Below are 113382 nucleotides of genomic sequence, written 5' to 3' on the forward strand. Positions count from 1 at the left end.
TCGCGTTCAAAAACTTTTCCCCCGGTTTCTCCGGGGGAATTCTTGTTTTCGGGGGGAGGCCCCGTTCAGGCCGAGGAAGCCGGTGACGGCGCCGGGCCGGACCGTGAAGTCGAGCTCCTGGACGACGTGGTGTCCCTGTGCCTCTTCGTGAGTTCGTGAGCCCTGATCGTGAGCGCGACGCTACGGAGCGGGGCGGGCGGCGGCCACGGGCGTGGTCCGGGAAAGTTGTTTGTGCTGGTCGGGTGGGTGACGGCAGGATCGGTGGATGGACCATGTGATCAGAGTCGTACGTGCCGAGGAATGGCCCCTGGTCAAGGAGCTGCGGCTGGCCGCCCTGCGGGACCCGGTGGCGCCCGTGGCGTTCCTGGAGACGTACGAGCAGGGTGTGACCCGTTCCGACGAGTTCTGGCGGGACCGGGCGCTCGGAGCCTCCGAGGACGGGAACGGCGAGGTGCGGCAGTTCGTCGCCGTGGCGCCCGACGGGCGGTGGGACGGCAGCGTGACGGTGCTGATCGAACGGCCGGACGCGGAGGTCCGGTTCGGCGAGGCGGCCGAGACCCACCAGGCTCATGTGGTCGGCGTGTTCCTGCGGCCCGAGGCGCGGGGGCGGGGCCTGGCCGAGGAGTTGTTCCGGGCTGCGACGGAATGGGCCTGGTCGCTGGACGGGCCGCGGATCGAGCGGGTGCGGCTGTACGTGCACGAGGACAACCCACGGGCCGCGGCGTTCTACCGGCGGATCGGGTTCGTGCCCACCGGGCGGACGGAGCCCGTGCCGGGTGATCCGTCCGCCCGGGAGATCGAGTGCGCGGTGGCGCGTCCGGAGTAGCCACGAGGCGGCGTGCGTGCGGCCGGTCGTGGCCGCTCGCGAGGGGCCGGGGCCCGTCCGGTCGGCGAAGGGCGTGAGGCCGGACGAGGCGGCGCGGAGCTCAGCGCGGGGGCGAGAGTTCCTGGGGCCAGCGGGCACGGGCCTGTTCACGGGAACGGAGGAGGGCCAGGGTCGGCAGCCCCGCGGCCCCGCCCGTCGACAGCAGCTCCGGGAGCCGGGGAAGCGGCGCCACCGCGGCGACGTCGTCGAGCACGAGCGTCATTGGTGGGTCGAGCCGACCGTCGGCTGACCGTGCGGCCAGGCGGCGGCCGTGCTCGACCACGTGTGAGGCGAGCGCCGTGAGCAGGGGCATCGCTCCGGGGCCCGAACGGGGATCCTCGATCGGCTCACCCACCACATAGAGAATGCCCCCCTCGTCCACGAAAGATGCCAGCGCGAGCGAATCCGCCCGGTTCGGTGTGCAGGCCTCGCGGATGTGGACCGCGGAGAGCGCGCCGAAGGCCCGTACGGTCAACTCCTGTGCCATCTCGCGGCGTTCGGGGTGCGCCGTGAGGGCGGACTCCAGCAGTCCGGCGAGTCCGGACGCGGCCTTGGGGTGGGTGCGCAGCAGCCGCACCGCTTCGTGGGCGCCGCCCCCGAGGGCCCAGCGGTGGACCTGACGGAAGGGGCGGCCGTCGACGGCCGCGGCGTGCAGCCAGCACTTCAGGAGCGTTTCCGCGGTGTCGGCCGTCGCCGCGTCCATGCGGGCCTGCGGCCGGACCGGCGCGAGCAGCGCGGCGGAGCGGGACGCGGCGGTGTCGGCGTCCTCGCAGCCCGTCGTGGGCGACCAGTGCAGACGGGCCGGGGTGTCGCAGAGGTGGCCGGGGTCGTAGACGAGGACCGGGCCGAGCTTGGCCCGGGGACCCTTCGTCTCCGCCCAGACCGTGGGGTCCGAGGTGACGACGAGCGCGGGCCCGTCGGCCTCCAGGATCGCCCGGACGACGGTGGGACGGCGGATGGCGGGCGGACCGTGGACGACGAGCGGGGCGCCGGGAGTGGTCTCCGCGAGGGGACCGGCGCCGGGGCCGGGCTCCGGAGCGGCGGGTGTCCTCGCAGCCGGGGCGGTGGCGGCCTCCGGAGCGGGGCCGGGCACGGGAACGGGGTCCGTCGCGGGCGCGGCGGCGGAGAGCAGTGCGGGCGTGGGCTCCGGTGCGGATCCGGGGTGCGGGGTGGGCTCGGGATCGAGGGGCCGCGGGGCGGGCACGGGGCGGGCCGCCACGGCGGCTTCCGTGGGCCCGCTCGTGTCCCTGCCCGTCTCGCTGCCCGTCTCCCTGCCTGTGTCTTTGCCTGTCTCGCCGTCCTCGTACAGGGCCGCGTGCCGTTCGGCGCGTTGCCGGGCCCGTACCGCGCGCCAGCGGGTCACCACCCCCAGCACGAAGATCGCGAGCACCACCAGCACCATCAGTTCGCCTATGAACAGGCCCCAGAACAGCCCGTATCCCGAGAGGGCGTCCGCGGGGGTCCCGGGCCAGGCGGCCGGGAGGTCGTGCGGCGCGGTGACGAGCCCGCGCATCGCGAGGGGGGTCTCGGCGAGGGTGACCCCTTCCGGCCAGGCGCCGTGCGCGAACAGACCGGCCAGACCGGTGGCCGTCCACGTCAGGAGTGCCAGCCCGAGCAGGAATGCCAGCAGGCCGATCAGCATCCCGTCCGGGATGCCTCCGCCGTTTCCGTCCCGGCCGGCTCCGCCGGGCCCGTTCCTCCCCCGGTTCCCGCCCCCGCCTCCCGTGCCGTGTACTCCGCCGTGCCCCGCCATGTCAGGCCACCGTTGACTCGGACGACTCGTTCAGCCGCCGCTGCTGGTACTCGATCCGTGCCGCGCGCTCCTCCGCCTCCAGGTCGGCGGCGCGCTCGTCGTCCGGGATGGTCTCGTCGGAGGAGGACTCGGTCATTGCGCGGTCGGTGAAGACGAGCGGCCGTTCCGCCTCGGTGATCAGGTGTTTGACGACCTGGACGTTGCCGTTGACGTCCCAGACCGCGATGCCGGGGGTGAGCGTGGGGATGATCTCGACGGCCCAGCGCGGCAGGCCGAGCACCCGGCCCGTCGCTCTGGCCTCGTCGGCCTTCTGGGCGTAGATCGTGCGGGTCGAGGCCATCTTGAGGATCGCCGCGGCCTCGCGGGCCGCCGCTCCGTCGACGACGTCGCTGAGGTGGTGGACGACCGCCACGAACGACAGGCCCAGCCGTCGCCCGAACTTCAGCAGGCGCTGGAAGAGCTGGGCCACGAAGGGCGAGTTGATGATGTGCCACGCCTCCTCGACCAGGAAGATGCGTTTCTTCCGGTCGGGCCGGATCCAGGTGTGCTCCAGCCAGACGCCGACGATCGCCATCAGGATCGGCATCGCGATCGAGTTGCGGTCGATGTGCGAGAGGTCGAAGACGATCAGCGGGGCGTCGAGGTCGATGCCGGCGCTGGTCGGTCCGTCGAACATGCCGCGCAGGTCGCCGTCGACCAGTCGGTCCAGGACGAGCGCGACGTCCAGGCCCCAGGCCCGTACGTCGTCTATGTCGACGTTCATCGCCTCGGCGGACTCGGGTTCCGGGTGCCGGAGCTGCTCGACGATGTCGGTCAGCACGGGCTGCCGGTCGGTGATCGTCTCGTTGACGTACGCGTGGGCGACCTTCAGCGCGAAGCCGGACCGTTCGTCCAGCCCGTGTCCGGTCGCCACCTCGATGATGGTGCGGAGCAGGGCGAGCTGACCGGTCGTGGTGATCGCGGGGTCGAGCGGGTTGAGCCGGATGCCGCCGTTGAGCGCGGCGGTCGGGTCGAGGCGGATCGGGGTGAGCCCGAGCTGCTGCGCGATCAGGTTCCACTCGCCGACGCCGTCCTCGCCCTGCGCGTCCAGGACGACGACCTGCCGGTCGCGGAAGCGGAGCTGGCGGAGCACGTACGTCTTCTCCAGCGCGGACTTGCCGTTCCCCGACTCGCCGAGCACCAGCCAGTGCGGGGCGGGCAGCTGCTGCCCGTAGAGCTGGAACGGGTCGTAGATGTAGCCCTTGCCGGAGTACACCTCACGACCGATGATCACGCCGGAGTCGCCGAGGCCGGGGGCCGCGGTGGGCAGGTAGACGGCCTGGGCCTGTCCCGTCGACGTACGGACGGGCAGCCTCGTCGTCTCCACCTTCCCGAAGAGGAAGGCGGTGAAGGCGTCCGACAGCGCGGACAGAGGATCTCGCATGGCGGGACCGGCCTCCCTCTCGTGTCTCTCGTGTCTCTCGGTTGTCTCGGTGGGGTCGGTCGCGCGGTCAGCGGCGGATGCCGGTGGCGAACGGCAGGGTGTTCACGAAGGCGCGGTGGTGCTCACGGTCGCACCACTCCAGCTTGAGGTACGACTTGCCGGCGGAGGCGCGGATCGTCCGCTTGTCGCGGGCGAGGGCCTCGGGGGAGCGCGAGGACACGGTGATGTACCCCACGAGGTTCACCCCGGCCGCGCCGCTCGCGAGGTCTTCGCCCCGTTGGTCGAGGCGGCCGTGCGCGGCGATGTCGCGCGGGTCGACGGTGCGGTTCATCTTGGCCTGACGGCTCGCCTCCGCCTCGTCGTTGGTCTTCTCGGTGAGCATCCGCTCGATGGCGATCTCGGTGGGTTCGAGGTCCATGCAGACCGCGACCGTACGGATCACATCGGGCGTGTGGACGAGGAGCGGGGCCAGGAAGTTGACCCCGACGGGCGTCATCGGCCATTCCTTCACCCAGGCCGTGGAGTGGCACCAGGGGGCGCGGGTGACCGACTCACGGGTCTTGGCCTGGAGGAACGTCGGCTCGACCGCGTCCAGTTCGGCGGGCCAGGCGTTGCGCTTGGTCATTGCCTGGATGTGGTCGATGGGGTGGTCGGGGTCGTACATGGAGTGCACGAGGGAGGCGAGCCGGCTCTGGCCGAGCGGCTGGCGCACCCTGATGTCGGCCTCGGCGAGACGGGCGCAGATGTCGGTGAGCTCGCGCGCCATGACGACGGCGAGGCCCGCGTCCCGGTCCAGCTTGCGGCCGGCCGCGGGGCGGGCCGCACGGGCCATGGCGTTGGCCTCGGCGGCGAGCTCACGGGTGTAGTGCATGCAGGCCACGAGGTAGGCGCGGTGCTGCTCGCTGGAGGTGGACACCATGGACTGGAGCTGGTCGTACGAGTCCCGCAGCCAGGCCGGGGAGGAGTCGTCGCCGCGCTGGCCGACGTCCTTGGCGTGCGCGTCGGGGTCGGCGGGGAGGGTACGGGCCAGCATCTGGATGCGGGTCACGAAGCCGTCCCCGTTGGCGACGTGCTTCAGCAGGGTGCCGAAGCGGTCGACGAGAGCCTCCTGGTCCTCGCTGTCGCGCAGGCCGACGCCGGGGCCCTCGATCTCGATCGCGGCGGTGACGGTACGGCGGTCGGCGTGCAGCAGCACGGCGATCTCGTCCGGGCCGAAGGGGGCGGCGAGCCAGTTGATCCGGCCGATGCCTGGGGGCGGGCCGATCTCGACCTCCCGCCCGTCGGCGCGCACCCCGGCCTCCATGGCGCCGGAGCGGTAGGACGTGCCGCGGCGCAGCATGCGCTTGTAACTCCGGTTGATCTCGTACCACTTGTAGAAGGTGCGGTGCCGGTACGGGACGTACACGATGGCCAGGGCGAGCAGCGGGAAGCCCGCCAGCAGCACGATGCGCGGGGCCAGGTAGGGGATGGCCAGTCCGCTCACCATGCCGAGGAACGCGCCGACGATGATCAGCGCGATCTCCCCGGTCTCGCGGTTCTTGCCGACGATCGCGTTCGGCCGGGCGCGGCCGATGAGATACGTGCGGCGGGGCGCGATCGTGTGGGCCGGAGTCGTCAACGCCCTCCACCTCCCGTGCTGTTGTTACCTGTACTGCCTGATCCGCCGCGCGGGGTGCGGCTGCCGTGCGGGGTGCCGGAGGCCGGACCCGATCCGCTGCGGGGCGGGGGCGCGGTGGGGGAACCGGTGCCGCGGGAGCCGTGCGCGGCGACGCCGCCGCTGACCGGGTTGGCGGGCCGGGGGCCGCCGCCGGCGTCGCCGCCGTTCTGGCCGCCGCGGCCGCTGTGCGTCTTGATGCCCTGGGAGACGAGGGCGGCGGGGGAACTGATCAGCGCGGCGGCCTGGGAGCCGTCGGTGGCCTGCTTGCGGTTGGTGCGCGCGCCCTGGATCTCGTCGCCGAAACCGGGCACGAAGCGGTAGATCATCGCGGAGGCGAAGATCGCGAGCAGGATGATGGCGAGCCCGGAAACCACGGAGGAGAACGCGTTCGGTCCGTCGTCGCCGGAGAGCGCGCCGGCCAGTCCGAGGACGATGACGATGACCGGTTTCACCATGATCACCGCGATCATGATGCCCGCCCAGCGGCGTACGTGGCCCCACATGTTCTTGTCGACGAGCCCCGCGTAGACGACGGTGCCGAGCAGGGCGCCGACGTAGAGCAGGGCGGCGCGGATGACGAGTTCCAGGTAGAGGACGCCCGCGGCGAGGATCGAGACGAGCGAGACGACGATCAGCATGATCGGCCCGCCGCCGATGTCGGAGCCCTTCTTGAGCGCTTCGGCGAAGGACCCGAAGAAGACGTCGGCCTTGTTCCCGGTGGCCGAGGCGATCGCGTCGCTGATGCCGTCGGTGGCGGACACGACCACGTACAGGACGAGCGGGGTGAACGCCGACGCGATGACGGTCAGCCAGAGGAAGCCGACCGCCTCGGAGATCGCGGTGCTGAGCGGGACGCCGCGGATGGCGCGCTTGGCGACGGCGAACAGCCACAGGACGAGCGTGAGGAAGGCGGAGGCGGCGAAGACGATCGCGTACTGGTTGCGGAAGGTCTCGTTGGTGAAGTCGACGTTCGCGGTCTGCTTCACAGCCTCGCTGAGCTTGTCGATGATCCACGCGGCGGCGTCGGCGCAGCCCCGGGCGAGGGAGGAGAGGGGGTCGAGCGATTCGTCGACGGTGGAGCGGTTGGTCTGGGTGGTGGCCGCCTCGCCCTTCTCGCAGTAGTCCTTGGCGAGTCCGACGATGAGGTCGCAGGCGCCGTCGCTCGCGCCGGGCGAGGGCGACGACGACGGCTGGGACGTGGACGACGGCGTGGGGTCCGCGACGGCCGGTGAGGCCAGCAGGAGCGACACGACCGGCAGGAGCGCCGCCACCACCGGCAGACCGGCGAGGACCGTCAGGAGGGCGCGGGCGCGCGGGTGTCGGCCGAGGGACGCCGCGAGGGTGCGCGGGCGCGGGCGTCGGCCGAGGAGTGTCGGGAAGGAGCGGGTGCGACGGCGCCGGCCGAGGGCCGTTGCGGGGACGCGCGCCGATGGGCGGTGACGACGAGACCTGGTGCCCCTCCCGGCAACGTCCGTCCCGCAAGCCTTTCCGGTCACGGTACTAGCGGGCATAGGTGAAGCCTCCGTATCCCTGAACGGCACTGGCGATCTCGTCCGAGGTCGAGGCCCGGTTGTCGCCGTTGACGGGCGTGGGGCCCTCCGTCTGGCTCGACGACTCGATCCGCCAGTCGCCACCGACCCACTTGAGCTTCTGCGTGAGGGTGAACCACCGTGAGGTGACGGGCTTGGTGGAGTCCTGGCCGGCCATGCCGACCAGACCCGTGCACCAGACCTCGACGGTGGCGGTGTCACCGCCGTGCTCGACCACCTTCGTGCCCACGGGCATGGTCCGGGAGACGAAGGTCAGGCCGGACGGGGTGGTGCCGTCCGCGTGGAGACCGAGGTTCTCCAGCAGGCCCGGCGAGTACGCCTTCGTCAGGTCGGTCAGCAGGCCCTCCACGACGGCGGGGTCATGGGTGGCCTCGACGATGGACCGGCGGGTGTCGGCGCTGAACATCCCGGCCGAGCCCAGTGCCACCGCGAAGTTGGACGCCGCGCTCTGCGCGCCCTGCTCGTCGTGGGCGAACCCGGTGGGGATCGAACCGTTCTTCCCCGTCACCGGTCTGGTGCCGGTGGCGGCGGTGGACGAGGAGTCGGGCCTGCCGCCCGCGCTCGCCGGGCCGCCGTCCTTGCCGTCCTTGCCGCCTCCGCCCAGGTTCGCGAACGCGATGGCGGCGATCAGGAGGACGACCACGCCGACGACCATGACGAGGGAGCGGGAGGAACGGGCCGGGCGGCGGGCGGCGCCGTAGTCGTCACCCTCGCCGTCGGGCAGGCGGGTACGGGTCTGGCGCGTTCCGCCGATGGTGCTGTACGGGTCGGCGGTACGCCCCGGGCCGCCGTAGCCGCGCTCGTCGCCGGTGCTCATCTCTCGTACGCCCCTTCAACCGTTTGCTCGGCCGCTTCCTGAACCGGGTGATACGACGGTAGCCGCACGGTTTCCCGCGCGGGCGCGGTGTGGTGACTCGACATCAGGGGGACGCAACCTCTGCCGGTGGGCACGACGGGCGGGTGGTGGAGGTGGGACGGACGGGGAACGGAGGAATGGGCGCGGAGCGCCCCTTGCGTGGGTGACCGCCAGTCAGACGGCCATCCCGTAGACGATGGTGAACACCGTCCCCAGGGATCCGATGATGAACACACCGGTGAGCCCCGCGACGATCAGCCCCTTGCCCTGCTCCGCGCTGAACGTGTCGCGCAGTGCGGTGGCGCCGATGCGCTGCTTGGCCGCACCCCAGACCGCGATGCCGAGGCAGAGCAGGATGGCGATGGCCATCACCACTTCGATCATCACGCGGGCCTCGTTGCCCAGGGTCCCGAACGGCCCCCAGTTCGGGGCGATTCCGCCGATGATGGTGGTGATGTCGCCCTTTTCAGCTGCCAGGATCATGTAAGTCACCGCCCCTGTTGGGTAGTTCGATGCCCCTGCCACACGACACGGGTCGCCTTCTATCTTCGCTGATGAAACTGCTTTCGTACGACGGCTTGACGGCTCTCTTTACCCGAATCTCGCACGTGTGACCGGTTCGACCATCTGACTGGCGGATCGAATCGGTGTATGAGCGAATACGTATGGTTACTCTGTGTATCACGGAGAGTGACCTCGGGCAATGATCGGCATCGCGCCACCCCGGCCGGAGCCCGGTGCGGACCTGGTGCGTTCAAGGTGTGGAGCAGGTCCGTTCCTGGTCGGGACGGGATCCGGTCAGAGCAGAGGGTGACGGGGGACGGGGCGGCGGGGAGGCGTCGTCCAGGTCGGTGGTGGCTGGAAATCGCACCAGGTGCCGTCGAAGGGAAACGTTCCGGTCTCGGCGAGTCGAGCGACCGCGCGGCCCTCGTCCCGGATGGCCGACGCCTCGTCGGGGGTCCAGTAGGCCGGGTGCCCGGTCTTCTCGGCGAAGGACCGCTCGTCCTTCCACCGCCAGCTGCGGTCCGGGGCCACGTCGATGTCGAGTTCGTGGTCGGCGACGTCGATGTCGTCACCGCGGTGGACCCGGTGCTCCAGGTTCACGTACCAGCCGCGGAACCTCCGGTGGCGGCCGAAGAGCCAGAGCACCGAGTACCCGGCACCGGCCGGCTGGTGGAAGAGGGCGCTGCCCATCGGCCACCGGTCGGCGACCAACGGGTATCCCTCGGGCGGGCGTTCGTGCGGCGCGATGTCCCGCAGATGCCTTCCGCGCGGGAGCCTCGTGCGCCACATGGGTGTGCCGGTCTCCATCCAGACCAGCTGACCGCTGTCGGTGCGCTCGACGAGGCGCACGGGTACCGAGGTGCTCAGGTGGCCGCCGAAGAAGAAGTTCCAGTGGAGTATCCGGCCCGGGGCGTCGTCCATGCCGCTGATCGTGCCCACGGCGCGTAGCGCGGACACGTGCCGCGGGTTCGTGGGTTCGTGGGTGAGCCGCTCGACCGGGCGCGCCCATCGGGCCCGGTTCGCCCTGCACCTCACGGTCGAGAACGGTCTCGTCGTCCGGCACCACGTCCACGAGGACAGTCTGGCCGTCGCCCGCGCCTTCGGAGAGGCCGATGCCGCCGATGTCCCGGACACCGTCGATGTCGCGGACGCCGTCGATGACCCGGGCGCCGAGGGCTCTTGGCGGACCGGACGCGGGCGGCTCAGGGCCGGGCGGAGGCGCCGTCGTCGGGGGCGGTCCCGTCGATGTCCTTGCCGATGCCCGTATCGGTGTCGGCGTCCGTGCCGGAGGCCGTGTCCGTGCCGGAGTCCGTTTCGGAGTCCACGTCGTCGATGAAGTGGTCGAACTCGCCGGCCCGGACGCCCTTGGCGAAGGCATCCCATTTGGCGCGGGTGGTGGTCACGATGTTGGCGGGGTCGCCGGTCTCACGGAGATGGACGAGTTCGTCCGGGCCGAAGGCGATCTCGATCCAGGGGCCGGTTCCCTCGTCGTCCTCGGGGGCGGCGCGGATCCAGGTCAGGTCGGCGGGGATGTCGGTCATGGACGGGATTCTCCTTGACGATGCGTGTTGACGGCGCGTGTTGACGGTGCCGCGGGGAAGCCGGCCGGGCGCCGGGGTCGTGCACGGGGCCGTGCCGGAGCGCGCGGATCTCCGCAGGACGGGCCGCGCCGGGAGCGGGAGCGGGGCGGCGGGGCGGCGAGGACGGGCGCGCGGGATCCGCCCCCGCCCCAGGGCTCCGGCCACGGGCGGACCGACGACGGCCGCGGGCAGTCAGGCCACCGCCGCAGGTGGTCCGGCGACGACCGCGGGCGAACCGTCCACCGCCGCGGGCGGTTCGGCGACCCCGGGCACGGTTCGGCGGCGGGTTCTCTTCAGAGGCTCCGGGCGATGGCGTTCACCAGGTCGCGCGACTCGGCGGCGTCCAGCGCGAGGGACTCCATGCGGTCCAGCACCTGCCGGTACTTGTGCAAGTGGGCCTCCGCGTCCAGAAGGGCCATGCCGTGCGCCTGGTCCAGCTGCACGGTGTCCAGTTGCGGCACGGATCCGTGTACGTAGTGGACCGGCTGGCCGGTCCCCGGATATCCGCCGGCCCGGAACGGGATCACCCGGATCGTGACGTGATCGCGCTCGCTCATGGCCAGCAGGTGGGTCAGCTGCTGTCCGGCCACGGCCGCACCGCCGAATCGCATGTGCAGGGCCGCCTCGTGGACGACCGCCCGGTAGGGCGCGGGGTCCTCGCGGAAGATGACGGCCTGACGCTTGATCCGGAACGACAGGTGATGCTCGATCTCCGGGGGCGTGAGAGCGGGGACGACCTGGCGGAAGACCTCGCGGGCATGGTCCGTGGTCTGGAGCAGGCCGGGCAGACCGGAGACATGGGCGGTGCGCAGCGCGGTTCCGTGGTGTTCGAGTTCCGCCAGGTCCAGCAGTTCCGCGGAGAGGATTTCCCGGTACTCCTCCCACCAGCCCCGCTTCCGGTCGCCCGTCATGGCGGCCAGCGCGTTGACCAGCGCTTCGTCGGGGCAGTGGTAGTGGCAGGACAGCGTGCGCACCCGTTCGGCGCTCACGCCGTAGCGGCCGGCTTCGATGTTGCTGATGCGTGCCTGGTTGCCGCCGAGCAGGCGCGCGGCCTCGGTCGCGGTGATCCCGGCGCGTTCGCGCAGCTTGCGGAGCTCGGCCCCCAGCCGTCTGCGGCGGGCCGTCGGCGTGGTGCTGGGCGGCATCACTCACTCCCCGTCTTGGTCACCCACACGAGTGTATCTGTTACGTAATCCATGGATTCAATGGAATGTATTCCGCATTGGGCCCTAGTGTGTGACGCAGGCCACCGGTCCGGAAGTACCCCGCTCGACGGAGCGGCCTCGTCACCGGACAACCCGAAGCGCATCTTCCGACTTCCCTCCGTGAACGGAGACTTCCATGGTCAGTGCCACGGTATCCCCGCCCTGGACGTACACCCTTCAACTCCCGCGAGATCCCCGTGCTCCCGGTGTGGCCCGCGCGATGCTCCGCACCGCGCTGCGCCTGCACGGCATGCCCGAACTCGTCGAGAATGCCGCACTGCTGGCGAGCGAGCTGGTCACGAACGCGCACCTGCACTCGTCGGGGCCGTACTCATTGCGTCTGCGCAAAGCCGGGCGAGGCCGGATCCGGCTCGGCGTCCGCGACACCAGCCCGCGTATTCCCGCACCGTTCCGATGGAGCGCCGGGACCCCGGCGGAGCTGGCCGAACGGGGACGCGGGCTGTATCTGGTGACGCTCTACGCGGAGAGCTGGGGAGCGGTTCCCCTGAGCGGCGGAGGGGTCGGAAGCGGTGGGCGGCCCGAACACGCGCCGCGGGCCGCGGAGTTGCCGGACGGAAGCATCCTGTCGGGGCAGGGCGGAAAGCTGCTCTGGGTGGAGTGCGTGGCCAAGGGGGAGGGTGAGGAAACCGCGGAGGGGGCGGGCGCGGAGGCGCAGCGCGAGACCCGATCGGGGCCGGGGTGAGCGGGCGGGAGGAAACTGCCTGGCGGTGCTGTGGTCCGGCGGGTAGGAAGGGCGCCATGAGCTCTGACGCGTCCGCCGCTGCCCCCGCTCCCGCCCCCGTAACGCCGACTCCTGAACCGTCGAACCCCGTATCACCGGCCCCCGCAGCGCCGGCCCCCGTACCTCCGGTCACTGGGCAGAGCCCTGTCGAGGAGCGGACCTTCGTCCGCACCACGCTCGACCTGGGAGACGTACTGCTGCGCCCATGGGACAGGCAGGACATCGAGCGGGACGTCGTGTTGGACGGCTTGGTGGCGGCTGCGGCCGACCCGTTGATCGCCTTGTGGAGCCCCCTCAAGGCCGGCGACCGCGCAGAGGCCGCGAGTTGGCTGAAGCACCGCTTGGACGCCTGGGAGCGAGGGAGTGTGGCCTCCTTCGCCGTGGTGGACGCCGCCGACGGCACCCTGCTGGGCAATGTGGCCGTGCGCTGGGTGGACCGTGCGGACGGCCTGGCGATGACCGGGTACTGGATGCTGCCGGAGGCGCGCGGTCGCAATGTGGCCACCAGGGCGGCCAGGGCAGTCACCAGGTGGGCCTTCAGAACGGCCGACGCCCGTCGGATCGAGATCGCCCACGCCACCGGGAACGAGGGGTCCTGCCGCGTCGCCCATCGCAGCGGATATCTGCCGGAAGGCATTCTGCGGGAGTCCTTCCGCTTCGGTGACGGCAGATACCACGACGAACACCTGCATGCCCGCCTGGCCACCGACCCGGAGCCGCCGGAACTCGCGGACGGGCCGAGGGACTGAGGCGACTCCGCAGCCCCTGATGTTCCCGACCTTCCCAACCGCTTTCCCAGCGGTCTTCCCCATGGGCCTGATTCCCCTGACGGCCCCGATTCGCTCCGGACGCCCACTTCGGCCACTTCGACCCGAACAGGGATGCCTTGTCGGCCGACAGTGCCGCGTCGATCGCTTCCGGGCATGCGGAAAGGACCGAGGCGGAGCGATACCGATGGGGGCGGAATGCGGCGATCGTTTCCTCGCCCCGACGGGTGGGCCGTCCTCAATGCCCCGTATCCAGGCGGTCGGTGATGGTACGGGAGAGGCCGATCACCTGGGTTTTTGAGCCTGGTATTGGGCCCTGGGGCCCATGCCGCGCCCTGTAGTGCTGTGGTCGCATAACGGTACCGGGGGGAACTGTCGCTGCACCCACTCACAAAGCTGGGGAGACTCGCCGTGTCTGGCATACGAGAATTAGCGGTACCGGGCGGCGTCGGTGCCGCCGACGTTCCTCCGGGTAGACAGCCGTTGTCGCGCCCCTTGCAGGCGGTGCTGATTCTCGTACGGCTTCTCTTCGTCGTCACGGTCATCGGTGTGATCGACGCGCTCGTCGTGGCGTCGGCCGTCGACGCGGTGGACGGGCGGCTGTTGGGCATGCTCGTGTACGCGGCCCTGCCCGGCGTGATCGGGTTCGTGCTGTCGCTGTACGTGCGGACCGGGGGCGTCTGGATCCGGCGCGGGCTCCTCGCCGTACACATCTGGCTCGCCCTGGGCGCGTTCGCGACCCTGAAGGACGGCACCGCCGGGCAGGGCCTGGCGCAGGTGGTCCTGCCGGCCGTCGTCATCGTCCTGCTCTGTCGGGCCGGTTCGCGCGAGTGGTTCCGGCTGCGGCCCGAACAGCGCGTCCAGTACCGCCCGTTCAGCATCGCGCGGATGCTGAAGTGGCGTCGTGTCGACGTCGGGCAGACGGCGATGGAGTACCTGGGCATGATCCTCGTGGTCGTGGCCCTCATCGGGGCGCTCGTGGCCACGGGAATCGGCGCGCAGCTGACCGGGCAGATCCAGAACGCCATCTGCCAGCTGACCGGGGGCGCGTGCGCGCCGCCGGACGGCAATGTGGAGGCGGGCAAGGGCTCGGGGGCGACCGGCGGAGGCTCCGGCTCGTCGGGCGGTGCGGGCTCCGGGGGTGCGACCGTGACCGGCGGTACCGGCAGCGGCGGGTCGACCACCTCCGGTGGTGCGGACTCGGGCGGTTCGGCCGCGTCCGGCGGATCCGACGCGTCCGGTGGCACGGGCTCGTCGGGCGGCTCCGGCGGCGCGGGCGGGACCCAGGGAGCCGGCGGGACCCAGGGCTCAGGCGGCACCGAGGGCTCCGGTGGCTCCGGCGAATCGACCGGCGGCAATTCTTCTTCGCCGGTTGACGCGGGTAGACAAGACGGTTCGTCGGGTTCCTCCGGCTCCTCGGAGGGCGGCTTCCTCGACGGTGTCGTCGGCGACGGCGGCCTGTGGGGCGACGTCACCGGCGTCGTCGACGCGGTCTTCCACCCCGGTGACGCGGTCAAGGGCATCGCCGACCAGTACGGCCAGGCGGCACGGGGCGCGGGCAACAAGTGGGACAAGGGCCAGTACATCGCCGCCGCCTGGGACATGACCAAGGCGTCCGGCGGGGGCGGCGGCGCGGTCGCCGGACTGCCCGGCTCCGGGCCCCGGGTCGAAGCGGCGGTGCAGGGCGCGACGCGCGACTACCTCAACGACCGCATCCCGTACAACGCCTCCGCGGCCGATCGCAAGGCGTGGTGGGACGGCCTGTCGCAGCAGCAGCGCGACCAGTACCTCGACCTCTCCTCGGACAAGATCGGCTACCTGGACGGCATTCCGGCGGCGGACCGGGACAAGGCCAACCGCAAGAACCTGCCCGAGCTGATCTCGAAGCTGGAGGGCAAGACCGACTCCAAGTCGAAGGAGCAGCTGGCCGGTCTGCGGGAGATCCAGCGCCAGCTGAACGAGGGCAGTCAGCCGCCGATGTACCTGCTCGGCATCAGCGACGAGGGCAACGGGAGGGCCATCGTCTCGTACGGGAATCCCGACACGTCGAAGCACGTGTCGGCCTACGTGCCGGGCCTGAACACCTCGCTGGACGAGGACTTCGCCAAGACGGGCCTCAAGCGCGCCCGTGACACGGCGATCGGCGCCCAGGGCTATGACTCGTCGACCGCGGCGATCGTCTGGCTCGGCTACGACGCGCCGCAGTCGCCGGACGGGCTGCACAGCCTGGCCGTCGCGGGCACCAGCCGGGCGGAGAAGGGCGGAGCCGCGTACAACGACTTCATGGCGGGCATCTCGGCCACCAACCAGAACGCGGACCCGCACATCACCGCCATCGGTCACTCCTACGGTTCCCGCACCGTGGGAGCCGCGACACAGCACCCGGGTGGCATCCCGGGGGTCGACGACATCATCCTGGTCGGCAGTCCCGGGGTCGGCGTGGACCGCGCCGTGGACCTCGGCGTCGGTGCCGGGCACGTCTTCGTCGGTGCCGCCCAGAACGACCCGGTCACCCACCTTCCGTCCAAGACACAGGTGGTCGTGGGTACGGTGGGGATGATCCTGGGAGGCCCGGCCGGCGCGTACATCGCGGGCGACCTGGCCGACAAGGGCAACGACGACCTCTGGTTCGGCAAGGACCCGGCGAGCAAGGCGTTCGGGGCCAAGCGGTTCCCGGTGGCCCCGGGGACGCCGTTCATCAGTACCGGTGGTGTGAGCTTCGACGCGCACTCCAACTACTTCGACCCGGTACGGGACGCCATGTCGGCGGACAGCATCGCCCTGATCGTGTCCGGCAACTCCGACAGGCTCAAGATGGAGGAACAGCGATGAAGCGAAGGTTCCGGTTCGTCGCGGTGGCACTGGCCGTCGGCTTCGCGCTGACGGGCTGCGGCAACGAACACGCGCGCTCGGGCGGCGAGAGCCCGGGCAATTCCACCGAGAGCAACATGAGCACCAAGGGCACCGGCGGCGACGGGAACACCCAGGAGACCGACGGCGTCCGCCGAGCCAAGAGGACCGACATGGACATGCAAGAGGCCGCGGAACGGTCCGACGGCATGCTCGACTCCGTGCTGGAGGCGATCGACCCCGAGGTGCAGTGGGCGCACGGCCCGACGACCACCGGCACCTGCGACGTGACCCGCAGGCGGACCGTGATGACCATCGTGTCGGCGGAACGCCGCCAGGGCTTCCTGGACCAGGTCGAGAACCACTGGCGCGAGAACGGCTACCGCATCAAGGGCAAGAACGACGACAAGGTCTTCCCGGCGGTCTACGCGCAGACCAAGGACGGCTTCGGGATCAGTGTGAGCGTCCGCGGCAAGGGCCAGGTCTTCTTCGAGGCGGACAGCCCCTGTGTGAAGGAGTCGAAGGTCGCCGAGTCCACGTCCGAGCCGAACGGACCGGCGTACAAGGGGGTCTACCCGCTGCCGCGACCCAACGTGCGGTCCGAGTACTGGTCGAGCGGCACGGCCTGACGGGAGAACTGGATGGCCTGAGGGCGCGTCGGCACGGCATGGCTCGTTCCGACGCGCGAGGATTCCGGATCGGCACGCCCTGACTCGCGTTCAGGGCGTGCCGATCGCCGTTCGGCGCACGCCCGGTCGGAGTTCGGCGCACGGTGATCCCGGAGCGGCGCGGCGTGCGCCCCGCCGGGGGTCGGTGCGCCCCACCGGGCGGCGGGTGCGCCCCCTGTGTCACCCGAGGTGCGGGAGGGGCCCGCGAACGACCCCAATGACCCGGTTGATTCGTACACACCCGCGAAAGCGGCTATGAAAACCGCCCCGATGGGGGATGGTTGAGGCGTGCGAAAATTCTGGGTGATCGGTGGGCTCGGCGTCGGCATGGCCATGTGCTTCGTGACGCTGCTCGTCGTCGGCACGTATTCCGCCGCCGCCGGACTCGCGAGTTCCGGCAGGAGCGGGGCGGTCGGGCTGGCGAAGGGCGCGGTGCCGGCGAAGTACCAGGGTCTGGTGCAGAAGTGGGGCAACCTCTGCCCGGCCATCAATCCGGCCCTCCTGGCCGCCCAGCTGTACCAGGAGAGCGGATGGAACCCCCGGGCCGAGAGCCCGGCGGCCGCCCAGGGGATCGCCCAGTTCATCCCGGGCACCTGGGCCGGGCACGGGATCGACGGCAACGGCGACGGCAGACGCGACGTGTGGGATCCGCAGGACGCGATTCCGTCCGCCGCCTCGTACGACTGCGAGCTGGCCGGGTACGTGAAGAAGGTGCCCGGCGACCAGACGGACAACATGCTCGCCGCGTACAACGCCGGGGCGTACCGGGTGATCCGCTCCGGCGGGGTCCCGAACATCGCGGAGACGAAGAACTACGTCACCATCATCCGGTCGCTGGAGAAGAGTTTCGCCCGGCCCGTGGGGCGGGTGCGGCCCTCGGAGCAGGCGGCCGGGGCCATCCACTTCGCCCAGAACAAGCTCGGCACGCCGTATCTGTGGGGTGGCAACGGCACACCGGAGCAGGGCGGACGGTTCGACTGTTCGGGGCTGACCCAGGCCGCGTACCGCACCGTGGACATCGACCTGCCCCGGGTGGCGAACGACCAGTACAACGCCGGGCCGCATCCCTCGCGCGACGAACTGCTCCCCGGTGACCTGGTGTTCTTCTCGGACGACCTGACCAACTCGCGGGCCATCCGGCACGTGGGGCTGTATGTGGGAGGGGGCTACATGATCAACGCGCCGTACACCGGGTCGGTGATCCGGTTCGACAAGATCGACACCCCCGATTACTTCGGCGCGACCCGCGTGACGAAGGAGGGGGCCGCGGCCCTCCCGACCGACCTTCCCGGCGACCGTCCGGAGGTCTGACGCGGCGACGGCGGTGGCCGGAACCCTCCGTAAGGCCCAGGCCCTGAGCTGCGACGATGAGTCACTCTTCGATAACGTCATAGTGATCATTCGGTGGAGAGTGGAACGCGCGCACGGACCGCGTCGTTCCCTGGATGGACTGGAATGAGCCGGGTGGACCGGGCGGCTCGCGGGCGGCTGTGAGCCGACCGCGCGCACGCACCCAGGACCGGCCCTCTCGGGCAGGTCCGTACGGACGGGTCCGCACGGGCAGCGCAGCCACGCGGTGATCGAACCGACACGGGGGTTCGTCAGGGCGGTGCACGGGTGTGCCCCGCGTCAGCAGACAAGACAAGGGGCCGCAGCGGATGGCTGGACTCGCACTGGATGGGTCGAACCCCGACGTCGGCCTGCTCTACGAGATCAACGGGCTCGCGAAGTCCGCCCCCGCGTGGTTCGACCGGATCATGGAGTTCGTGGGCGAGTACGGGATCATGCTCGGCATGGTCCTGGTGGTCCTGTGGTGCTGGTGGAGTGTGCGTCGGCGCGGCACGGCCGAGGACTCGGTGACGGCGGTCGCCGGGATCGTCTGGGCGCCGCTCGCCGCCGGGATCGCGCTGCTCGTCAACATCCCCATCCGCGGATTCGTGGAACGGCAGCGTCCGTTCCGGGAACACGCGGGGCTGGAGGTCCTCGTGGAGGGGAAGAACGACTTCTCCTTCGTGAGTGATCACGCCACGATGGCCATGGCCCTGGCCGTCGGACTCTTCGTGGTCAACCGGAAGTTCGGCGTCGTCGCGATCGGCCTGGCCCTCCTGGAGGGCTTCTGCCGGGTCTACATGGGTGTCCACTACCCGACCGACGTCGTCGGCGGACTGGCGCTCGGCACGGCGGTCGCCCTGCTGCTCTCCCCCCTCGCGATGATGCTGCTGACGCCGTTGACGGCGGCCGTCTCCCGTTCGGACCGCCTCGGACGGCTCGTCAGGTCGCGCGCTTCGTCGTCGGCGGCGAGGCCCGGTGGCCGGACGGGGACGATCGGGATTCCCGAGCCGCGCCCGGGGACGGTCTGCCGGGACGGCGAGAAGGACCTGGCCGCGTAGGCCGTGTCGGCGCGCCGCCCCGCCGGTTCTGGGCCGCGACGTGGTGGTGCGTCAGCGGCCGGGAAATCAGAGGGCCTGCGGGAACGAGAACAGGCGCTGGGGGTCGTAGCGCTTCTTCAGGTCCGCCAGACGCTCGGCGGCCGTGCCGTAGTAGGCCCGGCGCCAGTCGCCCAACGAGGGATCCGTGTAGTTCTGGTACGCCGCCCCGGACGCGTACCGGCGCATCGCCGTGTGGGTGTTTTTCAGCCAGTCCTGCTGTGCGCTGCCCGCCGTGCCGTGCTTCCAGGCGCCGATGTACTGGGCCAGGACGCGTGAACGGCGGTGGACGAACGCCGTGGCCCGAGGGGCGACCCGGTTGATCGCGCCGCCGAGCGCGGTCAGCGTGATGGTGCCCGCGCCGCCCCCGGAGACCGGGATGCGGGTGAACGCCTCGGCCCGGTCGAGGAGGGCGCCGACGCCCGCCGGGGAGAGCGAGCGGTCGTAGAAGTCGGAAGCGGCGGCGTACGTCTCCCGCTGGAGCGTGCCCTGCTCGGTGCGGCCGGGCGTCGAACCCGGCAGATGGCACTGGGCGTCGGTGATGCCCGCGCAGCCCGCGTACCCGAGCATCGCCTCCTGGTAGCCGCGGCGGCGCAGCGACACGGAGGACGCAGGGGCGCCGATCCGGTCGGCGAGACGGTCGACGGCGTTCTGCAGCGCGTCGTACGTGCCGAGACCGAACGCGGCCACCGTGACGGTCGGCCTGCCGCCGCCCGGACCGGCGGCGAGGTGCAGCGAGGACCAGATCTCGTCGGGCTGCGACGGCCCCCACTCCTGCCACGCCGTGACGGCGGAACGGGCCCGCGACCAGGGCCAGGACAGGTAGGCGGTAACGGCCTGCGGGGTCGGGCGGGTGCGGAACGTCAGTTCGGTGACCACGCCGAAGTTGCCGTTGCCCGCGCCGCGCAGCGCCCAGAAGAGGTCCGGGTGGTGGTCCGCGTCCGCGGTGACGGTCCTGCCGTCGGCCGTGACGAGGGTGGCGGAGGTGAGGCTGTCGCAGGTCAGGCCGTACGCGCGGGAGGCGACGCCGTGGCCGCCGCCGAGGGTGAGGCCCGCGATGCCGACCGTGGGGCAGGAGCCGCCGGGGATCGTGAGGCCGTGGCGGGCGAGGCCCTGGTAGACCTCGATGAGTCTGGCGCCCGCGCCGATGGTGCCGTTCCGTTCGACGCGCGACAGCGACGAGACGTCGATGACGAGGCGTCCGTCGCCGCTCGACCAGCCCGCGTAGGAGTGGCCGCCGCCCCGGATCGACACGGGGGTGCCCGTGCGGCGGGCGAAGGCCAGGCATTCTCGGACGTCCGCCGCGTGCCCCACGTAGGCCACGGCGGCGGGCTTCAGACCGTCGAACCGGGTGTTGTAGAGCTGACGGGCGGTCGGGTAGTCCGCGTCCTGGGGCCGTACGAGCCTGCCGTCGAGGCCCTTCGCGAGGGCGGACCAGTCGGGCGGACCGGCGGGGGAAGGCTTCGACGGGACGGACGGGTCCGGTGAGGTGGGTGAGGCGGGGGAGGTCCCGCCCGAGGCGTCCGAAGTGCCCGACGCTCCCCCCGTGCCCGCCGGATCGTCGCCGGGCACGGGGGCGTTGTCGCACGCGGTCGTGGCGGTGGCGAGCACCGCCACGGCGCCCGCGGCGAGCACCGCGCGCCGGCCCGGACCCGTGCGCGGTTGGGGTACGGGGGGCTGGTGGGGCGTGTTCATCGGACCTCCGGGACATGGGCCGGTACGGGCCGGTCGGGTGGGGGGAGACGCCGGGCGCGAGGTGTGTGGGGCGCGGCGTGGGGTCAGGGCGAGGCGCGGTGCTCCGAGGCGTCGGCCCGGGCCCGGTCGCGGGAGCGGCGGGCCGGTCCCGACCATCCACAGGCGCAACGGGCGGTGCAGAACGAGCCGCGTTCCACGGTCGTGGGTTCGTGTCCGAAGGACGTGGGAACGGGGGCGGCCGGCGGGACCTCTGGGGTGTGTTGGACGTACACCCGTCCACGGTACTGGGCGCCGCCACTCGGCGGTGTGGCGTTCGGGAACGGCGTGACGGGGGACACGGGTTGTCGTTATCCGGAACGGATGGGGGGCTCGGGCAAGCGGTACGGCGTTGGGGGTTGGCAGGCGATGGTGGTGCAGCGGCAGAGGTCCGGAGGCGGGGCGCGCGCTGTCTGCGCCCTCGCCGTGGTGGGCGTGATGGCGGCGACCGCCGGATGCGGGAGTGATCGGGTCGGCGGCGACAGCGCCGTGGCCGACGAGCGGGGCGGGGCCGACTCGCTCGACGCGGTCCGCCGCGCGGCCGAGGTGCTCGGCGGGACGGTGTCCGGCACGGGAACGGGGACGGTGGCCGGGGCCGGGGACGTCGGGGGAAGCGCCCGGGTGCGTACGTCGATGCAGACCGCTGCGGGCGGGACGCGGGTGACGATCAGGGGCCGCGGGGCGTACGACTTCCGCAGGCGCGCCGGCCGGTTGGAGGTCGTGCTGCCCGAGGACGCCGCCGGGGCGGACGGGCACCGCCCCATCACCGAGCTGCTGGTCCCCGACGCGCTGTACATGATGAATCGCGGCGCCGGGGTGCCCGCGGACAAGTGGGTCAGGGTCGACACGACGGCACTGGCGGACGGCAATCTGGTCACCGGCGGGGTGACCGACCCCATGATCGCGGCCGAACTGCTGCGTGGGGCGCGGCAGGTGGAGTACGTGGGGCAGGCGGTGCTCGCCGGGGTGAGCGTGCGGCACTACCGAGGGGTTTCGGACATCGGGCGGGCGGCCCGCGAGGCGTCGCCGCAATCGCGCGGGGCGCTGGTCGCGGCGACGAAAGGATTTCGCACCCGAACCGTGCCGTTCGACGCGTATCTGGACGAACAGGGGCGGCTGCGTGAGGTGCGCCACCGGTTCACCTTCGCCGACGAGGGGCCCGCGGTGGAGGTGACATCGACGACGTCGCTGTCCGATTTCGGGGTGCCCGTCTCCGTCCGGCTGCCGGACGACCACGACATCTACACCGGGAAGATCGAGGAGCGGTAGGCGGGGAGCGGAACGGCTTCGGCGTGCCGGTACGTCTGCGGGGCGCGTGTCGGCACGGCGGCCGGCGCGCGTGGTGGAACGGAGGCCGGGGCGCCTGGTGGAACGGAGGCCGGGGCGCGTGTCGGCACGGCGGCGGGCGCTTCCCGGCCGGGGCGGCGGTGGCGGGTGGCGGGCGGCCGGACGGGTCGGACGGGCCGGGCGGGGTCGGACGTAGGCAGGCCGGCGGAGCAGAAATGGTCCGTCCGTGCCATGCGCGGGGCGTGCTCCGCTCCCTACGCTGGGAAGCCGGCGAGGGCAATGAGAGGTGACGTGGTGACGCTCGGCACACGGACCGAATCCGACCATGTGGCTCTCGCCGAGATCGAGCTCTGCGGCGAGCTGATGATCGCAGCGTCGGCCGCGATCGGGGATCGGCTCAGCTCCGCCCGCATCGACGAGGTGCTGAACGTGGGGGTGGTCGCCGAGCGGGCCACCGCTCCCCGGCCCGGCGACCGCCTGGCCTGACCCGGCGCCCCTCCCGGCAACGTTCGCCCGGTCGGCGCCCGCCGGGCGTGACCGGTCGTCGCCCGGCCCGCCCGGCTGCGGGCCGGGCCCGTCGTCAGGTGCGGAGCAGGCGGGCGATGGCCTTGGTGGCCTCCTCGACCTTGGCGTCCACCTCGTCGCCCCCCTTGAGCGCGGCGTCCGCCACGCAGTGCCGCAGATGCTCCTCCAGCAGCTGGAGCGCGAAGGACTGGAGGGCCTTCGTCGATGCCGAGACCTGGGTGAGTATGTCGATGCAGTAGACGTCCTCGTCGACCATGCGCTGCAGGCCGCGGATCTGGCCCTCGATCCGGCGCAGCCGTTTGAGGTGCTCGGCCTTCTGGTGGTGGTAGCCGTGGATGCCCCGGTCGTGGTCGGTGACGACCGGCTCGGCCGCCCCGGTGCCGGCGGAACCGGCCGTGGAACCGGCCGCGGGGTCGGGGGCGGTCGAGGCGCCCGAGGTCGTGGCATCCGCCGTGGCGTCGGTGCTCGCGGTGCCGGCGTCCGAGGTGGTCGCGGTGGTCCCGGTGGTGGTCATGGCTGCCTCCCGTATTCCCTTTACTACTGCCGTCCATATACCCCTGGTGGGTATAGCTTAACGAATTCTGCCGAAACGTGACCGGGGGCCCGTGCTGATCTCCGCGCCCCATGCGCGACACTGAAGAACGCCGGTTAGCCGTGGCCGGATGATGCGCCTAGCATCAGCCTGACCGAATCCAAAGCACCCCGAGGACCCCACGTGCGCTTTCGTCTGACCCCCAGGGAGACGAGCTTCTACGACATGTTCTCCGCCTCCGCGGACAACATCGTCACGGGCTCGAAACTCCTGATGGAAATGCTCGGGGCGGACCCTGCCTCCCGAGCCGAGATCGCGGAGCGCATGCGGGCAGCGGAGCACGCGGGGGACGATGCCACCCACGCGATCTTCCACCAGCTGAACTCCTCTTTCATCACGCCGTTCGACCGCGAGGACATCTACAGCCTCGCTTCGTCGCTCGACGACATCATGGACTTCATGGAGGAGGCCGTCGACCTGGTCGTGCTGTACCAGATCGACGAACTCCCCAAGGGCATCGCGCAGCAGGTCGAGGTGCTGGCCCGCGCGGCCGAGCTGACCGCCGAGGCGATGCCCGGGCTGCGGACCATGGACAATCTCACCGAGTACTGGATCGAGGTCAATCGTCTGGAGAACCAGGCCGACCAGATCCACCGCAAACTGCTCGCCCATCTCTTCAACGGCAAGTACGACGCCATTGAGGTGCTGAAGCTCAAGCAGATCGTGGACGTACTGGAAGAGGCGGCCGACGCGTTCGAGCACGTCGCCAATACGGTGGAGACCATCGCGGTCAAGGAGTCCTGAACCACGTGGACACCTTTGCGCTGATCGTGACCATCGGGGTCGCGCTCGGCTTTACGTATACGAACGGCTTCCACGACTCGGCGAACGCCATCGCCACCTCCGTCTCCACCCGTGCGCTCACTCCGCGTGCCGCGCTGGCGATGGCGGCGGTGATGAATCTCGCGGGCGCGTTTCTCGGCAGTGGTGTCGCCAAGACCGTCAGTGAGGGTCTGATCGCGACGCCCGAAGGCGACAAGGGGATGGGAATCCTCTTCGCCGCCCTCGTCGGTGCCATCATATGGAACCTCGTCACCTGGTATTTCGGGCTTCCGTCCTCCTCCTCGCACGCATTGTTCGGCGGCATGGTCGGCGCCGCGCTCGCCGGCGGGACGATGGTCCACTGGGACGGGGTGATCGACAAGATCGTCATCCCGATGTTCCTCTCGCCCGTCATAGGGCTGGTCGTCGGCTATCTGGTGATGGTCGTGATCATGTGGATCTTCCGGAAGACCAACCCGCACAAGGCCAAGCGCGGTTTCCGGATAGCGCAGACGGTCTCGGCGGCGGGCATGGCGCTCGGCCATGGGCTCCAGGACGCGCAGAAGACCATGGGTGTCGTGGTGATGGCCCTGGTCATCGCGGACATCGAGAGCCCGGAGGACCCGATTCCGGTCTGGGTGAAGCTGGTCTGCGCGCTGATGCTGTCGCTGGGCACGTACGCGGGCGGCTGGCGCATCATGCGCACGCTGGGCCGGAAGATCATCGAGCTGGATCCGCCGCAGGGGTTCGCGGCGGAGACCACCGGCGCGTCGATCATGTTCGGCTCGGCATTCCTCTTCCACGCGCCGATCTCCACCACGCACGTGATCACCTCCGCGATCATGGGCGTGGGCGCCACGAAGCGCGTGAACGCGGTGCGCTGGGGCGTCGCCAAGAACATCATCCTCGGCTGGTTCATCACCATGCCGGCCGCGGCCCTGGTCGCCGCCGCCAGCTACGGGGTCGTGCTGCTGCTCTTCGGCTGACGAACGGCCGTGAGGGCCGCCGGAACGCGCCGGTACGAAAGTCGGGTCCGCCCCGCTCCCCTCATGAGGGGAGCGGGGCGGACCCTTTGCCTTACGGGTGGCACCGCCATGCAGCACCCAAAGGCCATCCTTGGGGGGCGGGGATCCGGCCCTTTGCCGGTCCGGAGGAGGGCCCGGCCTCCGCTATCCGAACCGGCCCGAGATGTAGTCCTCGGTGGCCTGGACGGACGGGTTGGAGAAGATGCGCTCCGTGTCGTCGATCTCGATCAGCTTGCCGGGCTTGCCGACCGCCGCGAGGTTGAAGAACGCCGTGCGGTCCGAGACGCGGGCCGCCTGCTGCATGTTGTGCGTCACGATGACGATCGTGAAGCGCTCCTTCAGCTCGCCGATCAGGTCCTCGACGGCGAGGGTGGAGATCGGGTCCAGGGCGGAGCACGGCTCGTCCATCAGCAGCACCTCCGGCTCGACCGCGATCGCGCGGGCTATGCACAGACGCTGCTGCTGACCGCCGGAGAGGCCGGAGCCGGGCTTGTTCAGCCGGTCCTTGACCTCGTTCCAGAGGTTGGCGCCGCGCAGCGACTTCTCGACGATGTCGGGAAGCTCGCTCTTCTTGTACGAGCCGTTCAGCTTGAGGCCCGCCGCGACGTTGTCGAAGATCGACATGGTCGGGAACGGGTTGGGGCGCTGGAAGACCATGCCGACCGTGCGGCGCACGGTGACCGGGTCGACGTTCGGCCCGTACAGGTTCTCGTCGTCCAGCAGCACCTTGCCCTCGACACGGCCGCCGGGGGTGACCTCGTGCATGCGGTTGAGGGTGCGCAGGAAGGTGGACTTGCCGCAGCCGGAGGGGCCGATGAAGGCGGTCACGGAACGGGGCTCCACGGTCATCGAGATGTCCTCGATGGCGAGGTGGGAGCCGTAGTAGGCGGACAGGCCGCTGACGTCGATGCGCTTGGCCATCTGAATCACTGCTTCTTTCTGTGGCCGCGTCGGCGGCCGGTCACGGGGCGGGAGCCGCACGTATCAGTGCTTCGGGGCCTTCCAGCGGGCGATGCCGCGGGCCACGAGGTTGAGGATCATGACGAAGGCGATCAGCACGAGGGCGGCGGCCCAGGCCCGGTCGTACGACTGCTCGGTGCCGACCTTGTACTGCTCCCAGATGTAGAAGGGGAGCGAGGACTGGGCGCCCGAGAACGGGTTCGTGTTGATCAGCTGGCTGCCGAAGACCAGCAGCATGATCGGTGCGGTCTCACCGGCGATGCGGGCGATCGCGAGCATCACACCGGTGGTGATGCCGCCGAGCGCGGTCGGGAGGACCACCTTCAGGATGGTGCGCCACTTCGGGACGCCGAGGGCGAGCGATGCCTCGCGCAGCTCGTTCGGGACGAGCTTGAGCATCTCCTCGGTGGAGCGGACCACGACCGGGATCATCAGGATCGTGAGCGCCAGCGCGCCCATCAGACCGGACGGATCGGTCTGCGTCATCAGCATGATCGAGAGGATGAAGAGACCGGCGACGATCGACGGGATGCCCGTCATGACGTCGACGAAGAAGGTGACGGCCCGTGCCAGCGCGCCCCGGCCGTACTCGACCAGGTAGATGGCGGTCAGCATGCCGATGGGGGCGGCGATGAGGGTGGCGAGGCCGACCTGCTCCAGGGTCCCGATCAGCGCGTGGTAGACACCGCCGCTGGCCTCGGAGCCGAGCACCCCGGCCATCGAGTGGGTCAGGAAGTACAGGTCGAGGCGTTCGGCGCCCCGGCTGATCGTCGTCCACAGCAGGGAGGCCAGCGGGGCGACGGCCAGCAGGAAGCACACCCAGACGATGCTGGTGGCGAGCCGGTCCTTGGCCTGGCGCCGGTTCTCCACGACCGAGGTCGTGACGTACGAGATGACGACGAAGAGGAGGGCGGAGAACAGCCCCCACTGGGTGCGGCTCTCCCAGCCAGCGGCGATGCCGGTGCCGACGCCCAGCACGAGCGCCACGGCCGCGAAGCCGAAGGGAGCCCAGCGGGGGAGCGACCGTGTGCCGAGGCCGGTCCGGGGGGCGACGGTCGCCGCGGGGGCGGGGACCTCCTGGACGCCGGTGTTGGCTGCGTGGCTCATGCGTTGGCCCCCGAGTACTCCTTGCGGCGGGCGATGATGAGCCGGGCCGCGCCGTTGACCAGCAGGGTGAGGACGAAGAGGACGAGGCCGGAGGCGATCAGGGCGTCACGCCCGAACTGGTCGGCCTCGTCGAACTTCGCGGCGATGTTCTGGGCGAACGTTCCGCCGCCCGGGTTGAGCAGATGCCCGGAGATGACGAAGCTCGGCGACAGGACCGTGGCGACGGCCATCGTCTCGCCGAGCGCCCGGCCCAGGCCCAGCATCGACGCGGAGATCACGCCGGAGCGGCCGAAGGGGAGCACCGAGAGGCGGATGACCTCCCAGCGGGTGGCGCCGAGGGCGAGGGCGGCCTCCTCGTTCATCCTCGGGACCTGGAGGAAGACCTCGCGGCTGACGCTGGTCACGATCGGCAGGATCATGATCGCGAGCAGGATGCCGACGGTGAACAGCGAGCGGGCGACGCCGACCTCGGTCTTGTCGAAGATGTACGTCCAGCCGAAGAAGTCGTCGAGCCAGAGGTTGAGGCCCTCCAGGTACGGGACCAGGAAGAGGGCGCCCCAGATGCCGTACACGATGCTCGGCACGGCGGCGAGCAGGTCGACGACGTATCCGAGGGGCGCGGCCAGCTTGCGCGGCGCGTAGTGCGAGATGAACAGGGCGATGCCGACGGCGACCGGGACGGCGATGGCCATCGCGACGATCGAGCTGACGACCGTGCCGAAGAGGAGGACCGCGATGCCGAAGACCGGCGGGTCGCCGGCCGGGTTCCAGTCGAAGGCGGTGAAGAAGTTGCCCTCGTTCTTGGAGACGGCCAGTGCGGCGCGGTAGGTGAGGAACACGGCGATCGACGCCATGATCACGAGCAGCAGGATGCCCGAGCCCCGGGAGAGCCCCAGGAAGATCTTGTCGCCCGCGCGCCCGGTACTGGGGGCGCGGCCGGTCGCCGCCGGTGGTACCGGCGGCGTGTCTATCGGTGTGGTGGAAGCCATGGTCTTTCCGGTCTGTGTGGGGGAGCGGTGTGGCTCCCCTGGCGGCGGTGCACCGGATGGGCGGTGGCGGGCCGGTCCGGAGGGGTGCACCGGACCGGCCCGCCGGGTGTCGCTGGTGTTGCTCTGGCGTTGTCGTGCCGCGCGGCGCGCGGTACCGCGCGCCGCGCTTCCGGGCTACGAGAGGGAGGCGATGGTCTCGCGGACCTTGGCGTTGATCTCGGCCGGGATCGGCGCGTAGCCGGCGTCGGTGAGGAGCTTCTGGCCCTCGTCACCGGCGGTGTAGTTCAGGAAGGACTTGACCGTCGGCAGGGTCTCGGACTTGTTGCCCTTGTCGCAGACGACCTCGTAGGTCACCAGGACGATCGGGTAGGCGCCGTCGGCCTTGGTCGCGTAGTCGAGGTCGAGGGCCAGGTCCTTGCCGGTGCCCTTGATCTTGGCGGCGGCGATGGCCTTGGAGGCGTTCTCCGGGGTGGCCTTGACCGGGGTGGCGGCACCGGTGGCGATGTCGACGGTGGGGATCGACTGCGCGGTGGCGTAGCTGAGCTCGAAGTAGCCGATCGAGCCGTCGACGGCCTTCACCTGGGAGGCGACACCGGAGGAGCCGGACGCGGCCTGGCCATTGGGGGCCGGCCACTTCTTCTCGGCCTCGTACTTCCAGTCGCTCGGCGCGGCGGCGTTCAGGTACTTGCCGAGGTTCTGCGTGGTGCCGGAGTCCTCGGAGCGGTGGAAGGGCTGGATCGCCTTGTCCGGGAGCTTGACGCCGCTGTTGAGCTTGGCGATCGCCGGGTCGTTCCACTTCTTGATCTTCGTGTCGAAGATCTTGGCGAGGGTGGGGGCGTCCAGCGTCAGGTTGTCGACGCCCTCCAGGTGGTAACCGATGGCGATCGGACCGCCGACCATCGGGAGGTTGATGCCCTGGCCGCCCTTGCAGATCTTCTTCGAGTCGGCGACCTCTTCGGGCTTCAGCGCGGAGTCGGAACCGGCGAAGCCGACCGTGCCCTGGTTGAAGGCGATGATGCCTTCACCGGAGGAGGACGACTTGTAGTTGATCTCGACGCCCGAGCACCCGGCCATGTAGTTCTTGGCCCAGAGGTCCATGGCGTTCTTCTGCGCGCTGGAGCCGGAGGCGAGCAGCTGGCCCTTGGCGTCGTCGCACTTGATGTCCGACGCGGCGCTCGTCTTGCCGCCGCCGTTGCCGCCGGCGGACCCGTTGCTGTTGTCGTCCGAACCGCACGCCGTGAGGACCAGGGCGCCGGAGACGGCGAGGGCACCGAGCGCGGTGGCACGAAGCCGGTTCTTGCGCTGAAGCTTCACTTTTCGGGTGTTCCTTCCAGGAGCCGCCGATGCCTTTTTTTGTTCTACGACGGCGCGCGATGTGGTGGGTGCTGCGGCGTTTCGCCGTGCACCGTGCACTGCCGAAGTTAGGCAGAACAGGTGAAGCGGTTTACGGGGGTGGGTGAACGGGAGGTGAACCGTGCTGGACGGTGCGGTTCTCGCCAGCCGCCCCCGGTCCGGTCCGGGGGCGGCTCCGGTCCCGGACCGGGGCGCGGTCCAGGACCGACGGTGGTCCCGGCCCGGGCACGGGCCACGAGGCCGGTACGGGCGCGTCGGACGGCCGACGGGCCGGGCGGTGGTGCCGGACACCGGCCGACGGGCCGGGCGGGGCGGTCAGACGGCCGGCAGGCCGGCGAGCCAGACGTCGAGCAGGTCCCGGTCGTGGTCCTGCGTGAGGCGGGCCCGGGCGTCCGCCGGGGCGAGCCAGACCAGCCGGTCGACCTCGGATCCCGGCACGAACGTGCCGCCGGTGGCCTCGGCCGCCCAGTAGGCGACCTCCTTGGGCCGCCCGTTCACGGCGTACCGCACCGTGGGGAGCACGGTCCCCAGCGCGCAGTGGTGACCGGTCTCCTCCAGGACCTCGCGGCGGGCGGCGTCCCGGGCCGACTCGCCGCGCTTCAACTTGCCCTTGGGGTGCGACCAGTCGTCGTAACGGGGCCGGTGCACCAGGCAGATCTCCATGCCGCCGGTGCGTTCCGAACGCCGCCACAGCACGCATCCGGCCGCCAGGACCGGTCCGTTCGCGGAGCGTTTGCCCGTCGGCCTCCCGGGCCGGGCGGCGGCGTCGGGTTCCCCGGGCCGGGCGGCGGCGTCGGTGCCTGCGGTGCGGGCGGCGGCGGACCTTCCGGCGGACGCGGCGTGGGGACCGGGCGCGGGCGGCCTGCTCATGGCGTGGTCACCGCCGCCGAGGCGTACGGCCAGCTCGCCCGGAACATCCCGCGCGCCGCCCCCGCCTCGTGCCGCTGGTCCGCGTGCAGCACCCCGAGGGCGTACGCGGTCGCGGGCGCGATCCGGGGGGTGCGGGCCGCCGATGCCGCCGCCGCGGCGGCCTCCGCCGCGTCCCGGTGCAGGTCGAGGGCGCGCCCCGCCGCGGTCAGGACCGGGTCCGGGGCGCCGCGGACCACCTCGTGGGCGTACCGGTGCAGCCGCAGCAGCAGCCGGGTCCGGTGCCAGGGCGCGTCCAGCGCCTCGTTGTACGGCTCGGTCGCCCCGTCCGGCGGCAGCGCGGCCACCGCGGCCAGCAGCTGCTGCTCGGCCCGTTCGGCGGGGTCGTGCAGCATCTCGTGGGCCGGGGCGGCGGCCGACGCGGCGAGCGGGACCTCGGAGGCGAGCAGCGCCACGGCGTCGGCCACCGCGTGGAAGCGAGAGGAGCCGAGTGCCTGGAGCGCGGCGGAGTGGGCGCGGGTCCGGGCGAGGGTCAGCTGGCGCTCCAGCAGGGCCCCGGCGCGGGCCGCGCCGACGCCGAGGGCGGCACGGTCCTTGTCGTCGGGTCCGTGCGGTCCGGCTCCCGTTGCCTTGCGGGCGGCGGGCAGCGGCCCGCCGGACACGTGGTGCAGCGCTTCGAGGAGCCGGTTCAGCCGGGTCGCGTAGGCGTGTTCCCGGGCCAGGGTGCCCGACAGCCAGGCCAGTTCGGCGCGCAGATGTTCGGCCCAGGCCGGGTCCAGTACCGTCCGGAAGGTGTGCAGGGTGCCGCCGATCCGGCGCGAGGAGCGGCGCAGCGCGGCGGCGGCCTCCTCGGCGGTGCGGGTCCCGGCATCCGAGGACGCGCTGTGCTCGCGGTGCAGGCGCAGGCTGCGGAGGAATTCGGCGGCCCGTTCCTGAAGGTAGGGCGCGAGCACCGCGCCCGCCGTAAGGTCCGCCTGCGTCGTCGTCTGGTGGTCATGGCGTCGCACGCCGGCGCCTCCGGGCGTCAATGAGCATTTCCTGTACGTGCCGCAGCGGCTGGCCGTCCGCGTCCGTGGAGCGGCGGGTCCAGTTCCCGTCGGGACCGAGGTGCCAGGAGGACGTGGTGTCGGCCATGCCGGTCTCCATGAGCCGGTTGAGTGCGGCGCGGTGGGCGGGGTCGGTGACCCGGACCAGTGCTTCGATCCGGCGGTCGAGGTTGCGGTGCATCATGTCGGCGCTGCCGAACCACACCTCGGGTTCGCCGCCGTTGCCGAACGCGAAGATCCGGGAGTGCTCCAGGAAGCGTCCCAGGATCGAGCGGACCCGGATGTTCTCGGAGAGGCCGGGGACGCCGGGGCGTATCGCGCAGATGCCGCGTACCCAGATGTCCACCGGGACCCCGGTCATCGCCGCCCGGTAGCAGGCGTCGATGACCGCCTCGTCGACCATGGAGTTGACCTTGATGCGCACGTAGGCGGTCCGCCCGGCCCGCTGGTGCGTGATCTCCTTGTCGATCCGGGCGATCAGCCCGTCGCGCAGCGAGCGCGGGGCCACCAGGAGGCGGCGGTAGGTCTCGCGGCGGGAGTAGCCGGAGAGCCGGTTGAACAGGTCGGAGAGGTCCGCCCCGACCTGCGGGTCCGAGGTCAGCAGGCCGAGGTCCTCGTACAGCCGGGCGGTCTTGGGGTGGTAGTTGCCGGTGCCGACGTGCGCGTAGCGGCGCAGTGTGTCGCCCTCCTGGCGGACGACGAGCGAGAGCTTGCAGTGGGTCTTGAGGCCGACGAGTCCGTAGACGACGTGGCAGCCGGCCTCCTCCAGCTTGCGCGCCCACTTGATGTTGGCCTGCTCGTCGAAGCGGGCCTTGATCTCGACGAGGACGAGGACCTGCTTGCCGGACTCGGCGGCGTCGATCAGGGCTTCCACTATCGGTGACTCGCCCGAGGTCCGGTACAGGGTCTGCTTGATGGCGAGGACGTCGGGGTCGGCGGCGGCCTGCTCCAGGAACGCCTGGACGGAGGTGGAGAACGAGTCGTACGGGTGGTGCAGCAGTACGTCGCGTTCGCGCAGCGCGGCGAAGATGTCGGGCGCGGAGGCGGACTCGACCTCCGCGAGGTCGCGGTGGGTGCCCGCGATGAACTTGGGGTACTTCAGCTCGGGCCGGTCCAGGGACGCGATGCCGAACAGCCCGGTCAGGTCGAGTGGTCCGGGCAGCGGGTAGACCTCGGCGTCGGACACCTTCAGCTCGCGCACCAGCAGGTCCAGCACGTACGGGTCGATGGACTCCTCGACCTCCAGGCGGACGGGCGGGCCGAAGCGGCGCCGCATGAGCTCCTTCTCCAGGGCCTTGAGGAGGTTCTCGGCGTCGTCCTCCTCGACCTCCAGATCCTCGTTCCGGGTGACCCGGAACATGTGGTGGGCGAGGACCTCCATGCCCGGGAAGAGCTCTTCGAGGTGGGCGGCGATGATGTCCTCTATGGGTACGTACCGCTGCGGCGACGCCTCCAGGAAGCGGGTCAGCAGCGGCGGCACCTTGACCCGGGCGAAGTGGCGGTGCCCACTGACCGGGTTGCGCACGACGACGGCCAGGTTGAGCGAGAGCCCGGAGATGTACGGGAAGGGGTGCGCCGGGTCGACGGCCAGCGGCGTCAGCACCGGGAACACGCGCTGCCGGAAGAAGGTGAACAGGCGGGCCTGCTCCTTCTCGGTCAGATCGGGCCAGCGGATCAGCTGGATGCCCTCGTCGGACAGGGCGGGGGCCACGTCCTGCTGGTAACAGGCCGCGTGCCGGGCCATGAGTTCGCGCGAGCGGGTCCAGATCAGGTCCAGGACCTCGCGGGGCTGGAGCCCGGAGGCGGAACGGGTGGCGACACCGGTGGCTATGCGGCGCTTGAGCCCGGCCACCCGGACCATGAAGAACTCGTCCAGGTTCGAGGCGAAGATGGCGAGGAAATTAGCCCGTTCGAGGAGCGGGGTCGCCGGGTCCTCGGCCAGTTCGAGCACCCGCTCGTTGAACGCGAGCCAGCTGCGTTCCCGGTCCAGGAACCGGTCGTGCGGCAGCTCGTCGCCGTCGATGTCGGGCTCGTACGCGTCGACGTCGCCGTCGATGTCGGGATCGAGGTCGGCGGCGGTGGACAGGGCGGCCCCGTCGCGTGAGGAAGCGGCGACGGCGTGCGGCCGGTGTGCGGCGAGCGAGCCGACCGACGGCTGCGCGGTGGACCTGACCGGGACCTCGGAGCTGGGCTGCTGGCTCATGAACCCATTCTTCCGCGCCCGGGGCTTCGAGGGCGCGCCGGAGGACGTGGAGACCATGGGGAACGCGCGGTCCGTACGGTCCGGAGCGCCGTCCGTGCGGCTCGTGCGGTTCGTACGGCTCGTGGGGGCGGCGGCGTTCGCGCGCCCGGGGCGCTCGGCGCGCGCTTCGGGGACCGTACGGTCCCCAAGGCCCGTGAGGCCCGTGAGGCCCGTGAGGCCCGTGAGGCCCGTGAGGCCCGTGAGGCCCGTGAGGTGTGTGAGGTGTGTGAGGTGTGTGCGGTTCACATGGCCGGCGTGGCTCTCGTGGCTCGCCTGGTCTCCACCGGGATTTCTCCCGTCGTGAGGGGTCGGCACAGCTGGCTGCATTCCGAGAGGGTGGCAAGTCCTTCTGAATGGCTGGTAACGGCAACATGACGTGCAGGATGCGGTGTGCCGTGCGCGGTCCGTCCCGGCCCCCTCCGGGGAGGGGGCCGGGACGGCGCGGTCAGCCGTGCCGACGCCGCAGCACCCGGAACGCGAGGAGGACGGCGAGCGCGGCCAGGGCGAGCAGGATGCCGGTCTCGACGATTTGGAGCGGCCAGAAGTGCGAGGCGGGGTGGTAGTCGCCGAATTCGGTGACACCGCCGAGCTCGCGCATGCAGGCGCCGGGATCGGCCGTCGTGTAGGCGTCGGGGCAGTCCCCCCGGTACACCTCCTTGCCCGCGGCCGTGAGCATGCCCGAGTCGACCCACCAGACATCGCCCTTCGGCCGGTGGTCGCCGAGGGCCCGGGCCGTCGGCCAGAGGTCCTCGCGTACCCGCTGCTGGATCTTCATCACGAGGCCCAGGACGAGGACGGACACGGCGATGGAGACGAGGGTGCGACGCACGAGCAGGGCGATGAGCGCGCCCACGGCGACCGCCAGCAGTACGTACCCGACGGACACCGGCCCCATGACCGGGTACACGCCCGGCTGGTACCAGCCGAGTCCGTAGACGTACGGGCTGTTCACCAGCTGGGAACGTCCCCAGTGGTAGACCGGGACCAGAACGACGGCGCCGGAGGCCGCCAGGGCGGCGGGCACCGCGAGCCGCGCCGCCAGCCACTGCGCGGGGGAGCTGGACTGGGCCCAGGCCATCCGGAACGTCCCGCTCTCCAGCTCCCGGGCGATCAGCGGGCCTGCCACGAAGGCTCCGACGAGCACGGCGAGCACCATCATGGCGGTGCCGCCGTCCGCCAGGAACGTCTCGGCGCTCGTGCGCGCGTAGGTGGACTGGTAGACGTCGTCGCCGCAAGGGGTGATGTCGCCGTCGGCGCACAGTTCCTCGCGGCCCGCGACCGTGACCCAGATCCGCAACGCGACCACGACGCCGACGCCGAGCAGCAGCAGTGCGCCCCAGCCCCACAGGACGCGCCGGTGCTGGCGCAGGAGAACGCGGATCTGTCCGCGCAGACCGCTATGCGCGGCGGTGCCGGAGGTCGTGCGGGTGGTGTCCCGCGAGGGGGAGATGCCGATCGCGCTCATGCCGCCACCTCCTTGCCGGCCTCGGCGCTCGGCGTCAGCAGGGCGGGCGCCTCCGGCGACCGCAGATGGGCCAGCAGCAGCTCCTCCAGCGAGGGCTCCGCCGCATCCCAGACGCTCGTGTCCACGAGGCCCTGCCTGCGCACCAGCGTGGTCTGCGTCCGCCCCGTCGTGCGCGACTCGACGACGGTGTGCGGCGCGGTGTCCCGTACCGGGCCGGTGAGCAGGGCGTGCACGGCGAGGAGGTCGTCCGTCTCGCCGCCCAGCCGGACCCGGCCGCCGTCGACCAGCAGGAGGTAGTCGCAGGCGTTCTCCAGCTCGCCGAGGATGTGCGAGGACATCACGATGGTGGTGGAGTGCTCGGCGGCCTCCGCCATGAGCGCGCCCATCAACCGGTGGCGGGCGAGCGGGTCGAGATCCGCCATCGGCTCGTCCAGCAGGAGCAGTTCGGGGCGTTTGCCGAGGGCGAGGGCCAGCGCGAGCCGGGTGCGCTGACCGCCCGAGAGGGTACGGACCGTCGCGTCGCGCGGGAGGTCCCCGGCGATGCGTTCGGCGGTGTCCTGGTCCCAGGTGTCCGGGTTCAGCTCGGCACCCGCCCAGAGCGTCCCGGCGACCGTCAACTGCGGGTACAACGGCTTGTCCTGGGCCACGAACGCCACCCGCGCCCGCGCCTCGCCGGGCGCCGCGCCCAGCACCCGTATCGTCCCCTCGGCAGCCCGCAGAAAGCCCGCGGCCAGGGCGAGCAGGGTGGACTTGCCCGCGCCGTTGGGCCCGACGAGAGCGCACACGCGCCCGGCGGGCAACCGGAACGAACAGTCGCGCAGCGCCCAGCCCCCGCCCCTCCTGCTCCGGTACTTCATGCCGAGGCCGACGGCCTCGATCGCGGCGCCTGCCGCCGCGGCGCTCCCCGCGCCCGCTGTGCTCGTGGCTCCTGTCATCCGGGTCATCCGGGCTGATCCCCCTCGAAAGTCCTGTCCAGTACGGCGGTGAAGAGCGCGCTCACGTCGTCCTTCTCCAGGCCGGCCGCGCGGGCCCGCCGGGTCCAGTCGGCGAGTTCGGCGCGCAGCGGGGTGTCGTCGACGGCCGCCGCGCCGCCGAGCGTCCGCGTGACGAAGGTGCCGAGCCCGCGCCTGCCCTCGACCAGGCCCTCGCGCTCCAGTTCCCGGTACGCCTTGAGCACGGTGTTCGGGTTGATGGCGGTGGCCTCCACGACCTCTCGCGCGGCGGGCAGCCGGTCGCCGGGCTCCAGCAGGCCGAGCCGGAGGGCCTGTTTGGTCTGCTGGACGATCTGGAGGTACGTGGCGACGCCACTGCGCCGGTCGATGCGGTACTCGATCGCTGCGGGTCCTGCCATGTTTTCCCCCTTTCGCTAATCAAGTAGTGAAAGGGTGTTGCAAGAGAGGGGCGGTGTCAAGCGGACATCCGATTCCGGTGTCCGCTCGACACCGCCCCTCGTCCCGCCGGGCGGTTCCCGCTCCGGCTCAGGTCTCCGTGCGGTACATCAGGTCCACCTCGTGGGTCGCGAAGCCCATGCGCTCGTAGACGGTCAGGGCGGCCTTGTTGTCCGCGTCGACGTAGAGCATCGCGGTCGGCAGCCCCTGCGCGGCGAGGTGGCGCAGCCCGATCGCGGTGAGCGCCTTGCCGAGGCCGCCGCCCTGGGCCTCCGGCCGGATGCCGAGGACGTACACCTCGCCGAGCTGCTCCTCGGCGTGCACCTTCGTCCAGTGGAAGCCGATCAGTTCGCCGTCGCGCTCGGCGAGGAAGAAGCCCTTCGGGTCGAACCAGGGCTCCGCCTTGCGGTCGTCCAGGTCGCGCTGGGTCAGCGAGCCCTGCTCGGGGTGGTGGGCGAAGGCCGCGCGGTTCACCGCGAGCCAGGCGGCGTCGTCCTCGCCGGGAACGAAGGCGCGGATCGTGACACCGGGCGGCAGAACCGGCTCCGGGATGTCCGGCGGGGTCAACGGGCGGCGCAGCTGGCGCAGTTCACGGAAGAGGGAGAGGCCGAGGACCTGGGACAGATGCCGGGCGGCGGACTTCCCGCCGTGCGCCCACACGCGCAGTCGCTTGCCCGTCACGGCGAGCAGCGCAGCACCGAGCGCACGCCCGTGTCCCTGCCCGCGGTACGCCGGGTGGACCACCAGCTCGGCGGCCGGTGCCTCGACGGGGTCGGTGTCCTCCAGCTGCGCGTACCCCACCAGGGTCGGTCCGCTGCTGAGCAGCAGATGCCGCACTCCCTCGCGCCGCCCGCCCCGCAGCTGCAGCCGCCCCTGCTCGGACACGGCCTGCCTGCCGTCGGAGCGGGCCGCGTCGGCGAGCAGATCGGACACCGCCTGGGCCTGTTCGGGGGAGAGGGCGTCGAGCGTCTGGATCTCCCGCCCGGGGGCGGGCAGAGGTACGTCAGTCGTCATGTGTACGAGCGTACGGGGGCGAGGCGGCGGTTGGCGGGTGTCACGGGACCAGGGAGAGCCACAACGGCACGGAGCGGGGGCGGCCACGGTGCCACGGGCCGAGGCCGGGGGGTGCGGCCACATACGGCTCGGTCTCCTCAGGGGCTCAGTCGCCCTCGCGGCTCGGTCTCCTCAGGGGCTCAGTCGCCCTCGGGGCTCAGCCTCCTCCGCCTCCGCGACGGAGCGCCTCGCGGGTGACCCGGGACAGGTCCTCCGAGCCGGGCATGAGTTCCCGTACCCCCGGGGGCAGGGTCGCGTACGTGCTGACCGCGAGCGGCTGGTTCTGCAACCGGAGGGCGAACTCCACGGTCGTCTCGTCCCGGCTCTCCGCGATGAGGATGCCGCGGGTCCGGTCGCGTCGCGCTCCGGGGCGCGCGGGAAGCGGTCCACCGCGGCGACGTAGAAACCGGGCGGCAGTTCCGGGGCGGTCCGCCGCTGGGCCGGTATGGTCGCCCGCGTCATGGGTTCCTTTTCCATGCCGCACAGCCATCCGGAGGCCGCACGTGCGGTGACGTTTCTGCCCGTATATGTAAGCCGTACGGGTGATATGGGCAATCAGTCGTGATTCCGACCGCATGGCAACCAGTTCGTAACCACGCACATCTGTCGCGCTACGCGCGTTGACCCTAGGCTGCGCACGACGTCTCCAGACTCGTCAACACTCTTTGATCTCCGCTGAACTCACAAGGGGACAGATGTCAGCGAAACCGCAGAAGAACCGCGCGTCCCGGCGGGTGCTCGCCGCCGCTGCCGGGCTCGCCACGGTCGGCGCGCTCGCCGCCGCGATGCCGGCCGGCGCCCACGACCGGGGGCATGGCCACGGTCACGGCCACCACAAGCCCGCCCGTACCGTCGACGTGCAGCTGCTGTCCTTCAACGACCTGCACGGCAACCTTGAGCCGCCGGCCGGCTCGGCGGGCACGGTCACCGAGACGCAGCCGGACGGCACGACGAAGGCCATCCCGGCCGGCGGGGTCGAGTACCTCGCGTCCTCGCTGCGCACGGCGCGCGAGGGGCACCCGTACTCGATCACCGCCGCCGGTGGTGACATGGTCGGCGCGAGCCCGCTGCTGTCGGGACTCTTCCACGACGAGCCGACCATCGAGGCGCTCAACAAGCTGGACCTGGACGTCACGAGCGTCGGCAACCACGAGTTCGACGAGGGCGCGACGGAGCTGGCCCGCCTTCAGAACGGCGGCTGCCACCCGGTCGAGGGGTGCTACGAGAAGGGCAAGAAGTTCAAGGGTGCCGACTTCCCGTACCTCGCCGCCAATGTGACGAACGAGAAGACCGGCCGCCCGATCCTCAAGCCGTACACGGTGTGGAAGAAGAACGGCGTCAAGATCGGCTTCATCGGCGTGACCCTGGAGGGTACGCCGGACATCGTCACGGCCAACGGCGTCAAGGGCCTGAAGTTCCACGACGAGATCGAGACCATCAACAAGTACGCCAAGGAGCTGGACCGGCAGGGCGTCAAGTCCATCGTCGCGCTGATCCACGAGGGCGGGCAGCCCGCTTCCACCTCGTACAACTACGACTGTGACAGCTCCGGCCCGGGTGACGGCATCTCCGGTCCGATCACCGACATCGCCAAGGGCATCACGCCCAAGGTCGACGCCCTGGTCACGGGCCACACCCACCAGGCGTACGTCTGCACCATCCCGGACCCGGCGGGCAACCCGCGCATGGTCACCTCGGCGTCGTCGTTCGGCAAGCTGTACACGGACACGACCCTCACGTACGACCGCCGCACCAAGGACATCGTCCGCACGTCGGTGAAGTCGGCCGGCGCGCAGAACCCGCAGTCGGTCAACCACATCGTCACCCGGGACCAGCCCAAGGCCGACGACATGACGGCCCTGATCGCGCGCTGGAACGCCCTGGCGGCCCCGATCGCGAACCGTCCGCAGGGCTACATCAGCGCCGACATCAACGGCCGCGGCTCCACGGCGTACGAGAAGCCGCTCGGCGACCTGATCGCGGACGCCCAGCTGGAGGGTCTGGCCCCGGCGGACAAGGGCGGGGCGGTCCTGGCCCTGATGAACCCGGGCGGCATCCGCGCGGACCTGGTCCACAAGGCGTCCGGCAGCGAGGGCGACGGCGTGGTGACGTACGGCGAGTCCTTCACCGTGCAGCCCTTCACCAACATGATGAACGTCGTCGACCTGACCGGTGCCCAGCTGATCACCGCGCTCCAGCAGCAGGTCAGCGGTTCCAACGAGGCCGGCCCGAAGATCCTCCAGATCTCCAAGGGCCTGACGTACACCCTCGACATGACGAAGTCGGGTGCGGCCCGCGTGGTCACCGACACCATCAAGCTGAACGGTGAGGCGATCGACCCGGCGAAGACGTACCGCGTCGCCATGAACGAGTTCCTGGCGGGCGGCGGCGACGGCTTCGCGGCCCTCGGCCAGGGCACGAACAAGCTGGTCGGCCCCTCCGACCTGGACGTGTTCAACGCCTACCTGGCGGCCCACTCCTCGGCCGCCGCGCCGCTGGCCCCGCCGGCGGCGGACCGGATCACGGTCATTCAGTAACTCCCCCACGGGGAAACCACCCGTGCGCGCAGGACGACTTCCGCGTACGACGAATCGGGGCGGCGGGCCGGACGGGCCCGCCGCCCCTCGCCGTTCTCGAAGCCCCCGGCCGTCTTCGTCGTTCCTTGCGGTCCTCGTCGCTCCCGCTGTTCTTGCCGTCTCTGCCGTCTCTGCCGTCTCTGCCGTTTTACCAGGGTCGGAGCCGGAGCCTGGGCTGGGGTTGGGGCTGGGGCTGGGGCTGGGGCTGGGGGCCAGGCCCGACCAAAGTCCAGGCCCGGGTCCGGTCCCGGACCAAAGTCCAGGCCCGGGTCGGGTCCGGTCCCACGACTTGACCCCCTGCCCAGGCTCGGTCAGGCGCCCCGACCGGCCTCCCGGGCCACGCGTTCCAACCGGTTCCGATGGTCTTCCCACCACCGGGCGTCGCCCGGCGGCATGTTGCCGTTGCCCTTGTCCATCCCGACGGCGCCGTCCGTGAGTTCGCGGAGGATGTCGGCGTGACCGGCATGCCGGTGAGTGTCCGCGATCACGCGCACCACGGCATGGTGCAACGTCACCTCGTCCCTGCCGTCGGGCCACCACGGCACCCTGCCGACCGTGTCCAGCGCCAACGCGTCGATCGTCGCGTCCGCGTGCGCCCATGCCTGGTGGTAGAGGCTCACGATGTGTTCGCGCGACTCCTCGGTCGTGGCCCACATGTCCACGTTGGGCTCGGCATCCGCTTCGAGGCAGGCAAGCACTATGCCGGACGGCCGCCCGAAGGTGTCGCCGAGATAGCCCAGCTCCACCCCGGCCACATGCTTCACCAGGCCCAGGAGGTTGGTGCCGGTCGGTGTGCGCGGGCGGCGGACGTCGTACTCGGAGAGCCCTTCGAGCTTCCACAGCAGGGCGTCGCGGGCTGACTGGAGGTAGTAGCGGAGATCGCTCTTGGCGCTCTCGTCGCTCCTGGCGTGGTCCGGTGCGGTCATGGGACCCAGTCTGGGGAACGGGTGACCACCCCGCACCGGCTTTTCACCGCCCGGAGGTGCTTATGAACGGTCTCCCCATTACGAGCCCTGGGACCGGCGGCCTGTCGCGGAGGCGAAGCCCAGCCAGGTGTGCCGGTTGCCCGCCCAGCACCAGCCGACCTTGGGTGCGTCGCGGCGCTCGCGGCCGTCCCTGCCGGTGCCGTTGCTGATCCAGATCGCGGGCGTGCGGGCGTCCAGGGTGCCGTTGGCTTTACGCAGCCTGGAACCGATGGTCATGAAGCAGTGGTTGCGTTCCAGAGCGGTGGGTTGTTGCAGCACCCAGTGGATGCCCTCGGTGAGCAGCAAGGGCGTACGGGCCTCGGCCGTCAGGGCGGGCAGCGCCTCGTTCGGGCTCCAGTCGGCCATCCGGTCGCCGCGGTCGACGCCGGTGAGGAGGTAGAACGGGGCGTCGGGCAGCGGGACCGTGTCGAGCGGAGCGAAGAGGTCGACATCGGGCATGTCGACAACGACGAATCCCGGCTTGTCCTCGCGACGCAGCAGCGGCGCGAGGACGGAGGCAGGGGCCCGGTCCGGGTGAACGGCGAGCAGGGCGCCGTCGGAGTCGGCGGTGTCCTCGGCGGCTTCGGCGAAGCTGCGAAGCTCGGCGGCGGGCAGTCCGGCGATCTCGTGCACTCCCAGCTCGATCAGCCGCTCGGCCTGGATGCCCAAGGCGGGGAAGGAGGAGGGAAGGGCAGGTGCGGAAGACATGGTTTCGGGCACGATGCTCCCTGGGGTGACGATGCGGAGGGACCCAGAAGTAACGTGACGCCTCGCGGGAATATTCCCGGCGCAGCTGCCCCTTCCGCCCGGCCCTGATGTGCTGGCAGCGCCCAGGAGTTGCCACCCGTGGAGCGCCATCGTGCGACATCGCGCGCCGAGTTGGAGGGACGGAGGCGGCGGCATCGGCGCGCTCGCCGCGCCGTGCCGGCGCGAACCGTGCGGCTTCACGCGTGCCCATGGGGGGCCGCTGGTTGGAGTGGGTGGTACGGCCGCTTCCTGCGTACGGGGCCGGTGGCTGCGCTCGCGACAGTGGTTCGCCCTGTTCCGCCTCTGACGTGCACCCGTCATAATCCGAGGGCCGTTCCCCCACCGCAGACGGAGGCGCCTCGCATGAGCAGCCCGTACGCCGGTTCGCGTCGCACGTTCCTCGCAGGCGCACTCGCCGCAACCGCCACTGTCCTCCTGGGCGCGGGCTCCGCCGGCGCCGGGACCCGACAGGCCCTCACCACTCAGGAATGGATGGGTGCCCTTCCCGACGCCACCGCACTGCAACGCCTCACGATCCCCGGATCGCACGACTCCGGCGCCCGTTATGGCGGACCCTGGACGGAGTGTCAGAATACCGCGATAGACGAGCAGTTGAGCAGCGGAATCCGCTTTCTCGACGTGCGGTGCCGGGTGACCGACGGCTCGTTCGCGATCCACCACGGGGCCTCGTACCAGAACATGATGTTCGGCGATGTCCTCGGCGCCTGCTGGGACTTCCTGGCCGGGCACCCCACCGAGACCGTGCTGATGCGGGTGAAGCAGGAGTACTCGGAGGAGAGCGACGCGACGTTCCGGGCCGTCTTCGACGACTACCTCGACGTACGGGGCTGGCGCCCGCTGTTCCGCATCGACCCGGCACTTCCGTCGCTGGGGCAGGCGCGCGGCAAGGTCGTCCTGCTGGCGGACAACGGCGGACTGCCCGGCGTACGCTACGCCGACCCCGCGCTCTTCGACATCCAGGACGACTACATGGCGGAGCCGTTCGCCAAGTACTCCAAGATCGAAGCCCAGTTCCGCAAGGCCGCCCAGCAGCCCGGGAAGCTGTTCATGAACTACGTCAGCACCGCGGCCCTGCTGCCCCCGCGATGGAATGCGGATCGGCTCAACCCCCAGGTCCACTCGTTCCTCGGCGGCTCCGAGGCGTCCGGCTGGACCGGTCTCGGCATCGTCCCGCTGGACTTCCCGGCCACCCGGTCCGGCCTCGTGGAGTCACTGATCCGGCACAACCCGGGGCTCTGAGGAACCACGGGTGGTGGCGGCTACCTCGAAGGTAATCGCCGTACGCCGATGCCCGTGGCTACGTTCGAAGCGTCGCCCCGCACGGGGACGCCGACGAGCCGACGAAGGGATCCGACGTGTCCGCCTATGGCTTCGCGCATCTGCGCAACCGTCGTCATCACCCCGACATCCTGGAGTACTTGGAGCGCATCCAGGCCACCCTCGACCCCTTTCACGGACGCTTCGTCATCCACGGGCCACCGACCGAGGTGGTGGAGGGCAGCTGGCCCGGCAGCATGGTGCTGATCGAGTTCCCCGATCTGGCCGAGGCCCGCGCCTGGTACGAGTCCCCCGCGTACCAGGAGATCCTGAGGCTTCGGAGCGACCACATCGAGGGAGACGTGGTGCTGGTCGAGGGCGTCGGCCCGGACTACGACCCGGGCGTACGAGCCGCGAAGCTGCGGGCGGAGGCGGTACGCCGTCGGCGTTGATCGTTTTCGGACCGGCGTGCGGAGTGGTGTGTTCCGCGTCGGACGGGGGAACAACACGGCTCCGGACTGGCAGGTCGTACAGGGGGGCTCGTGGAGACTGATCTTGCTGCTGTGGCTGTGGGGGCGTTGGCCGCGGCGCTGACGGGGACGGCGACGAACCTCGGGCAGGAAGCCGCGTCCGCGGTGGTACGGGCCGTGAGGGAGCGGCTGGGTACGACGCCGCGGGGACGGGCGGCCCTGGCCGGGTTGGAGACCGCGCCGGACGACGCCGGGGCGCGTCGGGAAGCGGAGGCGGTGCTCCGCGATGAGGTACGGGCGGACCCGGCTCTCCGGAGCGCTCTGGCGGTCCACCTGAACGCGTCGACGAGCCATACGACCGGCAGCGTCGTGATCAACGGCGGCAGGGTTCGCGGCAGCCAGATCTCGCTCGGGCCGATCACCGTCAACAAGCCGAACACGACGGGCGGGCTGCTGGTTCTGGCGGCTGCTCTTCTGGTCGCCGTCGCCCTCGTCGTCTACGGAGGTGTGCGACTCCTCGCCGACGGATCACCGGGGGACGGTGGTGGCAGGAGCGGTGTGAAGGCGCGGGCGTTGAGCGTGGCCGAGACCGAGCAGATGATGCCGAGCCTGACGGACCTGCCCGGAACCTGGGGGACCTCCAGACCGCCGGGGGCGGAGCCCAGCGGTGAAACGAAGTGCCACCAGGGTGCGGCGGAATACGAGGCGGTGGAGGGCTCCCGCACGCTGGACCTGAAGGTGCGGTTCCTGGCGTATGCCTGCTCGAGCACCGCGCTCGCGGCCGAGGGCTACACCTCGCTCGTGAAGTCGCCGACAAACCCGGGAAGCCGGAAAGAGCGTCCGTTCCCGACGCGGAAGTTCGGCGACGAGAGCGCGACGGCCGCGTACGCGGTCGAGGACGAGTACATGGCGGACCCCAGTCAGGTCGGTCAGCACCTGATGTCGAGGGCACGGGTCGGGAACGTCGTCATCGAGATGCACTACGGGCCGGTCCGCGACGAGGCCGGCTCCGAGCAGCAGGCGGAGCAACTCATGCGGATCATGTGTGATCGCGCGCGGGAGGCTCAGGCGCAAGGGTGACGGGCCCGATCCAGAGCGCCGATGCCCCGGAGCGGTACTCATGAATGGCAAGGACGAGCAACAACATGCCGGCAAGGACACCGAAGGCCGAGAGCAGGGCGCTGATGCGATTGGTATCACGCACGTCATCAACGACAGCCTCGGCCGGCGGGAGTGAGCCAAACGGATCGGCCTAGACGTCCGTGGACGTCGGACCGGAGACGGGCGTCGTCACCGCGACGCGTACTGCGCCGGTGGTCGAGGGGGCGAGCTGTGCGATCGTGCCCTCTTCGGGGTGAAGTGCGACCAGGGCAGGGGCGCCCGCCGCCGTCGGTAGGCGGCGCACGTCCCAGCCCGCGCGCTGGAAGTGGTCCTGAGCGCGTTCCAGGGCCTTGGCGATCTCGGCCTCCGGCAGCGGCTGGGTCGACCACGTGTGGTGGACCGATGCGCGGGACTCGTCCCGGACGGTCCTGAGACCTTCCCCGGGCTGTGTGGGAGCCGACGCTACTTGCAAGGCGTCGTAGATCCGGCTGGAGTGGCCGAGGGCGCGGCTGCTGGTGGGATCGTCGGTCCGCGGGGCTTTCAGCGCGGCGGGGTCGGCCGTGGCCGGTGTTGATGACTTCCCGGGCGGGAGGAAGCAGGCTGACCTCACCTTGAGGGTAGCGATGCCTTCGCCCTTGGCGCGGTCCAAGATCCCCGTGATGCCTTCCATCCAGAAATCATTGAGCTCCGTGCGCATGCTGACCCAGGGATAGGGGCCGGACATGTCCTTTTTATCTGATGAGTCGTACTTGTGGCCCTGCTTCAGCCAGGCATCCCGTGCTTGCAGCACAAGGTTCTTGGCCTCGGCTCCCGGAACCCCGGTCAGCTTGTAGAAGAGGGTGACTTGCAGTCGGTCGTCGGGGCCGTGGTCATCTCTGGCGATGCAGGGGCCAACGGCCTCGGGTCCCGTACGCTCCAGTGTCGGCTTGGGCGACATGCCGTCCACTGCCTGGCGAATGATCTCTTCTGCCCGGTCGATCGCTTGCTGCTCATTCATCGTGATCCGCTTCGGTGTGTCTTCGTCGTCTTCCTGTGTCCCACACGCGGTCACCGTGACCGTCATGGCCAGTAGCAGAGCAGCCGGGAATGCTTTCCGTGGATTCACGGCTGTCCTCCGGTGACGATCTTCGCCAGGCTGTTAAGGGGTTTCTTGTCCCAGTACTGGGAGTGTGCGGGCATCATCTCGCCGCCCGAGCCCGGGAACTTCCCGTCGGGGACGTCGAAGACCGTGCCGCCGAAGTCGTCGGAGACCGGGTCGGTCCCGTGGACGATCGAGTGGTCGTCGAAAAGCCTCATGTACGCCTTCGGGTTGAGGGGAGCGAGAGGGCCCGCCGGGGGCGGGGCGAGGTTGATCAGGTCGTTCTTGGCCGTGGCCGCGAAGACACGGTCCGGCGGGATGTTCAGGTCCTTCGCGTGATCCACACCCACGCCCGGGCTGCCCACCATGATTGCGTTGTCGACCGGCAGGTCCAGATGCGTGCTCATGGTCTGGCCGGTCACCAGGGACCCGTAGCTGTGGCCCAGGAGCGTCTGGTTCACGTCGTGATGATTGGCTTCCTCAATGCCCTGCACGAAGTGGCCCAGCGGCACCTCCGCCTTGTCGGCCCACTTGGTCTCCGTCGCCTCGGTCATGATGCCCTGCGGGGCGTCGTAACCGAGCCACACGATCGAGGCTGTCCCTCGGGAGCCGTCGGTGGCTTCCGCCTGCGCCTGGAGAAGCTGGGCCCTGTTGATGTCCCCGTCGATGGACTCCAGCTTGGCGAACGTTCCCGGAACGTACGTCACCACGTTGTCGGCGGTGTCCGGATTGCCGATGGAGACGATGGCGCGCCCCATGTCGTTGCCGTCGAATCCGAGCAGATAGGGCCGATTGCTTTCGCTCGTGTAGCTGTCGAAGCGTCTCTGGATCGCGTCCATGCCCTTGAAGCCGTTTTCGAGCTGCTGCTTCTTTTCGCTCCACTCCTTCCATTCATCGGTCGGGACCCTCGCACCCGGCACCTCAAGGCCCGTTTCGCGGTCGACGAAGGGCCGGTAGTGTTCGGGCTCCTTCTTGAGCCAGGCGTCGTACTCCACCTGCTTGGCGGCGCGCTGTTCCGCGAGCACCAGACGGTTCGCGTCGTCGCGCACGTCGGAGGGCAGGCCGTCGAGCGCTCCGATGCTCGCGGGATGCATGGAAAGGTAGGCGGCGCGCTGCTCCTCGGAGAGGCTCTTCCACCAGTTGGCGTTGTCCTGAGGCCAATCGTTCTTCGGCGGCGGTTCGATCGTGTCGAGATAGGCGTCGGCCGCCGCGCGTACGCCGCTCGTGTCCGACGTGACGTCCGCCCAGTCCCGTGCGGACACGGTCAGGTCGTCGTCGGCCTTCAGCGCGCGCAGCTTCGGAGCCCATTTCGTGTCGGCTTCCGTGGCTTCCTTCAGCGCGTCGGCGATCCGGTTCGCGTACTCCACGGCCTTGCCGTAGTTGGGGTTCGGGTGGATGCTCACCGCTTGGCGTTCCACGGCGTCGGACGTGCTGGTGCCCCCGGCCTGCCCGGTCACCGTGCCGCCTTCGGCCGTCTTCTCCTCGCCGGCTTTTCTGCCCGCCGGATACGCGACCGAGCCGTCCGCGTTCACCTTGCAGCCGTCGGCCACGGCGTCAGCGAGCGCTGTGTCCAGCTTCCGCTTCGCTGCCGTCATGTCGAAGGCGAACCCGTTGAGAGCCGTGCCGACCACGCCGCATTCGGTCTGCACGTAGTGGAGATTCTCCGCCAGGGCTTGGAGCTGCGTCTGTGACGCCTGCGCCGCCTCACCTCGCAAGGACTTGCGCATCCCTGCGGCGACGGTGTTCTCGATGTGGTCCTTGGCCGCCTGTGCCATCTGGCTCATGGCGTGGTACCCGTCGGCGGCCTCCTCGAACTCGGACGGCTTGAGGGTCTTGAGCGTGCTGAAGTCCATGCCCGCCGTCACCGGCCCCTGTCCTGGCCGCCGACGGCGTCCGTGTCCGCGTACTTCTGTTTCAGCCTGTCGAGTTCGCCCTTGACCGCTTCGTCAGTCGCCAACTGGTCATTGCCCGCCTGCTCCAGGAGCTTCTGGAGGGTGCCGCACCGTTCGCCGACACTTCTGGCGTACTTCTTCCAGGAGCTGTACACGTCCTTCTGCGCCGCCGCGCTCAGGCAACCCGTCACCTCGCCGAGTCCGGCCTGACCGTCGTCCAGTTGGGTCAGCGCGGTGCTGATGTTCCCGCGTAAGGAACCGATCCCTTCGCCGGCCGTGGCCCACGCCTTCCTGCTGGACTTCAATGTGCCGGTCGTGGCGCCGTCGGCCGAGGGGCCCGGCTCGGCCGGGGCCTGGTTCAGGCGCATCGCCACGGATTGCCGACCGGTCACGTCGGCTTTGATCTGCTCCCACTCGTCCCACGCCATGCGTGGTCCCTCCCCGTTTGTTTCTGCGAATCCCACTAGGTCGAGGACACTACCTCGCGGTGGGACAACGCCTGGAGCGAACTCGAAACCCCGGTCCCGGCGGGGTGCGGGAAGGGACGGTTTTCGGTCGCGCCGTGCGACAACCTCATGCGGACATGGTGTTGTTGACAGGTGGAGATCTCCGGCAGTGTGTGCGGCCGTCTCCTGTTCCAGTGAACTCCATGTGATGGGCGTTGTGTTCGGCTCGGCGACGTCACGGTGTACGGGCCCGCCGAGGACGGTGCGCCGACCGAGCCTTTACGAAGCGGTGACACCATGGCGGCGTCCCGGGAAATGTTCACGAGTGCGTATCCGGCGGCGGTGGCCGGCAACGTCCCGACCGGCTCCCGCGTCGTGAGCACGTGCCGTCCGGCCTGCGGGGCGTCGTATACCGGGCCGGAGCGGTCGGGGTGCGGCAGCCGGCGGCATCGTCGGCCGGGGGCAGTGCGGTGGGGTCGTGGGCGGGGGACTGGTGGCGGGTGAGCCGACCCCCGCCCCCGCTCACAGCCCCGGCGGCGGTTGCGGGGCTCCTGGCAGTCGGATCGATGCGATCGTGCCGCCTCCTTCGTCCTCGTCCGGCGCCGGGCGCAGGGCGACCGTTCCGCCCGCCTGCTGGATCGTGCGGGCGACGATGGACAGGCCGAGGCCGGAGCCAGGGAGCTGGCGGGCGGACGGGGAACGCCAGAAGCGTTCGAAGACATGGGGCAGCTCCTCGGCGGGGATGCCGGGGCCGTGGTCCCGTACCGTCAGTTCGCCGTCCCGCAGGGCGACCTCGACCGTGCCGCGCGGCGGGCTGAACTTGACCGCGTTGTCCAGGACGTTGACCACCGCGCGCTCCAGCGCGGCCGGTTCGGCCCGTACGTACCACCGGGTCAGGTCGGCCCGGATGGTCAGCTCGGGGCCGCGCAGGCGGGCGCGCTCCAGGGCCGTGTCCGCGATGTCGTGCAGGGCGACGACCTGGAGCGGGCCGGGCGTCGCCGCGTCGGGGCGGGACAGTTCCTGGAGGTCGCCGATGAGCGACGCCAGCTCCGTCATCTGCGCCTTCACCGACGTCATCAGCGCCTTGCGGTCGTCCGGCGGGATGGCCCGGCCGGTCTCGTCACTTCGGGCAAGGAGTTCGATGTTGGTACGCAGCGAGGTCAGCGGGGTCCGCAGCTCGTGCCCGGCGTCCGCGATCAGCTGCGCCTGGCGGTCCCGGGAACTGGCGAGGGAGGCGGTCATGGAGTTGAACGAGCGGGACAGCCGCGCGATCTCGTCCTCGCCCTCCGCCGGGATGCGGACGGTGAGATCCTCGGTGCGGGCGACGTGCTCGACCGCCTCGGTGAGTTCGTCCACGGGCCGCAGCCCGGTGCGGGCGACCCAGAGACCGGCCGCCCCCGCACCGAAGACGCCGATGCCGGAGACGACCAGCAGCACCCACGCCAGGGTGGACAGCGGGTCGTTGATCTCGCTCATCGGGCGCGCGACGGACACCGCGATGCGGCCCGTCGCCCCGCCCGGGATCTGGATGATCTGCACCGGCGGGTGGGTGTAGACCCGCATCCTTGTGCCGTTGGCGGCCGTGGCCGAGTGCAGGGCGTCGGGCCGGTCCTGGTCGACGACCGCCATGTCCGCCCGGGTCACCGGGAGCGGGGACACGTCGGGGGCGGCGCACACCGTGCCCTGGGAGTCGATGAGCTGGACGGTGTACTTCCCGGTGAACGGCCGCGGCGGCAGCGGGGTCGTGCCCCGGCAGTACGCATACAGGTCCGACAGATACCTCGTGTCGATCTCGGAGCTGCGCAGCGAGGAGTCCAGCTGGTTTTCCAGCTGCTCCCGGGTCACGAACCAGCACGCCGCCGCCACCGCCGCCACCGCGAACGCGACCGCCGTCGCCACCAGCAGCGCGAGCCGGGTGCGCAGCGGGAGGGTGCGGAGCCGGCGCAGGGCCTCGGTCATCCGTCACCGCCGCCCGTGCGGAGCGCGTAACCGACCCCCCGCACCGTGTGCACGAGCCGCGGTTCGCCGCCCGCCTCGGTCTTGCGGCGCAGGTACATCACGTACACGTCCAGGGAGTTGGAGCTGGGTTCGAAGTCGAAGCCCCACACGGCCTTGAGGATCTGCTCGCGGGTGAGCACCTGGCGCGGATGCGCGAGGAACATCTCCAGCAGGGTGAACTCGGTGCGGGTCAGCTCGACCCGGCGGGTGCCCCGGGTGACCTCGCGGGTGGCGAGGTCCATCCGCAGGTCGGCGAAGGCCAGCACGTTCTCGTCGGTGCCGTCGCCGGTCGCCGCGGTGGCGTACGAGCTGCGGCGCAGCAGGGCCCGGATGCGGGCGAGGAGCTCGTCCAGTTCGAAGGGCTTGACCAGGTAGTCGTCGGCACCCGCGTCGAGGCCGGTGACCCGGTCGCCGACGGTGTCGCGGGCGGTGAGCATCAGGATAGGGGTGGTGGTCCCGGCGGAACGGAGCCTGCGGGCCGCCGTCAGGCCGTCCATCCGGGGCATCTGGATGTCGAGGACGATGAGGTCGGGGGCGTACGACTCGGCCCTGGCGAGGGCGTCGACACCGTCGACGGCGACCTCGGTGCCGTACCCCTCGAACGCGAGGCTGCGTTGCAGTGCCTCGCGTACGGCGGGCTCGTCGTCGACGACCAGGATGCGCTGCGGATCGTCCTCGGCGGGGCTCATCGCTGCTCGTCCTCCTCGTTCCGTGCGGGTGTCCGGGGCCCGGGGCCGGGACACCCGGGTGGTCCGGGTGCCCGAAGCGGCCGGGTCTCCGGAGCGGCCAGGGGTCTGCGGCGGGCTCTGGTCGGAGACCGCCGGTGCTGCTCCCTTCAGCCTCGCATGTCCGCGGGGCGGCTTCGCACGGCCATGGGCTGGTCCGGTACGGCCGTGGGGCGGCTTCGCGTGCTCATGGAGTGGTCCCGTACGGCCGTGGGGCGGCTTCGCACGCTCGTCGGGTGGTCCCGTACGGCCACGGGGTGGCTTCGCACGGTCGCCGTCGGGTGGATTCGTACGTTCACCGGCCTCGCCTCAGGAGCCGTTGCCGGCCCGCAGGGTGGCGAGGTCGGCCTTGAGCGTGTTCACAGGGATGGCGAAGCCGAGGCCCACGCTGCCCGCGGCGGAGTTGCTCGATCCGCCCGCCGAACTCGCCGAGTACATCGCGGAGTTGATGCCGATGATCTCTCCGTTCATGTTGATGAGCGCGCCGCCGGAGTTGCCGGGGTTGAGTGAGGCGTCGGTCTGGATGGCCTTGTACGTGGTGGTGGAGTCGCCGGTGTCCCCGTTGAACTGCCGGCCGCCGAACTCGAACGGCCACTGCCCGCCGCCCGGCCCGCTCCAGCTCTGGTCCTGGCCGCTGCCGCCGTCGTCCTTGGCGACCGTGACATCGCGGTCGAGCGCGGAGACGATGCCGCTGGTGACGGTGCCGGTGAGGCCCTCCGGCGAGCCGATCGCGACGACCTGGTCGCCGACCGCGACCGCCGAGGAGTCGCCCAGCGTGGCCGTCTTGAGGCCGCTCGCGCCCTGGAGCTTGATGAGAGCGAGGTCCTTGTCGGGGTCGGTGCCGACGACATGCGCGGTGTACGAGCGGCCGGTGCTGAGCGTCACCTTGATCGATGAGGCGCCGGAGATGACGTGGTTGTTCGTGACGACCTCGCCGTCGGACGTGATGACCACCCCGGAGCCGGTGGATTTGCCCGCGTTCGAGGTCGCGTTGATCTCGACGATCATCGGTGAGACGGCCTTGGCGACACCGGTGACGGTGCCCTTGCTGCTCTGCGAGACCGTGGTGCCGGGGACGACGCCTCCGGCACCGGTGCCGGTCGTGTCGTTGCGGGTCAGCTGCCCGATGGCGGTGGCGGTGCCGCCGCCCACGGCCGCCGCCACGATCGCCACGGCCGCGAGGAGGGCCACCGGACGCTTGGCCCGGCGCCGGGGCGCGGCCGGCTCGGCGGGGGGTGCGGGGGAGTAGGACGGCGGTGGCGGATACGACGCGTCACCGTTGCCGTACGAGGGGTACATCGGGTACTCGCCGCTCGGGCGCTGGCTCTCTGTCATGGTTCAAAGCGTCGGGGCCGAACATGAGAGCAAGCTGAGCGCGCCCTGAGAAGCCCGGCAGAACCTCGTATGTCCGATATAAAGCCGCAAGGGTCGGGGCCCGGCGCCCCGGGGTGCATCCGGCACGCCCTCGGGGACGGACGAACCGTTTCGGGCCCGCGTCGGCGGGACCGTCACACCCCGGCGCCGGGCTCCCCGCAGCCGCACGAGCGCCGGACCACCAGCGCCGAGGGGAACTGCTTCAGCCGTTCCCGCCGCGACCCCGACACCCGCAACGAGTCGTCGAGCACCAGGTCCACGGCGGCCCGCGCCATCGCCGGGCGGTCCGAGTGGACCGTGGTCAGGGGCGGGTCGGTGAGCCCGGCCTCCTTCACATCGTCGAAGCCCGCGACCGCGAGCTCCCCGGGCACGTCGATCCGCAGTTCGCGCGCGGCCCGCAGCACGCCGATGGCCTGGTCGTCCGTCGAGCAGAAGATCGCGGGCGGCCTGTCCGGGCCCGCGAGCAGCTTCAGCGCCACCTGATAGGCGTCGTAACGGTTGTACGGGGCCTGGAAGAGGCGGCCCTCCGTCGAGCGGCCCGACTCCTGCATCGCGCGGCGCCAGCCCTCGATGTGGTCGGCGACCGGGTCACCGACCACCGGGGTCGACTCCACGCCGCCGAAGCACGCCACGTACTCGTTGCCGTGCTCCAGCAGGTGGCGGGTGGCGAGCTGGGCACCGCCGATGTCGTCCGTGATGACCGCGACGTCCTCGATCGCCTCCGGGCGCTCGTGCAGCAGCACCACCCGCGCGTCCCACGCCTCGATCTCGGCCGCCGCCCGTTCGCTGGGGCCCTGGCTGACCAGGATCAGCCCCGAGACCCGCATTCCGAGGAACGCGCGGAGATAATGCACCTCGCGCTCGTCGCGGTAGTCGGAATTGCCGACCAGCACCATTTTCCCGCGCTCGGCGGCGGCCTGTTCGACCGCGTGCGCCATTTCCGCGAAGAACGGCTGCCGGGCGTCCGGCACGATCATTCCTATGAGGTCGGTCCGCCGCGAGGCCATTGCCTGGGCGACCCGGTCGGGCCGGTAGCCCAGCTCCTTGATCGCGGCGAGCACCCGCTCGCGCGTGGCCGGGGCGACCGGCCTCGGTCCGTTGTTGATGACATAGCTGACCACCGCGGTCGACGTACCCGCCAGTCTCGCCACATCGTCCCGCGTCACCTTGGCCACGCGCGGCAGTCTACGCGGATCAACCCTCCGGAAGGCAGGCCGTACCTCGGCTCATTCCGGGGCACCGGCCCTCGTCGGCTGCTCCGAACGGGTCACGGAGCCGGTCGCGGCCGGTGTCCTGCCCTCGGGCGTGGCCCGGGTCCCGGCGGGAGCCGCGGCCTGTGCCTTGGCCTCCTCCGCGGCGCGCTCCACCTTCTCCGGTACGACGAAGCGGTAGCCGACGTTGCGGACAGTGCCGATCAGCGACTCGTGCTCGGGGCCGAGCTTGGCGCGCAGCCGCCGTACGTGGACGTCGACCGTACGGGTGCCGCCGAAGTAGTCGTAGCCCCAGACCTCCTGGAGGAGCTGGGCGCGGGTGAACACGCGGCCGGGGTGCTGGGCCAGATATTTGAGCAGTTCGAATTCCTTGAAGGTCAGGTCGAGGACCCGGCCCTTCAGCTTCGCGCTGTACGTCGCCTCGTCGACCGACAGGTCGCCGTTGCGGATCTCCATCGGGGAGTCGTCGCCGGCCATCTGCCGACGGCCGGTGGCCAGCCGCAGCCGGGCCTCGACCTCGGCGGGCCCGGCCGTGTCCAGCAGTACGTCGTCGATGCCCCAGTCGGCGGTGACGGCCGCGAGACCGCCCTCCGTCACGACGAGGACCAGCGGACAGCCCGGCCCCGTGGACCGCAGCAGCTGGCACAGCGACCGCACCTGCGGAAGATCGCGGCGGCCGTCGACCAGGATGACGTCGGCACCGGGGGTGTCGACGAGCGCGGGGCCCTCCGCGGGCGCCACCCGCACGCTGTGCAGCAGGAGACCGAGGGCGGGAAGCACCTCCGTCGACGGTTGAAGCGCGTTCGTCAGGAGCAGCAGTGAACTCATCGCCACCCACCTGCCCGGTTCGTCGGTCGATGATGGTGCACGGTTCGCTCGCCCATTACGTCGGTCCTCCTCGTTCCCTGCGAGAGGGGCACTCCCGGGACGGGCCCGGGGGAGTATGCGGCACTTCTTCGTTCGTTTTCGCGCGGCCCTTTGCACGGTTGCACGGTTACGCGGTACGGCCCCGCGTCCCCGAGCCGCTGAGCTTGTGGAAACGTCGCCGTAACAACGCCTGGAAAGCGCAAAAGGACCCGGGGGCTTCTCTGCCCGGATCCTCTTCCCAGCAGAATAGCCCACATGAGTTCTGCGCCCGAGGGACGATTCCGGAGTTCCCCTGTTCCCTTGCTCACGCCCCTCGGTCCGTCCGGTGCTACGGACGGTTCCTCGCGTGCCTCGCTGCTGACCGATGACGGTGTCCGTATCGAGGCGCTGTACGAGCCGCGCGCGGTGGAGGGACGGGCCGTCGCCGGATCATCCTTCGACGGTACTGCGGGCGACGGCGTCATGGACGGACACGAGAGCGTCGTGGGCGGGCACGGCGTTGCCGCGGAAGGCGGCTGCGTCACGGACGGCGATGTCACGGACGGCGGCGTCGGCGTCCCGAACGGCTACGGCTACGGCACCGACGGTGTCGCGGACGGTACGGCGATCGTGATCGCCCACGGTTTCACCGGTTCACTGGACCGGCCCGCGGTACGGCGTGCCGCCCGTGTGCTCGGCCGGCACGCGGCCGTGGTCACGTTCTCGTTCCGGGGGCACGGCGGGTCCGGTGGCCGGTCGACGGTGGGGGACCGTGAGGTGCTGGACCTGGCGTCCGCGGTGCGGTGGGCCCGGACGCTGGGACACCGGCGGGTGGTGACCGTCGGGTTCTCCATGGGCGGCTCCGTGGCGCTGCGGCACGGGGCGCTGTACGCGGCGGGCCGGGAGGCCGGGGGGACGGAGGTCCCCGCGGAGGTTCTCGCGGATCCGGAGGCCCGTGCGGACGCGGTGGTGGCGGTGAGCGCCCCCGCCCGCTGGTACTACCGGGGCACCGCTCCCATGCGCCGCCTGCACTGGCTGGTCACCCGGCCCACCGGCCGGCTGGTCGGCCGCTACGGCTTCGGCACCCGCATCGACCGGGACGACTGGGACCCGGTACCGCTCTCGCCGGTCGAGGCGGCCGGACTGATCGCCCCCGTTCCGCTGCTGATCGTGCACGGCGACCAGGACCCGTACTTCCCGCTGGACCACCCCCGGATGCTTGCCGGGGCGGCGGGCGACGGCGCCGAGCTGTGGCTGGAACCGGGCATGGGGCACGCGGAGAACGCCGCCGACGAGAGCCTGCTCACCCGGATCGGTGACTGGACCACGGCGGCGTGCTCGATGATGGTCAGCTGACGCGATACGAGAGGAGCCGCCGTCATGCCAGCGGGAACGATCCGCTACTGGGCCGCCGCCAAGGCCGCCGCCGGAACCGCGGAGGAACCGTACACGGCCGCGACCCTGGCCGAGGCCCTCGGCGCGGTGCGCGAGCGGCACCCCGGCGAGCTCACCCGAGTGCTGCGAAGGTGCTCGTTCCTCGTCGACGGTGAGCCGGTGGGGAGCCGGAGTCATGAGACCGTACGCCTTGCCGAGGGCGGCACGGTCGAGGTGCTCCCGCCGTTCGCAGGAGGGTGAACCCCAGAACATGAGCAGCAACGATCAGCAGTACCCGTACGGCCAGGCCCCGGAGCAGGGCTACGGGCACGGGTACGGCGGGCCGTCGGGCGGGCAGCAGCCGCAGCGGCCCCCGCACGCCGCGCGGCCCCAGGACCCGTACGCCTACGGCGACGGGTCCACCGGCGTGCAGCCGTACCCGCCCCAGGCGCACGGTGGCCGGCCGTACGGGGACCAGCCGCACGCTGGTCAGCCGTACGGGAACCCGTCGTACGGGGACCAGCCGTACGGGGGCCAGGTCTACGGAGGCGGGGCCCACGCGCCCCAGCACGATGGCGGTCAGTCCCCCCAGCCCCACGGCGGTCAGTCCTACGACGGCGGGCCCCACGGCGGCCAGTCCTACGGCGCCCCGGTGCACGGAGGCGCGGCCCAGCCGCACCCCCAGTTCCAGCCGCAGCCGCAGGCAAACCACCAGCCTCAGGCGAACCAGTCCTACGGAGACCGTCCCTACGGGGAGCAGTCCCACGGCGCCCCGGTACCCGGCCACGGTGCCGCCCCGTACGACCAGGGCCAGGCCCCCGGGACGCACGCCGGGGCCGTGTGGCCGACCGGGGCCGGGCACGCGCCCGGACCGGCGGCCGGGCACACGCAGGAGCCTGCCCCCTTCGTCGCACCGGCCCCCGGCCCGCAGGACCCGCACGTCCCGTACGACCCCTCGGTCACACAGACCTGGGAGGGCCAGACCTGGGACACCCAGTACCAGCCGACCATCCGCCCCACTGGGGCCACTGGGCCTTCCGCCCCCGCTGGTCATTCCGGTCCCACCGGTCCCACCGGTCCCACCGGTCCCACCAGCCCCAACGGTCCCGCCCAGCCCGCCCAGCCGGAAGCCTCCGCGCGGGAGTCCGTGCCGCCCGCCGCCGAGACCGCCTATCTCCCGCCGTACTCCGCGTACTCCTCGGCGGGGCCGCAGGGCGCCACCGGCTCCCATCCGCTGCCTCCCGAGGCACCTGTCGCCCCTGCGCACGTGTCCGGAACCGCGCACGGCGACGGGCCGGCCGCCACCGGCGCCGCGGCCACGTCCGGACTCGACACGTCCGGGTACAGCGCGCCCACCACCCTGGGCAACAGCCGCGTCACCGACGCCCAGCGCGCCCGCGCCGAGGGCCGCTCGCCGATCATTCCGCCGGGCATCCAGCCCGCGGGACTCACCGCCGTGCTCGGGCTGCTGCTCGCTCTCGGCGCGGCGATCGGGTCGTACGCCCTGCTCGTACCGCTGGTGCTGCTCCAGGCCGTGACCGCGGCCGGATGGTTCCGGCTGAACGGCATGTGGCCCGCGCGCCAGGGCATCGCGCTCGCGTTCGCGGGCGGGATCGTCGCCGACGTCGCCCTGCTCGCCGCGGGCCGCGAGAACGCCCCGGCGGCCGTCCTCGGCACCCTCGGCGTGTGGGTGCTGCTCACCGTGGTTCTCCAGCTGCGCAGCCACGCGGACGCGGACGAGCGGATGTACGGGCTGATGGCCACCACCGCCTCGGCCGCCCTGACGGTGCTGGCGGCGGGGCACCTCGCGGCGGTCCCGGACGCGGTGACGGCCGGCACGGTGGCCGTCGCGGCCGCCGTGCTGGTCCGCGCGCTCCCGCTGCCCGGACCGGCCTCGGTCGCGGTGGCGCTGCTGGCGGGCGCGGGTGCCGGTGCGGTGGCCGGGACTCTCGCCGGTCCCGGCGGCACGCACGGCGCGCTGCTCGGTCTGGCGGCGGGCGGATGCGCGCTGATCGGGTTGCGGGCGGCGAGCTACGACTACCCGTCGCAGTTCGTCCACATGACGGCCGGCGTGGCGCTGCCGCTCACCGCCGCGGCCCCCGCCGTCTATCTGATCGGCCGCATGCTCGCGTAACGCGTAACGGCACCGTCTGCGCGCCGATCGGTGCCGCCTTCCGACGAGCGGGCACCTCCCCGGGGAACCGAAGGGGGGTGCCCGCTCGTCGATCATTCGGGACGGTCTGTGCGCACGGGGGAGCGCGGGCGCCGTCGATCCGGATGCAGGGGGGAAAGAGCGGTCATGCGGGCGCTGCGGGGATTGCTGGTCATGGTGCTGGTGCTGGGCGGGATCTTCGTCGTCCTCGACCGGACGCTGCTGTACTTCGCCGAGTCGGAGGCCGAGGACCGGATCCGGATCCCCGGGGCGACGGTCGAGTCCGCGGACGTCTCCATCAACGGGTTCCCGTTCCTGACCCAGGTCTTCGCCTCGCAGTTCGACGAGGTCGATGTCGAGATCACCGGCATCCAGACCGACAGCAACGGCCGCAGGATACGGGTCAGCCGGATGAGTGCCGCGCTGCACGACGTGAAACTGACCGACGGCTTCTCCGGTGTCACCGCCGCCGACGCCGACGGCAAGGCTGTCATCTCCTACGACGACCTGACCAGCACCGCCGGTGACGGGGTCGCCGTCGAGTACGGCGGCAACGGCAAGGTGAAGGTCACCGGCACCGTCGACGTCCTCGGCCGCCCGTTCTCGCGCAGCGTGCTCTCCACCGTCACCCTCGTCGACGGCCAGACCCTCAGGGTGCGCGCGGACAAGGTGCCGGGCGGGGGAATCCCTGGGCTGGAGGACCTGGTGCGCCGGAAGACCGACTTCGAGCGGCAGGTCGGCGGCCTGCCCAGCGGTCTGGAGCTCCGGAAGATCCAGGTGACCGACGAGGGTGTGGAGGTCATGGTGGCGGGTACGAACGTGAAGCTCGCCGGCTGAACCCGGGCTGGTCCCGCCGGAGCCGGTGGGACCGGGCGGGTCGGACGCGTCCCTCCGGGCCCGGCTGATCCGGCGGCGGGCCCGGACGAGTCCCTGTGGCCCGATGGGCCTGGGCGAGTCCCGATGGCTCCGGGCGAGTCCTGGCCGGGAACGGGCCCGGAACGGACCGGGCCACGGCGCCCCGCAGGTCACATGCTGAGACGACGGTGTCCGCTCCGCAGATGGGTGGCGGGCGCCGACCGTCGGGGAGTGGCGCAGGGAGCGTCGGGAACCCTCTCGTATCCCGAATAGTGGATGATCGTGTCTCATCATGCGACACAACGGTGACATGGCCGTCCGCACGTCCCTACGATCGGTCCCATGCAGTGCGCTATTGGCGGTCTCCCTCAGTGGGGACGGGCGGATCTCACGAAGCGGCGGGCAGTGGACCTGTGCCGCGTCGCCGCCATGCTCTGTCGCACCGTCTGAGCGGGAGCCTCCGGCACCCCGCGTCTTTTCCGGCCCTTCGACCGGTTTTCAGGGCCCAGCCCCATCCCGCCGTCTTTGCACGTGTGCCACGGGCCCGCGCCCGCCGTACACCCGCATCACGCACCGTCTCGCATCATCTCGCCGCAGACTGCCCCGGAGGAGAAAAGAATGAGCCGCAGCGACGTCCTGGTAGACGCCGACTGGGTCGAGGCCCACCTCGACGACCCGCAGGTCGCTCTCGTCGAGGTCGACGAGGACACTTCGGCATACGAGAAGAACCACATCAAGAACGCGATCCGGATCGACTGGACGAAGGACCTCCAGGATCCGGTGCGCCGTGACTTCATCGACCAGGCCGGCTTCGAGAAGCTGCTGTCCGGGAAGGGCATCGCCAACGACACCACCGTCGTCCTGTACGGCGGCAACAACAACTGGTTCGCGTCCTACGCGTTCTGGTACTTCAAGCTCTACGGTCACCAGGACGTCCGTCTGCTCGACGGCGGCCGCAAGAAGTGGGAGCTGGACTCCCGCGACCTCGTCGACGGCGACCAGGTCCCGTCCCGCCCGGCCACCGAGTACAAGGCCAAGCCGCAGGACGAGTCGATCCGCGCCTACCGCGACGACGTCGTGAAGGCGATCGGCGGCCCGAACCTGGTCGACGTGCGTTCGCCCGACGAGTTCAGCGGCAAGCTGCTCGCCCCGGCGCACCTCCCGCAGGAGCAGTCGCAGCGCCCCGGCCACGTGCCGACGGCCCGCAACATCCCGTGGTCGAAGAACGCCAACGACGACGGCACCTTCAAGTCGGACGAGGAGCTGAAGGCCCTCTACGAGGCCGAGCAGGTCGACCTGTCGAAGGACACCATCGCCTACTGCCGCATCGGCGAGCGTTCCGCGCTCACCTGGTTCGTGCTGCACGAGCTCCTCGGCCAGGAGAACGTCAAGAACTACGACGGTTCGTGGACCGAGTACGGCTCCCTGGTGGGTGTGCCGATCGAGCTCGGCGCCGCCAAGTAGCCCCGCGACTGCGCACGACCCGGATCAGCACGACCCCGACCAGAAGGACAGGACATCATGTGTGGAGCACAGGCCGGCGGCCCCGACGCCTCGACCATCAAGCCCGGCGAGACGACCATCCAGGGCAGCGTGACGCGTGACGGCGAGCCCGTCGCGGGCTACGTGCGTCTGCTGGACTCGACCGGCGAGTTCACCGCGGAGGTTCCGACCTCGGCGACCGGGCAGTTCCGCTTCTACGCGGCCGAGGGCACGTGGACGGTGCGCGCCCTGGTGCCGGGCGGCAGCGCCGACCGTACGGTCGTGGCGCGGACGGGTGGCCTCTCCGAGGTCGCCATCGCCGTCTGAGTTCCGTCCGGCCGGGCTGTGCGCGGCCGTACGGAACGAAACGAGCGCGGCCGAGCGGGCCGCCTCGCACGGGCCGAAGGGCCGTACCCCAGGGGTTGGACGCTTCTGGCGCGGGTACGGCCCTTCGTGCCGTCCGCACGAACCTGTCGCTGTCGGCACCGGCGGCACGCGCTCACGGGCACGCATCCATGGGCACGACGGCACGTCCGCACGATCGCGTGTTCAGGTGTTCGTGTGGACGGGACCCGCGTGTGCGCACAGGCTGGTCCGCACCGGCGGAAACCGTCCTAGTGCTGTGGCCGGAAAGGTTTGCCGGGAGGCTCGCGGCGTCCGGTGCGGTGCATCGCAAGGCGGAGGATCGCCCTCGTACTGGACGTACTCGGGTGATGCGACAACGCGGCGGGGTGCCGTGCCGGGCGTCGCGAGCCGGTGAACCTTTCCGGTCGCAGCACTAGCGTCGCCCGGGCGAACGCCCGTGCCGGGTCGGCCACGAGGATCCTCGCCACGACCGGGAAGGACCACCTTGTGCGGGGGCGACGCCCGCCCGTCGGCGATTACGGGACCGTCCTCAGCCCTCCCGCGCCCACGGCCGCAGCTTCTCCGGGTTGCGTACCGCCCAGATGCGGCTGACGCGCCCGTCGGAGACCTCGAACGAGGCCACGGTCACGACGACGCCAGCGCGCTGGGCCACCAGGCCCGGCACACCGTTGACCGACCGCTCCAGGAGTTCGAGCCCCGGAGCCTTGTCGGCGATGGCGACCATGTACCGGGCGATGCACGCGCCGCCCTCGACCGGGCGCAGGACGGTGCCGACCATGCCGCCGCCGTCGGCGGTCATCACGGCAGCCGGGTCGAGGAGGCCGACGAGGGCGGCGATGTCCTTGGTCTCCCAGGCCTCTTTGAGGTGCCTCACCACGTCGGCCTGGCCGGCCGCCGCCACCGGAGTGCCGGCGGCGGCCACCCGCCGCCGGGCGGAGGCCGCCAGCTGCTTGCAGGCCGCAGGGGTCCGAACGAGAACACCGGCGATCTCGGCGTACGGGTACCGGAAGACCTCGTGCAGGACGAACGCCACCCGCTCGGCGGGCGTCATCGACTCCAGGACGACGAGGAAGGCCATGGCCACCGACTCGTCCAGAACGATCTGGTCGGCGGGGTCCGCGGGACCGGTGGGGCCGGTGGGGCCGGTGCCGCCCGCGTGGTCCCACTCGGTGCGGTCGGGCAGCGGCTCGGGCAGCCACGCGCCGACGTAGCGTTCACGACGGGCCCGTGCCGACCCGAGCAGGTCCAGGCAGATGCGGCCGGTCACCGTCGTCAGCCAGGCGCCGGGGGACAGGATCTCCTCCTGCCGGCTCCGCGGCAGCCCGTACCACCGTGCGTAGGCATCCTGCACGGCGTCCTCGGCCTCGGTCACCGAACCGAGCAACCGGTACGCGACATTGATCAGTTGGCGCCGCTCGCCGACTATCCCGTCCGCGCCGGCCCCGGCAGTCCCCATGCTTCCGGCCGCCCCTCGCCTTACTTTTCGCGGGCCCGCGTCGTCGGGCTGGTGAGACCTTATCGATCCACTGCCCGAGGGCGGAAAAGGGGACTGTGACATGGCCGATCAGGTGACGGCGAACGCGCGGCGCGGCTCCTCGTTCCTGCGGATCGCGATCGCTCTGCAGACCTTGACCATCTTCCTTCAGGCGGTCTCCGCCGGGCTGCTGCTGACCTCGTCCTACGGGGAGACGATGCACAGCATCGGAGCCCGTGTGATGTACGGGGCGTCGATGCTGTACGTACTCGCGGCGGTGCTGGCGTGGAAGCCGGGCGGCAGCTCGCCCCGGCCCGTCCTTCACGCGTCAGGATTCCTCACGCTCGCCTCGGTCCAGGTCGCGTTGGGCATCGCCCACGTCCCGTCGGTCCACCTCCCCCTGGGTGTCCTGATGTTCGGTCTGAGTGTGCTGGCGCTGTCCCGGCGCTGAGGTCCGACCGCGGGGCCCGTCGGGACTCGACCGGGCCGCCCGCTCCCGGCGATGATCCGGGGAATCGGCTGCGTGTTGAGGCAACGGCTCGATCCGTGTGCCCCGGGCATCGGCCCACCGGCGACGACCTCCGGACCCATCGGCGGCCGGCCGCGCGGGCGGGCCCCTCCGGCTGCGAGCGGGGCCGGGCGGCCGTCGCGGCCGTTCCCGCTATCCGACCACCATCGACCGGGCGACGGACGGAGTGCGGCCCGCCGGGTACGCGGCGGCGTCGGGCTCGAACGGCCCGTCCGTGGTCGCCCCGTACACCGGGTGCGACGGCGGTACGGCGAACCGGGGAGGCGCCGGGAGCGTGAACCAGACGACCTTGCCCGCCCCGCCCCTCGGACGGGCTCCCCAGCTCTCGCTGACGGCGGCGATCAGGGCGAGACCACGCCCCGACGTGCTGAACGCTCCGGCCTCGCGCACCGTCGGCAGCCGCGGGTCGTGGTCGTGGACGGACACCGTCAGCCGTTCGAGCAACAGCTCGACCTCGACTGTGCATGCCTTGTCCGGCTGGGCGTGCCGGTGGACGTTGGTCAGCAGTTCGGTGACGCCCAGCGCCGCATGGTCGATCAAGGGATCGAGATGCCAGTAGCGGAGCTGGGCCGAAATGATTCTGCGGACCTGACCGATCCGCGACGGCAGGGCCTGGAGCTCCACCGTGCAGTGCCTGCTTGGCTCGCTGATCACGGCTGCGACTCCCCGAAATAGGTCCGGAAGAAGACGGAGGAACGGATCCAGCAGACGGCCTGCCGATCCCTGCCGGCGGAGAGGGTCACAGCGTCACCGCCGGTGAACCACGAGTGACGTGTGACCAATGTCGCCCAGGGGACACGGCCTCGCAACTCGCGAGGTGCCGGCGGTGCCGTCCGTTCAGATCATCCGGCCGCCCGCACTGCGCAGCGTCTCCAGGAACCTGCGGGCGGGACCCGTCCGGTCCGGCCCGTGGCCGCGCTGCCCCATCGTCAGTCGGTAGCGCGTCCCGTTGAGGCGCGCCACGGTCGCCCCGGCCCCGGCGAACCACGGCCGGCCCGCGCTCACCGTCCGCACCGGCGCGCTGTCGATCTCCCGTCCGTAGCTGGTCAGCAGGGCCACCCTGCCGTCCTTGACGACCACCTGTCCGGCCCTGGTGAGCGACCGGGCCCACCGTTCGATCCGAACCCCCGTCGCACTGAACTCCGTTTCCTGCATGGCTGCTTCGCCCCCTTCGCATGACTCTGATGGGCAGTCTGCACAAGCCGGGACCGTCGCGCCAGGTCGCGTCCCGGCGCACGGGCGCGCCCGTACCGCGCGCCGGGGCCAAGCCAAGGCTATGGCCCATCAAAGGAAACGTTTGTGCAGGTGAGGGGAATATCGTGGGCGGCGTGGAGTTCCGGTGACACGAGGAGGAGCGCGCCCATGAGCACGGTTCAGCAGGGACACGACCCGGTCGCGGCGACCGCCGACGTCGACCGTTCCGACCCCGGGTACCGGGCCTGGCTCAAGGAAGCCGTACGCAAGGTCCAGGCGGACGCCAACCGCTCCGCCGACACCCATCTGCTGCGCTTCCCGCTGCCCGAGGCGTGGGGCATCGACCTCTACCTCAAGGACGAGTCGACACACCCCACCGGCAGTCTCAAGCACCGGCTGGCCCGCTCGCTCTTCCTCTACGGACTCTGCAACGGCTGGATCCGGCCGGGCAAACCGGTGATCGAGGCGTCCAGCGGATCCACGGCCGTCTCGGAGGCGTACTTCGCCAAGCTGATCGGTGTGCCGTTCATCGCCGTGATGCCCCGCACCACCAGCCCCGAGAAGTGCCGGCTGATCGAATTCCACGGCGGCCGGTGCCACTTCGTCGACGACTCCCGCACGATGTACGAGGAGTCCGCCACGCTCGCCGCCGACACCGGCGGCCACTACATGGACCAGTTCACCTACGCCGAACGGGCCACCGACTGGCGCGGCAACAACAACATCGCCGAGTCGGTCTACCAGCAGCTCAGGCTGGAGCGCTACCCGGAGCCGACCTGGATCGTCGCCACGGCCGGGACGGGCGGCACCTCGGCGACCATCGCGCGCTATGTGCACTACATGCAGTACGACACCCGGATCTGCGTGCCCGACCCGGAGAACTCCTGTTTCTTCGACGGCTGGACCCGGAACGACCCCCTGGCCACCAGTGACTGCGGTTCCCGGATCGAGGGCATCGGCCGGCCCCGAATGGAGCCGAGCTTCGTGCCCGGGGCGATCGACCGCATGATGAAGGTGCCGGACGCGGCCAGCGTCGCCGCCGTACGCGCCCTGGAGACGGCCATCGGCCGCAAGGCGGGCGGCTCCACCGGCACCGGGCTGTGGAGTGCGTTCAAGCTGGTCGCCGAAATGGTGGAGGAGGGCACCACGGGCAGCGTCGTCACGCTCATCTGCGACCCCGGCGACCGCTACCTCGACAAGTACTACTCCGACGACTGGCTCGCCGGGCAGGGACTGGACATCGCCCCGTACGCGGCGACCATCGACTCCTTCCTGAACGGGGGCGGTTGGTCCGGGTAGCCGGGGCGAACGGGCCGGTCCGTACGGCTCGGACCCGGCGCGGTGCCGGCCGCGTCCCGCGCCGGGCCCGCGGCCGCTCTCACTCCGACGACGCGGCCAGCCGCCCGTCCAGCGTGCGCACCGCGTCCCGGAACGCCCGGCCCATTCCGGAGCGGCCCAGCCGCAGGGCGAACCGCAAGGGCCCGGAACCGTCCGCGGCGAACGTCCACCGCACCCGCGTCCCGGCCCCTTCCGGAGTGAGCAGCCACTCCTCCACCAGGGCCCGGATCCCGGGGGTGTTGGCCGCGTCGCCCCGGTAGGCGTACCGCTCGCCGGGATCCGCCACGAGGACCGTCTCGCGCAGGACCGCGCCGCCCCTGAGCCGGACCTCGCGGCCCGCCCCCTCGCCGATGGACCGGGCCGCCGTGACCGCGGCGAACCAGCGCGGCCAGTCCGCCACCTCGTCGGCGAGGGCGCGGTAGACCCTCTCGGGAGGCGCGGACATCCCGGCGGCGAACACCAGGCGCAGAGGAGCGGAATCGACGAAGTCGATCCCCACGGAACGGAGTCGGCGGGACACAGGTGCACCTCCGTGCGGTCGGCAGGGGCGTGCAGGACCGCGCACACCATAGCTGGCGCTCCGTCAGATGTCTTCGTGCGCAAGGCCGTCAGCCCGCCGAGCGTGACGGCGCCGACCGTGCGGCGGCGGTGATGTTACGGGCCATGCCGCCGAACACCACCGCGTGGAACGGCCATACGCTCCACCAGTAGGCATGGCCGAGCAGCCCGCGGGGATGGAACAGTGCGCGCTGCCGGTAGACCGTCCGCCCCCGCTCGTCACGGGCCACCGACAGATCGAGCCACGCCGGACCGGGCAGCCGCATCTCGGCGCGCAGCCGCAGCAGCTCACCAGGAACGATCTCCTCCACCCGCCAGAAGTCCAGCGAGTCGCCCACCCGCAGCCGCTGCCGGTCCCGCCGTCCACGCCGCAGCCCGACACCGCCGACGAACCGGTCGAGCCAGCCTCGTACGGCCCAGGCGAGCGGGAACGAGTACCAGCCGTTCTCGCCGCCGACACCCTCGATCACCCGCCAGAGCGCGTCCGGCGCCACCGGCACCGTCAGCTCCCGTTCGTCGCGGTAGAGCGTGCCGCCCGACCAGTCCGGATCCGTGGGCAACGGATCGCTGGGCGCGCCGGGCACCGACGCCGAGGACCACCGGGTGTCCACCCGCGCCTCCTTGATCCGCTGGAGCGCCAGCCGCAGCGCCTCGTCGAAGCCGAGGGCACCGCCCGGCGGATCGGGCACGTACCGGGCGATGTCGTGTTCGCGGCAGACCACCTCGTGCCGCAGCGACTCCGCCAGCGGCCGGGCGATCGCGGGTGGCACCGGGGTGACCAGCCCGATCCAGAGGCCGGAGAGCCTCGGGGTGAGCACCGGGACGGGCAGGACCAGCCGGTGCGGCAGCCCGGCGACCTCCGCGTACCGGCGCATCATGTCCCGGTACGTCATGACGTCCGGACCCCCGATGTCGAAGGTGCGATTCACCTCGGCGGGCAGCCCGGCGCAGCCGACGAGCCACCGGATCACGTCCCGTACCGCGACCGGCTGGATCGACGTGCGCACCCAGCTCGGCGTGACCATCACCGGCAGCCGCTCCGTGAGATGGCGCAGGATCTCGAAGGAGGCCGAGCCCGACCCGATGACGACCGCCGCGCGCAGCACGGCCGTCGGCACCCCGGAAGCGAGCAGCACACGCCCCACCTCGGCCCGCGACCGCAGATGCGGGGACAGCTCCCGCTCGGGCACCCCGTCCGGGGTGAGCCCGCCGAGATACACGATCCGCCGGACCCCCGCGGCCCGCGCCCGCTCGCCGAAGATCCGGGCCGCCTCGCGGTCCCGCTCCTCGAAGCCCGGCCCGGAGCCGAGCGCGTGCACCAGGTAGTACGCCACGTCCACGTCCCGCATCGCGGCCCGCAGGGAACCGGCGTCCCGGACGTCGGCCGCCACCACCTCGACCCGGTCCGCCCACGGATGGTCGCGCAGCCTCCGGGGATCCCGCACCGCCGCACGCACCTGGTGACCGGCGTCGAGCAGCGCGGGCACGAGCCGCCCGCCGATGTAGCCGGTGGCGCCCGTCACCAGACAGCGAGGCCGCGTACCGTCCGAGGATTCCTTCACCCGCCCGAGTCTTCCACCGGACCGGAGCGCGCGGCCCGGCGAACGACTCCGAACGGCGGCACGTGCCACCCGTACCGGCCCCCGCACCGACGCCGTCGGCACCTCGGCCGGACGCACGTGCCGCACGCGGCCCCGGTGGCCGCCGGGGGAGCCCCGCAGGACCTCAGGCGTCGTCCGGGGCCGGCTCCGCCACCAGCAGGCCCGGCAGATGCTCCGCGATCTCCTCGCGGGTCGCCGCCGACAGCCCCGCGTCCGTCACGAACGTGTCCACCTGGTCCAGTGCGGCGAACGAACTCAGGCCCACCGTGCCCCACTTGGTGTGGTCCGCGACCACCACCACCCGCCGTGCGGACTGGACGAAACGGCGGTTGGTCTCGGCCTCCGCCAGATTCGGCGTCGAGAGACCGGCCTCCACCGAGATCCCGTGCACCCCGAGGAACAGCACGTCGAAGTGGAGCGAGGCGATCGCCTGATCGGCGACCGGACCGACCAGAGAGTCGGACGGGGTCCGCACCCCGCCCGTGAGCACCACCGTGGCGGCTCCGGGGCGTCCCCCGCCCGCCGCGTCGGCACGCTGCGCGGAGTGGAACACGTCCGCGACCCGCACCGAGTTGGTCACCACCGTCAGATCCGGTACGTCCACCAGCCGCCGGGCGAGCGCGTACGTCGTCGTGCCGCCGGAGAGAGCGACGGCGCTGCCCGGCACCACCATCGTCGCCGCCACCCGCGCGATGTCCTCCTTGGCGGTCGGCTCCAGGACCGACTTGGCCTCGAAACCGGGCTCGTGCGTACTGGCCTCGACCACCGGAACGGCGCCGCCGTGCACCTTCTCGATCACACCCCGGCGGGCCAGCGCGTCCAGATCCCGTCGCACGGTCATGTCGGAGACGTTCAGTCTGCGGGTCAGCTCGTTCACCCGGACCCCGCCCCGCCTGCGCACCTCGTCGAGGATCAGGGCACGCCGCTGCTCCGCGAGCAGGTTCTGATTCTCGCTCAACGCCGGTCCGTTCCTTCCCGTCGACCGCCGGTCCCCTGGAAACGGGATCATCCTGCCACGCGGTGTCGTCGGCCGACGCGGTGGGGAGATTCCGTGAGAGCGGCGTGGATCCCGCCGTTCCGCCACGATGCTGGTGACTGTCCATCAGGACTCCCCCCACGAGAGAGCGAGTCACCTCAGTGTCACCTGCCACCCAGGCCCCGTCGCCGGGGCCAGCGCTGGAGCTGCTGGTCCACGGCGTGGGCGGCGCCACCCCCCAGGAGATGCTCGACGACCCCCGCGTGGTCCGGATGACCGGCGACGCGACCGCGGCGGTCTACCGGCGCCCCGGGGACACCGACGCCGAACAGCATCCGGAGCGGTACCGCGACCGGCCCATCGAAGAGGCCTACTGCTGGTCCAACCTCACCTCCGGCAACGGCTCCCGGGCGCTGTGGCTGCTGCTGCTCCCGTTCATGGTCGTCAACCTCGCCCACTGGATGCGCCCCACCGCCCGCGCCCGCACCCGCGCGGTGCGCCTCTACGGCGTCCTCGTCCGGCTCGTCGCGCTCAGCCTCACGATCCTGCTGACCGCGGCCGTGTGCGAGGTCGCCCTCGACCTGACGGCCTGGCAGTGCGCGGGCGCCCCGGACTGCTCGGACCGGCGCTCCTGGCTCGGCTTCCTGTCGTCGGCGCAGGGCGGCTGGTGGTCCCAGCCGGGCCGCCGGCTGGCCCTCGCCGCGTTGGTGCCCACCGCCCTGGTGGGACTGCTGTGGTTCCTGTCCAACCGGACGTGGAGCGCGTACGAGTCGCAGCGCCCGCTCACCGGCTCCGGACCGGGCGGCGACGCCGGGGACGCCGGGGACGGGACCGGCGACGGCGAGGGCGCCCCCGAGCCCGCGGCGCAGGGCCGTCCCGCCCTCGGCAGGCCGGGCTTCTGGTACGGCCGCAGGCTCGTCGCCCGGCTGCGCGCCGCCCACACCGCCGCGGGCTTCCTCACCGTCGCGGCGTTCGTGGCGGGCGCCGCCGCCCGCCACGACCGTGCCGCGCCCGGCCCCGTACCCGGCGTCTTCGGCCGCCTCATCGAGGCGGCCCTGGTCGCGGGCGCCCTGGTCGTGCTCTGGGTCGTCTGCCGCCGCGGGCGCAGCGAACGCCGCCTGGACAACCGGCTCGACCGCGCCCTCGTCACCTATCTGCCGGGCGCCGCCCTGGCCCTGCTCGTCCTCTCCGGGGGGTACGCCGCCTGGTCGCGTCCCGGCTGGGTCTCCACCGGCGCCCTGCCCGGTCACCTCGCCTTCGGCGTCATCACCCTCGCCCAGGTGCTGCTCGTGCTCCTGCTCGCCGGGGTGGCCCTCGGCCTCTACCGCAGGACACCCGAACCCCGCACCGTCCTGCACGGACTGGGCGGGCCGGTGGTGGCCATGCTCGCCTGCGCGCTCGGCGGCGTCATGACCGGCGGGGTCGCCCAGCGCGTCGCCGACTGGCTCGACGGCTCCGGCACCCCCGGCACGGCCGGTGCCGTCATCGAGGGACCGCCGGTGCTGCTCAGCTGGCAGGCCGCGGTCATCCCGGTCCTGCTGGCGCTGCTGGTCCTCCCCGGCCTCCTGCTCCTCGTCCGCACCTGGCTCACCGTGCGCGCCCTGGAACCGGTGATCGACCGGGAGTACGGCAAGGAGCGGCCGGACCCCGCCCGGACGCGGCAGATCGCCCGGATCCGGGCCGCGGCGGCCCTCACCGACTCCGCCCCCGCATTCGTCGGCCCGGTCGCGGGCGCCACGCTGCTGCTGGGCGCGGCGGCGGTCTGCGGCGCCTGGGCCGGCGGAGAGGTTCCCGGGGTCGCGCTGAAGGGGAGCGGGCCGTTCGTCGAGGGAGTGGCCGAGGCGGCCCAGTCCACCGGCTCCTGGCTCATCGGGTTCGGGTTCATACTGTTCGTCACCTGGGGGCGCCGGGCCTACCGCGACGCCTCCGCGCGGCGCACGATCGGCATTCTCTGGGACGTCGGGACGTTCTGGCCGCGCGCCGCGCACCCCTTCGCGCCGCCCTGCTACGCCGAGCGCGCCGTCCCGGACCTGGTGTCGCGGATGTCCGGCTGGACCGGGCTCACCGGTGGCCGACTCGTCATCTCCGGCCATTCCCAGGGCAGCGTCCTCGCCGCGTCGGCGGTCTGGCAACTGCCCGCGCGGACGCGTAGCCGGGTCGCCCTGCTCACCTACGGCTCACCGATCGAGCGCCTGTACGGGCGCTGGTTCCCGGCCTACTTCGGCCCCGGACCGCTGCACGGCCTGCATCGCACCGTGAACTGCTGGCGCAACCTCTGGCGGGCCACCGACCCGATCGGTGGCCGGGTCGGGCTCGACGAGGCGCCGGGGCCCGCGGTGGACCGGGGGCCGCTGAAGGACCCCCTGGTCTACGGGCGCACGCCCGAACACCCGCTGCCCGAGCCCGTCCTGGGGCACTTCGACTACCAGGCCGACCCGGTCTTCGCCGAGGAGCGGACCGCGCTGCTCGACCGCCTCGGCCCCCTCCTGCCGCGTCAGGCGGCGGCGGACGGGGCCGCGAAGTCCCCGCGTTCTCAGGGGAGTTCGGGGAGATCCTCCGGGTAGAGCAGGCTGAGGTCGTCCGTGCTCGGCGCGGAGAGCTGGGCGACCCGGCCCGCGTGCCGCTCCACCATCGACTCGAACGTCCCCCGCGCGGTGCGGCCGTTGCCGAAGGCCGGGCCCTTGGGCAGTTCGGTGAAGTACTTCAGCAGTGCCTCACCGGTCCCGGGGGCCAGGCTGTACTCGTGCTCCTCGGCCTGCTGCTCGACGATCCGGAGCAGCTCGGCGGGCTCGTAGTCGCCGAAGGTGATGGTCCGTGAGAACCGCGATGCCACACCGGGGTTGACGGTCAGGAACCGCTCCATCTCGTGGGTGTACCCGGCGACGATCACGACCACCGCCTCCCGCTGGTCCTCCATCAGCTTCACGAGCGTGTCGATCGCCTCCCGGCCGAAGTCGCGGCCGGAGTCCTCCGGTGACAGGGCGTACGCCTCGTCGATGAACAGCACCCCGCCGCGCGCCCGGTCGAACGCCTCCTGGGTACGGATGGCGGTCGACCCGATGTGCTCACCGACCAGATCGACGCGGGACACCTCCACCAGATGTCCCTGCTCCAGCACCCCGAGAGAGGCGAGGATCTCGCCGTACAGCCGGGCCACGGTGGTCTTGCCGGTGCCGGGGGAGCCGGTGAAGACGAGGTGACGCCGCACCGACGCCGCCTTGAGGCCGGCCTCAAGGCGGCGACGGCCGACCTCGATCATGTCGGTGAGGGCGCGGACCTCCCGCTTGACGCTGTCCAGACCCACCAGGGCGTCCAGTTCACCGAGGACGGTGTCCGAGTCGCGCACCGGGCGGGCGGGCGACGCCTCGGCCGGCGCGGGATCCGCGGCACGGGGACCGGGGACCGCCCCGAGCAGCCCGGGGGAGGCCGGCTGGGTGGCGGTCAGCACGGCGGGTGGCGCAGGGGCGGGGGAGCGCAGCGCGCTCTCGTCGCTGGTGCAGTCCTCCACGACGGGCCCCGCGCCCTGGCCGTCGCCGTGCTGACCGCCCTCGGCGAACTCGTAACCGCCGCGGGCGCAGCGCTCGGTGCGGCACCGGGTCAGTGTCGTGCGGCAGCCGTCCATCACATGGAAGCCGTAGCCCTCGCTGCCGGTGACCCGGCAGCCGTGGAAGGTGCCGCGGCCTTCGGCGGAGACGTAGAAACCGGCCTCGGTGGGCGAGGTGACCGTGCACCGCTCGATCGCCGGGTCCGCGCCCTTGGTGACGATCACCCCGGTCTGTACCGTGTCGATGGTGCAGTTGTTCAGCGTGCCGCCGCTGCCGTGGTCGCGGAACCAGGCGCCGGTGGACGCCTCGCGGACGCGGCAGTCGTCGAGCTGGGCCGTCGCACCGTCGCTCACGGACACGGCGGTGTTGCGGATCTGGGAGAGGTCGCTGTCGACGACGTCGGCGCGGGAACCCCGGTCGAGCACGAACAGGGCGTCCGGCACGTCGTGGACCCGGCAGGAGTCCAGTATCACCGTCGCCCCGTCGCTGACCCAGACCGCGGGGTAGTCGCCCGTGCTGTCGTGGATCTCGCACTGGTTGGCGTCGACACGGGTGCCCGGATCCCAGACCGAGAGCCCGTTGCGGCCGAACCGGCGCACGGTGGAGCGGGTGAGGGTGAGGACCGAACGGGACCTCAGATCCACCGCGTTCTCCGGGATGTCGTGGATGTCGCAGTCGGCCAGGGTCAGTACGGCGTCGGTGTCGAGCGTGACCCCGTCCGCCGAGGTGCGGTGCACCGTGCAGTCGGTGAGATGGGCCGCGGCACGGGCCGACACCTGTATCCCGCTGCCCTTGATCTCGTACACCTCGCAGCCGACGGCCTCCAGGCCGCTGCCCTCGCCGGTGACGCTCAGTCCCGAGCCCGAGGCGTGATGGACCCGGCAGCGCTCCAGCCGCGGGTGCGCGCCGTCGCGCACCGAGACGCCGGCCTGTCCGGCCGAGACGACCTCGCACTGCTCGAACACCCCGCCCGCGCCGTCGAGCACGGCGATGCCGGCCCCCGCGGGGTTGTCGACCGTGCAGCGGCGCACCGTCGGCCGGCCCGTGCCGCGCACCTCGATCCCGGCGGCCGAACGCGTGACGATCCGCAGGTCCGCGAGTTCCGGTGCCCCGTCCTCGACGAGCAGTGCCGGGGCCGTCGAGTCCTGGCCCTCCACGTGCAGGTCGGTGACGACGGCGGAGGCGCGGACGGTCAGCGGGACGCCGTCGGGCGGTGCGATCCGCACCGAGCCGACCGAGCCCTCGGGCCCGCGCAGCGTCACCGCGCGGTGCAGGACCAGGTTCTCCCGGTAGGTGCCCGGCGCGACGGTGAGGACGTCACCTTCCGCGGCGGCCTCCAGGGCCGCGGTGAGGGTGGGGTATTCGCCTGTGCGGCGCCGCCACCGCGATGTGCCGGTGTGTGTCACCTGGACCGTGCCCTGTGCCATGGCGCTGCTGTGCCCCCACCTCGTGCGTGTGTGATGCCCGTGTCACCGGCCTTCGGGCAGCGGCGCCCACGGGTCCGCCCGCCGAGGAAGCGGGCGGGCCGGTCCACCGTAGCGCGCGCGGCGGGCGGGAGTTGACCCGATCGGCCCGCCGATCAGGTCCCTGTCCCGGTCCTGCCCCAGTCGGGACCGGCCTCGGCCCAGGTGCGGTCGATGAGGGCGTGCCGTGCGCGGACCATGTGCCGGACGATCAGGCGACGGACGCACTCGATCAGACCGGCGGCGAGCATCGCCGCCCCGAGACCGGCCAGCACCGCGTGCGCACGGGCCGTCGGGACGTCCATGGGACGCGCCACGACGCGGCCCGCGCGGTCCGTCCAGATCCTCACCCCGGTCCCGGGGGCGGCCCTCCCGGGCGGCGCGGCCACCGTGCCGCGCCGTTCCGTGCCGTCGGGTGCCCGCCATCGCACCACCACCGAGGTCCGTGCGGTGCGGTCCGACACCCCCTCGGGATCGGCGACGACGCGGGACGACGCCGATGCCGGGCCGAGCACGACCGCCGTCGTGGCGCGTCGTTCCGCCCGCTCGGCGCGCGCCGAGCCCTGCAGGCTCTCGTCCGTGAGCACCCCGCACACCCCGCCCAGGGCCGGTGCCACCAGCGTCATGAGGAGGAGGGCGGCCAGGGCCACCCACGCCTCGCGCCGGTCGGTGGCGCGGCACAGGGGACTGCGCCGCCAACGCCACACTCCCGCTGCCGCTCGCACGGTTCCGCACCCCCTTCCGTGTCCGTCGTGGCCCGATGCGGCACGCCTCGCGTTTTGAAGCGGTGAGGGGAGAGCGACGCCACCCGCAGCGCGGTCGACGCGCCGACCGTGCGCGCGGGTTCCCGGGGGAACGGGGGCGGCGGCACATCGGGAGCGGGCGAGTGGGCCGTCGGCGAGATCCGCCCGCCCCGGGAACGACGAGGTCGTCGGCGAGTCCCCATGGCTCGACGACGACCTCGGTGCGACCTTGCGCGACTCCCGCTCGGTACGGTCGGACTCAGTACCCCCGGCCCGGGTAGGGACGGTTGTACGGGTCCTCGTACGGGGAGGGCGCCGGGGCGGGGCGCGGTGACGCCGGGCGCATCGCCTCGTACCCGGTGGCGGGCGCGGGCCGCTGCTGCTGCGGCGGATGGGGCGCCGGGTACCCGCCGCGGGCCGCGCCCGGCTGCTGCGGGATGTACGGCGCCGGGGCGTTCTGCAGCTGCGGGGGCTGCGTCGGCGCGAATCCCTGCTGGGGCGGCTGCTGGTAGCCGTACGACGGCGCGGGCTGGGAGGGTGCCGCCGGGAGAGCGGGCAGCGCCGCCGGGAGGGCCGGCAGATTGCTGCTGCCGGTGTCATAGGCGGCAGGCACTCGGATCGGAGCGATCTGAGGGGTGCCCCGCTCCGCGACCAGGGAGTCGTAGATCGGAGTGTCGGGGAACGACGACGCAGCGTAGTAGCCGCTGCCGTAGGTGGAGCGGGGGGACGTCATGCCACCTAAGTTAAGCCCACGACGAGGCGGTTGGGGAGTCCGACAAGAGGGTTGTTTTGCGTGGTGTGGGGGAACCTCGTTCCCCAATCCGAGCGAACTTGGGAAAAAGGGGCACCAAAGTGTGTTGGGTTCGTGTAAAGACGTCAGTTTCTGGTGGATGAACGGCTGATCACCGGACGTCTTGCCGGGCATGAACGGCAGATCTCCGGACTCCTTGCGCACCGATGCGCGATCCGCGGCCGACGGGGCATTAGGTTGGCGGAGAATGGCCTTCGGTCAGCCGGACTCGCGATGGGGGCGATCATGACCATGCTAAAAGGCGCCAATGTTCCGGTGCCGGCCCGATCCGTACGGGTCGAATTGGGGTGGCGCGCATCTCCAGGGACGCCGGACGTGGACGGATCGGCACTCCTGCTCGTATCGGGAAAGGTGCGCGACGACGCCGACTTCGTCTTTTACAACCAGCCCGCCCACGCCTCCGGCGCAGTACGCCACGAGGGCCGGAGGACCACCGGTGACGGGGCGACGGACAACCTCGCCGTCGACCTGGCGCGTGTCGAGCCGGCCATCGAGCGCGTGGTCCTGGCGGCCTCCGCGGACGGCGGCACCTTCGGCCGGGTGGCGGGACTGTACATACGGATCACGGATGCGGCGGACGGATCGGAGATCGCCCGCTTCGACAGCACGGACGCCACCGTCGAGACCGCGTTCATCCTCGGCGAACTGTACCGGCGTCAGGGCAACTGGAAATTCCGCGCAGTCGGCCAGGGTTACGCCACCGGTCTGGAGGGCCTGGCGACGGACTTCGGAATTTCCGTCGATGAACCCCAGCGTCCCCAGGCGTATCCCCAACCGCAATCGCCTCAACAACCCCAACAGACAACGCGGGTGGACCGAGTGCCCCCGATCCCGCCGGTTCCGCCGGCCCCGCCGGCAACGCCTCCGGCCCCTTCCGCTCCCGCCCCCGTCCGGCTGACGAAGGTCACGCTCACCAAACAGGCGCCGTCGGTCTCTCTCGCCAAACAGGGCGGAACTTCCGGACTCCTCCGCGTCAATCTCAACTGGGAAGTCCGCAAACAGTTCACGGGCTGGGGAAGCAAACTCGGCAGGGCGGTCGCCCACCACGCGGATCTCGATCTCGACCTGTGCGCCCTGTACGAACTCACCGACGGCCGCAAGGGAGTCGTGCAGGCGCTCGGGAACGCGTTCGGAGCGCTCCGGCAGCCCCCGTACATCCACCTCGACGGCGACGACCGCACCGGCGCCGTCGCCACCGGCGAGAACCTCACCGTCAACCTCGACCAGAAGGACAGGTTCCGCCGCGTCCTGATCTTCGTCACCATCTACGAGGGCGCCCGGAGCTTCGCCGACCTCCACGCGACCGTCACCCTCCAGCCCCAGCACGGTGCCCCGATCGACTTCTCCCTCGACGAATGCACCGTCCCGTCCACCGTCTGCGCCCTCGCCCTCCTCACCAACGACGGGGGAGACCTCACCGTGCAGCGTGAGGCCCGCTACCTCGTGCCCCAGCGCGGAGTCAGCCCGCAGCGCACTATCGACTACGCCTACGGGTGGGGAATGAACTGGACGCCCGGCCGCAAATGACCTCCCGGACGTCCGGACGGGACCGATGCCATCGGCCCATGACCGGCTCCGCTCACCGGTCCGGCGCGGCCTCGGGACGGGCGTACGTACGCCCCTTCCAGGCCGCGCCCCGGCCCCGGTGGTGCCGCACCGCCGAGTCGACCGTCATCAGCAGGTACAGCAGGGCGGTGAACGGCAGCAGCGGCGCGGACCACGGCGACTGCCGGTAGTAGCGCAGCATCGGCAGATACGTCCCCGTCATCACGGCCCACGCCGCGCCGCCCGCCCACGCCGCCACCGGGTCGCCGCCCAGCAGCCCGGCGACGAGCGCGACCGGCGGCGCCAGGTACACCAGCGCCAGCCCCAGCACCGTCCCGAGGAGCAGCACCGGACTGTGCCGCAGCTGGGTGTACGCGCTCCGCGACACCATCCGCCACAGATCGGCCAGCCGCGGGTACGGCCGCACGCTGTCCACCCGCTCCGCGAGCCCCAGCCAGATCCGCCCGCCGCCGCGCCGCACCGCCCGCGCCAGTGACACGTCGTCGATCACCGCCTGCCGGATCGACTCCGGCACCCGGGCCCGGTCCGCGGCCTTTGTCCGCAGCAGCACGCACCCGCCCGCCGCCGCCGCGGTGCGCGCCCCCGCCCGGTTCACCCACCGGAACGGGTAGAGCTGCGAGAAGAAGTACACGAAGGCGGGCACGACCAGGCGCTCCCAGACGCTCGACACCCGCAGCCGGGCCATCTGCGAGACCAGGTCGAAGCCGCCCGACACGGCGGCGGAGACCAGCTCCCGCAGGCTGTCCGGTTCGTGCGCGATGTCGGCGTCCGTCAGCAGCAGGTACTCCGGCCGCCGGGCGCGGGCCAGCGCCATCCCGTGCCGCACCGCCCAGAGCTTGCCGGTCCAGCCCGGCTCCGGCTCGCCGGGCGACGCCACCGTCACCGGCAGCCCCCCGTACCGCACGGACAGCGCGCGGGCGACGTCACCGGTCCCGTCCTCGCTGCAGTCGTCGACGACGAAGACCTCCGCGACACCCGGATAGTCCTGCGTCAGCAACGACGGCAGACTCACGGGTAACATGTCTGCTTCGTCACGTGCGGGCACGACGATCGCGACCGAGGGCCAGCGCTCCGGGGCCCGGCGGACCGGCATCCGCTGATCGGTGCGCCAGAAGAACCCTTGTCCCAGCAGCAACCACACCCACGCGGCCAGCGAACCCATGGCGATCCAGGCAACGGCACTCATTCGCCGCAGTCTGCCCCACTGCGGAGGAATCGCAAGGGCGGTCGACTATGGTGACCGGGTGAAGATCGCGCTCATGGACTCGGGAATCGGCCTCCTCGCGGCAGCCGGGGCGGTACGCAGGCTGAGACCCGACGCCGATCTCGTGCTCTCCTGCGATCCCGGCGGCATGCCCTGGGGCCCGCGTACGCCCGAGGACCTCACCGCCCGTGCGCTGGACGTGGCCCGCGCCGCCGCCGCCCAGCGGCCGGACGCGCTGATCGTCGCCTGCAACACGGCCTCCGTGCACGCCCTGCCGACCCTGCGCACCGAACTGGAACCCGGGCTGCCGGTCATCGGCACCGTCCCCGCCATCAAGCCGTCCGCCGCGAGCGGCGGCCCCGTCGCGATCTGGGCCACCCCCGCCACCACCGGCAGCTCCTACCAGCGCGGACTCATCCGGGAATTCGCGGACTGCGTCGACGTCACCGAGATCCCGTGCCCCGGGCTCGCCGACGCCGTGGAACACGCGGACGAGGCGGCCGTCGACCGCGCCGTCGCCGCGGCCGCCGCGCTCACCCCGCGTGAGGCCCGCGCCGTGGTCCTCGGCTGCACCCACTACGAACTGGTCGCCGAACGCATCCGCGCCGCCCTGCGGGAGCGCGGCCTGCCCCCCGTCGCGCTGCACGGGTCCGCCGGTGCCGTCGCGGCCCAGGCACTGCGCCGTATCGGGGTCGCACCCGCTCCGTCGGCCCAACCGGCCGGCGCTCTCACCGTCCTCCTCGGAGGACACCCCGGCGACCTGCCGCGGGCCGCCCTGGCCTACGCCGAGGGGCGGCTGCTGGGGGCCGTCACCTCCGCCCGCTGACCCGGATCCGGGCCCTCGGAGGCGTCCCCGGCATGCGGTCCCCTGAGTACGCTGCTTGACATGAGGGACCACCCCCGAGAACCGAGGCACGCCGGGTCCGAGCCCGACTCCGACGTCTGGGTCGGCCGGGCCACCAACCGGGTCCAGTGGGTGCTGGCCGCCGCGGGCGCCGCCTGCCTGGCGCTCGGCGTCCAACTGGCCGTCACCTCCGACTGGGCCACCGGGCGCGCCCCGCTGCTGATGTCCGTGATCGGCTGCGTGGCCGTCGGACTGCTCATGCTCTTCGGCACCCTCGCCTTCGTGAACGTGGCCGTCAGGGTCGACGGCGACGCCCTGGAGGTGCGCTGCGGCCACATGGGCCTGCCGCGCCGCCGGATCCTGCTGACCCATGTGGTGGGCGCGGAGTTCGCACCCCGGGTCACCCCCCGGCAGTGGGGCGGCTGGGGCTACCGCTGGCGCCCCGAGCAGGGCACCGCCGTCGTGGTCCGCAGGGGCGAGGGCCTGGTGCTCCGGCTCGGCGACGGCCGGACGTTCACCATCACCGTCGACGACGCGGAGACGGGCGTGCGGTTCATCCGCGAACGGCTGCGCCTGCCGAGGACGGGCGCGGCGACCGGAGGCTGACCGGGCACGCGGCGGGGGAGGCGGCGCCCCGGAGCCGGTGCCGACCGGACGGGACTGACGGGCGCACAGCCGATGACCGTAGACTCCGCCGGGTGAGCGCCACCATCACGTCGGTCGACGACCCGCAGCAGCCCGCACCCGCCCCCGCGTCCCCGCGCGGACGGCTGATCCCCGGCCTCGTACGGTCCGTGGCGGCCGTCGTCTCCGGCGTACTGCTGTACCTGAGCTTCCCGCCCCGGCCCCTGTGGTGGCTCGTCCTGCCGGGCTTCGCGCTGCTCGGCTGGGTGCTCCACGGACGCCGGCCGCGCGCCGGGTTCGGTCTCGGTCTGCTCGCCGGGCTCGGGTTCATGCTGCCGCTGCTGCACTGGACGGGCGAGGAGGTGGGCCCGGTGCCGTGGCTGGCGCTCGCCGCGGCCGAGGCGCTGTTCGTCGCCGTGGGCTGCGCCGGGATCTCCGCCGTCTCCCGCCTCGCCTGTTGGCCGCTGTGGGCGGCGGCGGTCTGGGCCCTGGACGAGGGGATCCGGGCCCGGGTGCCGTTCGGCGGCTTCCCCTGGGGAAAGATCGCCTTCGGGCAGGCGGACAGCGTGTTCCTGCCGCTCGCGGCGGTGGGCGGCACGCCGCTGCTCTCCTTCGCCGTGGTGCTGTGCGGCTTCGGCCTCCACGAGGCGCTGCGCCGCTTCCGCGCGTACCGGAAGACGCGCGAGATCCCCCGGGGTGCCGTCGCCGCCACGGCGGCCTGCGTCCTCGCCCCCGTCGCCGCCGCGTTCGCCGCGTGGCCGCTGGTGGACGACTCGGCCGAGGACGGCACCGCCACCGTCGCCGCCATCCAGGGCAATGTGCCCCGGCTCGGACTCGACTTCAACGCCCAGCGCCGCGCCGTCCTCGACAACCACGCCCGCCGCACCGAACAGCTCGCCCGGGACGTGAAGGCGGGCAAGGCGCCCCGGCCCGACTTCGTGCTGTGGCCGGAGAACTCCTCCGACCTCGACCCGTACCTCAACGTGGACGCCCGGTACGTCATCGACAACGCGGTGAAGGCGATCGGCGCGCCCACCGTGATCGGTGCGGTGCTCGCACCCGACACGGGCAAACTGCGCAACACCCTCATCCAGTGGGAGCCGGGGAAGGGGCCCGTCGCCACCTACGACAAGCGCCACATCCAGCCGTTCGGCGAGTACATCCCGATGCGCTCCGTCGCCCGCCTCTTCAGCTCCGACGTGGACCGGGTGCGGCGGGACTTCGGCCCCGGGAGCAAGGTCGGCGTCTTCGACCTGTCCGGCACCCCCGTCGGGCTGGTGACCTGCTACGAGGCCGCGTTCGACGACGCGGTGCGGGACACCGTCGACCACGGCGCCCGGCTGATCGCCGTCCCCAGCAACAACGCCACCTTCGGGCGCAGCGAGATGACCTACCAGCAGCTCGCCATGTCCCGGGTCCGGGCGGTCGAGCACAGCAGGTCCGTCGTCGTCCCCGTCACCAGCGGGGTCAGCGCGATCATCCGTCCCGACGGCACCGTCGTCCAGCGGACGAAGCTGTTCACCCCGGCCGCGCTCGTCGACGAGGTGCCGCTGCGGTCCTCGCAGACGCCCGCCACCCGCCTGGGCGTGCTTCCGGAAGCAGTGCTCGCGCTGATCGCCGCGGCGGGGCTCGGCCGGACCGTCGTCCGCGCGGTACGGCTCCGCCGGGCGGGACGCGACACCGTCTAGGGTCGAGCCATGGGTACTCCTGACTTCATCCGCCGGATCCGCGCCACCGCGGGCCATCAGTTGCTCCTGCTGCCGGGGGTGACCGCCGTGGTCCTCGACGACGAGGGCAGAGTGCTGCTCGGGCGGCGCTCCGACACCGGCCGATGGGCCCTGATCGGGGGCATCTGCGAGCCGGGCGAGCAGCCCGCGGCGACGGCCGAGCGCGAGGTGTACGAGGAGACCGCCGTGCACTGCGTGGCGGAGCGGGTGGTGCTCACACAGGCCCTCGAACCGGTCGAGTACGCCAACGGGGACCACTGCCAGTACCTCGACGTCACGTTCCGCTGCCGGGCGACGGGCGGCGAGGCACGGGTGAACGACGACGAGTCGCTGGAGGTGGGCTGGTACCCGGTGGACGCGCTGCCGCCGCTGAACGAGTTCTCGCGGTTCAGGATCAAGCAGGCGCTGACCGACGAACCCACCTGGTTCGAGCCCACCGCCCGGCCCTGACCACGGCATCCCGCCGGGGCCCCGGCCCTTTCGCCGGGCCCCCGCGCACCACGTCCGACCCGCCGACCGGGTGTGCCGTGCGGCGGGTCGGTTGGCTCCGGGCAGCCGCCCGGTGATCATCCGCAGATGGACCACCACGCGCGCGAGAACACCCGGGACGGCCGGGGCGGCCACCGCCTCGTCCGCCGCACGCTCGCGGCGGCCGCGGTGCTCTGCGCCCTGCTCGGCCCCGCCGCCGCGCCCGCCCCGACCCCCGGCCCCGGCACGGCGGCCGCGCCGCAGACGGAGCCGCTCCGGTGCCGGCGCACCCTGGTGGGCGTGGCGCACCCCGACGACGACCTGTTCTTCCTGAACCCGGACATCGCGCGGACGATCCGGGCGAGATGCCCGGTCCACACCGTGTACCTGACCGCCGGGGACGACGCCGTCCGCGACCGTACGCGGGCGCTGGAGTACGTGGACCGCAGGGAGTACGGGGTACGGGCCGCCTACGCGTCCATGGCCGGGGCCGCCGACGGCTGGAAGCGGTCCGACGTACGGACCGGCGGCCTCCGCGTCCGTTCGTTCCTGCTGGCCGGCCGGCCGGTCGGCGCAGGCATCCGGCTCACCTTCCTCGATCTCCACGACGGGCTTCCGCATGGCGAGGAGCCCGACAGCGTGCTCAGGCTCTTCGACGGGAGCAGGCACAGCGTCCGCGGGTTCCCGGACGGCCCGGCCTACACCGAGGAACGGCTCGTCGCCACGCTCCGCGCCCTGGCCGGGACGGACCGCGCGGAACGGATCCTGACCATGGACCACGACAACGCGTCCTTCGCGTTCGGTCTCGGCGGCGGCGTCGACCACAGCGACCACGGCATCACCGCCCGGTACTTCAGGAGAGTGGGCTACGCCCTCGGGATCCCCGTCACCTCGTACCTCGGCTACCGGATGTCGGCGCTGGACGCGGACCTGACGCCCGCACAGGCCGCGGAGAAGGAGCGGGTGGTGCGCTGGTACGTCGCCCGGCGCCGGTGCCGCGCCACCGGCGCCTGCGCCGAGGTGCCGCCCTACCACGGTCCGCTCCAGGAGGACTGGAACCTGTGGATCCGTCGGCAGTACCCGCAGACGCACCGCTCTCCGGGGCCCGGCGAGGTCCTCGGGGACATCGGACGGACCACGTACGCCGCCGGTCCCGACCCGGCCCGGTGCCTCGACGCGGCGGGCACGCCGGCGAAGTCCCGGGAGGTCCGCATCCGCGCGTGCGACGGATCCCCGGCCCAGCGCTGGCGGATGCGGAGCGACGGCACCGTCGGCCTGTGGGGCGAGCCGCACTCCTGCCTCACGGCCGTCGGTGCGGGGGCCGCGCTCGAACCCTGCCGGGGCGGCGCCGCGGACCAGGCATGGACCCGGGTGCCGTGGCGGAGCACGACATGGAAACGCGCGGCATGGCGGATCGAGAGCGCCGCCGACCACCGCTGCCTGTACCAGGACGACCGTGAACTGCCCGCCCGCTGGGACAGCCGGGACCGCCTCGACCCCCGGCTGGTCCGCACCGGCTGCTCCGGGCCGGCCCGCCCCGAACAGTACTGGCGGTGGGGCGGCTGACGAGCCGGTCGTGCCGGTACCGGCACACGCGGCGGTGATCGATGGCACACTGCCACCGACCGACCCGCCCACGCACCCGGGTCCGACGCGTCCCGGCGCCGCCCCAGAGGTTTCGGCGGCCGTCCGGGTCGCCGGTCCCGCGGTGCGTCACCGTCTTCGAGGAGGGGCCTCGTGCCGTCCCCCGTTCCCAGAAAACGAACCGTCGCCGCCGTGCATGCCGCGCCCGTGTTCATGGACACCGAGGCGACCCTCGACAAGGTCGTCGGCCTCGTCGAACGGGCCGGCCGGGAGGGCATCGACCTGCTGGTGTTCCCCGAGACCTTCGTGCCGGGCTACCCGTACTGGATCGAGGCGTACGCCCCGCTGGACCAGCAGGCCGCCAACGCCGCCTACGCCGAGGCGTCCGTCGAGGTGCCAGGCCCGGGGATCGACCGGGTCCGGTCCGCCTGCCGCCGTGCCGGGGTCGGTACGGTCCTCGGCGTCAGCGAACGGCTCGCGGGCACCCGCACCTGTTTCAACAGCCAGGTCTTCATCGACCCCGACGGCACCCTGCTCGGCGTGCACCGCAAGCTCCAGCCCACCTACGCCGAACGGATGGTGTGGGCCCAGGGCGGCGGCTCGACGCTCGGCGTGTTCGACAGCTCCCTGGGCCGGATCGGCGGTCTGGTCTGCTGGGAGCACACCATGAACCTGGCCCGGCAGGCCCTCGTCGTCCAGGGCCAGGAGATCCACGCGGCGGCCTGGCCCGGTCTGTCCACCATGGCGGGCTTCGAGGCCGTCGCCGACATCCAGATCGACGCCATGATGAAGACGCACGCGCTCACCGCCCAGTCCTTCGTCGTCGCCGCGGGCAACCCCGTCGACGAGACGTGCCTGCGCTGGATGGCGGACACCGTCGGACCGCAGAAGCACATCACCGGGGGCGGCGGCTGGTCGGCCGTGATCCACCCCTTCAACCAGTACCTGGCGGGCCCGCACACCGGCCCGGAGGAAAAGCTCGTCGCCGCCGCGATCGACCTCGCCGACATCGACGCCGTCAAGGTCTGGGTCGACTCGCGCGGCCACTACGCGCGACCGGAGATCCTCGGCCTGCGCGTCGACCGGCGACCGCTCTGGCACGACGAGGGCCGCCGCGAGTGGCCCGCCGTCCCGTACGAGGACGCGGGCCCGCCCACGCACGACACGGACTGAGTCCCCGTTCAGGCGGGCAGCCGCGGCACGCTCTCGACGAGGCGGCGCGTGTACGGGTGCGCCGGGGCGCCCAGCACCTGCACGGTGTCGCCCTGCTCGACGAGCGCACCGCGCTCCAGGACCGCGGTGCGCTCGCAGAGCGAGGCGACCACCGACAGGTCGTGCGAGACCATGACCAGCGTCAGGCCGCGCTCCTCCTTCAGCTCCTTGAGCAGATCGACGACCTTGACGCGCGTGGTGACGTCGAGCGCGCTGACCGGCTCGTCGGCGAGCAGCACCCGCGGATCGCACACCGTCGCGCGGGCGATCGCGATGCGTTGGCGCTGGCCGCCGGAGAACTCGTGCGGATAGCGCCCCGCCGCGTCGGCCGGGAGACCGACCCGCTCCAGGGCCTCGGCGACCTTGGGCACGGCGCCGGCCCGGCTGTCGATGCCCAGGGAGCGCAGGGGCTCGGACACGATCGCGCCGATGCGCCGACGCGGGTTCAGCGACGAGTACGGGTCCTGGAAGACGCACTGCACACCGCGCCGGAACCGCCGCATCTGCGCCCCGTCGCGCGGCCTCAGCTCCTCGCCGTCGAACCGGACGGCGCCCGAGGACGGCCGGGCCAGCCCGAGCAGCAGCCGCAGCAGTGTGGTCTTGCCCGCGCCCGACTCCCCGACGAGGGCGAGGGACTGTCCGGAACCGACGGCGAGGGAGATGTCCTCGACGACGGGCGCGCCGTGTCCCCGGTATCCGAAGGAGACCTTCTCCAGCTCCAGTACGGGCGTCATCGCGTGCTCCTCAGGTCCAGCGCCGATTCCAGCCGGCGGGCGCTCGCCACCAGTGCCCTGGTGTACTCCTCGCGCGGGGCGCTCACGATCTCGTGGACGTCGCCCTCCTCCACGGCCCGCCCGTCCTTGAGGACCAGCACGCGATCGGCGACCTTCGAGACGACCGCGAGATCGTGACTGACGAACAGGACCGCCATGCCCCGGTCCCGTACCAGGGTGTCAAGCAGGTCGAGCATGTCGGACTGCACGGTGACGTCGAGCGCGGTGGTCGGCTCGTCCGCGATGAGCAGCTGCGGATCGCAGGCCAGCGCCATGGCGAGCGCGACACGCTGGCGCTGGCCGCCGGAGATCTCGTGCGGGAAGGCGCGGGCGATCCGGTCCGGCTCGGGCAGCCGCACCTGTTCCAGGGCCTCCACGACGGCCCGCCTCAGCCCGGCGCCCTTCAGCCCCCGCCGCCTGCCGAGCGGTTCGGCGATCTGCCGGCCGACCCGCATCAGGGGGTCGAGTGCGGTGAGCGGCTCCTGGAAGACGACGGAGGCGTCCCGGCCGCGCACGCCCGTGAGCCGCTTCTCGCTCGCGCCCACGATCTGCGTACCGGCCAGCTCGACGCTTCCGGTGGCCGTCATGCCGTCCGGCAGCAGGCCGAGCACGGCGAGGGTGGTCAGCGACTTCCCGGAGCCCGACTCCCCGATGAGACCGAGGCGTTCACCCCGGCCCATGGTCAGCGAGAGGCCGTCGACGAGGGTCCGCCCCCGCGCCGTGCGGATCGTGAGGTCGTGTACGTCGAGGATGGTCACGAGCGCCTCCGCCGGGTCGCGGGGTCGAGGGTGTCGCGCAGCCCGTCGGCGACGAGGTTCACGCCGATGACGAGCAGCACGAGCAGGATGCCCGGTGCCAGCGCGCCCGCCGGGGCCGTGGTGAAGGTGGCCTGCGCCTCCTGGAGCATGCGGCCCCACGAGGCGTTGGGCGGCGGCGCGCCCAGGCCCAGGTACGACAGCCCGGCCTCGGCCAGTACCGCGAGCCCGAACTGCAGGGCGAGGTTCACCACGAGCGTCGGCCAGATGTTGGGCAGCACGTGCCCGGTCACGATGCGCGGCCACGAGGTGCCCGAGGTGCGCGCCGCCGTGATGTAGTCCCGCGCCAGGACCCGCTTGACCAGGATCCGCACCAGCCGTGCCACGACCGCGCTCTGCGCGAGGCCGATCGCCAGCACGGCGGACCCCAGGGTGGCCGAGCGGGCGGCGACGATCAGCATCGCCAGCAGCAGCGTCGGGAAGGCGATCAGGATGTCGAGGAACGCGGAGACCGTGTCGTCGAGCCAGCCCTGCGCGAACGCGGCCAGCACGCCCAGCGTGCCGCCGAGTGCGGCGGCGATGAGCACCGAGCCCAGCCCGGCCTCGAAGGCGATGCGGGAACCGGTCATCAGCTGGGTGAGCAGATCACGGCCCAGCTTGTCGGTGCCGAGCGGATGCCCCGCACCGGGGCCCGCGAGCCGTCCGCCGGACGTGTCGTCGGCGGCGTACGGGAGCCAGAACAGCGAGACCAGCGCGACGGCGGCGATCAGCCCGGCCAGGACGCAGCCGGTCACCAGCGTGTACGAGCGCCGCCCGCGCCGCTCGCCCTCGGCGGCCCCCGCCGGGGCCGCCGCCGTGTGTTTCGTCGGGACCGGGGAAGTCATCGGGCACCTCCGGAGAGCCTGCCGCGCAGTCGGGGGTCGACGATCCGCTGGACGAGGTCGGCCACGAATCCGATGACCAGCACCGCGAGGGTGGAGACGAACAGCACGCCCTGGATCACCGGATAGTCGTGCTGTGCGATGCCGGTCGCGAGCAGGGAGCCGAGGCCGGGGAGCGCGTACACGGACTCCACGACCACCGCGCCCAGCAGGGTGGACGCCAGCTCGATGCCGAGGATCGAGATCACCGGGACCGAGGCGTTGCGCAGCCCGTGCCGCCACATCGCCTGCCCGAACGAGGCGCCCATGGCCCGTGCGGTGCGCAGGTAGTCGCTGCCCAGCACGTCGAGCACGGCCGACCTGACGTAGCGGATCAGCGAGGCGCTCATGACCAGCGCGATGGTGACGACGGGCAGCGTGAGCGAGCGAACCGCCTCGGCCGGCTGCGACCAGCCCTCCTGCGGGAAGCCGCCCGCCGGCAGCCAGCCGGCGTTCAGCGCGAAGACGGCGATGAGGATCATGCCGAGCCAGAACACCGGGACGGCGATGCCCAGTTGGGACACCCCGTTGAGCAGAGCGCCGTACCAGGTCCGCCGCCGGTGCGCGGCCACGAAGCCGACCGGCACCGCGATGAGCACCGCCAGCACGAACGACGCCAGCGTCAGCGGGACCGTGATGTTCAGCCGGGAGCCGATCTCGGGACCGACGGGCAGCGAGCTGACGAACGACGCGCCGAGGTCGCCGCTCGCCAGCTGCCCGATCCAGTGCGTGAACTGCTCGGGCAGCGGCCGGTCGGACCCGATGGCGTGCCGGGCCGCGGCGATCTGCTCCGCGTCGGCGCCCACGGCGGTGAGCGCGTTGGCGGGGTCGCCCGGCAGCATCCGCAGCAGCACGAACAGCACCACGCTCGCCAGGGCCAGCGAGACCAGCAGGAAGGCGAGACGGCGCAGCAGGTAGCGGCCCATCAGCCCTTCTTGATGTCGTAGGCGAAGAACTGGGAGTTCAGGCCGTTGACCGGGTATCCGGAGATCTTGCTGCCCGCCACCACGATCTGCGGGTACAGGTACAGCCAGTCGCTGGCCGCGTCCTCGGCGGTCTTGCGGTTGACCTTCTTCAGGAGCTCGGTCTGCTCGGCGGTGCTGGATGCCTGCTCGGCCTCCTCGACCCACCGGGTGACCTGCTCGTCGTCGTAGCCCCAGTAGAAGTCGGGGTTGCCGTACCAGACCAGGTCGCGGTCGTTGACGTGCTCCTGGAGCGTGGCCGTGAAGTCGTGGTTCTTGTAGACCTTCGTGTACCACTCGTCCGGCGTGATCGTGTTGATCCTGACGGTGATGCCGACCTTGGCGAGTTCGGACTTGATGAAGGTCGCGGCGGTCGGGTGCGGGTCGTAGTTCGGGGTGTCGAGCGTGAAGGAGAAGCCCTTCGCGTATCCGGCCTCGGCGAGCAGCTTCTTGGCGCGCGCGGTGTCGTACGCGTTGACGTCGGTGAGGTCCTCGTACCAGGGGTCGGTGGGCGGCACCATCGAGCCGATGGGCTTGCCGTAGCCGCCCCACACGGACTTCAGCAGCTTCTCGTCGTCGATGGCGGCGGAGACGGCCCGGCGCACCTTGACGTCGGTGAACGGCTTGGCCCTGTCGTTGAAGGCGAGCAGCAGCTTGGTCGTCGAATTCCCGTCGTTCACCTTGTAGTTCGGGTTGTTCTTGAACTGGTCGAGGGCGTCGGGCGACTGCTCGCTCGTGACGACGTCCACCGCGTTGGTCAGCAGCGCGTTGTTCAGCGCGGTGGCGTCCTTGTAGTAGTGGAAGACGACCCGCTTGTTGGCTGCCGCGTCGCCCCAGTAGCCGGCGAAGCGGTTCATGGCGAGGGCGGAGCCGCGGGTCCACTTGTCCAGCGTGTACGGGCCGGTGCCGTCCTCGCTCGTCCTGAGGTCCTTGGCCTGGGAGTTGATGATCCAGACGTAGGAGAGGTTGTAGACGAAGGAGATCGACTTCTTCGACAGCCCGACCACGACCGTGCGGGCGTCGGGCGTCCCGACGGACTTGATGACCTCGAGGTTGCTCTTGCGCGCGGACTGCGAGTCCTTCGCGATCACCTTCTCCAGGCTGTACTTGACGTCCTGGCTGGTGAGCTTCTTGCCGCTGTGGAACGTCACGCCGTCGCGCAGGGTGAAGGTGTACGTGAGGCCGTCGGCGGAGACCTTGTGGTCCTGCGCGAGGAGCTTTTCGACCTTGCCGTCGTCGGTGAGCCTGAACAGCCCCTCGTAGACGTTGCCGTTGAGCGCCTCGGTGACGCCCTGGCCGCCGCCCCCGGTGTTGTCGAGGTTCTGCGGCTCGTAGAGCGAACCGATGTCGATGGTGGCGTCCTTGCCGCTGCCGCCCCCGGACGAGCCGCCGGTGGCGCCACCGCAGGCCGTGAGGGTCAGGGCGAGGGCGGCAGCGGTCGCTCCGCCGTACAGGGAGGTCTTCTTGATGCTCATGAGGAGTACGCGCTTTCGTGCTGCGGGGCGGAGTTGCCGGGGCGATCAGTGCTGTGCGGGGAAGCCGTCGCGGAAGACGGGGCGCTTCTCTCCTGCCGTCACGGGCAGGTGGAAACGGTTCTGCCGCGGCGGCATCGGACAGTTGTACTGATCGGAGAAGCCGCAGGGCGGCACGAAGGCACGGTTGAAGTCGAGGAGCACGCGGCCCTCGCCGGTGCGGGTGACGAAGAGGAAGCGTCCGGCGCCGTAGGTGGTGTCGCCGTTGGTCGGGTCACCGAAGACGAGCAGCAGGGTGCCGTCGTCGTCGAAGGCGCTCAGGGTGTAGTCCCGGCCGTCCAGGGTGAGTTCGATGTCTCCCGGTACGACGAGGTCGCGGGTGCCGCCGTTGTCCCGGATGTGCTCGAACGGGACCCTCCTGGCGCCCGTCACCGGCGTGTACGACGCCTCCAGCACCCAGGACGGGTCGTACGGGAAGACATCGGTGCGGTCGAAGTGCCGGATCGCGGGGGAGTGCGCGTCCCAGAAACGCAGTCCGTACTCGGGCGCGCCGGTGACGGCGTCGGTGCGTTCGAGCGTGGTGACGGTCACGGTGTCCGGCTGCCCGGTGCGGGCCGCGTCCGGGTCGGGCCGCTCGCCGTCCGGGGCCCAGCGGGTCTCGACGAGGGCGAGGTTCCCGGTGGCCGAGGTGACGGAGCGGCGCCGTTCGGCGCGCCATGCCTCCCAGTCCGCGGCGGCGTCGGCGGGCGGTTCGGGGGACGGGGCGGCGTGCGGCACGGTGGTACTCATTCGCGTAGGCGTTCATGGCTGTCACGCCTCGAATATCACGGTGCGTGAGTTTCAACCCAAAGGACCTTCTTTATCTTCCATAAGGCACGCTAATGTCAAATATGACTGCATGGTGAGACCCGGACGTCGCGCGCCCCGGGCTCCGGGCCGAGTGGTACGGGACCGGAACACGCACCGGCACACCGCGGCCGTGCCGCCGTCGTGTGCCGGTGCGAGCCGGGCCCGGGGCCGCGTCGGCGGCCCGGTGCCTCATGCGACGGGCGGCCCGGCGTCGGCGATCCAGGTGTGGGCCCAGGCCACCAGTGCCGGATCGTTCAGGGCGTCGACCCACAGGTCGGCCCGTTCCGCCCCCCGGCCGGAGGGCCGTGGCCCGACGCCGACCACCCGCAGTCCGGCCCTCCGGGCGGACTCGATGCCGGTGAGGGAGTCCTCGACCGCCAGCGCTTCGTGCGGTCGGACACCGCACCGTTCCGCCGCCTCGGCGTACACATCGGGGCGGGGCTTGGGGCGCAGGGAGCCGCCCGCCACGACGACGTGGTCGAAGTGGCCGAGCAGTCCGGCCCGCCGCAGGCACGACTCCACCATCTCCCGCGGGCAGTTGCTGGCGACCGCGAGCGGCATGTGGCGAGCGGTGAGCCCCACCAGGGCGGCAGCGCCCGGCATGGTGACGGGGTCCTCGTCGACCAGCGTCATGAAGTGCATCAGGAGCGATTGCGTCATCTCGTAGGTGAGTTCGGGTTTCCCGGTCTCCCGGGCCATGAGGCTTCCGCACTCGGTGTAGTGGACGCCCTGGGCGCGTTCGGCGAAGCCGGGCGGGGGCTTGAGGCCGAACTCCGCGAACACTCTGTTGCGGGCGTCCTGCCAGTGGCGTTCGGTGTCCATGAGTGTGCCGTCGCAATCGAAGACGATGGCGGCGGGGGACCAGTTGGGAATGGGGTGAGCTGCCATTTCTCTGCCGTTCTCGGAGCGTGCGCCGGCCGCGGTCCGATTCCGGTTCGCTGTTCTCCCGGACCGGGGGAAGGCGCGCTGGGCTGAGGGTGAACTGGATTTCGGACGATCTTCGGTGACCGTTTGAGAAGGCGGTCGATCGCCTCTGCGGAGCTCGCCGCGACGGATTTCATCCGTCGATTCGGGGCGGGCCCGAAAACATCGTGCCGACTACGTTAATTTCGCGTCCGAGCGGCGCGCAATCACTACTTCGAGTGTTTTGGCGCGGGGCGATCGCGCGCCGGGCGTGCGCGGAGGAGTGGCCCGAGGGTGACCGTGCGGAGCCGATCGGCCGCCCAATCGGCCCGAAAGCCCGGTGATGTGGAAAAAACCTGGTCGTTTCCGGGAACAGTCGTGGCGGAGCCGTGTGCGAATGAGTGGGCAAGCCCCCGGGTTTCCTTGGCATCCCCCTGTGTGCGCAGTCGAAGAATAATAAAATCTCCGCTCGGTACGGTTGGGCGAGGCCGTCGATGCGCGGGCGCACTACCTCCTCGCGCCTTATGTATCGCATGGAATATCGAAGGTGGAACACGCATGCAGGACAGAGCGCGAACGACCCGGAGATCTCTGCTGGAATCCGCGGCGCAGCTCTTCGTCGAACGGGGGTATGCGGGAACGAGCGTCAACGACATATGCGCCCGTTCGGGAAGGACCAGCGGGGCCGTCTACTTCCACTACTCCAGCAAGGAGAAACTCGCCCTCGCCGTGGTGCGCGACCGGTTCGCCGCGTGGCCCCAGCTGTCCGCGTACTACACGGCCCCGGACGTCCCGCCGCTCGAACGGCTCGTCGCCCTGAGCTTCGAGATCGCCAGGGTCCTGTGCCAGGACGTCGTGGCGCGGGCGGGTGCCCGGCTGTGGGCGGAGCGGCGGAGCATCGACGCCGTCGTTCCCACCCCGTTCGCCGCCTGGACCGCGGCCGCCACCCGGCTGCTCGCCGACGCCCGGTCACGGGGCGAACTCGCCGCGGGTGTCGAACCGGCGGGTGCCGCCCCGGCCCTGGTGTGCGCCTTCTTCGGCCTGTACAGCCTCAGCGGCGACGGGACACCGCGGGAGGACGAGTTCGTCTCCCGGCTCGACCAGTGGTGGCGGCTCGTCCTGAACGCCCTGCAGGCGCGCCCGGACCCCGGCGCGCTGATCGCGAGTGCCCGCGCCCGGCTTCCCGTCGGCGGGCCGGACGCCCGGCGGGAGCGCCGACCGGGTCCCGGGGCGTGATCCGCCATCGGTGCGGCGGGACCCGAACCGGCCGCGTCCGTACCGAAGGAGACCGGGATCACATCGCCCGGTGCCTCGACAGGTAGGAGGCGCGGTGCATCTCCCGCAGGCGATCGGCCAGGGCCGGCACCGGTCCCTGGACCTCGATGCCCGCTACCACCTCCTGGACCGGCAGGGCGCGCACCGGGGACGGCGGCGCGCCCAGCTCGTCCAGCCACTGCGTCAGCTGGGCCGCGGAGTGGGCGTAGACGATGCGGTCGAGGCCCACCCAGCCGTGGGCGGCGGCGCACATGGGGCAGTGCTCGCCCGAGGTGAAGACGGTCGCCGCGGCCCGCTGGGGCGCCGTGAGGTGTACGGCCGCCCAGCGGGCCAGTTCGAACTCGGGGTGGTGGGTGCTGTCGCCGAGGCCGTGCACGCGGTTGCGGTCCTCGGCGAGGACCCGGCCGTCGCCGCTCACCAGGACGGAACCGAAGGGCTCGTCCCCGGCCCGCAGCGCCTCCTCGGCCAGGTGCACGGCCCGCTCCAGGTGGCGGAGTTCGGCATCGGACAGCTCGACTGATGGCAAGGGTCTCTCCTCGTGTGTGCGGACGGGCCGGGTGTACGGGGCTCGGGGTGCGGGGCGGCCCGCGGGTCCGTGGTACCACCCGGGGCGGGAGGCAGGCCTGCGCGCCGCGCCGTCCGTCGTGCGGGTGGGCGGCGCGGCGCGCAGGCGGCTATCGGGCCGTCGGCGCTCCCGCCACCCTGCGGTCCCCGCCGTTGTGCTCCTGCCAGAACCGGTACACGTCGACGGCGGCCTCGTGCGGCTCGTGCCGCATCGGCAGCCGGCGGGCGGGCGGATCCGGCGGGCGGACCGGGACGGCACCGGCGGATGCCGTCCCGGCCCGACGACCGGTGTCCCGCGTCCTGTGCGGACGCGCCGTCGGAAGTCGACCGGTCAGAAGGGCTTGGTGGGCAAGTACTTGCCGTCCAGGGTGATGACGGCGCGCTCCCCGCCCTCGGGGTCGGCGACCTTCTTCACCTCCAGCTTGAAGTTGATCGCGCTGATGATGCCGTCGCCGAACTGTTCGTGGACGAGCGCCTTGAGGGTGGTGCCGTATACCTGGAGCATCTCGTAGAAGCGGTAGATCGTCGGGTCGGTGGGAATCCGGTCGGGGATCGATCCCCGCGTCGGGATGGTCTGCAGCAGCAGGGCGGCGTCGGCGTCCAGGCCCAGCAGCTCCGCCACGGCCTCGGCGGACTTCTTCGGGAGGGCCTGCTGGCCGAGGACGGCGGCGGTGACGAAGGCGACCGACAGCTCGGCGGCGTCGGCGATCCGCTGCCAGGTCACGTCCTTGCGGGTCTTGGCCTCGACGGCGGCCACGGCCAGGGCCGCGCGGGCGGTGGGGTCGAACTGGGCGTGGGGCATGGGGTTTCCTTTCCGTGGCACCGGCACCGAGGCGGCCGGTGCGTTCTCGAGGGGTGTGTCAGGCCGCGGTGACGACGGGGTCGACCGTCTCGACGGATCCGGTCGCGATGTCGAAGACCCAGCCGTGCAGGGTGAGCGTCCGGGCGGCCAGGGCGCGGGCCACCGAGGGATGGGTGACCAGGTTCTCCAGCTGTGCCGCGACATTGACGCGCACCAGGGCGGCCGGTCCGGACGTGCCGGGTGCGACCGGTGCGGCGGCGGCGCGGGCGCGTGCGGCGTCCGCGTGCCGCAGCCAGTCGGCGATCACCGGGGCGCCGCTCAGGTCGTGCTCCTCGGCCAGGGCGGTCATGGCACCGCAGGCCGAGTGCCCGCAGACGACCGCGTCGCGGACGCCCAGCACGGAGACGGCGTACTCGATGCTCGCCGCGACGCCGTCCGTGCCCGAGGAATGGGCGGGGACCAGATTGCCCGCGGTGCGGACGACGAACAGCTCACCGGGTTCGCTCTGGGTGATCAGTTCGGGTACCACGCGGGCATCGGAGCAGCCGATGAACAGCGTCCTGGGCCGGTGCGTCGTGGCCAGGCGGGCGAACAGTCCGGCCTTCGCGGGGAACACCTCGCGGCGGAAACGCTCGGAGCCGTCGGTGATGTCGTGCACGGTCACTCCCTTCGGTGGTCGCCGGCCCGATGGGCTGACGTCATCCACCATGCATGACCTGCCGCTATAGAGTCCAAGTCATGTTGCCCATAGATCCCATTGATCTCATCTATGAATCGGGTGCGGACGGTCCGGGTCGTGACGGCGAGCGCGGTCCTCCCGGTCGCCTGACGCGCCCCGGGCCGCTCCGCCGGGCGTCGTCCCGCCGGGGTCCGAGGCCGTGGCGCCCCGATGACCAGGGGGCATAGGCGACGTCGAATATTCGTGGGGACATCGATCGATCGGCCCTATACTCCGGGCATGGGCCCGGAACTGCGTCACCTCCGTTACCTGATCGCCGTGGTCGAACACGGCAGCTTCACGCGTGCGGCCGACGAACTGCGCATCTCCCAGCCGACGCTGTCGCAGCAGATCAAGCAGTTGGAGAGAGCGGTCGGCGTCCAGCTCCTCGACCGCAGCGGCCGAGGTGTCCGCCCGACCGACGCGGGCGAGGTCTATGTACGCCATGCGCGGCGCGCTCTCGGCGAACTGGCGGCGGCCGACCGTGCCGTCCTCGACGTCGCCGACCTCTCCCGGGGGCATCTGCGCCTGGCGATGACGCCGACATTCACCGCCTACCTGGTCGGACCGCTCGCCCGGGAACTGCGCACCCGTCACCCCGGCATCAGCCTGGAGGTGCGGGAGATGACGCAGGACCGCATCGAGGCGAGCCTGCTGGCCGACGAACTGGACCTCGGCATCGCGTTCGGGGGAGACCACCTCTCCGGGATCGCGGCGGTCCCGCTCTTCACCGAGACGCTCGGCCTCGTCGTCACCACCCGCCGCCCGGACGCCCGGACCGGGAAACCCGTCCCGGTCCGTGAGCTGGCCGGACAGCAACTCGCCCTGCTCAGCAGCGACTTCGCCACGCGCAATCACATCGATCGGTACTTCGCCCGGCATCGGGTCAGCCCGCCGATCGCCGTGGAGGCCAACAGCGTCCAGGCGCTCACCGAGATCGTGCAGCGCACCGACCGGCTGGCCACCGTGCTGCCCGAAGCGGTCACGGACGACCACCCCCATCTCACCCCCGTCCCGGTCGACCCGCCCCTGCCCACCAGGGTCGCCACCCTGCTGCGCCGGGAGAGTGCCTACGAGAGCGCCGCCGCGCGCGCCTTCACCCGGCTGACGCACGCCCTGGTCCGGGAGCGCGGTTACGCACCGGCCGGGCCGTGCCACGACGCCCCCGACTGAATGGGAGAATGAGGACATGACACCGCCTGGCGGCTTCGAACCCGAGTCGGAGCGGGTCACCCGGCAGTTGCGTGACCAGATCATCGACGGCGCACGCGCGCCCGGCAGCAGACTCGTCGAGCGCGAACTCGCCGCGGAGCTCGGAGTGAGCAGGCTGCCCATCCGGGAGGCCCTGCGGGACCTGGTCACCGAGGGACTGGTCACCCCGAGGCCGCGCACCTGGGCCGTGGTGCGGGAGTTCACGCCGACGGACATCGCGGACCTCGACGAGGTCCGTACGGCCCTGGAGACGCTGACGTTCCGGCTCGCCGCCCAACGGCGCACCCGCGCGGGACTGGCGAAGCTGCGCGCGGATCTCGACGCCGAGCTGAGCGCGGCGCACGAGGGCGACGCCGTACGGGCGCGACGGGCGGCGGCCGACTTCCACGAGACGGTGACGTCCCTCGCCGACAACGAGCTGCTGAACGAGCTCGGAGGAACCCTGCGCAGCAGGATGCGCTGGCTGCTGGGGCAGCACGACGACCTCGTGGAGGTCGCCGAGGAGCACGAGAACCTCTACGAGGCGATCGCGGACCGGGACGTGCCGCGGGTCGAGGAACTCGTCATGAAGCACCTGGTGACCAGCCGTGCCGCCGCGCGCCGCAAGCACACCCGGGAATGAACGCCGGCCCACCGGGTCAGGACGCCGGCTCCCGCATCGGCCCGTCCGCGCGGATGCGGGAGGCCAGGACCGCGATGTCGTCCTCCGCGTCCCGGCCGTACCGGTCGAGCACCTCGTCCAGCAGGTCCTCCACCCGCCCGCCCGGTCCTCGACGGTGGGCCGGACGCCACCGGCGCGCATCGGCGCCGGCCACGGCCCGGTCCCGGCGGGCACGGGCCCGCGGCCGGGGAACGAGGGTCCCGTACGGGCGGAGCCACCCGTACGGGCGGTGGCCGCGGGCCCGCGGCGGCGGCCGTCGTGGGGCCGCGCCGGGTCAGCTCTCGGCGTCCTCCGGCAGGCGCTCGCCCTCCGCCTGGGACGGCTGGGTGCGTGTCGTGGCGGGATGCCGCTGCTCGGCCGGGTTGAGATCCTCGTCCAGCCGCTCGCCCTCGGCCTGCGACGGGGTCGGGTATTCCTCGTTCTCGCTCATGGCCGCCTCCACGGTCGGAACGCGTGCGGGGGACTGCCCGCAGAACGAGCCTAACGCGCCGACCGGGCGCCGGCCCGCCCGTGGCGCCCGGTCGACGCGCACCCCGCCGAGTCGTGAGGCGGCCGGACGCGGTGCACTGTGGAAGACGTGAGGATCGGTGAACGCTTCAGGGCTCTGCGCACGTCATGGCGGCCGGGCCACGGGCTGGTGATGGTGCCCCTGGCCCTGATCGCCGTGATCACCCTCGCGGACATCCTGACGGGGCGGGACATACAGCTCGGACCGCTGCTGGTCATAGCACCCGCGCTCTGCGCGTCCTTCGCGGGCCCGGTGCTCACGGGAGTGGTCGGGGGGCTGGCCGTGGCTGCCCAGACGCTCATCGTCCACCACCTCGGCAGGCTGACCACCGAGAACGCGTTGGTGCAGATCATCGCCCTCGCGGTGCTCTCCGGGCTGATCGTGTTCTACTGCCTGCTGCGGGAACGCCGGGGCAGACAGCTCGCCCGGGTGCGGTCGGTGGCGGAGGCCGCGCAGCAGGTGCTGCTGTGGCCGCTCCCGGAACGCATCGGCCCGCTGCGGGTCGCCTCCCTGTACCTGCCCGCGGAGGACGAGGCCCTGATCGGCGGGGACCTGTACGCGGTCACCCGTGTCGAGGGCGGAACGCGGTTGCTGATCGGCGACGTGCGGGGCAAGGGCCTGGCCGCGATCGGCGAGGCCGCCGTACTGCTCGGGGCGTTCCGCGAGGCCGCCCACCGGCACACCGGCCTGCCCGAGCTCGCCGCGGCCCTCGAACAGAGCGTCTGCCGCTACGAGGCCGACTTCGAGCGGGAGGGCGAGATCGGTGAACCCTTCGTCACCGCCCTGCTGCTGGAGATCCCCGACGAGGGCGGCGTCAGCCGGATGACGAGCTGCGGGCACCCCCCGCCCCTGCTGCTGGGCCCGGGGCACTCCGTCACCGTGCCCCGGCTGCGACCTTCGCCGCCCCTCGGGGTCGGCAGCCTGGGGCCGTCCTCCTACGCCCTGGACTCGTTCGTCTTCGAGGACGGCGAGACGCTGCTCCTCTACACCGACGGCGTCATCGAGGCGCGCGACGGGGGCGGACGGTTCTACCCGTTCACGGAGCGGGCCGCCCGGTGGACGGAGAGTTCCCCGGAGGCACTCCTGCACCATCTGCGACGCGATCTCCTGGCCCACGCCGGGGGACGGCTGGGAGACGACGCGGCCGTCATCGCGATCCACCGCCAGCCCGTCGCCTTCGAGCCGCACCGGTTCGGCGAGGCCGCCCGCGCGGTGGGCCTCGCCGAACCCCGAGGGGCCGGGGAGGCCTGACGCGGCCCGTGCGGCGGGCCCCGCGAGTCGGCGCCCGGCGCGGACCCGTCCGCGGCTCTTCACCCCGATGGCCGCGAGGGCGTGCGAGCGTAGGCTGGCTCTGACGCCTGTGCACCGCGAGTGGGCGACGGAGGCGGAGTCATGACCGACCCCCACGGCTTTCTCAGGACCGATCGTCGGCCCGTTCCCGCCCGCCCCGTCCAGGAACGGCTGGGCGACTGGGACGAGGTCCACGCGGGGCGGACCAGGCTGCCGCTCGTGTCCGAACAGGCGGGGCGCTGCATGGACTGCGGCATCCCCTTCTGCCACAGCGGCTGCCCCCTGGGAAACCTCATCCCCGAGTGGAACGCCTACGCGAGGAAGGGGGACTGGTGGGCGGCGGCCGAGCGGCTGCACGCCACGAACAACTTCCCGGAGTTCACCGGGCGGCTCTGCCCGGCGCCGTGCGAGGACTCCTGCGTGCTGTCCATCAACGCCGACCCCGTGACGATCAAGAACGTCGAGCAGACCATCGCCGACGAGAGCTGGGCACGCGGATACGCGGAGCCCCGCCCGCCGGGGCGCCTCAGCGGCAGGACCGTCGCCGTCGTCGGTTCCGGACCTGCGGGGCTCGCGGCGGCGCAGCAGCTCACCCGCGCCGGCCACTCCGTCACCGTCTACGAACGCGCCGACCGCCTCGGAGGACTGCTGCGGTACGGCATCCCCGCCTTCAAGCTGGAGAAGTGCCATCTGGACCGCCGCATCGAGCAGATGCGGGCGGAGGGCACGGAGTTCCGCACCGGCGTGCGCGTCGGTGACGACCTCGACGCACGCGGCCTCATGGACGGCAACGACGCGGTCGTCATCGCCGTCGGGGCCACGGAGCGCAGGGAACTGCCCGTCCCGGGCCGTGAGCTGTGCGGCATCCACCAGGCCATGGAGTACCTGACGCTGGCCAACCGGGTCGCCGAGGGGGACCGGGACCTCGCGGTCCTCACCGCCGAGGGCAGACACGTCGTGATCGTCGGCGGCGGCGACACCGGGGCGGACTGCCTCGGCACGGTGCTGCGCCAGGGCGCCGCGTCCGTCGTCCAGCTCGACATCAACCCCGAACCCGGACCCGTACGCCCGGACACCGAACCCTGGCCCGTGCGCCCCCGGATCTACCGGGTGTCCCACGCCCACGAGGAGGCCCGGGACCGGGCCGGCGGGGACCCGAGACACTTCTGCGCGGCCACCCTCGGCTTCGACGACGACGGGGCCGGCCGTGTGTGCGCGCTGCGCCTGGCGGAGGTGGGGCCCGCGGACAGGACGCCGAGGCCGGGCACGGAACACGTCATCCGCGCCGACCTGGTCCTGCTCGCCCTCGGTTTCCACGGTCCGGAACGGGAGGGCGGGCTGGTGCGTCAGCTCGGACTCGTACTGGACGACCGGGGGAACTACGCCCGGACCGACGCCTTCGAGGCCGTGACGGCCGCACCGTCGCCGGCCGGCCCGTCGGCGGCGGACGCGCGGGCGGGAGGCGTGTTCATCGCGGGTGACGCGGGGCGCGGACAGTCCCTCGTCGTCTGGGCCATCGCGGAGGGACGGTCCGCCGCCGCGGCGACGGACCGCTACCTGAACGGCTCCACGATGCTCCCGGCTCCCGTGGCGCCGCACGACCGCCCCCTGGTCGCCTGAGCACCCGGCCGCCGGGCGCCCCGACGCGCGCGGTGCCGGTCGTCCGGTCCGCGGGGCGGCCGGGGCCGCCGTCACCGCGACCGGCCCCGGACCGCCCCCGTCGCGTCGCGCCACTGCCGCCGGGACTCCCGTACACGGGTGGTGGCCAGGCCCGGCCGGCGCTCCGCGATGTCCGCGGCGGCGACCGGCACCGCGCGCATCGGGGCGCTCCCGGGCGTCGACACGGTCGAGACCGCCCCGATCATCCGCACCCTCAAGCGGACCGGAACCGTCGCACGCGACCAGGCCCCGGCGGGCGGCGCACCGCGCCGGTGAGCGCCGCGCCCGCGCCCCGGCAGCCACCGCGCGGGTCCGCCGATCGTCGAGGCATCGAAGAACATGAGGCTCAGCCACGGAAGAATGCGCTTTTGTGTCCCCTCCCGCAGGCCGGAGGATGGCCGGGAACCGGCCCACAGGGGAGGAATCATGACGTCAGCCATCGAAACGGGGCTGTTGCCCCGCACGGCCGAGGCCCGCCCCGGCGGACTCGCCGTCGGAGGCGTCCCGCTCGTCGACCTCGCGGAGCGCTTCGGAACCCCGCTGTTCGTCTACGACGAGGAGCACCTGCGCCTGCGTTGCCGGGAGGCGGTCGCCGCCTTCGGCCAGGACAACGTCGCCTACGCGTCCAAGGCGTTCCTGTGCACGGCCATGGCCCGTCTCGCCCACGAGGAGGGGATGCTGCTCGACGTCGCCTCCGGCGGCGAACTGCGCGTGGCCCTGCACGCGGGCGTACCGGCCGACCGGATCGTGCTGCACGGCAACAACAAGAGCGAGACGGAACTGCGCACGGCGATGACGGCCGGGCTGCGGCACGTCGTGGTCGACAGCCTCGACGAGATGGACCGCATCGAGCGGCTGCACGCCGAGGAGCGGCTGCCGCCCGCGCACGTCCAGCTGAGGGTCGCCCCGGGCGTCGCCGCCGGTGCCCACGAGGCGATCAGGACCGGCGGCCACGACTCCAAGTTCGGCTTCGGTCTGGCGGACGGGGCCGCCGCACACGCCGTGCGGCGTGCCGACGGGTCCCCGGCGATGATCCTGGAGGGCATCCACGCGCACGTGGGCTCGCAGGTGCTGGACACCGCCGAACTCGGGGCCGGCGCCGCCGCCGTGGCGCGGTTCGCGGTCGAGACGCACGCCCCCCGGCTGACCGTCGGCGGCGGCCTCGGTGTCGCCTACGAGGCCGGGCAGACCGTGCCCTCGTTCGCCGACTGGGCCGCCGCGGTGCGCAGCGCCGTCCGGGAGGCGGGCTGGCACGACGAGGTCACGGTGGAGCCCGGAAGGTCCATAGCCGCCCGCGCCGGGCTGACCCTGTACCGGGTCGGGACGATCAAACGGATCGAGGGCGTACGGACCTACGTCGGGGTCGACGGCGGGATGAGCGACAACCTGCGCCCCGCCCTGTACGGCAGCCGTTACGAGGTCTTCCTGCCGCGCAGTCCGCACGCACCGCGGCCGTGGCGCGCGCGCCTGGTCGGCAAGCACTGCGAGAGCGGCGACGTGATCGTCGACGACGCCGCCCTGCCCGCCGGGACGGCCGTCGGGGACGTCCTGGCCACACCGGTCACCGGCGCCTACGGATACGCGATGGCGTCCAACTACAACAAGCTGCCGCGCCCGGCGGTCGTCTTCGTCCGCGACGGCGCGGTCCGCACCGTGGTGCGCCGCGAGACCGAGGAGGACCTGCTGCGTCTGGACGTCGACGAACCCGCGGGTCCCCTGGAGCGTTCCGCACCGGTACCGCCTAGTCTGACCCGATGCTGAACAGTGCCCGACTGCTCGTCCTTCTGGAGATAGCCCGCACGGGCACCATCGTGGCCGCGGGCCGGGCCCTGCACCTGAGCCCGTCCGCGGTCTCGCACCAGCTCGCCCGGCTGGAACAGGAGGTCGGGACCGCCCTGGTGGAACGTCAGCCGCAGAGCCTGCGGCTGACGGCCGCCGGAGCGCGACTGGCCGAGCACGCCCAGGCCGTGGCCGATCTGATGGCCGTCGCGCAGGACGATCTGCGCGCGCATTCCGAGGGCGAGGCCGGCGTCCTGCGCGTCGGCTTCTTCGCCTCCTCGGGCCTGGAGCTGCTGCCGAGGGCGCTGTCCGCCTTCGCCGCCGAGCGCCCGCAGGTGGAACTGGAGCTGATCCTCGGACAGCCGCACGAGACGGTGCCCGATCTGGAGGCCGGCCGGCTCGACGCGGCGGTCGTCTTCGAGCACCCACTGGACCCCTGGTGCCGCCACGCGGGCGTCGACGTCGAGATGTTCTTCGACGAACCCCAGCTGGTGGTCCTCCCGCTGGGCCACCGCTTCGGCCGCCGCACCACCGTCCGGCTCGCCGCCCTGGAGGGGGAGACCTGGATCGGGACGCACGGCGGCCGTACCGGCGAACCGGTGCTGGAACGCGCGTGCGCCACCGAGGGCTTCCGCCCCCGGATCCGCTGCCGCACCGACCACTACCAGGTCACGGTCAACCTGACCCGGGCCGGGATGGGCATCGCGCTCGTCCCGGCCCTCGGCCTCGCGGACAGCACGGGCGTCCACGTCTGCCGGCTGGACCACCCCCGGCTCCACCGCCGGATCGGGGTCGCCACCCGGCCCACCAACCGCAACCCGCTGCTGCGGATCTTCCTCGCGGAACTGCGGTCGGCGGCCGAGGAGATCAGGTCGCTGCTGGAGATGCAGTGGTCCTGACGGGGCGGGGCCGCCCCGGCCCCGTCAGGGGCGGAGCGGCCTCGTCAGGGGGCGGAGCGGCCGGCGCAGGCCGCGAGGGTGCGGCCGACGTCCCGCATGGCGTGCACCGCGGCCCGCTCGGCTCCCGGCCCCAGCGCCGTGTCCCAGTGCGCCACCACCGCGTACGCGAGCCGCCGGGCCCCGACGACGACACCGGCGTCCGCGCGGACCCCGGTGTCGGTGCCGGTCTTGTTGGCCACCAGCAGCCTTCCGGGAAGCGGATCCGGGAAGCCGGGCGCGTACGGGTCGTGGTCCACCAGGGCCGGGACGAGCCCGTGGTCGGTGTTGGCGCGCATCCATCCCAGCAGCCGCGTGGAGGCTGCGGGCGAGACCATCGTGCCGCGCGCCGCGTGCGTCACCAGTCGCGCCAGGTCCCTCGCGGTACCGGTGGCGAAGACGGGCGGCACGTCCGGGCCCCGGACGTCGCGGACCTTGTCGTGGAGCACGAGACGTCCCAGCCCGAGCCGCTGCGCCAACCGGGCCGTGGACTCCCGCCCCACCATGCGCAGCAGTGCGTTGGTCGCGGTGTTGTCGCTGACCGACGCGGTCAGCCAGGCCAGGTCCTCCACGCTCCAGCCGTCCCTGCTCATCCGGCGCAGCAGCCCGGTGCCGTCCGCACGGTCCTCGTCGAGGATCTCGACGATCCGGCCGGGCGGCAGCTCCCCGCTGTCCAGACGGCGGGACACCTCGGCGAGCAGCAGCAGCTTCGAGGCGGACGCGACGGGCAGCACCACGTCGTCGTCCACCCCCACCGCGCCCTCGCCGTCGACGTCGACGGCGCGGACGGCCAGGGTGAGCGGCAGTGCGGCCGACCGCCGTGCCGCCGCGGTCACCTGGGACAGACTCATCGGACCCTCACCACTTCCCCCGCCCGCGCGGCGGTCGGACGGCCGTCCCTGACCGCGACCCGTCCGGCGACCACCACGGTACCGATGCCCTCGGGCGCCAGCAGCGGACGCTCGAACGTGGCACGGTCGCACACCGTCCCCGGATCGAACACCACCAGGTCCGCCACGGCGCCGTCGCGGACCACACCACGGCCGGTGAGCCCGAACCGCCGGGCCGGCAGCCCCGACATCTTGTGCACCGCCCGCTCCAGCGACAGCAGTCGCTGATCGCGGGCGTAGTGGCCGAGCACACGGGCGAAGCTCCCCGCCCAACGGGGGTGCGGGCGGCCGGGCTTGGGGACGCCGTCCGAGCCGATCATCGACAGCGGACCGGCCAGCACCCGCCGGACGTCTTCCTCGCGCATGGAGTGGCTGATGATGGTCACCTCGCCCCGCTCCGCCAGCAGCAGGTCGCACACGTAGTCGACCGGGTCGACACCCTGCTCGGCGGCGAGATCGGCGACCCGGCGGCCCTCGGCCTCCGGACGGGACCGCGCGGCGGCCACCGCGATGAGGTCCCAGCCGCCGTTGCCCACGGTGTTCTCCCACCCCTCGACGCCCGTGGCGATGTCCGCCCGGATCCGGTCGCGGACGTCCTCCCGGCCCAGCCGTTCCAGCAGCGCGCCGACACCGCCCTCGCTCGCCCACGGCGGCAGCATCGCGTGCAGCACGGTGCTGCCCGCGGTGTACGGGTACACGTCGCACAGCACGTCCACCCCTGCGGCGCGGGCCCGCTCCAGCCGGGGCAGGGTGCGCAGCGTGGCCCCCCAGGCGTGCCGGCCCGCGGTCTTGTGGTGGGAGACCTGGAGCGCGGCGCCGGAACGCTCCGCGATCTCCAGCGCCTCCTCCAGCGCCGATTCCACCTGCGACATCTCGTCGCGCAGATGGGTGACGTAGGGCTTGCCGTGGCGGGCGGCGACCCGGGCCAGTGCGACGATCTCCTCGGTGGCGGCGTAGGTGCCGGGCGGGTAGATCAGCCCGGTGGACAGGCCCGCCGCGCCCTGCTCCAGCGCCCGGTCGAGCAGCGCGCACATGGCGTCCAGCTCGTCGGGGCGGGGCGGACGGTCCTCGAAGCCCATCACCCCGGCGCGCAACGTGCCGTGGCCCACCAGCGAGGCGATGTGGTTGTGCCGCAGCGCGGGGTCCTGACCGGCGGCGAACGCGTCGAAGTCCACCGCGGGCCGGACCGGACCGATCCCGAACGTCACCCGGAGGTGCTCGGCCAGCTCGGGCAGCCGCTTCGGCAGCGACGGGAACAGACTGGTCCCGCAGTTGCCGCAGATCTCCGTGGTGACGCCCTGGAGCAGCGGCGCGAGTCGCAGGTCGTCGGCCGGTTCCGGCACGCCGTCGCCGAGCGGCGCGGCCAGTGCGTCGGAATGGGTGTGCACGTCGATGAAGCCGGGGGCGACGGCCCGGCCGGACACGTCCAGGACCTCGGCCGCCGCGGCCGGCGTGCCCGCCGGGAGCACGGTGATCCGTCCGTCCGCCACCGCGACGTCCGCCTCCCGGGCGGGCGCGCCGGTGCCGTCGACGAGCAGTCCGCCGCGCAGCAGCAGATCCACGGGGCGGCCCATCACAGCACCGTCGACAGGAAGGCCCGCGTGCGCGCGTGGCGCGGGGCGGTGAACAGGAGGTCCGGGCTCCCGGACTCGACGACGGCGCCCTGGTCCATGAACACGACCCGGTCGGCGACCTCGCGGGCGAAGCCCATCTCGTGCGTGACCACGATCATGGTCATGCCCCGGCGGGCCAGGTCGCGCATGACGCCCAGCACCTCGCCGACGAGTTCGGGGTCGAGGGCGGAGGTCGGTTCGTCGAAGAGCATCAGATCGGGCTCCATGGCCAGCGCGCGGGCGATCGCCACGCGCTGCTGCTGACCGCCCGACAACTGCGCCGGGTAGTGGTCCGCGCGGTCCGCGAGACCGACCTCGGCCAGCAGCTCCAGGGCCCGCTTCGCGGCCTCGGCGCGGGAACGGCCCTTCACGGCGACCGGGCCCTCCATCACGTTCTGCACCGCCGTGCGGTGCGGGAACAGGTGGAACCGCTGGAACACCATCCCGATCCGCTCACGCTGGCGCCGCACGTCGCGCGGACGCATCTCGCGCAGGACCCGGCCGGACGTGCCGTGCTGCTCGTAGCCGATCAGCTCGCCGTTCATCCACACCCGGCCCGCGTCGATCCCCTCAAGATGGTTGAAGCAGCGCAGCAGCGTCGACTTGCCGGAGCCGGAGGGGCCGATGACGCACAGCACCTCACCGCTGCGGACGTTGAGATCGATGCCCTTCAGCACCTCGGTGTCACCGAACCGTTTGCGGACCTTGCGGGCCCTGAGGACCACGTCGCCCATGGCGTCGCTCATGCCGTCGCTCCCTTCCCGGCGTTCCGTCCGGGTCTCAGATCGGCCAGGATCCTGCGCCGCAGCGGCGGGGCGGCCCCCGGGCTGTAGCGGCGTTCGACCGCGTGCTGTCCGATGCTGGCGAGCGTGGTGAGGGCCAGGTACCAGAAGGACGCCACCAGCAGCAGCGCCACCACCTCGAAGTTGGCGAGGTAGAGGTGCTGGGAGACGGTCATCAGGTCGGAGCCCGCGATGACCGACACCAGCGAGGTCGTCTTGAGCATGGAGATGAACTGGTTGCCGAACGGCGGGACGATGACCCGCATCGCCTGCGGGAGGACGACCCGGAACAGGATCTGGCGGTTCGACATCCCGAGGGACGCCCCCGCCTCGCGCTGGCCGGGATCCACGCTCCCGATGCCCGCCCGGACGATCTCGGCCATGTAGGCGCCCTCGTTGATGGAGAGTCCGAGCAGGGCCGCCACGAAACCGGTGATGACCTGGTTCGACTGCCAGCTGATCAGCTTCGGCCCGTCGAACGGCACACCGATGCTGATCACCGGGAACAGCAGGGCCAGGTTGAACCAGAAGATCAGCTGGACCAGCAGCGGGGTGCCCCGGAAGAACCAGGTGTACGCACCGGCCGTGAACCGCAGCACCGGGCTGTCGGAGAGCTGCATCACCGCGACGACCACGCCGATGACGACGCCGACGGTCATCGAGACGAGGGTGAGCTGGATCGTCACCCACAGACCCTGGAGGATCACCGTGTCGAACTGGTACTCGGCGACGATGTCCCAGTGCAGGTGGGGATTGACGATGATGGTGTACGCGATCCACACCGCGAACAGCGCGGCGGCCAGCACCGCCAGCCAGCGCGCCGGACGGGGGCGGCGGCTCAGCCTGAGGGCGAGGTCGTCGTCGGGCGCTGCCGCGCCGTCCACCGGCGCCTCGGACGTTTTCTGGTACGTCATGTCCGTTCTCACTGCCCGTCGTTGACCGTTGCCTCGGTGACGGCGCTGTCGCCGACCTTCCAGGTGTCGAGGATCTTGCGGTACTCACCGCTGTCGATCAGCTCCTGCAGGGCCTTGTGCACCGCGTCGCGCAGTCCGGCCTGGCTCTTCGAGACCGCGATGCCCCACGGGGCGGTGCCATACTGCTTCGGCAGCACCTCGTACGCGCCGCTCTTCTTCTCGGTGAACATCCTGGCGACGGGGTAGTCGACGATGGTCGCGACGGCGCGCCCGCTGTCCAGTTGCAGCAGCCCCGTCGGCGCGTCCTCGCTCTGCGAGATCCGCATCTTCTCGCCGCACTTGGCGTTCTGCTCCTCGCCGATGCGGAGGTTGGAGCTGCCCTTGGCGAGGACGACGCTCTTTCCGCACAGGTCCGCGAGCGACGTGATGCCCTGCGGGTTCCCCTTCTTCGTCATGATGACGCCGCCGGTGCGGAAGTAGTCGACGAAGTCGACCGCCTGCCGCCGCTGGGCGCTGTCCGTCATGGACGACATGACCAGGTCGAAGCGGCCGGACTCCAGCCCCGGGATCAGCCCGTCGAACGCGGCGTTGGTGAGTTCCACCTTCAGCTTCAGCCGGCCGGCGACGGCCTTGGCCAGATCGGGGTCGACACCGGTGAGCCGGGTGGTTCCCGGCTCGTACATCTCCATCGGCGGGTACCCCACCGCGGTGGCCACCCTGAGCACCCCCTTCTGCCGGTACGGGTCGGGGAGCAGTTCGGCGGCCGACCGGGAGTCGGCGGCCCGGGAGGCACTGCCGGTCGGGGCGTCGCCCTGGTTGGAACGGCCGCAGGCGGTGGCCGCGAGGGCGACCATGGCCAGGGCTGCCAGACAGCGCAGAGAACGGTGACGTTTCATCTGATTTCTCCCTCAACGGGGTGGCGGTGCGCCGATGCTGGCAGCCGGGCCCCGGGGAATGGAAGATGATGAAGCCATTCATGCCTGACCATCGAATTCTGTACGGGTCCCGGCGCGGCCGGTCCCGGAACGGGAATGGGGCATCGCATGTCACGACCTCTCGGCCGGCGGGGCCTGCTGCTGTCGGCCGGCGGGCTGCTCGCCGGGGCCGCGGGCTGCTCGGGGACCTCCGGGACGGCGACGGGGCCGTCCGGACCCGCGTCCCCGCACGCGTCGCTCCCCGCGGCCACCGCCTGGCGCCCGAACCGCGACGACGTGGACCCCGACGTGAAGCTGCGGGCCGTCCAGGTGGTGGAGGCGATCGGCGCGTGGCCCGCCGGACAGGGCGGCGCGGCGGCCGCGAAGCGCCGGGTGGCCGCGCTGGCGGCGGCGCCGTCGCTGGTGGACGCGGCGGGCCCGATGAGGCCCGCCGCGGACGAGGCCGCACTCCAGGTGATCGACGCGCAGTACGGCGGAATCCTGGCGGACACCGCCAGCGTGATGGTGGCGTACCGGCAGTGGACCCCGGGCCGGGCCGGTGGCACCACCGTCGACGTACGGCTGAGGCGGGCGCGTCCGCGATGGGAGGTCACCGCGCTGCATCCGGGGCCGCTGCGCCCCGCCGCGCCCCGACTTCCCGCGGAGGCACGGCGGGTTCTCGATCACGCCCGGATCGGGCTTCCTCCGGCGGCGAGGGCCGATGTCCGCAGCGGGCACATCCGTCCGGCCGCGCTCGGGGCTCTGCTGGACCTGGCCGGCACGTACCGGATCGACGTCACCGTGTTCAGCTCCGGGCACCCGCTGTACGTGTTCGGCACCGACCGGCGCAGCGACCACCCGCCGGGCCGCGCCTTCGACGTGTGGCGCATCGACGGGCACCCGGTCGTCGACCGGGCGACCCCGCGGCGGTTGGTCGAGTCGTTCATGCGGGACGCCGCCGCGGCGGGTTCGTACAACGTGGGCGGGCCGGTGCGGGTGTCCGGGGGCGCGACGCCCAACCAGTTCTTCACGGACGACACCCACCACGACCACGTGCACGTAGGATTCGCGGGCTGACGCCCGCGGCGCGGCTCAGGCGCGCTGGTCGAGACCGGCGCCGAGCGGCGGCCGGGGAGCGTCGAGCAGCGAACTGTCCACCTCGCCGACGCCCCATCCGTACGCCAGCTTGTGCACCTCCAGCACGAAGAACGAGTCGGTGGAGACGACGCCGTCGATGAGATGCAGTCTGCGGTTCATCAGGTCCGTGAAATGGTCGGTGTCGCGGCAGATCACCTCCGCCATCACGTCGTACGTGCCCGCCGTCATGATCACGTAGGAGGTCTCCGGCAGCTCCCGCAGCCGTCGGCAGACCTCCTGCGCGGTGCCCGGCCGCACCCGGATGCCGACCATGGCGAACCGGTCGAATCCGATGGTCAGCGGGTTGGCGATGCCGACGATCTGCAGCGTGCCGTTCTCCTCCATGCGCTGCACGCGGTAGCGCACGGAGGAGGCCGGGATGTCCAGTTCCTCGCCGATCTGGCTGTACGGGCGGCGGCCGTCCGCCTGGAGTGCGGCGATGATCCGGCGGTCGGTGTCGTCCAGGGGGCTGCCACCCTGCGTGCTCATGCTGTTGCTCCGGCTCCCGTGCGCGGCCCGCCACCACGGGCGGGCCTGGCTCTTCGTCGTACGGGCCTATCCTGCCCGGCCCGGCTCAGGAGTCGAAGCCGAGGCCGAGTCGGTCCAGGGCGCGCAGCCACAGATTGCGGCGGCCGTCCGCGTCCTCGCGGGCCATGGACCGCCGGGTGGCCTCGACGCCCAGGTAGCGGACCGGCTCCGGGGGGAAGGGCACGGGCGGGCGGCGGATCATCGCGGGCCGGGTCCGCTCCGTGCGGCGGCCCGTGAGCAGGTCCAGCATGACCTGGGCGCCGTAGCGGGTGGCGCCGACGCCGAGCCCGGTGTAGCCGAGGGCGTAGGAGACCCGGCCCCGCGCGGCGGTGCCGGCGAACATGCAGAAGCGGGTGGTGGAGTCGATGACCCCGCCCCAGGCGTGCGAGAAGCGGACGTCGGCGAGGGCGGGGAACGCCTCGGCGAACTGCGCGGCGAGCGTGTCGAAGGTGGCGGGGCGCTGGGTGTGGGCCTCGTCCACGGGGCTGCCGTAGTGGTAGACGGCGTCGTAGCCGCCGAAGAGAATGCGGTTGTCGTCGGTCTTGCGGAGGTAGTGGAACTGGTTGCCCGCGTCGGTGATCCCGTGGTCGCCGCTCCAGCCGATGGCGGCGAGCTGGTCGTCGCGGAGCGGTTCGGTGGTGAGCGCGTAGTCGTAGACCGGGATCATGCTGAGGGAGAGGCGCCGGAGCAGGGGCCGGTAGATGTTGGTGGCGAGCGCGACCTGCCGGGCGCCGACCGCGGCGTACGGTGTGGCGAGCCGCACCCGGCCGGTGTGCCGGGCGGTCAGCGCGGTGACCTCGGTGTGCTCGGCGATGCGGACCCCCAGGTCGAGGCAGGCGGCGCGCAGGCCCCAGACCAGCCGGGCGGGGTCGAGGAGCGCGTAGTCCGGGGACCACAGGCCGGCGGTCCAGACGGGGGAGTCGACGTACTCGCGCAGCTGCGTGCCGTCCAGCAGCCTGGTGTGCTCGCCGAACCGGTGGGCGAGGGCGTGCGCGCCCTTGAGCCCCTCGGCCTGCCAGGGGGTCGCGGCGACGGTGACCTTTCCGCTGCGGGTGAATCCGCAGTCGATGCCGTGGGTGTCCAGGTCGCGGCGGAAGGCGTCGAGGTTCTCCATGCCGAGCCGGTGCAGCAGCCGGGCCTCGGCGGGCCAGCGCTCGACGCCGTTGGCGAGGCCGTGGGTGAGGCTGGGGGAGCAGAACCCGCCGTTGCGGCCGCTGGCCGCGTGGCCGCAGGTGTTCTGTTCGAGGACCAGGACGTCCCGTTCGGGATGGTCGCGCTTGGCGAGGAGCGCCGTCCACAGCCCGGTGTACCCGCCGCCGACGACGGCGAGGTCGCAGGTGGTGTCGGCGGTCAGCCGCGGCAGCGGCGCGGGGTGCTCGGGACGGTCCGTCCAGTAGGGGGCGGTCTTCGTTTCGCGCAGTCGGTTGCGGTGGTCGGTGGGGCGCGGGGCTGCGGTGGTCATGCGGTGGATACCTCGTTGCCGGCGTGGTGGGCGGCGTGGGCCGGGGCCCCGACGGGTGTGGTCGGGATCCCGGCCGACGGACGGACGGTCGGGTGGCGCGGGACGGTCAGAGGCTGATCACGCCGGTGCGGGTGTCGGTCATGTCCATGAGCGTCCACTTCCCGCCGATGCGGCCCCAGCCGGTGGAACGGCCGCCGGCGCCGCCGAACGGCATGTTGATGTCCCACCAGTTGTTGCTCTCGTTCACGACGACCTGGCCCACGGCCATCTCCTCGATGAACCGGAAGGCGGAGGTCATGCTGCGGGTGAAGACGGCGCCCTGGAGGCCGAGGCGGTCGTCGTTGGCGATCCGCAGCAGATCGTCCTCGTCCTGGCCGGTGATGATCGGCACGACCGGTCCGAAGGACTCCTCGCGGGACAGCAGGCTGTCCTCCGGCACCCCGTCCACCACGGTGAATTCGTAGTAGAGGTCGGTGGGGTGGCCCGGGGCGCGCCGGCCGCCGAGCAGGATGTCCGCGCCGCGCTCGCGGGCGTCGGCCATGTGCCGGTCCATCTTGGCCGCGACGCCCTCGTTGTTCAGCGGGCCCAGGACCGTCGCGGGGTCGAACGGGTCGCCGAGGGTGATGCGCCCGGCCTCGCGCAGCACGGCCTCGACGAACGCGTCGTGGACGTCCCTGTGCACGACGACGCGTTCGGTGGCGCAACAGACCTGCCCGGCGCACGGGTAGGCACCGTCCACGGCCGCCTTTGCCGCGGCCTCGACATCGGCGTCGGCGAGGACGACGAGGGGGCCGTTGCCGGAGCATTCCATGACGGAACGCTTGAGCCCTGCGGCGGCCTGGATCCTCGCCCCGGTCGCGGAGGAACCGATGAAGCCGATCGCGTGGATGCCGTCGTGGCGCACCAGGGCCTCTCCGGTGTCGCCCTCGCCGGGCACGATGTTGACCAGGCCCTCGGGCACTCCGGCGGCGGTGAACGCCTCCATCGCCCGGAGCACGGTCAGCGGGGTGTTGGCCGGCGGCTTGACGACGTGGGCGTTGCCGGTGGCGAGCCCGGGGGCGACGAACTCCGCGAGCATCAGCAGCGGGAAGTTCCACGGCGTGATGATGCCCCAGGTGCCCACCGCGCGGTGGAAGGTGAACATCCGCTTGGTGTTGTCGGTGGAGAGCAGTGTCTCGCCGTGCAGCCGTACGGCGTCCTCCGCGTGCAGATGGAACAGCTTGGCCGCCTCCTCGATGTCGGCGACCGACTCGGCGAGCGGCTTGCCCTGCTCCAGGGTCTGGAGGCGGGCGAGTTCGTCCACGCGCCGGCCGAGCTCCGTGCCGATGCGGTGACAGACCTCGGCGCGGTCCCACACATTGGTCGCCGCCCAGGCGGGCTGGGCCTCGTTCGCGGCACGCACCGCCGCGTCGACATCGGCGGCCGAGGGCACCGGGAACGTCCCGACGAGTTCGCCCGTGGCGGGGCTGACGACCTCGTGGTCACGTCCCGACGTGCCCTCGGTGCGGGTGCCGTTGATGAAGAGCAGGTGCCGGTCGGCGGTCGGGGTGGTCATGAGATGGCCTCTCTGTCCTGTCTTGACCGGAAAGGGCGCGTCGGCTCGAATGCCTCGTCTGCCCGAGTCCGGTGCGAAGCGATGCCTGGAGACTCGCCCAGCAATCAGCAACTGTCAAGACTGCTGGATCAGCAATCATGGGATTCGATCATTGCTTGTTCGTGAGTATTGACAGGCGTTTTTTCGCTCGCTTATAACCAGGGCCCATCGACACTCCTGCCGCGCCGACCGTCGCGCCCACCGTGAGGGGAACGTCATGCCGTCCCAGCCGAAGACCCCCGCCCCGCCCCCGTCGCCCGCACCTGACCCCTCGGCGTCGTCCGGTTCCTCCGGGCCGGATCCCACGGCGGGCGGGGCCGCCCCGGCACTGCCGAAGAAGATGAACTGGTTCGACGGGTTCGCGATGTCGCTGACCATGCCCGCCGCGCTCATCGCCTCGCTCGGTGCCTCCATCGGCGGCCTCGGCGCCTGGGGCGCCATCGCCCTGTGGGCGGTCTCCATGGTGCTCGCGACCGCCACCAACTGGATCTACACCGAACTCGCCGCGATGTTCCCCGACTCCTCCGGAGGGATCGCCCACTACGCGACCGAGGGATGGAAGAAGCGGGCCCCCGTGGTCGGCCCGATCGCGAGCATCGGCTACTGGTTCCCCTGGACGACGGCCCTCGCCGTCTACTCCGGGATCATCGGCTCGTTCGTCCAGGCCCAGTGGTTCCCCGGCCAGGACTGGAGTGTGGAGTACGGGCCGCTGAAGGTGGACTTCCCCATCGCCGTCGGCCTGCTCGTGATGCTGCTGCTGTTCGGCGCCGCCATGATCGGCCTGCACGTCGCCATGTGGGTCGTCTACGTCACCGGCGGCGCGCTGCTGATCCCTCTCGTCGTCTTCATCGTCGTGCCCCTGCTCTCCGGGGACTGGAGCGCACAGGGCCTGCACTGGAACCTGCACGGAGCCGCCGGTCTGCGCGAGGCGCTGGTCTGGCTGTACGTGATGGCATGGACGTCGTTCGGTGTGGAGGTGTGCGCGACCTTCGCGCCGGAGTACAAGGACACCGTCCGCGACACCACCCGCGCCCTGCGCGCCGGGGTGCTGTTCTGCCTCGGCGTCTTCGTCCTGCTGCCCCTGGCCCTGTCCGGGTACGTCGGCGAGAAGGCCATCGGCGAGGACCCCACGACGTTCTACGTCGGCGCCTTCCAGGACCTGGTGGGCGGGGCTTCCGACCTGATGGTGGTCTTCCTCGTCGCCTCGCTGCTGCTCATCATGATCACCGGGCTCGCCGACGGCTCCCGGGTGCTGTACGAGATGGGCAGGGCCGGACTCACCGTCAGACAGGTCGGGGTGCTGAACCGGCGCGGGGTGCCGGCCCGGGCGCTGCTGGTGGCCCTGATCCTGAATATCTTCGTGCTGACGGTGCTTCAGACACCGCTGGCCATCATCGTCACCGGCAACCTGGGATACATCCTCGCCCATGTGCTGGCGGTCTCCGGCTTCGCGCTGCTGCGCAAGGACCGCCCCGACGCCGTGCGGCCCATCCGGCTGCCCGCCTTCTTCGTGCCGCTGGCCTGGGCGCTGGCCGCGTTCCTCACCGTGGTGCTGGTGGTGGGCGCCACCGGCTTCTCCATCACCGGGTACGGCGGCTACACCGAACTGGGCGTGGCGCTCGCCGTCCTGGTGTTCTCCGTGCTGCTCTGGCTGTACCGGACCAAGGTGCAGGACCGGCGCCCCGAGCAGGACCCACCGGCCTGACGGCGCCGACGCGCACGGCGCGGCACGGCCCGCGCCGTCGCGCGAGCCCGGTCCGATCACGCCATCGCGCACGCCCCGAAGGCGCCGAACGAGGCGGAAAGCGCCCCTGTGTGAGCGGCCCGGGGCTACCTACGCTCGCACCATGCGTGTTCTCTTCTCCTCGACCCGCGG

At 71.9% G+C, this 113382-nt stretch carries 106 protein-coding genes and 2 pseudogenes (1 of these 108 only partly in view); 44 read left to right on the forward strand and 64 right to left on the reverse strand.

Annotated features, from left to right (window positions below; translation table 11 throughout):
* Positions 1-57: 57 nt before the first annotated feature.
* Positions 58-167, reverse strand: a pseudogene (locus AMK22_RS40885) (ABC transporter ATP-binding protein); the annotation flags it as partial.
* 98 nt (positions 168-265) lie between these two features.
* Here AMK22_RS40885 and AMK22_RS16385 point away from each other — a divergent pair.
* Entirely contained in the window at positions 266-826 is a 561-nt protein-coding gene (locus tag AMK22_RS16385) for a GNAT family N-acetyltransferase (protein ID WP_073785712.1), read from the forward strand.
* 100 nt (positions 827-926) lie between these two features.
* Here the strand turns inward: AMK22_RS16385 and AMK22_RS16390 are convergent, their stop codons facing one another.
* The 7 genes from AMK22_RS16390 to AMK22_RS16420 all read right to left on the reverse strand — a co-directional run bounded on the left by AMK22_RS16390 (position 927) and on the right by AMK22_RS16420 (position 9529).
* A complete protein-coding gene (locus AMK22_RS16390) occupies positions 927-2618 on the reverse strand; it encodes a type VI secretion protein (protein WP_073785714.1) in 1692 nt (563 codons plus the stop codon).
* 1 nt (position 2619) lies between these two features.
* Positions 2620-4041 carry an ATP-binding protein gene (locus AMK22_RS16395; protein WP_073785715.1) on the reverse strand — a complete coding sequence of 474 codons (1422 nt, stop codon included), beginning with the start codon at positions 4039-4041 and terminating at the stop codon, positions 2620-2622.
* A 67-nt stretch (positions 4042-4108) separates the two neighbouring features.
* Positions 4109-5659, reverse strand: coding sequence for an SCO6880 family protein (locus AMK22_RS16400; RefSeq protein ID WP_073785716.1), 1551 nt, complete (start codon positions 5657-5659; stop codon positions 4109-4111).
* Positions 5656-6948, reverse strand: coding sequence for a hypothetical protein (locus AMK22_RS16405; RefSeq protein ID WP_384423099.1), 1293 nt, complete (start codon positions 6946-6948; stop codon positions 5656-5658). The genes AMK22_RS16400 and AMK22_RS16405 overlap by 4 nt, the downstream gene beginning before the upstream one ends.
* Before the next feature lie 250 nt (positions 6949-7198).
* Complete coding sequence (locus AMK22_RS16410; RefSeq protein WP_073785717.1) at positions 7199-8065, reverse strand: hypothetical protein; 867 nt, start codon at positions 8063-8065, stop codon at positions 7199-7201.
* A 213-nt stretch (positions 8066-8278) separates the two neighbouring features.
* Positions 8279-8587: a hypothetical protein gene (locus AMK22_RS16415; protein ID WP_072489575.1), complete on the reverse strand. Its 309-nt coding sequence runs from the start codon at positions 8585-8587 to the stop codon at positions 8279-8281.
* 315 nt (positions 8588-8902) lie between these two features.
* Entirely contained in the window at positions 8903-9529 is a 627-nt protein-coding gene (locus AMK22_RS16420) for a DUF402 domain-containing protein (RefSeq protein WP_073785718.1), read from the reverse strand.
* 64 nt (positions 9530-9593) lie between these two features.
* Between AMK22_RS16420 and AMK22_RS40890 the strand changes: the two are divergent.
* Positions 9594-9713, forward strand: a pseudogene (locus AMK22_RS40890) (nuclear transport factor 2 family protein); the annotation flags it as partial.
* A 97-nt stretch (positions 9714-9810) separates the two neighbouring features.
* Here the strand turns inward: AMK22_RS40890 and AMK22_RS42315 are convergent.
* Positions 9811-10149 carry a DUF397 domain-containing protein gene (locus tag AMK22_RS42315; RefSeq protein ID WP_107430566.1) on the reverse strand — a complete coding sequence of 113 codons (339 nt, stop codon included), beginning with the start codon at positions 10147-10149 and terminating at the stop codon, positions 9811-9813.
* A gap of 332 nt (positions 10150-10481) precedes the next feature.
* Positions 10482-11333, reverse strand: coding sequence for a helix-turn-helix domain-containing protein (locus AMK22_RS16435; protein WP_073785719.1), 852 nt, complete (start codon positions 11331-11333; stop codon positions 10482-10484).
* Positions 11334-11529: 196 nt separating this feature from the next.
* Here AMK22_RS16435 and AMK22_RS16440 point away from each other — a divergent pair, with 196 nt between their 5' ends.
* The 6 genes from AMK22_RS16440 to AMK22_RS16465 all read left to right on the forward strand — a co-directional run bounded on the left by AMK22_RS16440 (position 11530) and on the right by AMK22_RS16465 (position 18810).
* Complete coding sequence (locus AMK22_RS16440; protein WP_073785720.1) at positions 11530-12096, forward strand: ATP-binding protein; 567 nt, start codon at positions 11530-11532, stop codon at positions 12094-12096.
* A gap of 56 nt (positions 12097-12152) precedes the next feature.
* Positions 12153-12884: a GNAT family N-acetyltransferase gene (locus AMK22_RS16445; protein ID WP_079186191.1), complete on the forward strand. Its 732-nt coding sequence runs from the start codon at positions 12153-12155 to the stop codon at positions 12882-12884.
* 429 nt (positions 12885-13313) lie between these two features.
* Positions 13314-15734 (forward strand): alpha/beta hydrolase, encoded by a 2421-nt coding sequence (locus AMK22_RS16450; protein WP_242434001.1) that lies wholly within the window; start codon positions 13314-13316, stop codon positions 15732-15734.
* Positions 15731-16381 carry a hypothetical protein gene (locus tag AMK22_RS16455; protein WP_079186192.1) on the forward strand — a complete coding sequence of 217 codons (651 nt, stop codon included), beginning with the start codon at positions 15731-15733 and terminating at the stop codon, positions 16379-16381. Before AMK22_RS16450 ends, AMK22_RS16455 begins: the two co-directional genes overlap by 4 nt.
* Before the next feature lie 327 nt (positions 16382-16708).
* Positions 16709-17731: a C40 family peptidase gene (locus tag AMK22_RS16460; protein WP_274535425.1), complete on the forward strand. Its 1023-nt coding sequence runs from the start codon at positions 16709-16711 to the stop codon at positions 17729-17731.
* 347 nt (positions 17732-18078) lie between these two features.
* Positions 18079-18810, forward strand: a complete 732-nt coding sequence (locus tag AMK22_RS16465) for a phosphatase PAP2 family protein (protein WP_073785723.1) — start codon at positions 18079-18081, stop codon at positions 18808-18810.
* 66 nt (positions 18811-18876) lie between these two features.
* Here the strand turns inward: AMK22_RS16465 and AMK22_RS16470 are convergent, their stop codons facing one another.
* A complete protein-coding gene (locus tag AMK22_RS16470) occupies positions 18877-20541 on the reverse strand; it encodes an FAD-binding oxidoreductase (protein ID WP_073785724.1) in 1665 nt (554 codons plus the stop codon).
* An 83-nt stretch (positions 20542-20624) separates the two neighbouring features.
* Complete coding sequence (locus AMK22_RS40900; protein WP_073785999.1) at positions 20625-20813, reverse strand: hypothetical protein; 189 nt, start codon at positions 20811-20813, stop codon at positions 20625-20627.
* A gap of 133 nt (positions 20814-20946) precedes the next feature.
* Here AMK22_RS40900 and AMK22_RS16480 point away from each other — a divergent pair, with 133 nt between their 5' ends.
* Positions 20947-21846, forward strand: a complete 900-nt coding sequence (locus tag AMK22_RS16480) for a hypothetical protein (protein WP_073785725.1) — start codon at positions 20947-20949, stop codon at positions 21844-21846.
* A gap of 309 nt (positions 21847-22155) precedes the next feature.
* Positions 22156-22350 (forward strand): hypothetical protein, encoded by a 195-nt coding sequence (locus tag AMK22_RS16485; protein WP_391675157.1) that lies wholly within the window; start codon positions 22156-22158, stop codon positions 22348-22350.
* Between the two features lie 94 nt (positions 22351-22444).
* Here the strand turns inward: AMK22_RS16485 and AMK22_RS41785 are convergent, their stop codons facing one another.
* Positions 22445-22903, reverse strand: a complete 459-nt coding sequence (locus AMK22_RS41785) for a metal-sensitive transcriptional regulator (RefSeq protein ID WP_073785727.1) — start codon at positions 22901-22903, stop codon at positions 22445-22447.
* A gap of 201 nt (positions 22904-23104) precedes the next feature.
* On the opposite strand from AMK22_RS41785, the gene AMK22_RS16495 reads away from it, so the two are divergent.
* Positions 23105-23725 (forward strand): DUF47 domain-containing protein, encoded by a 621-nt coding sequence (locus tag AMK22_RS16495; protein ID WP_073785729.1) that lies wholly within the window; start codon positions 23105-23107, stop codon positions 23723-23725.
* A gap of 5 nt (positions 23726-23730) precedes the next feature.
* Positions 23731-24729 (forward strand): inorganic phosphate transporter, encoded by a 999-nt coding sequence (locus tag AMK22_RS16500; RefSeq protein WP_073785731.1) that lies wholly within the window; start codon positions 23731-23733, stop codon positions 24727-24729.
* 183 nt (positions 24730-24912) lie between these two features.
* Here AMK22_RS16500 and pstB read toward each other — a convergent pair whose 3' ends face one another.
* From pstB to AMK22_RS40905, 12 genes are all read right to left on the reverse strand, one after another.
* Positions 24913-25689 carry a phosphate ABC transporter ATP-binding protein PstB gene (gene pstB / locus AMK22_RS16505; RefSeq protein WP_073785733.1) on the reverse strand — a complete coding sequence of 259 codons (777 nt, stop codon included), beginning with the start codon at positions 25687-25689 and terminating at the stop codon, positions 24913-24915.
* A gap of 63 nt (positions 25690-25752) precedes the next feature.
* Positions 25753-26835, reverse strand: coding sequence for a phosphate ABC transporter permease PstA (gene pstA, locus AMK22_RS16510; RefSeq protein WP_073785735.1), 1083 nt, complete (start codon positions 26833-26835; stop codon positions 25753-25755).
* A complete protein-coding gene (gene pstC / locus AMK22_RS16515) occupies positions 26832-27824 on the reverse strand; it encodes a phosphate ABC transporter permease subunit PstC (RefSeq protein WP_073785737.1) in 993 nt (330 codons plus the stop codon). Before pstC ends, pstA begins: the two co-directional genes overlap by 4 nt.
* 174 nt (positions 27825-27998) lie before the next feature.
* Positions 27999-29138 (reverse strand): phosphate ABC transporter substrate-binding protein PstS, encoded by a 1140-nt coding sequence (gene pstS / locus AMK22_RS16520; RefSeq protein ID WP_073785739.1) that lies wholly within the window; start codon positions 29136-29138, stop codon positions 27999-28001.
* Between the two features lie 354 nt (positions 29139-29492).
* A complete protein-coding gene (locus AMK22_RS16525; RefSeq protein WP_079186193.1) occupies positions 29493-30047 on the reverse strand; it encodes an NUDIX hydrolase in 555 nt (184 codons plus the stop codon).
* A complete protein-coding gene (locus AMK22_RS16530) occupies positions 30044-31051 on the reverse strand; it encodes a CHAD domain-containing protein (RefSeq protein ID WP_073786005.1) in 1008 nt (335 codons plus the stop codon). Before AMK22_RS16530 ends, AMK22_RS16525 begins: the two co-directional genes overlap by 4 nt.
* Positions 31038-33293: an RNA degradosome polyphosphate kinase gene (locus AMK22_RS16535; protein WP_073786003.1), complete on the reverse strand. Its 2256-nt coding sequence runs from the start codon at positions 33291-33293 to the stop codon at positions 31038-31040. Before AMK22_RS16535 ends, AMK22_RS16530 begins: the two co-directional genes overlap by 14 nt.
* A gap of 484 nt (positions 33294-33777) precedes the next feature.
* The gene (locus AMK22_RS16540; protein WP_073785741.1) at positions 33778-34797 is read right to left on the reverse strand and encodes an ABC transporter permease; all 1020 of its coding nucleotides are present in this window, start codon (positions 34795-34797) and stop codon (positions 33778-33780) included.
* The gene (locus AMK22_RS16545) at positions 34794-35732 is read right to left on the reverse strand and encodes an ABC transporter ATP-binding protein (protein ID WP_073786006.1); all 939 of its coding nucleotides are present in this window, start codon (positions 35730-35732) and stop codon (positions 34794-34796) included. The genes AMK22_RS16540 and AMK22_RS16545 overlap by 4 nt, the downstream gene beginning before the upstream one ends.
* Positions 35733-35737: 5 nt before the next feature.
* A complete protein-coding gene (locus AMK22_RS16550; RefSeq protein WP_073785743.1) occupies positions 35738-36148 on the reverse strand; it encodes a GntR family transcriptional regulator in 411 nt (136 codons plus the stop codon).
* Positions 36149-36275: 127 nt separating this feature from the next.
* Positions 36276-37199, reverse strand: coding sequence for a mycothiol synthase (gene mshD / locus AMK22_RS16555; RefSeq protein ID WP_073785745.1), 924 nt, complete (start codon positions 37197-37199; stop codon positions 36276-36278).
* 196 nt (positions 37200-37395) lie between these two features.
* On the reverse strand, positions 37396-37545 hold the full coding sequence (locus tag AMK22_RS40905; protein WP_242434002.1) for a hypothetical protein: 150 nt from the start codon (positions 37543-37545) through the stop codon (positions 37396-37398).
* Between the two features lie 388 nt (positions 37546-37933).
* Between AMK22_RS40905 and AMK22_RS16565 the strand changes: the two genes are divergently transcribed.
* Entirely contained in the window at positions 37934-39775 is a 1842-nt protein-coding gene (locus tag AMK22_RS16565) for a bifunctional metallophosphatase/5'-nucleotidase (protein ID WP_073785747.1), read from the forward strand.
* A 350-nt stretch (positions 39776-40125) separates the two neighbouring features.
* Here the strand turns inward: AMK22_RS16565 and AMK22_RS16570 are convergent, their stop codons facing one another.
* Positions 40126-40740, reverse strand: a complete 615-nt coding sequence (locus tag AMK22_RS16570; RefSeq protein WP_073785749.1) for a DinB family protein — start codon at positions 40738-40740, stop codon at positions 40126-40128.
* 78 nt (positions 40741-40818) lie between these two features.
* Positions 40819-41487, reverse strand: a complete 669-nt coding sequence (locus AMK22_RS16575; RefSeq protein WP_107430567.1) for a DUF5701 family protein — start codon at positions 41485-41487, stop codon at positions 40819-40821.
* A 402-nt stretch (positions 41488-41889) separates the two neighbouring features.
* Between AMK22_RS16575 and AMK22_RS16580 the strand changes: the two genes are divergently transcribed.
* From AMK22_RS16580 to AMK22_RS16590, 3 genes are all read left to right on the forward strand, one after another.
* Positions 41890-42786, forward strand: coding sequence for a phosphatidylinositol-specific phospholipase C (locus tag AMK22_RS16580; RefSeq protein ID WP_073785753.1), 897 nt, complete (start codon positions 41890-41892; stop codon positions 42784-42786).
* A 116-nt stretch (positions 42787-42902) separates the two neighbouring features.
* Positions 42903-43256, forward strand: a complete 354-nt coding sequence (locus AMK22_RS16585; protein WP_073785755.1) for a DUF1330 domain-containing protein — start codon at positions 42903-42905, stop codon at positions 43254-43256.
* A 90-nt stretch (positions 43257-43346) separates the two neighbouring features.
* Positions 43347-44354 (forward strand): hypothetical protein, encoded by a 1008-nt coding sequence (locus AMK22_RS16590; RefSeq protein WP_143203568.1) that lies wholly within the window; start codon positions 43347-43349, stop codon positions 44352-44354.
* Positions 44355-44526: 172 nt separating this feature from the next.
* On the opposite strand, the gene AMK22_RS16595 is transcribed toward AMK22_RS16590, so the two are convergent.
* The 8 genes from AMK22_RS16595 to AMK22_RS16630 all read right to left on the reverse strand — a co-directional run bounded on the left by AMK22_RS16595 (position 44527) and on the right by AMK22_RS16630 (position 53927).
* Positions 44527-45438: a hypothetical protein gene (locus AMK22_RS16595; protein WP_073785759.1), complete on the reverse strand. Its 912-nt coding sequence runs from the start codon at positions 45436-45438 to the stop codon at positions 44527-44529.
* Positions 45439-45476: 38 nt separating this feature from the next.
* On the reverse strand, positions 45477-47306 hold the full coding sequence (locus tag AMK22_RS16600) for an alpha/beta hydrolase (protein ID WP_073786008.1): 1830 nt from the start codon (positions 47304-47306) through the stop codon (positions 45477-45479).
* An 8-nt stretch (positions 47307-47314) separates the two neighbouring features.
* Positions 47315-47773 carry a hypothetical protein gene (locus AMK22_RS16605; protein WP_073785761.1) on the reverse strand — a complete coding sequence of 153 codons (459 nt, stop codon included), beginning with the start codon at positions 47771-47773 and terminating at the stop codon, positions 47315-47317.
* 540 nt (positions 47774-48313) lie between these two features.
* Positions 48314-49750 carry a sensor histidine kinase gene (locus tag AMK22_RS16610; protein ID WP_073785763.1) on the reverse strand — a complete coding sequence of 479 codons (1437 nt, stop codon included), beginning with the start codon at positions 49748-49750 and terminating at the stop codon, positions 48314-48316.
* Positions 49747-50478 (reverse strand): response regulator transcription factor, encoded by a 732-nt coding sequence (locus AMK22_RS16615; RefSeq protein ID WP_073785765.1) that lies wholly within the window; start codon positions 50476-50478, stop codon positions 49747-49749. Before AMK22_RS16615 ends, AMK22_RS16610 begins: the two co-directional genes overlap by 4 nt.
* Before the next feature lie 345 nt (positions 50479-50823).
* Complete coding sequence (locus tag AMK22_RS16620) at positions 50824-51849, reverse strand: S1C family serine protease (protein ID WP_073785767.1); 1026 nt, start codon at positions 51847-51849, stop codon at positions 50824-50826.
* A gap of 173 nt (positions 51850-52022) precedes the next feature.
* On the reverse strand, positions 52023-53063 hold the full coding sequence (locus tag AMK22_RS16625) for a LacI family DNA-binding transcriptional regulator (RefSeq protein WP_073785768.1): 1041 nt from the start codon (positions 53061-53063) through the stop codon (positions 52023-52025).
* 51 nt (positions 53064-53114) lie between these two features.
* Positions 53115-53927, reverse strand: coding sequence for a response regulator transcription factor (locus AMK22_RS16630; RefSeq protein WP_073785769.1), 813 nt, complete (start codon positions 53925-53927; stop codon positions 53115-53117).
* 393 nt (positions 53928-54320) lie between these two features.
* Here AMK22_RS16630 and AMK22_RS16635 point away from each other — a divergent pair, with 393 nt between their 5' ends.
* The 7 genes from AMK22_RS16635 (at position 54321) to AMK22_RS16665 (ending at position 60135) form a co-directional block, all read left to right on the forward strand.
* Complete coding sequence (locus AMK22_RS16635; protein ID WP_443333298.1) at positions 54321-55301, forward strand: alpha/beta hydrolase family protein; 981 nt, start codon at positions 54321-54323, stop codon at positions 55299-55301.
* A 24-nt stretch (positions 55302-55325) separates the two neighbouring features.
* Positions 55326-55580 carry a MoaD/ThiS family protein gene (locus AMK22_RS16640; protein ID WP_073785770.1) on the forward strand — a complete coding sequence of 85 codons (255 nt, stop codon included), beginning with the start codon at positions 55326-55328 and terminating at the stop codon, positions 55578-55580.
* A 577-nt stretch (positions 55581-56157) separates the two neighbouring features.
* Positions 56158-57453 carry a hypothetical protein gene (locus AMK22_RS16645; RefSeq protein WP_443333299.1) on the forward strand — a complete coding sequence of 432 codons (1296 nt, stop codon included), beginning with the start codon at positions 56158-56160 and terminating at the stop codon, positions 57451-57453.
* A gap of 165 nt (positions 57454-57618) precedes the next feature.
* Complete coding sequence (locus tag AMK22_RS16650; protein WP_073785771.1) at positions 57619-58308, forward strand: LmeA family phospholipid-binding protein; 690 nt, start codon at positions 57619-57621, stop codon at positions 58306-58308.
* 360 nt (positions 58309-58668) lie between these two features.
* Positions 58669-58776: a putative leader peptide gene (locus tag AMK22_RS42320; RefSeq protein WP_384410860.1), complete on the forward strand. Its 108-nt coding sequence runs from the start codon at positions 58669-58671 to the stop codon at positions 58774-58776.
* A 168-nt stretch (positions 58777-58944) separates the two neighbouring features.
* Entirely contained in the window at positions 58945-59790 is an 846-nt protein-coding gene (locus tag AMK22_RS16660; protein WP_073785772.1) for a sulfurtransferase, read from the forward strand.
* Between the two features lie 57 nt (positions 59791-59847).
* Positions 59848-60135 carry a DUF1416 domain-containing protein gene (locus tag AMK22_RS16665; RefSeq protein ID WP_073785773.1) on the forward strand — a complete coding sequence of 96 codons (288 nt, stop codon included), beginning with the start codon at positions 59848-59850 and terminating at the stop codon, positions 60133-60135.
* 568 nt (positions 60136-60703) lie between these two features.
* Here AMK22_RS16665 and sigJ read toward each other — a convergent pair.
* Positions 60704-61630, reverse strand: coding sequence for an RNA polymerase sigma factor SigJ (gene sigJ / locus AMK22_RS16670; protein WP_073785774.1), 927 nt, complete (start codon positions 61628-61630; stop codon positions 60704-60706).
* 100 nt (positions 61631-61730) lie between these two features.
* Here sigJ and AMK22_RS16675 point away from each other — a divergent pair, with 100 nt between their 5' ends.
* Positions 61731-62099: a hypothetical protein gene (locus AMK22_RS16675; protein ID WP_073785775.1), complete on the forward strand. Its 369-nt coding sequence runs from the start codon at positions 61731-61733 to the stop codon at positions 62097-62099.
* Positions 62100-62309: 210 nt separating this feature from the next.
* Here AMK22_RS16675 and AMK22_RS16680 read toward each other — a convergent pair whose 3' ends face one another.
* Entirely contained in the window at positions 62310-62831 is a 522-nt protein-coding gene (locus AMK22_RS16680; RefSeq protein WP_199883240.1) for an ATP-binding protein, read from the reverse strand.
* 183 nt (positions 62832-63014) lie between these two features.
* A complete protein-coding gene (locus tag AMK22_RS16685; RefSeq protein WP_073785777.1) occupies positions 63015-63332 on the reverse strand; it encodes a hypothetical protein in 318 nt (105 codons plus the stop codon).
* A gap of 207 nt (positions 63333-63539) precedes the next feature.
* On the opposite strand from AMK22_RS16685, the gene AMK22_RS16690 reads away from it, so the two are divergent.
* Positions 63540-64670, forward strand: coding sequence for a PLP-dependent cysteine synthase family protein (locus tag AMK22_RS16690; protein ID WP_073785778.1), 1131 nt, complete (start codon positions 63540-63542; stop codon positions 64668-64670).
* Positions 64671-64749: 79 nt separating this feature from the next.
* Here the strand turns inward: AMK22_RS16690 and AMK22_RS16695 are convergent, their stop codons facing one another.
* The 3 genes from AMK22_RS16695 to AMK22_RS16705 form a co-directional block, all read right to left on the reverse strand.
* Positions 64750-65229: an SRPBCC family protein gene (locus AMK22_RS16695; protein ID WP_073785779.1), complete on the reverse strand. Its 480-nt coding sequence runs from the start codon at positions 65227-65229 to the stop codon at positions 64750-64752.
* Positions 65230-65317: 88 nt separating this feature from the next.
* A complete protein-coding gene (locus AMK22_RS16700; RefSeq protein WP_073785780.1) occupies positions 65318-66829 on the reverse strand; it encodes an SDR family oxidoreductase in 1512 nt (503 codons plus the stop codon).
* Positions 66830-66992: 163 nt separating this feature from the next.
* The gene (locus AMK22_RS16705) at positions 66993-67826 is read right to left on the reverse strand and encodes a DeoR/GlpR family DNA-binding transcription regulator (RefSeq protein WP_073785782.1); all 834 of its coding nucleotides are present in this window, start codon (positions 67824-67826) and stop codon (positions 66993-66995) included.
* Between the two features lie 179 nt (positions 67827-68005).
* On the opposite strand from AMK22_RS16705, the gene AMK22_RS16710 reads away from it, so the two are divergent.
* On the forward strand, positions 68006-70408 hold the full coding sequence (locus AMK22_RS16710; RefSeq protein WP_073785784.1) for a hypothetical protein: 2403 nt from the start codon (positions 68006-68008) through the stop codon (positions 70406-70408).
* On the opposite strand, the gene AMK22_RS16715 is transcribed toward AMK22_RS16710, so the two are convergent.
* From AMK22_RS16715 to AMK22_RS16725, 3 genes are all read right to left on the reverse strand, one after another.
* The gene (locus AMK22_RS16715) at positions 70378-72816 is read right to left on the reverse strand and encodes a right-handed parallel beta-helix repeat-containing protein (RefSeq protein ID WP_073785786.1); all 2439 of its coding nucleotides are present in this window, start codon (positions 72814-72816) and stop codon (positions 70378-70380) included. The two genes, AMK22_RS16710 and AMK22_RS16715, sit on opposite strands and share 31 nt — an antisense overlap.
* A 152-nt stretch (positions 72817-72968) precedes the next feature.
* Positions 72969-73577: an Rv1733c family protein gene (locus AMK22_RS16720; protein WP_073785788.1), complete on the reverse strand. Its 609-nt coding sequence runs from the start codon at positions 73575-73577 to the stop codon at positions 72969-72971.
* A 277-nt stretch (positions 73578-73854) separates the two neighbouring features.
* A complete protein-coding gene (locus tag AMK22_RS16725) occupies positions 73855-74328 on the reverse strand; it encodes a DUF6643 family protein (protein WP_073785790.1) in 474 nt (157 codons plus the stop codon).
* 291 nt (positions 74329-74619) lie between these two features.
* On the opposite strand from AMK22_RS16725, the gene AMK22_RS16730 reads away from it, so the two are divergent.
* A complete protein-coding gene (locus tag AMK22_RS16730; RefSeq protein ID WP_073785792.1) occupies positions 74620-75933 on the forward strand; it encodes a TerD family protein in 1314 nt (437 codons plus the stop codon).
* 52 nt (positions 75934-75985) lie between these two features.
* Here the strand turns inward: AMK22_RS16730 and AMK22_RS16735 are convergent, their stop codons facing one another.
* The gene (locus tag AMK22_RS16735; RefSeq protein ID WP_073785794.1) at positions 75986-77158 is read right to left on the reverse strand and encodes a glycosyltransferase; all 1173 of its coding nucleotides are present in this window, start codon (positions 77156-77158) and stop codon (positions 75986-75988) included.
* A 58-nt stretch (positions 77159-77216) separates the two neighbouring features.
* Here AMK22_RS16735 and AMK22_RS16740 point away from each other — a divergent pair, with 58 nt between their 5' ends.
* The 6 genes from AMK22_RS16740 to AMK22_RS16765 all read left to right on the forward strand — a co-directional run bounded on the left by AMK22_RS16740 (position 77217) and on the right by AMK22_RS16765 (position 83596).
* Positions 77217-78002, forward strand: a complete 786-nt coding sequence (locus AMK22_RS16740; protein WP_242434005.1) for a glutamate racemase — start codon at positions 77217-77219, stop codon at positions 78000-78002.
* Positions 78003-78062: 60 nt separating this feature from the next.
* Positions 78063-78626, forward strand: a complete 564-nt coding sequence (locus AMK22_RS16745) for a hypothetical protein (RefSeq protein ID WP_073785795.1) — start codon at positions 78063-78065, stop codon at positions 78624-78626.
* 92 nt (positions 78627-78718) lie between these two features.
* Complete coding sequence (lnt, locus tag AMK22_RS16750; protein WP_073785796.1) at positions 78719-80332, forward strand: apolipoprotein N-acyltransferase; 1614 nt, start codon at positions 78719-78721, stop codon at positions 80330-80332.
* Positions 80333-80341: 9 nt separating this feature from the next.
* On the forward strand, positions 80342-80821 hold the full coding sequence (locus tag AMK22_RS16755; protein WP_073785797.1) for an NUDIX hydrolase: 480 nt from the start codon (positions 80342-80344) through the stop codon (positions 80819-80821).
* A gap of 126 nt (positions 80822-80947) precedes the next feature.
* A complete protein-coding gene (locus AMK22_RS16760; protein ID WP_073785798.1) occupies positions 80948-82405 on the forward strand; it encodes a PIG-L family deacetylase in 1458 nt (485 codons plus the stop codon).
* A 210-nt stretch (positions 82406-82615) separates the two neighbouring features.
* Complete coding sequence (locus tag AMK22_RS16765) at positions 82616-83596, forward strand: carbon-nitrogen hydrolase family protein (protein ID WP_073785799.1); 981 nt, start codon at positions 82616-82618, stop codon at positions 83594-83596.
* Between the two features lie 8 nt (positions 83597-83604).
* On the opposite strand, the gene AMK22_RS16770 is transcribed toward AMK22_RS16765, so the two are convergent.
* From AMK22_RS16770 to AMK22_RS16800, 7 genes are all read right to left on the reverse strand, one after another.
* The gene (locus tag AMK22_RS16770) at positions 83605-84369 is read right to left on the reverse strand and encodes an ABC transporter ATP-binding protein (RefSeq protein WP_073785800.1); all 765 of its coding nucleotides are present in this window, start codon (positions 84367-84369) and stop codon (positions 83605-83607) included.
* Entirely contained in the window at positions 84366-85166 is an 801-nt protein-coding gene (locus tag AMK22_RS16775; protein ID WP_073785801.1) for an ATP-binding cassette domain-containing protein, read from the reverse strand. Before AMK22_RS16775 ends, AMK22_RS16770 begins: the two co-directional genes overlap by 4 nt.
* A complete protein-coding gene (locus AMK22_RS16780) occupies positions 85163-86047 on the reverse strand; it encodes an ABC transporter permease (RefSeq protein WP_073785802.1) in 885 nt (294 codons plus the stop codon). Before AMK22_RS16780 ends, AMK22_RS16775 begins: the two co-directional genes overlap by 4 nt.
* Complete coding sequence (locus tag AMK22_RS16785) at positions 86044-87009, reverse strand: ABC transporter permease (RefSeq protein WP_073785803.1); 966 nt, start codon at positions 87007-87009, stop codon at positions 86044-86046. Before AMK22_RS16785 ends, AMK22_RS16780 begins: the two co-directional genes overlap by 4 nt.
* Entirely contained in the window at positions 87009-88520 is a 1512-nt protein-coding gene (locus AMK22_RS16790) for an ABC transporter substrate-binding protein (protein WP_073785804.1), read from the reverse strand. The genes AMK22_RS16785 and AMK22_RS16790 overlap by 1 nt, the downstream gene beginning before the upstream one ends.
* Positions 88521-88565: 45 nt before the next feature.
* Complete coding sequence (locus AMK22_RS16795) at positions 88566-89306, reverse strand: DUF1684 domain-containing protein (protein WP_073785805.1); 741 nt, start codon at positions 89304-89306, stop codon at positions 88566-88568.
* Positions 89307-89555: 249 nt separating this feature from the next.
* Entirely contained in the window at positions 89556-90254 is a 699-nt protein-coding gene (locus AMK22_RS16800) for an HAD family hydrolase (RefSeq protein WP_073785806.1), read from the reverse strand.
* Between the two features lie 573 nt (positions 90255-90827).
* Here AMK22_RS16800 and AMK22_RS16805 point away from each other — a divergent pair.
* Positions 90828-91505, forward strand: coding sequence for a ScbR family autoregulator-binding transcription factor (locus tag AMK22_RS16805; protein WP_073785807.1), 678 nt, complete (start codon positions 90828-90830; stop codon positions 91503-91505).
* A gap of 58 nt (positions 91506-91563) precedes the next feature.
* On the opposite strand, the gene AMK22_RS16810 is transcribed toward AMK22_RS16805, so the two are convergent.
* The 3 genes from AMK22_RS16810 to AMK22_RS16825 all read right to left on the reverse strand — a co-directional run bounded on the left by AMK22_RS16810 (position 91564) and on the right by AMK22_RS16825 (position 93568).
* Complete coding sequence (locus AMK22_RS16810; RefSeq protein ID WP_079186194.1) at positions 91564-92070, reverse strand: nucleoside deaminase; 507 nt, start codon at positions 92068-92070, stop codon at positions 91564-91566.
* A 369-nt stretch (positions 92071-92439) separates the two neighbouring features.
* Positions 92440-92910 carry a cyanase gene (gene cynS, locus AMK22_RS16820; protein WP_073785809.1) on the reverse strand — a complete coding sequence of 157 codons (471 nt, stop codon included), beginning with the start codon at positions 92908-92910 and terminating at the stop codon, positions 92440-92442.
* A gap of 58 nt (positions 92911-92968) precedes the next feature.
* Positions 92969-93568, reverse strand: a complete 600-nt coding sequence (locus tag AMK22_RS16825; RefSeq protein WP_073786016.1) for a carbonic anhydrase — start codon at positions 93566-93568, stop codon at positions 92969-92971.
* A gap of 300 nt (positions 93569-93868) precedes the next feature.
* Between AMK22_RS16825 and cynR the strand changes: the two genes are divergently transcribed.
* Positions 93869-94801: a transcriptional regulator CynR gene (cynR, locus tag AMK22_RS16830; protein ID WP_199883241.1), complete on the forward strand. Its 933-nt coding sequence runs from the start codon at positions 93869-93871 to the stop codon at positions 94799-94801.
* 16 nt (positions 94802-94817) lie between these two features.
* Positions 94818-95462 (forward strand): GntR family transcriptional regulator, encoded by a 645-nt coding sequence (locus tag AMK22_RS16835; RefSeq protein ID WP_073785811.1) that lies wholly within the window; start codon positions 94818-94820, stop codon positions 95460-95462.
* A 313-nt stretch (positions 95463-95775) separates the two neighbouring features.
* Here AMK22_RS16835 and AMK22_RS40075 read toward each other — a convergent pair whose 3' ends face one another.
* On the reverse strand, positions 95776-95931 hold the full coding sequence (locus tag AMK22_RS40075) for a hypothetical protein (protein ID WP_199883242.1): 156 nt from the start codon (positions 95929-95931) through the stop codon (positions 95776-95778).
* Between the two features lie 210 nt (positions 95932-96141).
* Here AMK22_RS40075 and AMK22_RS16840 point away from each other — a divergent pair, with 210 nt between their 5' ends.
* The 5 genes from AMK22_RS16840 (at position 96142) to AMK22_RS16855 (ending at position 101636) form a co-directional block, all read left to right on the forward strand.
* The gene (locus AMK22_RS16840; protein WP_079186216.1) at positions 96142-97260 is read left to right on the forward strand and encodes a PP2C family protein-serine/threonine phosphatase; all 1119 of its coding nucleotides are present in this window, start codon (positions 96142-96144) and stop codon (positions 97258-97260) included.
* A gap of 141 nt (positions 97261-97401) precedes the next feature.
* Positions 97402-98919: a glutamate synthase subunit beta gene (locus tag AMK22_RS16845; RefSeq protein WP_073785815.1), complete on the forward strand. Its 1518-nt coding sequence runs from the start codon at positions 97402-97404 to the stop codon at positions 98917-98919.
* 138 nt (positions 98920-99057) lie between these two features.
* The gene (locus AMK22_RS39520; protein ID WP_158072054.1) at positions 99058-99234 is read left to right on the forward strand and encodes a hypothetical protein; all 177 of its coding nucleotides are present in this window, start codon (positions 99058-99060) and stop codon (positions 99232-99234) included.
* A gap of 150 nt (positions 99235-99384) precedes the next feature.
* Positions 99385-100719 carry a diaminopimelate decarboxylase gene (gene lysA, locus AMK22_RS16850; protein WP_073785817.1) on the forward strand — a complete coding sequence of 445 codons (1335 nt, stop codon included), beginning with the start codon at positions 99385-99387 and terminating at the stop codon, positions 100717-100719.
* Positions 100713-101636, forward strand: coding sequence for a LysR family transcriptional regulator (locus AMK22_RS16855; RefSeq protein WP_073785819.1), 924 nt, complete (start codon positions 100713-100715; stop codon positions 101634-101636). The genes lysA and AMK22_RS16855 overlap by 7 nt, the downstream gene beginning before the upstream one ends.
* 44 nt (positions 101637-101680) lie before the next feature.
* On the opposite strand, the gene AMK22_RS16860 is transcribed toward AMK22_RS16855, so the two are convergent.
* From AMK22_RS16860 to AMK22_RS16880, 5 genes are read right to left on the reverse strand one after another with little or no spacing between them, the layout of a single operon-like run.
* The gene (locus tag AMK22_RS16860) at positions 101681-102523 is read right to left on the reverse strand and encodes a serine hydrolase (RefSeq protein ID WP_073785821.1); all 843 of its coding nucleotides are present in this window, start codon (positions 102521-102523) and stop codon (positions 101681-101683) included.
* The gene (locus AMK22_RS16865) at positions 102520-104136 is read right to left on the reverse strand and encodes an N-acyl-D-amino-acid deacylase family protein (protein WP_073785823.1); all 1617 of its coding nucleotides are present in this window, start codon (positions 104134-104136) and stop codon (positions 102520-102522) included. Before AMK22_RS16865 ends, AMK22_RS16860 begins: the two co-directional genes overlap by 4 nt.
* Positions 104136-104921, reverse strand: coding sequence for an amino acid ABC transporter ATP-binding protein (locus AMK22_RS16870; protein ID WP_073785825.1), 786 nt, complete (start codon positions 104919-104921; stop codon positions 104136-104138). The genes AMK22_RS16865 and AMK22_RS16870 overlap by 1 nt, the downstream gene beginning before the upstream one ends.
* On the reverse strand, positions 104918-105871 hold the full coding sequence (locus AMK22_RS16875) for an amino acid ABC transporter permease (protein ID WP_073785827.1): 954 nt from the start codon (positions 105869-105871) through the stop codon (positions 104918-104920). The genes AMK22_RS16870 and AMK22_RS16875 overlap by 4 nt, the downstream gene beginning before the upstream one ends.
* A gap of 8 nt (positions 105872-105879) precedes the next feature.
* Entirely contained in the window at positions 105880-106767 is an 888-nt protein-coding gene (locus AMK22_RS16880) for an ABC transporter substrate-binding protein (RefSeq protein ID WP_073785829.1), read from the reverse strand.
* Positions 106768-106914: 147 nt separating this feature from the next.
* On the opposite strand from AMK22_RS16880, the gene AMK22_RS16885 reads away from it, so the two are divergent.
* Positions 106915-107862 (forward strand): hypothetical protein, encoded by a 948-nt coding sequence (locus tag AMK22_RS16885; RefSeq protein WP_242434006.1) that lies wholly within the window; start codon positions 106915-106917, stop codon positions 107860-107862.
* Positions 107863-107877: 15 nt separating this feature from the next.
* Here the strand turns inward: AMK22_RS16885 and AMK22_RS16890 are convergent, their stop codons facing one another.
* From AMK22_RS16890 to AMK22_RS16900, 3 genes are all read right to left on the reverse strand, one after another.
* Positions 107878-108411 (reverse strand): Lrp/AsnC family transcriptional regulator, encoded by a 534-nt coding sequence (locus AMK22_RS16890; protein WP_073785833.1) that lies wholly within the window; start codon positions 108409-108411, stop codon positions 107878-107880.
* Between the two features lie 85 nt (positions 108412-108496).
* The gene (locus AMK22_RS16895; protein ID WP_079186195.1) at positions 108497-109912 is read right to left on the reverse strand and encodes an NAD(P)/FAD-dependent oxidoreductase; all 1416 of its coding nucleotides are present in this window, start codon (positions 109910-109912) and stop codon (positions 108497-108499) included.
* Positions 109913-110018: 106 nt separating this feature from the next.
* Positions 110019-111467, reverse strand: a complete 1449-nt coding sequence (locus AMK22_RS16900) for an aldehyde dehydrogenase family protein (protein ID WP_073785835.1) — start codon at positions 111465-111467, stop codon at positions 110019-110021.
* A 256-nt stretch (positions 111468-111723) separates the two neighbouring features.
* On the opposite strand from AMK22_RS16900, the gene AMK22_RS16905 reads away from it, so the two are divergent.
* Positions 111724-113211, forward strand: a complete 1488-nt coding sequence (locus AMK22_RS16905) for an APC family permease (RefSeq protein ID WP_079186196.1) — start codon at positions 111724-111726, stop codon at positions 113209-113211.
* Positions 113212-113353: 142 nt separating this feature from the next.
* On the forward strand, positions 113354-113382 hold the start of the coding sequence (locus AMK22_RS16910; protein WP_073785836.1) for a glycosyltransferase. The gene runs 1123 nt beyond the window's last position; 29 of the gene's 1152 nt are visible here — the first part of the coding sequence; it begins with the start codon at positions 113354-113356; the stop codon falls past the right edge of the window.

The organism is Streptomyces sp. CB01580 (genome assembly GCF_001905795.1).
Classification (GTDB): domain Bacteria; phylum Actinomycetota; class Actinomycetes; order Streptomycetales; family Streptomycetaceae; genus Streptomyces.

Excerpts from the sequence above, each read along its gene's own strand:
- AMK22_RS16570 (WP_073785749.1), bottom strand. The coding sequence starts at position 40,740 with ATGACCGCACCGGACCACGCCAGGAGCGACGAGAGCGCCAAGAGCGAT.
- AMK22_RS16620 (WP_073785767.1), bottom strand. The coding sequence starts at position 51,849 with ATGACAGAGAGCCAGCGCCCGAGCGGCGAGTACCCGATGTACCCCTCG.
- cynR (WP_199883241.1), top strand. The coding sequence starts at position 93,869 with ATGGGCCCGGAACTGCGTCACCTCCGTTACCTGATCGCCGTGGTCGAA.
- AMK22_RS16690 (WP_073785778.1), top strand. The coding sequence starts at position 63,540 with ATGAGCACGGTTCAGCAGGGACACGACCCGGTCGCGGCGACCGCCGAC.
- AMK22_RS16795 (WP_073785805.1), bottom strand. The coding sequence starts at position 89,306 with ATGAGTACCACCGTGCCGCACGCCGCCCCGTCCCCCGAACCGCCCGCC.
- cynS (WP_073785809.1), bottom strand. The coding sequence starts at position 92,910 with ATGCCCCACGCCCAGTTCGACCCCACCGCCCGCGCGGCCCTGGCCGTG.
- AMK22_RS16420 (WP_073785718.1), bottom strand. The coding sequence starts at position 9,529 with ATGGACGACGCCCCGGGCCGGATACTCCACTGGAACTTCTTCTTCGGC.
- AMK22_RS16895 (WP_079186195.1), bottom strand. The coding sequence starts at position 109,912 with ATGACCACCGCAGCCCCGCGCCCCACCGACCACCGCAACCGACTGCGC.
- AMK22_RS16640 (WP_073785770.1), top strand. The coding sequence starts at position 55,326 with ATGCCAGCGGGAACGATCCGCTACTGGGCCGCCGCCAAGGCCGCCGCC.
- AMK22_RS16470 (WP_073785724.1), bottom strand. The coding sequence starts at position 20,541 with ATGAACACGCCCCACCAGCCCCCCGTACCCCAACCGCGCACGGGTCCG.
- AMK22_RS16595 (WP_073785759.1), bottom strand. The coding sequence starts at position 45,438 with ATGACGGTCACGGTGACCGCGTGTGGGACACAGGAAGACGACGAAGAC.
- AMK22_RS16480 (WP_073785725.1), top strand. The coding sequence starts at position 20,947 with ATGGTGGTGCAGCGGCAGAGGTCCGGAGGCGGGGCGCGCGCTGTCTGC.
- AMK22_RS16535 (WP_073786003.1), bottom strand. The coding sequence starts at position 33,293 with ATGAGCCAGCAGCCCAGCTCCGAGGTCCCGGTCAGGTCCACCGCGCAG.
- AMK22_RS16840 (WP_079186216.1), top strand. The coding sequence starts at position 96,142 with ATGGTGCCCCTGGCCCTGATCGCCGTGATCACCCTCGCGGACATCCTG.
- AMK22_RS16660 (WP_073785772.1), top strand. The coding sequence starts at position 58,945 with ATGAGCCGCAGCGACGTCCTGGTAGACGCCGACTGGGTCGAGGCCCAC.
- AMK22_RS16410 (WP_073785717.1), bottom strand. The coding sequence starts at position 8,065 with ATGAGCACCGGCGACGAGCGCGGCTACGGCGGCCCGGGGCGTACCGCC.
- pstA (WP_073785735.1), bottom strand. The coding sequence starts at position 26,835 with ATGAGCCACGCAGCCAACACCGGCGTCCAGGAGGTCCCCGCCCCCGCG.
- AMK22_RS16575 (WP_107430567.1), bottom strand. The coding sequence starts at position 41,487 with ATGTCTTCCGCACCTGCCCTTCCCTCCTCCTTCCCCGCCTTGGGCATC.
- AMK22_RS16890 (WP_073785833.1), bottom strand. The coding sequence starts at position 108,411 with ATGAGCACGCAGGGTGGCAGCCCCCTGGACGACACCGACCGCCGGATC.
- AMK22_RS16385 (WP_073785712.1), top strand. The coding sequence starts at position 266 with ATGGACCATGTGATCAGAGTCGTACGTGCCGAGGAATGGCCCCTGGTC.
- AMK22_RS16905 (WP_079186196.1), top strand. The coding sequence starts at position 111,724 with ATGCCGTCCCAGCCGAAGACCCCCGCCCCGCCCCCGTCGCCCGCACCT.
- AMK22_RS16565 (WP_073785747.1), top strand. The coding sequence starts at position 37,934 with ATGTCAGCGAAACCGCAGAAGAACCGCGCGTCCCGGCGGGTGCTCGCC.
- AMK22_RS16440 (WP_073785720.1), top strand. The coding sequence starts at position 11,530 with ATGGTCAGTGCCACGGTATCCCCGCCCTGGACGTACACCCTTCAACTC.
- AMK22_RS16835 (WP_073785811.1), top strand. The coding sequence starts at position 94,818 with ATGACACCGCCTGGCGGCTTCGAACCCGAGTCGGAGCGGGTCACCCGG.
- AMK22_RS16550 (WP_073785743.1), bottom strand. The coding sequence starts at position 36,148 with ATGGCAGGACCCGCAGCGATCGAGTACCGCATCGACCGGCGCAGTGGC.
- AMK22_RS16860 (WP_073785821.1), bottom strand. The coding sequence starts at position 102,523 with ATGAGTCTGTCCCAGGTGACCGCGGCGGCACGGCGGTCGGCCGCACTG.
- pstC (WP_073785737.1), bottom strand. The coding sequence starts at position 27,824 with ATGGCTTCCACCACACCGATAGACACGCCGCCGGTACCACCGGCGGCG.
- AMK22_RS16780 (WP_073785802.1), bottom strand. The coding sequence starts at position 86,047 with ATGACTTCCCCGGTCCCGACGAAACACACGGCGGCGGCCCCGGCGGGG.
- AMK22_RS16885 (WP_242434006.1), top strand. The coding sequence starts at position 106,915 with ATGTCACGACCTCTCGGCCGGCGGGGCCTGCTGCTGTCGGCCGGCGGG.
- pstB (WP_073785733.1), bottom strand. The coding sequence starts at position 25,689 with ATGGCCAAGCGCATCGACGTCAGCGGCCTGTCCGCCTACTACGGCTCC.
- AMK22_RS16870 (WP_073785825.1), bottom strand. The coding sequence starts at position 104,921 with ATGAGCGACGCCATGGGCGACGTGGTCCTCAGGGCCCGCAAGGTCCGC.
- AMK22_RS16805 (WP_073785807.1), top strand. The coding sequence starts at position 90,828 with ATGCAGGACAGAGCGCGAACGACCCGGAGATCTCTGCTGGAATCCGCG.
- AMK22_RS16760 (WP_073785798.1), top strand. The coding sequence starts at position 80,948 with ATGGACCACCACGCGCGCGAGAACACCCGGGACGGCCGGGGCGGCCAC.
- AMK22_RS16545 (WP_073786006.1), bottom strand. The coding sequence starts at position 35,732 with ATGACAGGAGCCACGAGCACAGCGGGCGCGGGGAGCGCCGCGGCGGCA.
- AMK22_RS16455 (WP_079186192.1), top strand. The coding sequence starts at position 15,731 with ATGAAGCGAAGGTTCCGGTTCGTCGCGGTGGCACTGGCCGTCGGCTTC.
- AMK22_RS16735 (WP_073785794.1), bottom strand. The coding sequence starts at position 77,158 with ATGAGTGCCGTTGCCTGGATCGCCATGGGTTCGCTGGCCGCGTGGGTG.
- AMK22_RS40075 (WP_199883242.1), bottom strand. The coding sequence starts at position 95,931 with ATGAGCGAGAACGAGGAATACCCGACCCCGTCGCAGGCCGAGGGCGAG.
- AMK22_RS16725 (WP_073785790.1), bottom strand. The coding sequence starts at position 74,328 with ATGACGTCCCCCCGCTCCACCTACGGCAGCGGCTACTACGCTGCGTCG.
- AMK22_RS16435 (WP_073785719.1), bottom strand. The coding sequence starts at position 11,333 with ATGCCGCCCAGCACCACGCCGACGGCCCGCCGCAGACGGCTGGGGGCC.
- AMK22_RS16745 (WP_073785795.1), top strand. The coding sequence starts at position 78,063 with ATGAGGGACCACCCCCGAGAACCGAGGCACGCCGGGTCCGAGCCCGAC.
- AMK22_RS16605 (WP_073785761.1), bottom strand. The coding sequence starts at position 47,773 with ATGGCGTGGGACGAGTGGGAGCAGATCAAAGCCGACGTGACCGGTCGG.
- AMK22_RS16600 (WP_073786008.1), bottom strand. The coding sequence starts at position 47,306 with ATGGACTTCAGCACGCTCAAGACCCTCAAGCCGTCCGAGTTCGAGGAG.
- AMK22_RS42320 (WP_384410860.1), top strand. The coding sequence starts at position 58,669 with ATGCAGTGCGCTATTGGCGGTCTCCCTCAGTGGGGACGGGCGGATCTC.
- AMK22_RS16770 (WP_073785800.1), bottom strand. The coding sequence starts at position 84,369 with ATGACGCCCGTACTGGAGCTGGAGAAGGTCTCCTTCGGATACCGGGGA.
- AMK22_RS16900 (WP_073785835.1), bottom strand. The coding sequence starts at position 111,467 with ATGACCACCCCGACCGCCGACCGGCACCTGCTCTTCATCAACGGCACC.
- AMK22_RS16650 (WP_073785771.1), top strand. The coding sequence starts at position 57,619 with ATGCGGGCGCTGCGGGGATTGCTGGTCATGGTGCTGGTGCTGGGCGGG.
- AMK22_RS16445 (WP_079186191.1), top strand. The coding sequence starts at position 12,153 with ATGAGCTCTGACGCGTCCGCCGCTGCCCCCGCTCCCGCCCCCGTAACG.
- AMK22_RS16790 (WP_073785804.1), bottom strand. The coding sequence starts at position 88,520 with ATGAGCATCAAGAAGACCTCCCTGTACGGCGGAGCGACCGCTGCCGCC.
- AMK22_RS16415 (WP_072489575.1), bottom strand. The coding sequence starts at position 8,587 with ATGATCCTGGCAGCTGAAAAGGGCGACATCACCACCATCATCGGCGGA.
- AMK22_RS16730 (WP_073785792.1), top strand. The coding sequence starts at position 74,620 with ATGGGGGCGATCATGACCATGCTAAAAGGCGCCAATGTTCCGGTGCCG.
- AMK22_RS16525 (WP_079186193.1), bottom strand. The coding sequence starts at position 30,047 with ATGAGCAGGCCGCCCGCGCCCGGTCCCCACGCCGCGTCCGCCGGAAGG.
- AMK22_RS16465 (WP_073785723.1), top strand. The coding sequence starts at position 18,079 with ATGGCTGGACTCGCACTGGATGGGTCGAACCCCGACGTCGGCCTGCTC.
- sigJ (WP_073785774.1), bottom strand. The coding sequence starts at position 61,630 with ATGGGGACTGCCGGGGCCGGCGCGGACGGGATAGTCGGCGAGCGGCGC.
- AMK22_RS42315 (WP_107430566.1), bottom strand. The coding sequence starts at position 10,149 with ATGACCGACATCCCCGCCGACCTGACCTGGATCCGCGCCGCCCCCGAG.
- AMK22_RS16685 (WP_073785777.1), bottom strand. The coding sequence starts at position 63,332 with ATGCAGGAAACGGAGTTCAGTGCGACGGGGGTTCGGATCGAACGGTGG.
- AMK22_RS16610 (WP_073785763.1), bottom strand. The coding sequence starts at position 49,750 with ATGACCGAGGCCCTGCGCCGGCTCCGCACCCTCCCGCTGCGCACCCGG.
- AMK22_RS16865 (WP_073785823.1), bottom strand. The coding sequence starts at position 104,136 with ATGGGCCGCCCCGTGGATCTGCTGCTGCGCGGCGGACTGCTCGTCGAC.
- AMK22_RS16755 (WP_073785797.1), top strand. The coding sequence starts at position 80,342 with ATGGGTACTCCTGACTTCATCCGCCGGATCCGCGCCACCGCGGGCCAT.
- AMK22_RS16880 (WP_073785829.1), bottom strand. The coding sequence starts at position 106,767 with ATGAAACGTCACCGTTCTCTGCGCTGTCTGGCAGCCCTGGCCATGGTC.
- mshD (WP_073785745.1), bottom strand. The coding sequence starts at position 37,199 with ATGACGACTGACGTACCTCTGCCCGCCCCCGGGCGGGAGATCCAGACG.
- AMK22_RS16845 (WP_073785815.1), top strand. The coding sequence starts at position 97,402 with ATGACCGACCCCCACGGCTTTCTCAGGACCGATCGTCGGCCCGTTCCC.
- AMK22_RS16665 (WP_073785773.1), top strand. The coding sequence starts at position 59,848 with ATGTGTGGAGCACAGGCCGGCGGCCCCGACGCCTCGACCATCAAGCCC.
- AMK22_RS16615 (WP_073785765.1), bottom strand. The coding sequence starts at position 50,478 with ATGAGCCCCGCCGAGGACGATCCGCAGCGCATCCTGGTCGTCGACGAC.
- AMK22_RS16675 (WP_073785775.1), top strand. The coding sequence starts at position 61,731 with ATGGCCGATCAGGTGACGGCGAACGCGCGGCGCGGCTCCTCGTTCCTG.
- AMK22_RS16390 (WP_073785714.1), bottom strand. The coding sequence starts at position 2,618 with ATGGCGGGGCACGGCGGAGTACACGGCACGGGAGGCGGGGGCGGGAAC.
- AMK22_RS16855 (WP_073785819.1), top strand. The coding sequence starts at position 100,713 with ATGCTGAACAGTGCCCGACTGCTCGTCCTTCTGGAGATAGCCCGCACG.
- AMK22_RS16715 (WP_073785786.1), bottom strand. The coding sequence starts at position 72,816 with ATGGCACAGGGCACGGTCCAGGTGACACACACCGGCACATCGCGGTGG.
- AMK22_RS16630 (WP_073785769.1), bottom strand. The coding sequence starts at position 53,927 with ATGAGTTCACTGCTGCTCCTGACGAACGCGCTTCAACCGTCGACGGAG.
- AMK22_RS16395 (WP_073785715.1), bottom strand. The coding sequence starts at position 4,041 with ATGCGAGATCCTCTGTCCGCGCTGTCGGACGCCTTCACCGCCTTCCTC.
- AMK22_RS16800 (WP_073785806.1), bottom strand. The coding sequence starts at position 90,254 with ATGGCAGCTCACCCCATTCCCAACTGGTCCCCCGCCGCCATCGTCTTC.
- AMK22_RS16875 (WP_073785827.1), bottom strand. The coding sequence starts at position 105,871 with ATGACGTACCAGAAAACGTCCGAGGCGCCGGTGGACGGCGCGGCAGCG.
- AMK22_RS16785 (WP_073785803.1), bottom strand. The coding sequence starts at position 87,009 with ATGGGCCGCTACCTGCTGCGCCGTCTCGCCTTCCTGCTGGTCTCGCTG.
- lysA (WP_073785817.1), top strand. The coding sequence starts at position 99,385 with ATGACGTCAGCCATCGAAACGGGGCTGTTGCCCCGCACGGCCGAGGCC.
- AMK22_RS16580 (WP_073785753.1), top strand. The coding sequence starts at position 41,890 with ATGAGCAGCCCGTACGCCGGTTCGCGTCGCACGTTCCTCGCAGGCGCA.
- AMK22_RS16540 (WP_073785741.1), bottom strand. The coding sequence starts at position 34,797 with ATGAGCGCGATCGGCATCTCCCCCTCGCGGGACACCACCCGCACGACC.
- AMK22_RS41785 (WP_073785727.1), bottom strand. The coding sequence starts at position 22,903 with ATGACCACCACCGGGACCACCGCGACCACCTCGGACGCCGGCACCGCG.